Below are 115,343 nucleotides of genomic sequence, written 5' to 3'. Positions count from 1 at the left end.
GCCCTGATCTTCCATGAGCGGGATCAGTTCCCTCGCCACGAAAGGAAAGGTGACAAAAAGCGTCGCCAGCACGATGCCGGGGACGGCATAAATGATTTTGACGTCATGGTCCGCCAGCCACGGGCCGAACCAGCCGTTCGCCCCGAACACCAGCACGAAGATCAGCCCGCCGATGACCGGGGAAACCGCAAACGGCAAATCGATCAACGTGATCAAAACGCCTTTGCCTTTAAATTTGAATTTGGCGATCGCCCAAGCGGCGGCCACCCCGAAAATCGTATTCAAGGGAACGGTCGCCAGCGCCACAAGCAGCGTCAGCTTCAGCGCCGACAGCGCATCCGGGTCCGACAAAGCAGTGATATACACGTCCCATCCCTTTTTCAGCGCCTGCGTCAGGACGACGACAAGCGGCAGCACGATCAGCCACAGCAAAACCAGGCCTGCGCCGGCTATCAGCAGCCATTTGACGAACGGTCTTTCCGTTGCGGCCCGCGACGTCTGCACTTGCTTCACGGCAGCGGCTCCAGGTACGCCTCCCGCCATCTATACCGCCTCCTTTTTCCGGCTGGACCATCGCTGCAGCGAATTGATGACCAGCAGCATCAGGAACGAAATGAGCAGCAGCAGCACCGCTACGGCCGACGCCCCCGCGTAATCGTACTGTTCCAGCTTGGACATGATGAGCAGCGGCGCGATTTCCGTTTTCATCGGCATATTGCCGGATATAAACACGACCGAGCCGTACTCCCCGATGCCTCTGGCAAAAGCGAGAGCAAAGCCGGTCAGCAGCGGCGGAACTAGCGCCGGCAGCACGATGCTGCGGAACGTCCGGAACCTGCCGGCCCCAAGCGTGGCGGAAGCCTCCTCGGCATCGCGGTCCATATCCTGCAGGACCGGCTGGAGCGTCCGGACGACAAACGGCAGGCCGATGAACATCAGCGCCAGCGTGATGCCAAGCTGCGAAAAGGCGACTTTGACGCCAAGCGGCGCCAGCAGCGAGCCGATCCATCCGTTCGGGGCATATAAGGCGGTCAGCGACACGCCAGCCACCGCCGTCGGCAGCGCAAACGGCAAATCGATCAGCGCGTCGCACAGCTTCCTTCCCGGAAATTCGTAACGGACGAGTACCCAGGCGAGCAGCAGGCCAAGCACGGCATCCACGAGCGCGGCCGCGGCCGACGTCGTGAAGCTGATCCGGTACGAGGCAAGCACGCGCGGGTCGGTCGCCACCTGCCAAAACTTGGCCCAGTCGAGACCGGTCGAGTTGATGAGCAGCGCCGAGAGCGGCACCAGCACGACCAGGCTCAAATACGCGACGCTGAATCCCAGCGTCAGGCCGAAGCCGGGAAGCACCCGGCTTTGACCCGTTTTTCTTCGGCTCATGCGTTCACCCCTTCCCTTGTTCGGTCCCCGTTATTTGCCCGGCGTATAAATTTCGTCGAATACCCCTCCGTCGTTAAAATGTTTCGCTTGCGTTTCGTCCCATGTCCCGAAAATATCCTTCAGCGTAAACAGATCGAGCGTTTTAAACGTGTCCTTATACTGGTCCAGCACCGATGAAAGCGTCGGGCGGTAGAAGTTTTCCGCTGCGATTTTTTGCCCTTCCTCCGAATACAGATACTTCAGGTAAGCTTCCGCGACCTCGCGCGTCCCTTTTTTGTCCACGACTTTATCCACGACCGCCACCGGCGGTTCCGCCAAAATGCTGACCGAAGGATAAACGATGTCGAATTTGTCCGGGCCCAGCTCCTTGACCGACAGCAGCGCTTCGTTTTCCCACGCAAGCAGCACGTCGCCGATGCCCCGCTCCACGAACGTCGTCGTCGCCCCGCGGGCTCCGGTGTCCAGCACGGGCACATGCTTGAACAGCTCGCGCACGAATTCTTTTGCTTTTTGCTCGTCGTTGTTGTTCTGCTTCAGGGCGTATCCCCAAGCGGCCAGGTAATTCCACCTTGCTCCGCCCGACGTTTTCGGATTCGGCGTAATGACCTGCACGTCGCCCTTGATCAGGTCGTTCCAGTCCTTGATGCCCTTCGGGTTGCCTTTCCGCACCAAAAAGACGATGGTCGAATTGTACGGCGTGCTGTTCAGCTCGAATTTGTCCTGCCATCCCTCTCGAATGAGCCCTTTTTTCTGGATGGCGTCGATGTCGTAACCCAAAGCGAGCGTCACCACGTCCGCCTCCAATCCGTCGATCACGGAGCGGCTTTGCGCTCCGGAACCGCCATGGGACTGCTTGATCGTGACTTTTTGCCCCTTTTCTTTTTCCCAATACGCCGCAAACGCCTTGTTGTAATTTTCATACAGCTCCCGGGTCGGGTCATACGAAACGTTCAGCAATTGAATCTCTTTGGCTTCGCTTTTGGTTTCGCTTTTGGCCTCGCTGCCTTGGCTCTGTCCCCCCGCCGCTGCGGACTCACCGGCTTCTTTTTTTGCGCCGCAAGCGGCCAGCGCCGCCGTCAGCAGCACTGCGAGCGTGATTGCCGCTCCTTTTTTTGCGATTTGGATCCCCTTGCGATTCATCATGGTCCCACTCCCATTTCTTAAATGATGTTCCCCGCCTAAGCTTCAAGCCACAAAAAAACGGAGAAACCCCTGTCCAATGATCTGCGCGTGCTAAAAAAGCGCATCTTGCCATTCGGATCGGCGGTTCCTCCGTTTGTACGGCGGGAACGATGTGATTCGGATAATGCTGTTATTTTTGATTAATCCTACCTGTTTAGTATGTTATATTCGTATTGTAATCATGACCCTTTGCGCCGTCAATCCTTTTTTTAGAAAAAAAGCGGCTTTTTTCAAACGGCGGCGAACCCGCATAAAAAGGCAGCCTTCGCATTCAAGCGAAAGCTGCCTGAAGCCGCACGCAAAATATTATTTATACACCGGGACGACGCAAACCGGTTTCGGCAGCGAAAGCGTATGCCCCGTCGGCGTCAACCGTCCGCTTTCCTTGTCGATGCGGAAGGAAACGACCGAGTCGCTGTTCTGGTTCGCGGCAAGCACATAACCGCCTTTGACGACCGCGAAGTTGCGCGGGGTTCGGCCCCCCGTCGATACCCACTCGACCGCCTTGAGAAGCCCTGTAAACGGGTCGACGTGATACAGTCCGATGCTGTCGTCGCTGCGGTTCGAGGCGTACAAAAAAAGTCCGCATGGCGAAATATGGATGTCCGCGCTGCTGCTTCCGGTTGCGGCTCCTTCCGGCAATGCGGACAAGGTCTGCAAAAGCTCCAGATTCCCGGCTTCCGCATCGAACGCATACACATTGACCGTATCGTCCAGCTCATTGATGCCGTACGCCCATTTGCCCGAAGGATGGAATTCGAAATGGCGCGGACCCGCCCCCGGAGCGATTTTAACCCTGTTATGCTCCTGAAGCTTGCCGCCGTCCAAACGGTAAAACACGATTTCATCCAAGCCGAGATCGCATACCAGCGCGTATGTCCCGGTCGGGTCCTGGAACACGGAATGCGGATGCGCCCCTTCCTGGCGTTCCTTATTGACGCTGCTGCCGCTATGGCGGACGAGGCTCGTCTCGGCAAGCTTCCCGTCGCCTTCGATCCGGTAGGCGTTCACGTGGCCGCTGGAATAATTGGCCGCCAGCACGTGGCTTCCATCCCGGGTTAACGCGATGTAGCAAGGGGCCGAGCCGTGGGTCGGCTTGCGGTCCAGCAGCTGCAGTTCGCCGGTTTCCCCATCTACCGCGTAGGCGTACACTTCGCCTTCCTCCGTCTCGCTCACGGCATACAAACGGTCTTTGGCCGCATCCAGCGCAAGGAACGACGCATTCGCGATGCCGTCCGTTCCGCGCACGATTTCCATGCTGCCGTTATCCATGTCGAGGGCGCACAGAAAAATGCCTTCTTCGTCCGCCCCGGCGTATGTACCGGCGTAAAACCATCTTTTGTTGTCGCTCATCCTTTTCATCCCGCTCCTTCATTCTATTTTCCCTTGCTGTGTCCATGTCGCTTGTCCGTTACTCTAACAATAATCTTTTCCGTGCCGCGGGGCAACGCTAACTTCGCTTTTTTCGGGCGGCGAAAAAACGCCCTTCCCCGTTCTCTTTGCTGCCATTCCCATCCTTTATGCCGAAACTTTTTGCAGGTATAATGGTATCGGAACGCAAGTTCTTCCATTTTTAGGACGTGAACGCATGAGCCCTCTTGCATGCGGACATGCTGTGAGGGAGACTCTGCGTTTCCGGGCTTGGATCGCGTTGATGTAAGTCCGGCAGGAAAGCGTAAGCTTCCGAAGCAATCGGCAATGTCTAGATGAGAGAAAACGTTTTGGAGGAGGAGATTGGATTGAAATCGGTAGCCGTATTTTGCGGTTCAAGCAAAGGCGCGTCGGACGTGTACGTGGAAGGCGCAAAGCAGCTCGGGAAGGAACTGGCACGGCGCGGCATTACGCTGGTGTACGGCGGTTCCAGCATCGGCGTGATGGGGGCGGTCGCGGATGCCGTCCTGGCGGAAGGCGGACAGGCGATCGGCGTCATGCCGGGGTTTTTGGACAAAAGGGAAATATCCCACAAGCATCTCACGGAGCTGATCATCGTCGATTCGATGCATGAGCGGAAGGCCAAAATGGCCGAATTGTCCGAAGGATTCATGACCCTGCCGGGAGGGCCGGGAACGATGGAGGAATTTTTCGAAATCTTTACGTGGGCCCAGCTCGGGCTGCACCGCAAGCCGCTCGGATTCCTGAACATCAACCATTATTACGATCCTCTGCTCGAGTTTTTCAAGCATATGGCCCGCGAGCAGTTCCTGCACGAAAAATATTTGTCCATGGCTTTGGTCGACACCGACCCGGGCCGTTTGCTCGACCAGTTCGGCGCCTACGAGCCGCCGGCCGTCAAAACCTTTCTCAAGCCCGACCAAACGTAACATAGATGAAGCCAAAAACAGACCGGGGGTTTGCCGCGCCCGGTCTGTTTTTTCGTTATTTTTGAATCGTAAGGCTGAATGTTTTTGGGATGAACGTACCGGGATATTCCTCCACCTCGAAGGTTAGGGGCTGCGGATAGGACTTGCCGGGAATGTCGAAATAATACGCATCGAGTCCGGTATCGGCATCCTTCCTCCACCCCTCGTGAATCGCCTCGGCATTGTTGGTAATCAACTTATGCTTGTTTCCTTTTCCGTCCGTGAATTCGGGATTTACTTTCATAAACCGGGTAATCCGCGGATCAAAACTCGGGAACCCCGAGGTGATGCGGATCCGTTCGTGTGACGTTTCGATGGAAGCCAGCTTCAGCCTGCTGTCCGGCGCTTGAATCAGCTTAAACTGTTTCGTGTCGATCACGAGCTTCCTTTTCCCCCGAAAAGCCGTTTCAATCCCTGATCCCCGCAGCTCAAGCGGGTCTCCCTTCACATAGTCCGGAGCATGGAAACTAAAGATGAGCTCGCCGTTTTCCTTTATCGGGCCCATGGCTGGCTGAAGCATGTTTCCGCGGTCATTTTTCGTGTAGAGTCCCCAATCCAAAAAACGGGCGATATTAGGCGTGCCGGCATCCGAAGTCAGTTTTAAGTTCAAACGCTCGGGAACCTGCACCATCGTTTCCAGCTTGATCTTCTGGCCTTCCAAATCAAACGATTGGCCAGCCGGTATCGTTCGTTCAAGCACCGCAAGCTTGGATAGGTCTACGGGAATCTTTACCTCCAGAAATTTTTGCGTCGCTACCGGCTCGCCGTTGCTCCACTTACCCGAAAAATAAAACTCGTCCGGAAGCTGCGTGCCGCCAGCCAGGTCGAAGATCAGCATATCCCGGTAGCTTCCCTCGTCGTAATATCCCGTTTTTTGACGATGGTCGCGCACGAATTGCCGAAACGGCAGCTTATCGTAGGTTTTCGTGTACAGGCCGGGATTTACGGGCGTGATCCGATCCCCTTGATCGCTTTTCGATGTATAAAACAGCACGACATGCTTCCGGTCCGTCATGATTCCGTCCACCGTGACATGGTACCCCTCATAGGATGCCGTTGCGCCGACCGCCTGATATTTTCCCTGATCCAAAGCTTCCCTCAGCATCCCCCGTTTGCCGACGGACCATTCGACGTAAGCCGGAATTTGCCGTTCGGCTGCACTCTGCAAGGATGCCGAACGGCCTCCAAAAGTCAGCTCGGGCACATAGACGGCAGCCGCAACAAGCAAAAGTAATGCTGCGGCGCAGGATGCAGCCACCCTGCCGACCCGCCGCCGGTATTGGGCTTTTCCCCCTCGCGCCATTCCGTTTTTGATCGCGGCATCAAGCCGCTGTTCGGGAATTCTCCGCCTGGCGATATGCGCCGGCTCGAAATATTGCTCGAGCAGCCGTTCCTGTTCATTCCCCATGATATACCTCGCCCCCTGCGTTCAGTTTGCCTCGCAGCTGCTTCAAGCCTTGATGAAGCCATGTTTTTACCGTGCCCTCCGGTTTGCCCAACACGTTGGCAATTTCGGCAAGCGTCATATCCTGATAGTATTTCAGCACAAGCACATGCCTGTATTTCGGCCTCAGCCGCCTCATCGCATGATGCAAATCCAGCCTGCTGTCGCTGACCATCTCGGCCATGCGCTCACCTTTGTCGAACGTAAGCGGCAGGGTCCGTTTCCTCCGCTTCTGTTCGTCGATGCAGCAGCGGATCAGAATGCGGACCAGCCATGCCTCGAAAGCCGAAGGTTCTTTCAGCTTGGCGCAGTTCGCCCAGGCTTTGCACACCGCTTCCTGCATGGCTTCAAGCGCGTCCGCCTCATTGCCCAAATAGCTGTACGCAATGCCGTACAGCTTTCTCTTTAATCCGGATACCAGCGCGTAAAACGCTTCTTCATCCCCTGGCAGGCAGCGGCCGTAAGTTCCGGGTCGCTCATCACGCTTAACCCCTTTCCTGCATTTTCACCGGCCGGTGAAGATTCATCGAACCATTCCAGGATCGATAACGGATGTTGTCATTTCCGTATATTTAAGACAGCTCAGAAGCGTAAACGGTTTTATTTTTTGTCCATCGATTTTGCACGTCCCTACATAAAAAACGCAGCAAAAAAGCAGCCCCTTCTTCGGAAGCTGCCTGTCTATTACTGCGATATTAAACCGGGTCCGCGGTTCCGGCTTCAACGATCTGGCGTTTGACGTCCTTCATCGTGATCCCGTCCAGATATCGTTCCAGCGCGGATTCTCCGCCGCTGTATATTTGATCCATGATCCCCTGGATATTGGCCGCAACCTCGCAATTCAGCTCTTCGCCGCCGGAGCACCAGCCCGGCTTCAAGGAGCCTCGGGCGAGCAAACGATACAAGTCTCCCAGCGTCGCGTTTTCGGTGTCCGGATTCAGCAGATACCCTCCGCCGACGCCTTCTTTTGTCGCCACGTACCCATGTTTGCGCAGCAGGCCGAGCACCTTGCGTATGCGTGCAGGATGCGTGCATACGCTTTTGGCGATTTCCTCGCTGTTAGCCATATGATCCTCTTTTACGCTAAGAAGGGTTAAACAATGGACGGCAATGTTAAACTCACTATTCATTTTTGCTCCTCCTTATACTGTAATTATATGGTTAACAGTTGCCGGTGTCAACCTGGGCGGACCATTTCCTTTACGTTCCTTTGGGGTCCGGACACGAAATCTACAACCTTTATTTCTAGTGTATCAAGCCGCCGGAAAGATAAACCCCATCCTTGTGATTTTATCTTGTTTCGGGTTCGTGTTACAATAGAACGGCGGAAGAAAATGCTTCCGCCTATTTTGGGGCAAGGAGCTGAACGCAAGGCCATGATCCATTACATTCGTTTGCGTTAATGAGAGGTGCAGGTTTAAATCGACCCGGCCGCTTTTTTTTGAAGCCTGAAGCCGAGGTTTATTTAGCTGCGCCTTTTTCATTTGACCCGGGATTTGCAAGATCCCGAACCAAACGAAATGAATGGGGTGTATTTGCGTTGTCCAAAAAAGAACATCTGCATCATTTGGCGAGCCTTTTGGCCCGCCACGCAACCATCTTCCGCTGTCCCGTCTGCGGCGGGGCCATGAACATGGCGGGCGAACGAAGCCTGTCATGCACGGCCGGCCACCTTTTTGATCTGTCCCGCGACGGGTACGTCCATCTGCTGCCGAACGCCAAGCCGGGCAAATACGAAAAGGAATTGTTCGCGGCGCGCAGGCTGATCAACGACGCCGGATATTTCGATTTGCTGCTCGAACATTTATTTTCCGTCATCAACGGCAACATACGGCCGGATCCGGCCGACTCCTTGGCGCTGCTGGATGCCGGATGCGGCGAAGGATCGCATGTATCCGCTTTGCAAGCCAAACTGGAGTCTGCCATGAACCAAGACATCGTCGCGGTAGGGGCCGATCTGTCCAAGCCGGGCATCGTGACGGCCGCCAAAAGAAACGCCCGCGCCATCTGGGTCGTGGCCGATTTGGCCCGCAGCCCGTTTCGGGATCAAGCGTTTGACGTCGTCACGAATATATTGTCCCCCTCCAATTACGGGGAATTCCGGCGGCTGCTCAAACCGAACGGCATGCTTGCGAAAGTGGTTCCGGGACCGGAGTATTTGCGGGAGTTCAGGCAATTTCTGTACGGGGAGCGTGCCCGCCGCACGAAGGCTGCGGAACATACGGCCGCGTTGTTCGCCAAACATTTTCCGGGCATGAAGCAGCGCCGCGTGCGATACGAAGCCGAGCTGGAGCCGCATCATTTGGAAGCCATGCTCCGGATGACGCCGCTGTCCTGGCAAGCCGCCGAGGAACAGGTCCGGGGGCTGCTCGCCCATAGCTCCTTTAGGCTGACGTTTGATTTTTATATTTTATGGGGAAAACCGTTTATCGGATGAATATTTTTACTAATGAATGTTTTAGCCCAAAAAGCGTACCTCCTTCCAGGCTCCCTGGAAGGGGTACGCTTTTGTCGTTCAGGCCAAGGCTCGCGCCAATTCCGTTAATACGTCGGCGGGTCCGCATGCTCCAGGCCGGGGATCGATTTGCCCTTCGGCAGCTCAAAGGACCATTCCACGTTGTTGTACCATTTGTCCGTAACGATGCGGATAAGCGTCGCTTTTTCGGGCAGCCGTTTCATTCCGTTCACGATAAAGCCCGGGTCCCCCGTTGCCTCGTTCCATTCACCCCACCCGACCGATCCTCTGTACGTCACCGGGTATTCCTTTCCGTCCGAATCCTTTACGATCCATTCGTCATGGTTGAACATGTTGCGGAATTTGCCCTTCATCCGGATCAGGCTGACGTTCGGGCCTGTCCCCTCTTTCTGGTTGGGATCGTTGTCGACCCAGAAATCGCTTAACGTCAGTTCGTCTCCTTGATCCTTGAACACGGCCGGACGGTGTTTCAGCTCGCTTGGAACAAGCTCCACCGAACCGCCGCTTCGGACCGGGATGGAATATCCGTCCAGCACGAAGCGCAGCTTCTGGCGGTCATAGGGAAGATAACGGAACGTGAACGTCCAGTGGCGTTTCCCTCCCCGGAGTTCGCTGTTTTGCGAGATGATGGTTTCCATATGCGGGAACTTGATATTGTTGACGCTCGAAATGTCTTCCCCCTGCTCGTTTTCAAAATGAAACATCAGCTGCTGCTTGGACTCCAGTTCGCCCGGAGAACGCCGGGCCGCCCGGGGGCTTAACGACGTGCTTAACTCGAGCCGCACCCCGCTTGGCGTGCGAACCAGCTTCTCCATTTCGATCCGCAGGCCGTCGGGGGTCGTATATTTCTCATGCAAAGGCGTCGTGATGTTCATCGCGTTCGCCTTTTTCATGTCCAGTTCGAACCGGAAATCCCATTTCCCGTCGACGACCTTTCCGGTGTACGGAATCTGCAGATGGTCGACGCGGGCCTGCACGATCAGCGCATCCGCCGGGATTTCCTTCACAAAAACAAACGTCAATTTTTCGACCGTGTCCGATCCCTCGATGCCTCTCAGCTCCGCGACCTCATTTCCGTTCAAATCCGTAATATGGAGATCATGCCAATCGATCGCGTAAACCAAAGGCTTCCCTTGGGGATCCGTCACCTTCACGCCCATGACGAGCCTGGTGGCATCCGCAACGACCTCGTCGATTTCCAGCGCATAACCTTTATCCTTCACCTTCACATGGGGATTCTGTACAATGCCCAGCTTGCGCGCATCGAGCATCCCGCTGTCCGTCGTCTCTTTGGAAAAAATGGACCTTACCCAATCGGCGATGGACGGCTGGGCATATAAGGTGAGGGCCGCCGTGACGATGGCCAGCGATGCGATCCACAGCGCGCTTTTTCGGATGATTCGTCCGTATCTGCGCTTGCGCCGAAAAGATGCCGGATGCCCATGCTCCATGGATCCGTCCCCGTCTTCGATTTCAATGTCGGCCAAAGACGCCATCACCCGCTCCGTGAACCCGTCGGGCAATGCCTTGCGAAAGAGCAGCTCTTCCCACGCCTTTTCCCCCTCTTCCGCCAGCTGCAGCAGCAAACGGCACTCCGGACAAGTTTGCATATGGAGGCGCGCCTCTTCATCCATTGCGTTATTTCCAGACCGAATGAATTCTCTTGTCTGAGACAGATTCCAGCATTTCATGCTTTATCCCCTCCTTATCCTTGACCATTTTGCATAAGGACTTCTTGGCTCGGTGAAGCCGGTTCCGCACCTGGTTTACTTTAATGCCGGCAATCCCGGCGATTTCTTCGTAACTGAGCTCGTTCGTATATCGCAGCAGCAGCACGATGCGGTATTTTTCGGGCAGTTGGTTGATGAGCTGCTGCACTTCTCCGCCGGTCTCCTTGCGCAGAAAGGCTAATTCCGGCGTTTCGGCATGGTGCCTTCCCTCGCCAAGGACGCCGTCATCCGCCAGCAGGTCTTTTTTTTTCCGCATCGCGTCCCGCATGACGTTCACGGCAATCGTGTACAGCCATGAGGCGAAGCTGGAGTCTTCCCTGAAGCTTGCCAGCTTGCGGTAAGCCTTCAGAAAAGCTTCCTGCGTATAATCCTGGGCGTCCTGCGGGCTTGCCCCCATGCCCAGAAGCAAACCGTATATTTTGTTTTTATGCGTATCGACCAGCTGCGCAAAGCTGTCCTTATGTCCGGCAAGCACCTGTTTGACCAGCGCAGCGTCCCGTGACGGGTCTATCATAACGATCCTCCCCTGACTCTCTCTTCCTCTGACCATTTTACATATCTAGTAGACGAAGGAGGCGGGTTTTTCCTCTCGCTTTTTATGCAAAAAGTCCCCGTCAAGCGGACCCGGGCTGCAAGCCAGTTCGGGCGCTTCTGCGGGGAACCCCGAAAAAAAGGAGCCCTCCGAATGAAGGGCCCAAATCAGATTAGACATATGAAAGGGTTTACAATTCCCATTATAGTATGATTTTGTCCTTTTGAAAACGCTTTTTTGAAAGAGAATTCTGCAAACATCCGAGCAGCGGCTTTCCGCCAAGCAGCCTTGGCGTGAAACGCATTCGCCCAACTATAACGTTGTGCCCGGAGAGCGTCCGGAATCGAACGTTGAAGATGCCTTAACAAAAAATGGGTAGATTTTGGAAAATAAATGATTGCCAAAACTAATGTCATTAGTTATAATGCTAATAAGATTAGTTCTAGCGTATGGGAGGATGATTTTCATGAAAAAAACGACCGTTCATCAAGTCACCCAGCTTTCCTTTTTGCCCCGCCTGTTCCCCGTCAACGTGTATCTCGTCGAAGAAGCGGACGGCCTGACCCTGATCGATGCGGGCATGCCGTTCAGCCTGAAGGGGATTCTCAACGCCGCGGATTCGCTCGGCAAACCGATTACCCGCATTTTGCTCACCCATGCGCATGGAGACCATGTCGGGGCTTTGGACGGATTAAAGGAAGCCCTCCCGAACGCCGAAGTGCTTATATCACGCCGGGATCAAGCCCTTTTGGCCGGCAGCCGCGCCCTGGAAGCGGGAGAACCGCAAACGCCGATCAAGGGGGACGTCCCGCAAAAAATCCGTACGAAACCGGATCGCCTCCTGGCGGACGGGGATCGGACCGGTTCCCTCCTGGCCATCGCCTCTCCGGGGCATACGCCCGGCCATATGGCCTTCTACGATACCCGGAGCGGCGTCCTGATCGCCGGCGACGCGTTCCAAATCCGGGGCGGCATGGCCGTATCCGGCGACACGCGGCCGCTTTTCCCTTTCCCCGCGATGGCGACCTGGAATAAAGAAGCCGCATTGGCAAGCGCCCGCCGCCTGGCCGGCCTGAAGCCGTCCTGGCTGGCCGTCGGCCACGGCCGGATGCTGGAGCAGCCCGCCGCTGCCATGAACCAGGCCATTCTGCGGGCCGAAGCCGCTTTTCGGGAGGTGAAATAAGATGGCGAAAATGGGCCTCGACCGTCACACCCTCCTCGTTGCCGCTGCCGAAATCGCCGACGAATCCGGACTGGATTCGCTGACCTTGGCTGCGCTTGCGCAAAAGCTGAAGGTGCGTTCGCCTTCCCTGTATAACCACGTGAACGGCCTTCCCGATTTGCGGGCCGCGCTGACCGTTCACTGCATCCGCTTGCTCGTCGAAACGACGCGGGACGCGGTTATCGGCAAAACGGGCGACGATGCGATCCTCAGCTTATGCGGCGCTTACCTCCGGTTCGCACGTTCCCGCCCCGGGTTGTACGAAGCCTTTTATAAGGTAAACACGCAGCGGCACGAAGAGCTGGAATCGGCGAAACAGGAGCTGTTGAACCTCTTTTTGCGGATTATGGAGCCTTACGGGCTCGGCGAAACGGAAACGCTGCACGCGATCCGCGGCCTGCGCAGCCTTTTGCACGGGTTTGCGTCGCTTGAGCAGCACGGAGGGTTTCAAATGGACCTGAAGGTGGATGAAAGCGTGGAATACGTTTTGCGGGCTTTTTTGGAAGGGCTGCACACGAGCAAAAAGCCGATCCATAAGTAAGGAATGTCATATGGCGTTCAAGTTTACTTCTTGCCGGGTGTGATATAATATAGTTATACGTGATTAATTATATCATTAAGAAGAGAGGAGTCTTGAACGTGGCTCATATCAGTCCCTCATATCTTCAAATCGGATCCACCGTAGGGGCTTTATTGATGGCTCTTCTGGTCATTTTTGTCCGCTTGAAGGCCAGCAACAGACCGGTAACGATCAAAAAAATCATTATTCCGCCGCTAGGCATGGCCACCGGCTTCCTGATGTTCGTGGCGCCGCAAGTCCGGGTTCCGTGGCTCTGGGCGTTGGCCGCCTTCCTTGTCGGCTGGTTCATATTTTCATATCCGCTCATTCGCAGCACCAAATTCGAGGTATCGGAGGGCCAGGTGTTCGCCAGACGTTCCAAAAGCTTCGTGGTCATCTTGTTCGTTCTGCTGATCGTCCGTACCGTGCTTCATCAGGTGATCGACGAGTATGTTTCGATTCCGCAGTCCGGCGCCCTGTTTTTCTTGCTGGCGTTCGGCATGATCGTCCGCTGGAGAGTGTTCATGCTGAAACAATACCGCTCCATTGAAGCGTCGGGCGAACTGCAAAGCCCCCCGCTGTCCCCGGAACCCCCGACCTCGACGAATGCAAAATAACAACGATATTTACGCATCCTTTCACCGTCTTCCGCGGCCCGCCGCAGAAGGCGTTTTTTTTATTCGGGACGGAGCCCCTTCCCCTTGCATCTTGCTGCATTCAAAGGTATATTGCATTATGGAAATGCAGAACCTAGGGGAGAAGGACAAAAAGTGGCAACATGTTTCATCCGTTCAGCGACACTTTGTTGAATTTATCACAATTTGCGCACAAAAATGGAGGAAAACAGAGAGATTCGGACCAAGAAGACGTATACTTGTGTAAAACTTCACAATTTGTGCGTAAGGCTTGAAATGCCTCATTATCCTTTTGGTGAACATTATGTTAACATAGGTAATGATGAGTTAGATTGCGGCCTTTTTCACTTGAGGAAGGTCTGTTGCTTCTAGACCCCTCTGCCCAAAAAGGGTCTATTAGCCCTTTTTAAAATAAAATTAAGCACTGCTGCTTACGCAAAGGAGAAATGGACATGTCGGAAACTATTACTGATGCAAAGACTGAACAAGCGAATGCGCCTGTCAGCCAAGATCAACACGATTTGCTGGACCAGCTGCTCAAGCCCGAGGTTCAGGAGTCTTTGACCACACTGGTCAACCATCTTCCAAAGCTGACCGAGCTTGTGAATGTATTGACAAAGTCTTACGATTTCGCACAAGCCGTCGCTACGGATAAAACGCTGAAAAGCGACACCGTCGGAGCCATTCAAGAGATGGCCACCCCGGTCATCAAATCGGTGAAATCCGTCGCCGCAAACGTGATCGAAGCAAAAGACCGCGCAGAAAGCAGTCAAGAAGTGATCGGTCTTTTTGGCCTGCTCAAAATGCTGAAAGACCCTCAAGCGCAAAAAATGTTCCGTTTCGTGAACGCGTATCTCCAAGTCTCTGCTGAAAACGCCAAAGAACAAAAATAATCCACTTTAATATTTAGGTAAGGACGGAGGAAAAACTATGTCAAAACATATTGTCATTTTGGGTGCAGGATATGGCGGACTCCTCTCCGCGCTGACCGTTCGCAAATACATGAACAAAGACCAAGCGCGCGTGACCGTGGTGAACCAATATCCGACTCACCAAATCATTACCGAGCTTCACCGCCTGGCTGCGGGCAGCATCGAAGAAAAGGCGATCGCCATGCCGCTTGAAAAGCTGTTCAAAGGCAAAGACATCGATCTGAAAATCGCCAAGGTCGAGTCTTTCTCCGTAGACAACAAGGAAGTGAAGCTTTCGGACGGTTCCAAGCTGACTTACGACGCGCTTGTCGTCGGCCTCGGCAGCATCACCGCTTACTTCGGCATTCCTGGACTCGACAAATACAGCATGGTGCTCAAATCCGCTGACGATGCCAAACGCATCCACCGCCATATCGAAGAACGCATCCAAGCTTACTCCCAATCCAAAGATCCGGCTGACGCAACGATCCTGATCGGCGGCGGCGGTTTGACCGGCGTCGAACTCGTGGGCGAAATCGCCGACATCCTGCCAAACCTGACCAAAAAATACGGCATTGACCGCAGCGAAATCAAATTGATGCTCGTTGAAGCCGGCCCTAAAATTTTGCCTGTGCTTCCTGACCATCTGATCGAGCGCGCGACCCAAAGCCTTGAAAACCGCGGCGTAACGTTCTTGACCGGACTGCCTGTAACGAACGTGGAAGGCAACGTGGTCGACCTGAAAGACGGCCAAAAAATCGTCACCAACACCTTCGTATGGACCGGCGGCGTGCAAGGCAACCCGCTTGTCGGCGAATCCGGCCTGGAGGTCAACCGCGGACGCGCAACCGTCAACGAGTTCCTGCAATCCACGTCCCATAAAGACGTATTCGTTGCAGGCGACAGTGCCGTATACTTCGACGAAACCGGACGTCCTTACCCTCCAACCGCGCAAATCGCGTGGCAAATGGGCGAGCTGATCGGCTACAACCTGTATGCGTTCCTGAACGACAAGGCGTTCGAAACGTTTGCTCCGGTAAACTCCGGTACGCTGGCCAGCCTGGGCCGCAAAGACGCCGTTGCAACCATCGGCGAAAACAACATTTCGCTGAAAGGTTTGCCGGCAACGCTGATGAAGGAAGCAAGTAACATCCGTTACCTCTCCCACATCAAAGCATTGTACACGCTGGCTTACTAATCTCATACCGACGGCCGCTTGAAGCGGCAAACAGGGTATCCTCACGGTCTTGGCGACCGGGGATACCCTGTTTTTTTACGATGCCAGGCTTTTTTCAAGCGCGGTCTGCATCCATGACAGCTCGTGGCGGACTTTCGGGATGCCCTCAAGCCCGGGCAGCTCCGGAATCGGCAGGAGCCGCTGCCGATCGGCGCTTTGGGCCATCTTCTCAAACCAAAGCAGCAGGCAGGCCAGTTCCGGATCGGACAACCCGGGCCGCTCTTCCCCTTCGGAGCGGGAATAGGAGTTCAGCAAATACGCAATTTGTTCCAATGCCCAAACGACCGGCAAAAGCCGCTGCAGCTCCTCCTCGTTCCGCGGGAGTTCGCCCAGCGCCGTGGCGTAAACGGTCGTCAGGTTGGCCAGACGGGTTTTCATGGACCGCTGTTCGCGGCTTTCCACCGGCAGGCCCGTTTCGATCTGTCCCGTAAAGAGGACGGCCAAAAGCTGCGATTGGCTGCGGATCGCCCTGCCCATCAAGTACGGAATCCGGCTTGATGCGGATGTTCTGCCAAGGATGAGCACCCCTGCCAAGCCGATCAAGCTCCCGGTCACGACGTCCGCCATGCGCGTCCCCGCAAAATAACCCACATGTACGATATGGGAACCTGCCGCCGCCATCAGAAGCGCATTCGGCGTCACGAACATCATCGTCAGCGTGTAATTCCGGACGATCAGCAGCTCGGCAAAAAACGAAAACAGCATGATCGCAAGCGAAATGACGATGCCTTGCGGGTGCGCCCACAAAATCGCGCTTGCCGCCAATATGCCGATCATCGTCCCCAGCGAGCGCTGAATGGCCCGGTGGAACGTGGCAATGACGGTGGAACCCAGCATGACCGCAGCGCAGGAGAGCGGAACCCAATACGACCGGTTCAAGTTAAAGGCATGGGCGGCCAAAGCGGCAAACGTCAAAATGATGCCGAATCGGAGCGAGAGCAGAAATACGAGCGAATTTTTGTCGAAGGCCTCAAGAAAAATGCTTTGGAGCGGCGTCCCGGTCATTCTTTCTCCCTCCCGTCCGCCATCCGGGACCCCTTCCAGAGTCGCGGACAACCCGAGCACCGATTGCAGCAGGGCATGGGACTGCGCATCGTCCGGAACCATCAATCCCTCCGTCCGAAGCTTCCCCGTTTCGGTCCCCAGCCCCGAAACGCTGCGGACGACGCTGCTTACAGTGTCAGGAGGGGGTTCCTTTCTTTGCAGCTGCCATGTATCCGTCTCCTGGTAGATGACATGGGCCTGGTTAAACAGTCTCTCCAGCCGGCGAATCAGCTCCGTTTCCTTCCAAACATGCCTTCTCACCGCAAACATCGGCTCCCCCTCCAACATGGCGATCAACGTCTCATGCCTCGCCTTTTCGTAATCGCGGGTACCGACGGCTTCCATCATATCGGCTAATTGGGCATATATCCGGCGTATGGCCTGCATTTCGGGGCCGTGCGGACGGGTCAGCCAGCCGGCCATCGCGATCAGCCAAGCCAGCGCTCCGCCCAACAGGACCAGCGTCCCCCGGATGGCCGCTTCGGACGGGGTATGCGGCGTACCGGAAGCAATCGCAAAGCTCAATACGAAAAAAAGCGCTGCCGGCCCCTTAAATTTCAGCGCGCCGAACACGAAGGTCACGACCGCTCCGATCAGCCCCATCACAAACCCGGAAAGCACCGGATACGTCGACAGCAGCGAACCGCAAAACACCGAAAAGGCGATGCCCAGCATCACAAAGGCAAGCTTTCTCGACCGGATGAAATACGGCTCGTTCGATGCATACAGATAGGTAAAACCGCCCGTTCCCGCCAGCAGGCCGTAATCGAAACGCCCCGCGAGCAGGCCGATCAGCGAGGGCAGGCCCAGGCTGATGCCGGCGCCGACCGCCCTGCCCTACGGCAGCGGAGCTTTTTTGATTTCCAGCGCCTGGCGGACGATGGAATGGATCAAGGACGTGTGGTGCTTTTGCGGACTCATGCCGATTTCTTCCCTTCTCTGCCGAATGCAGGACCTACCATGCTTTACATAAAAAGCAGCTTGCTATTATTTTCAATATGGCCATGGGACGAAGAAAGTATGACCGCCGAACAAAATTCGATCTTGTCCGCGTGTTCTCAAACGTTTTGCTTTGATATATCCTAAAAAAGCGAGGGATTTATGGCGAAAGGGAAGGAGGGCGGCATGCGAAAGCTTGCGGGGATTCACCAAAAGGAGTTTCAGGTCTGGGTATTTACGCGCGCGGATCTGGCAAAGTTCGTCATCGTTGACGTGATGTTCAGCACCGCCCTGTATGCCGGGCTCCGACGGATCAACGGACACGAAACGATCGCGATTTTGGGGAGCTCCATCGGGACGCATTTATGCAGATATTTACGCTGTCGGGGTCTTTTTTTAAGGCTGCGGCCAGGCATTTGGATCCGGCGGCCCTGGAGTCCTCCTGCCCCCTGAACGAAGCTCCAAAAGGACTCTCACCGGAAGCCGCCGCGCTGCCGGTTTTTATCGGTTTAGGGCCGTAATGGGCCGAATTCCGCCGAAGCGGCCGATTATGGGATTTTTATCACAATCTCGTGTACAATAGGGTTGAAGGAGCGAATGAAACATGAAACGCAAAAGAAGAAGAGTTGCCGTCGTAGGCTCCGGCATGGTCGGATCCAGCTGCGCTTACGCGATGATCAACCAATCCATCTGCGACGAGATCATGATGATCGACCGCACATACGACCGGGCGCTTGCCCAGGCGCTGGACTTGTCGCATTGCATCGATTTTACGCATACGCGGACGACCGTGTACGCAGGAACCTATGCGGACTGCGCCGACGTCGACGTCGTCATCCTGACGGCCGGCGCCAATCCGAAGCCGGGGCAAAACCGGATGGACGTCCTGGCCGAAGCCGCCGAAATTACGCGTCAAATCGTGACGCCGATCGTGGAGAGCGGTTTTCAGGGGCTCTTCATCACGGCCGCCAATCCGGTGGATCTCGTTACGTACATGATTTGGAAGCTTACCGGTTTTCCGCGCCATCGCGTCATCGGTACGGGCACTTCCATCGATACTTCGCGGCTCAAAACGCTGCTCTCGGACGTGTTTTCCATCGATCCGCGCAGCGTCAGCGGGTATGCGTTGGGCGAACACGGCGAATCGCAATTCGTCGCATGGTCGCACGTCACGATCGGCGGCAAGCCGATCCTCGATATTTTGGAGCAGCACCCGGAACGTTTCAAGCATGTCGATTTGAACGATATCGCGCGCAAAACGAAGGATGCCGGGTGGGAAATTTTCACGCGGAAGGGATCGACCCATTTCGGGATCGGCAGCGCCATCGCCCATATTACCCGTGCCGTCCTGAACGACGAACATAAAATCATCGCCGTATCCGCCATACTCGACGGGGAGTACGGCGAACACGGCGTGTGCGCCGGGGTTCCGGCCATCATTAGCAGCGACGGCATTCAGGAACTGCTGGAGCTTAAGTTAAGCGAAGACGAACGGAAGCGGTTCGAGGATTCCTGCGCCCTGATCCGCCGCAATTTGGAAGGTCTCCATCTCGAGCCGATACGTTAAGTTAACCATCCGTTGCCGTCAAGGCCATCATCCTCGTTCGCAGTTTGCGTGAACACAAATAATAAAAGGAGCCTCCCCCGCTTTCCGGCATCCGGATGGGCGGGGGAACGGCTCCTTTTTTCATCGGCCGGAAGATCAAGCGATTCGAATCCGGTACGGCCTTCGCGGAATCTCGCGACCCTTCTGTTCCAAGTGGGCGGAGCTGCAACCAGCGTGTTCCGAAGAAATCCCCTTTCCGCTTGCAGGGCCGGCGATGATCCGAACGATGAGGCTGTTACTGCTCCTCCAGCCTGCTCATATCCGGCGGTACGCGGTGCCGGGTCGCCTGCTCGTATCCATAAGCAATCTTGATCAGCGTCGGTTCGCTGAACGCGGTTCCGACAAACGTTATTCCGACGGGGCCTTTGGTGATGTAGCCTCCCGGAGCGATGACGCCGTCCTCCGCGTAACCTCCCGGCACCGTCATCGCCGGGTAGCCAGCTCTGGCCGCGATATCGTCCCCTTCGTCGCAGCCGAGGAACAGCAACGCGTCAAGACGGTAAGTTTCAAGCGCGTAATCGATCCCCTTAGCCCGCGACATCTCCTGATTGTAACGGAGCGTCTCCAAATATTCCGGTTCGGTTAGGGTCCCGCTGGTCGCTTCGCATTTCTCCAGCAGGTCCTGCCCGTATTTCAGGCACCGGTCGGCGTGCCCGTTGTTGAACGCGATCACTTCGGCCAGCGTATGAACGGGAATGCTTTCAGGAAGCTGCGCGAGATAATCGTTGACGCCCTTTTTGAATTCGTAGACCAGCACGTTTCCGTTCCAGGACGCATCCTGACAAGGGAGCTCTACCGGATCGACGATCGTTGCCCCTTCCCTGCGCAGCGCTTCGATCGCCGCTTCGAGGACGGCCTTTCGGGCCGGATCCAGGTCACGGAAATAATGCCTCGGAATGCCGATGCGCGCCTGCTTTAAGGAGGAAGCGTCAAGAAATGGCGTATAATCCTGCAAAAACCGGCCTGCGCTTGCCTGCGTGGCCGGGTCCCGCTCATCTATTCCGGTCATGGCCCCCAGCAGGATCGCGGCATCGGCGACGGTTCGGGCCATCGGTCCGGCCGTATCCTGCGTGTGCGTGATCGGAATGATGCCCGAACGGCTGACCAGCCCGACCGTCGGCTTGATGCCGACCAGCATTTGCTGGCTGGCCGGGCTGATGATCGACCCGGACGTTTCCGTGCCGATCGCCGCGGCCGCCAGGTTTGCCGCCACGGCTGCGCCCGAGCCGGAGCTGGACCCGCCGACGAACAATTCCCCCGGTCCGTACGGATTAAGGCATAATCCCCGGCGGCTGCTGTAACCGGCCCACATGCCGCTCGCCATAAAATTCGCCCACTCGGTCATGTTCGCCTTCGCGAGGAATACCGCCCCGGCCTTTCTTAGCTGAGCCGCTACGAACGAGTCCTCCGCCGCGACGTGCTCCGCCAAAGCCAGCGTGCCGGCGCTGGTATGCATCGCGTCGCGGGTATCGATGTTATCCTTTAAGAGCAGGGGGATGCCATGGAGCGGCCCCCGGGTTCCTTTTTCGTAACGTTCGTCATCGAGCTCCCTTGCGATCCTCACGGCAGCCGGATTCACTTCTATGATGGATTTCAGCTTGCCGTCGTAGCGCTCAATCCGTTTCAGATAGGCTTTGACGATTTCTTCGGAGGTGGTTTCGCCCGATTCCATGGCAGCTTGCATGCTGCGGATATCCAGCTCCACGATCCATTCCTCGATATTCAGCGGATTTTCCATTTGTCCTCACCCCCGGGTTTTAAGTAGAGCATGGCTTCATCCAACACGAGAAACCCACTCCCTATGTATAATTGGCGCTGATCTTTCAGATTGGCCTGTCGTATTTTGCATAACGCCCCGTCTTAAAGCGTTCCCAAATATTCGGGAATCATCTCCGTTTCCGCGACTTTGCCGTCAAAGGCTTCGACCCCGTAGATCCGGGCATCCCGCCGCGAACCGACGACCCGGTGAATTCTGCAGCCGATATAATGAATGCCCGCTCCATCGCTTACGCCGACGCCTGCGCGGATTCGGCCGCTGCGCAGCAGCTCATGATACCCCCGCCTGTACTCCGGCTCCGAGTCGTAATGCGGACTGTGGCTCCCGGGGATAAGACCCAATCCTTGGACAACGTTCGCCTGCCCGTCATCATCGCAGTTGACTCCCTCTTCATACCAGCACATGGAACCTGCGCTGAGGCCCGCCAGCACGACGCCCTGCTCCCACGCCTGCCGAAGGATGCGGTCCAAACCGTGTTCCCGCCAGGTCTCCAGCATCCGCACGGTATCGCCTCCGCCCACGTAAAGGATATCCTTTTCCAAAACGTAATCCTCCAAGTCGGCTGCAGGCGGCCGGGACAGCGCCAGATGGGAAGGAATGCAGTCGAACGCCGAAAAAGCTTTGCGAAACCCCTCAATGTAACCTTCCGCGTCCCCGCTGGCCGTCGGGATAAAACATACCTTGGGCTTACGGGCCGCGGACTGGCTCAAAATATATCGGTCCAGCAGCGGATTGTCCGGCTCCATGGAAAAACCGCCTCCGCCAAGCGCAATCACCTGTCTCATGGAATCTCCTTCTTTCAGCCCGCATCGAACGCGAAGCGGGAAACATTCCAAATTTCTCCTCCCATCATAACAGCCCCAAGATTCATGGCGCTACCTAAAAAATCGTTAAAACGGTTGTTTACGGCGCGAAATCAAGGTAAGGTGTAGAGAACCGGTTCAGGAGGAGGAACATGACATGATTCAATATCAGGATCATTTACGCGATATTACCGAAGCTTCGCTGGCGGAGGGATTTTTCGACGGGTGGCCGAACCCGCCTTCTTATGCCGTTTTTATGCAGATTCTCCGCAATGCGTCTTCTTGCATATTAGCCAAGGATGAGCAAACGGGGAAAGTCGTCGGGTTTATTACCGCGTTGTCGGACGGCGTGCTGACGGCCTATATCCCGCTGCTGGAGGTCGTTCCCGCCTATCAGAAACAGGGAATCGGACAAGAGCTGACCCGGCGGATGATCGAGAAGCTGAAAGGAATTTACATGGTGGATCTGCTCTGCGATCCCGATCTCCAGCCATTCTACGAAAAACTCGGCATGCGGAAAGCCCAGGGGATGCTGATTCGCAACTACGAGCATCAATCCGGGCGAACCCATCCGCAATAAAACGCAAAAAAGAACCCGCCGGCCGCCATGCCGGCAAGTTCTTTCCCCGCTTTTTGGAAACTTATCCCGCAAGATCGACGAGATTCTTTTCAACCGATAGTATAAAATAGCTGTGGTTCCACTGCCTGACGGTCACAATGCAGCGCTGCCGGTCTTTTTCGAAAAAATAGCCCGCCCCCTCCTGTTCGGTATAACTCCAGCCTTCCTTGTTCATCTTTTGTTTTACTAATTCGGCCGGATTCTTAGCTCTTGTCAGGTAATTAACGGTTCCGTTCAAACCTTGATCCATCAAAACGATCGTCTTGTCGGTCGCATGCAGCGCATACATAAGCTTGATGTTTTTGACTCCGATATTTTGGACGTAGGAACCCGCGGTGATCGCCGCAAGAAAGACGATACCGATGCCGCTCCATAAAACGATCCGTTTTTTCACGCTTCCGCCCCCCAGCCCTGCACATGCACGGCAAGAACAAGCCCCTGATGCAGGCAAATGCCGTGCACGCTCGTCACCAGCGCGGGATCGGGCGGCTCGTCTCCGGGCAACCAGGTCAACTTGATGTTGTGGCCGTTCCAATCTTCATATATGGTTTGGTTCATGCTGCATGCATCCTTTCAAAAAAATAACGAATCTCTGCCCTTTCCACGGCCTACTCCGTTTCCGTCCGCGCAGAATCCTTCAAAATCGATATGCTTACCGGCATTTTTGTATAATGAGTCAGCCTGATTTCCACTTCCTGATCGGCCTTCAGCCTTTCGCGCGCCCAGGCAGCGTTGATTCGAAGCCGTTTCAGCCGGTTTTCCGTCGTTAAGACATGGATGATCCGGCCTTCTATATTGATGACTTTCCCTTGGAAACGCTCCTGCTTTTTGGTCGCCAGGTCCGCTCCCGTGAACAGGATCCCCGTTAAACTGCCCAGGCAGACAAGGAAGGAGAGCCATGCAAATGCAGGCATAACCTGGAGCTGGATATCCAGAACAAGCCGGAAACAAAACAATCCGAACATCAATAGATTGGACGCCATGAAAATCCACAAATTTGGATAAGGACGTAAATCCACCGAACTCCCCCTCGCTTATAGGTGTTCATTTCCCGGCATCTGTCTCATATGTATGCGTCTCGCTTCGGCTCTACCTGAAGTTCGACAAATGACGCCAAAGCCGGATATAAAAACGCCCGCCAAACTTGCTTCCACAAGCTGCCGGGCGAATCCTGCCTATTTTGGTAATGTATCAATGCCGTTTCTTCCATTATGGTTTGCCCGCAATGCGCCGGTACGTCGCTTCATCCGATACCACATACAGCCGGGCCTCGGAAGGAATCGGGTCGTTCAGCCTGCGGTTGATGGACAGGTCGCTACGGTCGGCGAGCAAGGTTGCCCCCTGCCGGAGCAAATCCTGAAAAGCGTCTCCGTAAGTCCGCCACTCCGATTTCCGCGGAACCTCGTAGATGTCGTCCCCCTGTTCGCGGCTGATCAGCTGGCTGATCACCGCTGAATTCCCTTCCTGAAGGGCGGCGCGCACCGCCAGGCTGGAGATGGCGTCATGGGAGAGCACAAATTCGTTCACCTGGACGAACCGGAAATTTTGGATGTGCTTTTCATGCATGATCTCGACCGTCGTATGCACCTGCGGAGCGATCCGTTCGATGCTGGAGGCGATCATCAGCGATTTGCCGTCGATCAAGGAAGTATCTTCGATCCGGGTATCCGCGAAAACAATGGCGGCCTTCGCCGTTTCCAACCCCGCTTTCCGCAACACATCCTCCGCCGATGGATCGCCGCTGATAAAATGCACCTGGTGCAGATCCTTGATCGGATGCCGCTCCAGCTCGTCGATCATGACGATTTGGGCTTTTTCGTCGTACGTCAAAATTTCTTGGACGGCGGATTTCGCCTTTTTGCTCCAGTTCATAATGATGACGTGATCCCGTCCGTGGTAACTCAAGGTTCCTGCCTCCCTCTGCCGCTGAATGCTTCCGATGGAATCGATCACTTTGCCGATGACCAAGCTGAGAAGACCGATGCCGAAAATGTACAAAAACAGCGTAAACAGCTTGCCCCCAACCGTCGTGGCGAAAAAGTCGCCGTACCCGACGGTGGCCATGGTCGTCATCACCCAATACAGGGCGTTAAACCAGGTGCCAAATGTGGATTGCTCCAGGAGATAAGCGATGGTTGCGCTGCCCGTCACGAAAAAAATACGATCAGGGCCAGGGTCGTTTTGCGCATACGCATCATGCGTGCGGATAATTGGAGAAAAAAATGCACTTGCCTCTTCCCTTCTGAAGACGAGCTTTTATATCAGGATGATTGCAACACCGTTAAACGATCAAACTGCTGATGGCAAAGGCCGTTCCGATGAACACCATGCACAGCAGCGTCGCCACGGCCACGTTTCCTTGCTTCAGGGACTCCGAGATTTTGAAGCTCGGCGTGACCAGTTCGAATATCCAATACGCCGCGATCAAACATACGTAACCGACGGCAAACCACATCGCCAAAAACCAGATCGACGTGTTGGTATAAGCCGCAACGCCCAAGATGATCGCCGTGGCCATGAATTTGCCGCCAAGCGCGAGCCCTACGGCCACATTTCCCTTTTTCAGTTCCTCCATATCCTTAAACGGCGTCATCCAGCTGAAAATCAGCATGCCCAGCAGCTGCAGCACAATGATGACAAGTACACTTACGACCAGATTAACGACGACGGTCAACTCGCCCACCCCCTGAATTTTGCGTATGCCGAATCGTAGTCGGCAAAATCATGAATCTCTTCAAGCTTCACGGATACTTTCTTTTTCTTCTCCAATGCTTTGTAGCGCGCGTCGTCGATCGGCTGCTTGATCCGGTTGCCGGAAGGCAGCTCCAGCACGGCGAAGTTCCGCGTTTTGTCCTTGTACTGCGTTTTGTACACGCCAACCAGATCGATTTCCGTCGTGACGGGGATCTTCAGATTGGCCATGTCCTTTTTGGCTTCCGCCTGGGATTTGAAGGTTTTGATCGTGCTCCAGGAGGACAAATGGACGCTGCTGCGCTGGCTGGAATCCGTCGTCATTTCCGCATCCATGTATTGCAGGACCCAGATTTTGTCCCCCGTCGCATAGTTCCCGTCGTTCGGCATCAGCTCGTTGTCCGGCAATACGGTCATGTCGCTGCCGATCAAATCGCCGACGCTGCCTTCAATGATCCGGTAATCCCACGGCACGCGGGACACCATGTCCTGCCCGTCCGCCGAGGAACCCGAGTGAAACACGGATTGCTCATTGTCCGAACAGGCGCTCAGAAGCAGCAAGGCCAGCATGGAAAGCGCCAAAACGGCCGCAAGCCTGAAGGTATGCCCGGAACGCGGGTGTTTCTTTCCGTTTCTTGTCATCTATCTCACTCCGATCGCTATAAAATGGCTCGTATTTCCCGTAATCAGCCCTCCGGCTCTGCCCAGCAGGCCGCATGGCTGCCCGTTGATCATGAACATCCCCGTCAGCAGGCGCCGCGTTCCGGCCACCGTCTCGATTTCCGGAAGATTGGCCCTCATCTGATAGACGGAAGGGAACAGCTCGCTGGTGTCAAAGCCGTCCTCATCCTTGATTTCCAGCTCCCCGCTGCCGTCGAACATCTGCACGGAGCCGCCCTCGCGCCCGAACATCGATTTGGAGACGTAATTCCCCGAAAATACGGGCTTGTTGTACGTCGGCAAAAGATATTTTTCGATCGTCTCCCGCTCTTCGGCGGTATACAATAACCCCAGCTCAAACAGCCCCCAAGCCGCGGCAATCAGCCCTTTGGACTGCAGCAGGATGCTGTGGGGCGGGTTGAACAGCGTCAGCTTGCCCGTCTCGATCGCATAAGCAAGCGCGTCGCCCCCGTCGTCAACGGCCATCCATTCCTTCGGATACAAGGCGAACATCCGCTTGATTTCCCGTCCGCTGCCGTCCTTGACGACGCCATGATCGATGGTAAGCTCCAGGCAATCGACGCACCGAATGTCCAGCCCGCTGTGGCGCACCAGCGCTTCGATGGTACCGGAGTCCTCCAGATGCTCCCCGTAAGCGACGCATGCGGCGGTATCCGGACGCTCCGCGCCCCAAGCCGCGGCTACAAGGTCCTTCATGCGGACATTGGGCGAATCGATGCCTGCTTCCCGGCACATCCACGGCGTTGCGATCGATGCTTCCACATAACCGGTCGGCGTATCGGCATTGAGTTCGTACAGCTTGATGCTCCCGTCATGCGAAACGGCGTAATCAAAACGCGCATAGCGGCTGATCAGGTTCTCCTCGGGGAGCGGGCAAATGTCGAGCATATCCCACAAAATCGGCGGGATGCCGATGAGTTCGTACAACGCCCTGTTCCCGTGGACATAACGCACCGTCCGGTCCAAGATGCGCCATAAACGGGCCGACGCTTGTTCAAGTTCTGCGTACGTATCCCGGTTCATCACGACGAGCTGATCGAGCCAATACTCCTCATCCTCCAGGTTGGCCCAGGTGAAGCCTAGCTTCGCGAGCTCTTCGACCCGTTCCTGGCGGCGGTGCCCGCCCGGCTTAAGCACTTCGAATACGCTGCCCGTCATCCGCCGAATCCGCTCCTCGAGCTGGATCTTGATCCCGAAAAGATGCTGGATTTCGAGCTGGAGCCGGACGAGCTGTAGCCGCTCGATTTGCCGCCGATGCCGCCGGAGCTTGAAGAGGTGCCGCGCCGGGTGATCGAACCCGTCGAACGGGAGGTTTTTGGCGTAACCGTCGACCCGACGACCTGCTTGTTTTGGAACGTGCCGCTGGAATAGGAGCGCGGCTTATAGCTTTGCGACGTGCCGGTATAATACGTTTTGCGGTTATCGTAATACGTGCTGGGCTGGTAGCTGGATCCGCTGTTGAACAAAAAATGGTACAGCAGCAAGTCGTCCCAGCCGAACCCCGAATGGCTTGCGCCGTAATTGTTGATGACCGTCGTTCCTCCGCTTCCGCTGCCGCCCGAGCTTCCGGCCTGCGGTTCCCCCTCTTTTTCGATTTCTTCGGGAAGCGGGATGTTCCAGTCGACATTTTTGTCGAAATAGGCTTTGACTTCCTCGGTCGACCATGCGACGAGCTTCGGCTCATCCGCCGATTCCCCGGCCGCGCTTGCAGAGTCCGCTGTTACTCCGCCCGCCAGCAAAAAAGCGTTTGCTAAAAGCGCCACGCCCAGCGACGTGGATAACACCCGAACCGGCTTGCCGTCCGGCGTAAACAGCTTGGCCGGGTATTTGTCCTTGTCCTGCGGCTGTTGTTCGTTCGTCATGTCCGTTCCTCCTTTCTGCCCGCTTGGATGGCTATTCATTGCGAATCCGGACGAGAAGCAGCTCCAGCTTGCCTTCGTCCACGTTTAATCTGCCCTCGATCGTTTCGTACTCCTGGCCTTTGACGACGAGATAATTCACATGCTCCAGCGCCGCCACCATATTCATGCTCCAATTGCGCTCTTCGATGTGGCGCAGTTCGCCGTTTGGCGTTTTTTCGATTAAAATGACGCTCATGTCGTTGCCCATTGTGCCTCCACCCCTTGTTCTGAATTGATCGATATGTCTTTTGATACGTAAGAAAACCGTGGTCCGTTCCATCTCCCGTTTCCATTTTTTCGAAAAAATTGTCGTTTTGCTATCTCATCTCTGAAAAGCAAGCCCTCTCATAATATGGAAACATGCATTTATCAGCATAAAACCTCTTTATTCGAAACGCAATAAAAAAATGGATCGTCCCGGCCGCCGCTTTCCGGAATGAAAGAAAGCCTTTCGTCCATCTTAACCTTTTTTTTGCCTGGCCGATCAGCAACCTTATATTGGAAATTGCGTTTAATTTAAGGATCGGTTAAATTTTGGCATCCGTGACCCTATCAAAATTCCAAAAATAATGGCGGAAACGAGGCGCAATGATCATGAAGAAACAAACCAAGCTTATCCATGCAACTGCCCTGACGGCAACTTTGCTTTGCGGCACGGTCTCCCTGCCGGCGGCAATCCATGCCGATGCTCCGGCCGTATCGGCCGGTTTTTCGGGCGGTCAGGCCATCAAGGCTCCCGTGCAAAAGCCGCTGTGGACCGCAGCGGTCGATCCCGGCTCGAAGGCCGCCGTCACCGATGACGGAACGGTTCTTGCTTTTTCCGGGAAAAAGCTGATCGCGCTGAATCTGGCCACGGGCAAAAAGGCCTTTGCCTACGGCAGCAACCTGAAGCCCTCGGTGCAGTACTTGAAAGGAACGGCCTACGGCGTCGGAGAAGACGGACATGTGTATGCTTTCCATGCCAAAACGGGCAAAGAGTTATGGAAAACGGCTGCAGGTCTGTCGGATGCGGACGAGCCGATCGTGATCGGCGATACGGTATACGTCACGAAAAAGCAAACCCTCATCGCTTTGGATGCGGCGACAGGCAAACCGCGCTGGAAGGCGGTCGAGGATCAGGCGGAAACGGCAGGCAATCTGTCCCTGGAAGCGGAAGGCATCATTTTTATGTCCAATAGCATTTCCGGAGCATATTCCTATTCGCAGCTTAAAGCCATCGACAAAAAAACGGGCAAAACCTTATGGAAGGCCCCGTTCCAGGCAGAACCCCTTGCCGTCCGGGACGGGCTGGTGTATTCCCGAAGGGAAGCGTCTTTATTTGATGAAGAGGATCCGGACGAACCTCCTCACATCACCCTATCCGTACTCAATGCCAAAACCGGTGAAAAGGTCGGCGAACGGGTCTACTCCTGGAACCGTACGAACAACTCCCGTTCCGCGGGATTCGCAGGCAGCATGCTGCTCAGCGGCAATGACCTGTATCTTGTGACGGAAGATGCCATCCACCAATACGATTTCGCGCACTACGAGAAGAACGGCAAACCGGTGAAAAAGTGGAATAAACCATCCTACCCCATCGATTTAACGGGATCGGTGCATGCCGGCAGGATTTATTTTTCGATCTACGATGGGTATTCCATTGGAGGCATGAAGCTCGTAGACGGCCAGGAAGTCCAGTGGGGGGCCGACAACCCGGTCGTACGGACCGAAATCTACGGCAACGGCGTGTATATCGGGCAAAGCGACGGCGTATTTCATGGATACAACCTGCAGACAACCGCGCCCGCCTTTACCGTGAACACCGGGTCACGCAATTACGGGCCGACCCTGCGCAGCGGCAGCACATTGATCATCCAGGCCCAGGATAACGGGAGGCTGATTGCGGTACAGGTGCCGAAGGCGCTGCAGTGAGTTTGATCGTTTGATACGAATCTATTTCATAGAAAAGAGGTACAAGATGCAGATGAAAACAAAATTGAAACCAGCCCGTGCAGGAGCTGTCGCTTTGCTCGCGGCTGTTTTGGTCGGCTTTTTAAACCTGTCAGCTGCGTAGGCCGCGGCTCCCGTCGTCTCTTATAACGTTCCTGCGTCGCCGGCCATTAAAGCACCGATCCAAAAGCCGCTGTGGACGGCATCCTTTGACAAGAACACCGACAGCGTCATAACGGACGACGGCATCGTATTCACTTTTAACGGTGGCAAGCTTGTGGCGTTGAACGTGAACACGGGCAGAACGCTTTATACTTACGGCAGCCGGCTTCGCCCGGATGTCGCTTACCAAAAAGGCACGGTGTACGGCGTCACGGAAGCCGGCCAGGTATTCGCGCTGCAGGCGAAAACCGGCAAACGGCTGTGGCAGACCGCGGCCGGGGTAACGGACTCAGGCTCGCCCCGCGTGATCGGCGATACGGTGTACGTCACCAAAGGCAACGCAATCATCGCGCTGGACGCCGCCACGGGCAAACAGCGTTGGAAGGCAATCGAAGAACAAAGCGAATTCGCCGGGGGCGTCAGCATGGAAGCGGATGGAATCGTTTATGCTTCGTACATGGTGCAAGGCGCGCTCACTTCGGTTCAACTGGATGCCTTTGATAAGAAATCCGGCAAAAAGCTGTGGAAGCAATTCCGGCAATACCCGCCTTTGGCGGTCCGAAACGGACTCGTTTATTCCCTCCGCGACGAATATCCTTTTGACGATGCCGACCCGAAACGGGAACTGAACATTAACGTCTTCGACGCCAAGACGGGCGTAGAAAAAGAAACGCAAACCTACAGCTGGAGTTTGGGCACTTTGCCTCCTTATACAAGGGACAATAACGGCTCCGTGATCCTAAACGGCAACGACCTTTATATAGCGACGGACAGCGCCGTGATGAAATATGACATTGCCGCCTACAAAAAAGACGCCAAGCCGCTGCAAAAATGGTCCGTCCCGAACGTGGGGAAATCGCTGATCGGCTCGGTGCATGACAACAAAATCTTTTTCAGTAAAGAAGCTTCCGGCGCTATTACGGGCATGAAGCTGACGAACGGCCAAACGTTCGGCTTCCAAACCGACAACCAGCCCATTCAAACCGACATCTACGGCAACGGTGTGTATATCGGGCAAAGCGACGGCGTATTACATGGGTATAACCTCCAGACAGCAGCTCCGGCTTTTACGGTAAACACCGGTTCTCGCCAATACGGCCCGACCCTGCTTTCCGGGAATACGCTGATCATTCAGGCCAAAGATACCGGCAAGCTGATCGCGGTTCCGGTGCCGAAGGCGCTGCGTTAACGGGCTGCAAACGGCTGGATAGGGTATAATCATGGACATAAAGACTACATGGCTGCAAGAGGAGACATATTTAGTGGAACAATTACTGCAAAAAATCAAGGCATTAAGTGAAAAGGAAAAGAAAACGCTGGAGCAAATGGTCCTGAAATTGACCGAAGAGGTCGGGGAAACTTCGCAAGCGATGCTTTCTTACAGGCAGGCGAGCGGCAGCGAGTATAAAAATCTGGATCTCTCTGACGTGAAGGAAGAATGCGTGAATGTCATCCTGGTCGCTTTGGCGCTATTTTACAAGCTGAGCGAGGATGAAAATGAGCTTCAAGACGTTCTTAGCAAAAAAGTCGATAAATGGAGCTCGGTGATGACTTAAGGAACGATTTACTGTGAACATGCCCGACATAAAGAAGGCGCCCGGTGAGGCGCCTTTTTACATAACGGAAGCCCCACTACTATCTCAGGGGTTCGCGAATATTGGGACGGGCGCGGATACGCCGCCTTCGTTTATGAACTTATGCATGTAACAAGCCGGGGAACGATATGCTGCTCACCCTACCGGTAAAGGTCGGCAAAAGGAGCTTCGTATGCGGTTTTGCCGATCCAATACGTAATTCCTCCCTGCCCTCTCGTGTATTTCTTCACCTTTTCGCTTTTTCCCGTGGCTGTATGATATACTTCCGCTCCATACGTATAATCGGCATCGTTTGGCTTAGCCTGAACGGTAACGACATCACCGGTCCGGTCATTGATGCCTGCCTCGAACAGATTGCCGCCCGCGTCATGATAGATTCGGATCGTTTTTGCTTTTCCCGTGGCCAAATCCAAATCCAGCAGCTCCGAGTACTTCGGCTGAGCCATGCCCGGTTTTCTCCGGTAGGCGTTGATGATGACATGATCCTTCACGTTTCCGTACAGTCCGGACGGAAAATACCAATTGGCATCGTCATCCTGAAGCGGAAGCTTGTACGCGAGCTTGGAGTTTTGAAAGGATACGGACGTTTCCGACGAAGCGTGAAGATATATCGCAAACGGCTCAAGCGGAATTTTCCCCAGCTCCGACTCCGAATCTTTCATCTCCGGGGCGGTGGTCCAAACGATCCCTTTTGACGTTGCGGCGGCATGAACAAACTCTTTATTGTTCGGATCCCGGTTTGGAAAAAAATACGTTTTTCCATCGATCGTTACAGGCACCGCATCGGAGTCCGGCAAAATATCCTTGTTGGAAGCCGCATCCGGAGCTTGTATACTGTCCGCTTGGACGGCAGGAGGTTTGGCGGCCGCTGCGGGAGCGGTTCCGGTGCCCGCTCCCTTCGTGGCGCAACCGCCGAGCAGGAAGGCGGCGAGCATCGTTAATACAGCTGCTTTGGTGATACCTGACATAGGTAGGTTCCCCCTTTTCGAATTACGAGTTTCATACCTTAAGCGAATCCGCGCTCCGAAAGTTATGTTTTTTCTGGATCAGATTCATATTTAAGCCCGCAACTCTTTTACAACGGCATTACGTCAAATATCTTATAGGGAACAAAGAAAATTCGTTGTCGATTTCATTGGTTGATTTTCCTTCGGGAATGCGTGCAAAATCCGTTGGATTAAAGGCCTTTGTCTTGATTGTATAAGCTGCTTCCCTGCCCTGCCAATAGCAGAAATCCTGATCTGTACCGGTACAGACGGATGCTGTTACGATTCGGCTTCGGCGTACGCCGCCGCGGCCGCGTTCAAATAATAAGCGAGCCCGGTCTGCTGACCTTCCAGCATATGCAAGTGGAACTCGTCCTGAAGGAAAAACGCGGTCTGTGCGGCAAAATCCCCCGCCGCGATCCGGTGCCCATGGGCATTCATGAATGCCAGATGATCCCGAATGAATTGATGCACTCGGGGATCGTTATGCTTCACTTTTCCCCGCAGGCAGGTCGTCATGTCCTTCATGAATGCTGCCGCCTCCGCCGCCTGCTCGTTCATCTCCGGCACATCGACGGGCTCGGCTTCAAGCTCCGCGCCGTAGCGCTCCTTGAGGTATTCGCTTTGTTCCCGCAGCGCCTCCCGCCATTCATCTTCGGTTTCGAAGCCGACGAACAGTTCCTCCTTCGGCAGCGGATCTCCCAGTTTCAGGCCCGCTTTCGTTTTCCGCAGCGTGTCCATGATCCTCTCCAGCCTGAGCCTGCGCTGTTCCAGAAGCGCCTCCTGCTCCTCCAGCATGGCCGCCCGATCCGGCTCCCGCTCCAACAGGCGCCCGATTTGATCCAAGGAAAAATCCAGCTCGCGGTAAAACAGAATGGCCTGCAGCCGTTCCAGCTCTTTTGCGCCATATAACCGATATCCCGCTTCCGTGATTTCAGCCGGCTCAAGCAGACCGATTTTATGGTAATGGTGCAGCGTCTTGACCGTCACCTTGGACAGCTCCGACACTTCTTTGACTGTAAGAAGCATGATGCTTCACTCCCTTCTGTAGTGAAGTCTAAGGTCTGACCTTAGAGGAGGGTCAAGAGGGGATTTTTATTACCCATCGTAACATAAAAACACCCCGCTCAAACGAGCGGAGTGCATAAACCAAACCGGCTATAAATGGCGGCGGTTGGTTTGGGACTGGATGTTTTTAAACAATGAAGATTATTCCGCCCCTGCCCGCCAAGCGCGAATCAGAAACTCCGCATCCGCGTTGAGCGCTGCTTTGACGCTGTCTTTGACATGGCCTCCCAGCGCATCGTTGTTTAAATGCTTGACGAAATCCCGCAGATGTTTCACCGCCTGATCCGCTTTGCCGCCATCCCGTTGATGCTGCGCCTGCTTGAGCGCATTAGTCAGCTGCGGGACAAGGGGACCGCCGAGGTCGCCGGCCGCCGTGTAACGCGCCATCAGATTTTGGATGGAACCCGGATCGGTCGTCACTTGGAACCGGAACGTTTTCGAAACGGGATTCGCGGAGCCATCATTCACCGTTACCTCCGCCTTCCGATCGCCCAGTTTACCGGCCAATCCGATGGAGATGTTTGGGGTATGGGAATCGACCGTATACGTTTTGCCGTCCAAACCAAGCGTAACGGAACCGCCTGCCGGCAGACCGTCTCCCGCCTGAAGGGTCAGGACCGCATCATCGGTAAAGGAGTCGCCGTCCTTCAGCGCATGGCCGCCCACGGTGAGCGAGTAGACGGGCTGCTCTTTGCTTTCCACCGTAATCCCCTTGGACACGTTGCCTGACAGGTCTACGGATTGAAACTGAATGCTGTATTCCTTCCCCGGTTCGATCCCCGGAATCGCCGCCGTTTGCACGCCCCGTTTGACTTCAATCCGATCGCCGATCTGCCGCCCGTCCGCAAACAAGGTGATTCGCACCTTTTGGCCGTCAATATCGTAAGGACCGTCCCACGTCAAAGTAAGCTGGCCGTTTGCCCGCGTCATCCGGACGTTCTCCACGTCTCCGGGAGGAACGTTGTCTTTGGGAGGTTCAACCGGCGGCGTCGGCGCCGTGAATACGGCCGGGTCTCCGAACGTGAACTTATCCACGTTGAACAAATAGTCGGTTCCTTTAAACAACAGGAACACGATATGTTTTCCGGTAACCGGAGCCGTGACGTCGGTCGAGAACACCTTGAAATTTTGCCAGCCGCCGGTTCCCGCAATCTTGTTTTCGGCGATGACCGGGCCGTTCATGCTGTCCAATCGGACCTCGATCGTGCCGCCGCCGGTCGCGCTGGCCGCGTTGACATGGAATTTCGAAGGGCTCGCGCTCCCGAAATCCACGTAATTGTACATGACATACGGATTGTTGGCTGCGCTAATGCCCGCTAAATACGTTTGCCCGCCGCCCGATTCGGTGCCGAAACCGACGCCGCCGTTGTTGTCCTCGGCCTCGAGCTTGGCATAAGCATCCCTTGCCTTCCCTTTCAGGGTCGTAAACGTGAACCAATCCAGATTGCAAGGATAGTCGGCACCGCCTGCCCCATGGAATACGAGGTAGACGTCATGCACGCCTGCAGCCGCTTTGTCGTCGATATTGGCCATGATATCGACCCACTTGTCCCAGCCTCCCAGCGCCGGGATGTCCACCGTGCCGATCGTCGGTCCGCTTAGCGAGTCCAGCTTGACTTCGATCGTGCCGCCCTGGCTGCCGCTGGATACATGCACGCTGATGCCGGACGCGCCCGAACCGAAATCGATGCCCTTATAGGAGGCAAAGGCGTTATTGCGGATGCCGTCGAGATAACCGCCCTCCGCATTTTTGCCCAGCCCCTCGCTGCTTTCGAAATCTCCTGCCTTCAGCTTCGCATAGGCATCGGTTTTCGTCGGATCGCCCGCGGTGAACTTAAACCAGTTCAGGTTAAACAGATACGGATCGTTTGTCTTGGTAAAGACGAGATAGACGTCATGTTTTCCGGTAATCGTGCTTGGATTTCCTTGATCGTCCTTCAGCAGCGTGACGGCATCGATGTAGTTGTTCCATCCGCCGGTTCCTTCCACGTGCAGCGTCCCGACTTTCGGGCCGTCCAACGCGTCGAGCCGGATTTCGATGTTGCCCCCGCCCGTGGCGCTGGCCGCTCTCGCGATAAAACCTTTGGCGCCCGCCGATCCGAAATCGACGTTTTTGTAGGCCGCGTAGTGTCCGGGCTGGATGCCTCCAAGCTGCAGGCCGCCTTCGAGCGCCCCCTCCAATACGAAGCCTTTGCCGATGTTATAGCGCTCGGCTTCGATTTTATTGTAAGGATCCTTAACGGCGTAGCGGAGCTCCGCATCCATCGGTTTGATCACGTTCAGCGCTTCGACGGCCGCGGCCGAAGACCAGGATTCGTACGTGCCGGACAACAGCTGGCCGGCCCAGTTGCCGTCGACGATATGGTCCGGATTCCGGTGGCTCCACGCCATCTCCGTGTTGAAAGCCGCCCAGGCGTCAAACCCGGCGCTGAACTCCTTGTATTTGCTTTCGCTTCTTTCGTCCAGCGCCTTTTGGAGATGAGCCAAATTCCGCATCAAAATCGTTTTGCCGCCCTTCAAATCGCCGTTCGGGCCTTCGTAGTTCAGCAAACCGTTTGCATCCACCAGATGGTTTTGGGTAAACCCGGCCGCTTTGACCGCATCGTCGAGGTATGTCGTATCCCCCGTTATCCGGTACAGGCCGACGGCAGCCCCGATGTAAGTGCCCTGATTGTAATGCGTGGCGTCCGGGATCGCGCCTTTTTCCGTTTCGATCCGGTCGAACACTTTGCCATCCCCGTCCGTCAGCATCGTTTTGCCCCAGCGGAAGATGCGGGTCGCCGCATCCAGGTAATACCGGTCTTTCGTAATGTCGTACAAATATTCCGCCGCCTCGGCGGCCGGGAAGTTGATGCAGGCGTTTTTGGTGTTATGCTCGCTGTTCAGCCACCAGATGCCGCCGCCGGCAAAATCGTCGTCCCACTGCGTGTCGTAGACAAAAGCGAAATGGCGTTTTGCGGCCTCCAAATACCGGGCTTCTCCGGTGATTTGATACGCGCGGGCGCTTCCCATGACCCACCACATGATATCGTCGTTAAACGGATTGTTCGTCCAATCCGAGCCGTATTTGGCCACGGTGCCGTCGAAAATATCGTCGATCTGGGCCCGGAGCTGGGCTTTCAGGCCGGGATCGGAGGTATGCTGGTACGCGTCCATCACCATTTCCCACAGCTCGGCTTCCACCCAAAAGCCTTGATGGTCTTTGCGGTTCGTGTTGCCCCAAAACATGTTGGCGGACGGATCCCAGAACGCGGCGTTAAACGCCTTGATGGCCGCGTCGCCGTCGCTTGCCTGAAAAGCGTAGGCCGCCGACCCTCCCGTTTCGGACAACGCCCCGAACGCGAGCACCGCCGCGAGCGGAGCGGCAAAAAGCTTGCATGCGCGGTATTTGTTCCATGACATCCCAATTCCCTCCCTGGTTATGTTGCGGCATATTTGCGAAAGCTTGAAGCCGACCTCCGCCCAAGGTTGGATCCGGATCGGCTCCATGCTTTAACGCCAGGCGCTTACTTTGCTTCGGAAATCACTTTGTTGATTTTGTCCGCCATCGTGTTCAGCTCGGTGGTCGGCGCTTTGCCCATCAGGACGTTTTTCCAGGAGGCTTCGATGAACGGATTCGCTTTCCCCGTCCAGGTCGCCAGGAAACGGACCGGCTGCGTGCTCGGGGATTTCAAAATATGGTCGATGCCTTCCCCGACTTCCGGATGCCCCGCCGCTTTCAAAGCGTCGAAGTAGGCGGCGGAAGATGCCTGATAGGCGGCCGGCGCGACCGGTGTTTTCGGCAGCACTTCCTCATACATTTTGGAGTCCAGATATTTAAGCACTTTCCAAACGGCCTCGGGATGTTCGATCGTTGTAGGGCTGCACCAGCCTACGGCATCGTAAATTTCGGTCTGGCCGTTCACGACGGGCATCGGCACGAAGCCCCATTCCAAATCTTTCGGCGCGGTCCGGATCAGGTCGTCGGCCACCCATTGCCCCTGCAGCGTCATCGGTACTTTCCCCTGTTTGAAAGAGCTCATGACGTTCGACAAATCAAAAGTCGGCGGGTTCATATGACCGCTTGCGATCGCGTTTTTGTATTTTTCGACGCCTTCGACGAATTTGTCGCTGATTTCCACCTTCGACGGGCTGATGATGGCATCGGCAAACGGTGCCCCGCCTGCGGATACCGAATACAAAGAGATGTAAAACGGATCGAGCGGAGCGTAATAGCCGAACTGATCCACGCCGCCTTCCTTGCTCGAGAGCTTCTCCATGTCCGCGAAAAATTCGTCGTACGTCCAGCCGATTTTCGGCTCCGTCAGGCCCGCGTCCTTGAACGCTTTTTTGTTGTAAAAAATGCCGTACGTGTTCAAGAGGCCCGGAAGACCGACCAACTTGCCGTCAAATTGCCAGCTGTCGACCACGCCCTTATAAAACCCGTCCATAAACTCTTTGTCCTGCTCCGCCATCGGCGTCCAGTCGTACAGCAGTCCCTTCGAGGCATTGTCCAGCAGCATGTCGTTGCCCGTCATAAAAATGTCGGGCGCTTTTTTCGCGGTCAGCATTCCGTTGATTTTGACGCCGTAGTTATCGAGCGGGGTAGGGATCAGCTTGACTTTGATGTCGGGATTTTCCTGTTCGAAGCTTTTCATGGCGGCCATGATTTTATCGTTCATCTCGGCCGATTCCCAGGTGATCATCGTGACTTCGACCTGTTTTCCCTTGCTGTCCGTCCCTTCCCCCGTTCCCGGCGAATCCGCCGTGTCCGACTTGCCCCCGCAAGCGGCGAGCAGGCTCGAACACAGCATAAGCGCGATCATTCCAGCGGTCCATTTTCTGGCACCCTTTTTCATAAAAAGACCTCCCTAAACGAATTGGATAAAATGACGCCTAAAGTCCGATATGTCTTGAGCATCGCATCAAGCCGGCACGCACCACCTCCGATCCGGTTCGCCCGGGTTATTTCAGCGATGCGGAATTAAGGGAGCCGAGCCCCTGCATGAAATATTTCTGCCCGAAGAAGAAAATGAGCAGCATCGGAAGGATGTAAATCAGGTCCGCGGCCATGAACAGGTTCCAGGCGGTCGCATAGGTGCCTTTATAGGAAGCCATCGCCAGAGCCAACGTCCATTTGCTCGGATCGATGATGTAAATCAGAGGTTCAAGGTATTGGTTCCAGGCCCCCTGGAAGGAGAAAATCACCATCGTCATGATGACCGGCATCGTCATCGGCACCAGCACCTTGGTCAAAATGTACAGGTCGGAGGCGCCGTCGATTTTGGCCGCTTCGTCAAACGATACGGAAATCGTCCGCAAATACTGGACGTACAGAAAGGAAAACGTGGCATTGCCGAAAAAGGCGGGCACGATAATGGGGAGCCAGGTGTCGTACCATCCCAGCTCGGTATACAGGTTGAAAAGAGGGATCATGCCGACGAATCCGGGAAGCATCAGGCTGCCGACAAACAGCGAAAACCACAGCTTGCGGCCCGGAAAATTCAGCCTGGCGAGCCCGTAACCGACCAGCACCGAGCTGACGATCTGTCCGATGGTGCACATCACCGCGATAAACATCGAGTTGCCGAAGGTTTGCCAAAAGTTGATTTCTTTCGTTCCTGTCACGAAGTTGGACCAGTGAAGCTCCCGCGGAAACCATTCCGGAGGGATTTTGAACACGTCATTGTTGCCTTTGAGCGCAATGGTCACCATCCACAGCAGGGGAAACAGCATTGCGACGGCGCCGACCGCCAGGATGATAAACCGCAACGTATCCAGCAAGCTGAACTTCCGTCTTCGCCGGAACCGCGCTTCCGTATGCATCGCCATGGCGAACTTACCTCCTTATCTCGCGTTGTCGCTTTCGTAATAAACGAACCGGTTGGAATACCGGTAGGTCAAAGCCGTAAAAATCATGATGATCACGAAGAGGACCCATACCTCCGCGATCGCGTAACCGAACATTCGGCCGCCGAAGGCGTCATTGTAAATTTTGAAATTGAGGAGCGAGGTCGAAAAATTCGGTCCGCCGCCCGTCAGCACCTGGACCTGATTAAAGGCCTGAAACGCGCCGATAATGCCGAGGATCAGCTGCAGGAACAAAATCGGGGTGATCATGGGGACGGTAATATGCAGCGCCGTGCGCCACCGGACGGCACCATCGACCTCCGCCGCCTCGTACAGCTCCTGCGGAACCGATTGCAGGCCGCTCAAAAAAATGATGACGCCCGAGCCGACCTGCCATAACCCGATCAGCACAAGCGAGGGCAACGCCGTCTTTTCGCTCGTCAGCCACGTCCCTTCGGGCAGCCCCAGCAGTCTCAGCAGGGAGTTGGCCAAGCCGTATTGCGGTTGGTAGATGAACAGCCACAACGTAAGCGAAGCGATGGACGGCACCACCGTCGGCAAATAATAGATCGTGCGGAACCATTTGATCCCGGGCAGGCTTTTGTTGAGCAGCATCGCCAGCAGCAGTCCCAAAATCAGCGACGAGGGCACGCTCAAAAGCACGAAATAAAGCGTCGCGCGGACCGAAGGCCAAAAAGCCGGATCCTCCGTGAACATGTACTTGAAGTTGTCGAAGCCGACAAATTGCGGCGTGTCGTAACCGCTCCACTCCGTTAAGGCATAATACATGGACGAGAGCAGCGGATAAGCGACAAACACGCTAAAACCGATGATCGAAGGCAAAATAAAAAGGTAGCCCTTGGTCCAGCCGCGAAGTTTCCTATTGTTGACCCTCATGTTTCACATACCTCCTTTATGCGATCGTTTAGACAAAATGGTTCTCGGCCCGGCCGCCTGCGGCCCGATCTCCTGCCGGTCCGATGGTTCAACCCCGTGCGTTTTCGCATCATCGGCCTTCACCGCCGTACCCGAATCCCGCAATAATCCATCAGCAGCTCGCAAAACATCATGTTCGCCCAGGAGAACCAAGGCCTGGTATACGCCTTTGGATCGTCGGCATTAAAGCTCTCATGCATCAGTCCGGTTCCGGCATCCGTTTCGCTCATGAGCTGCAACAGCCGCCCCTTTTCCTCCGGGTTTTCCTCGGTCAATCCCTGCATCGCCAAGGCGATATGCCAGACATATCCTTGCGGCGTATGCGGGCTGCCGATCCCCTCGGCCGCGCTCCCCCGGTAGTAGTAAGGGTTATGTTCGCTTAAAATGAACCGGCGCGTATTCCGGTAGATCTCGTCGTCCGCTCCCCGGTATCCGAGGTAAGGAATGGACAGCAGGCTTGGCACGTTGGCGTCGTCCATCAGGTTGTGGTTCCCGAGGCCGTCCGTCTCGTAAGCGTAGATGGGGCCGAATTCGGGATGCTGCACAATGCCGTATGTTTGAATCCCGTGATCGATCTCCGCCGCGAGCTTGCCCGCCCGGCCGCACAACTTATCATCATGAAGCACGTCGCGGGCAATGTCCTGCAGATAGCCGAGCACCACGACCGCAAACATGTTGGATGGAATCAGATACCCGTATTCGCAGGCATCGTCGCTCGGACGGAATCCGGACCAGGTCATGCCGGTATAAGCGGTCTCCGCCCCCTTCCCTTCCCGGACCAGCGTGTCGGTTGGAGGGCAGTCCCTCCTCTGGAACCGGTAGGACGATTCCGTCTCATGCCGCTGCTCCGTGGTCCACAGATCCAAAATCGCGCCCGCGGCCATGACGAATTCCTTGCCGAAATGCGAAGTTCTTCCGGTATTTTTCCACAGCAGGTAACTCAGCTGCAGCGGATAACAAAGCGAGTCTATCTCGTATTTCCGTTCCCAAATCCAAGGCGTCATGTCCGTGTCGTCGTTTTGATGACCATGCCCGTTCGCCTCCGCGTTGAAAGCGTTTGCATATGGATCGTGCAAAATCCCCCTCAGCTGCCGAATCACCAATCCTTCGATCAGATCCGCCGTTTCCGCGTCCTCTTCCGCCAGCGCCAAAAACGGCCTGATCTGGGCCGCCGAATCGCGCAGCCACATCGCGGGAATATCCCCGGTGATGACAAACGTGGTCCCGTCCGCCATTTTCTTGAACGTCGTCCCCCACGTATTGCGGATGGCGTTCCGGAAAATATCCAAAAGCCGCGGCTTGCCGGCCAAACGAGCGGACATTCTTTCGGTAAGCGGCCCGAGCGAAACAGGTTCTTTTCCCAAAGTCTTCATGCGCATTCCCCTTTATGTACGGATTGGTTTATGATGTCACACCATTGCTTCCGAACTTCAAATAACAACTTTATATCAATCTTGTGAGCGCTTGCATAGACACATTATAAATTCAGCCAATTAACATGTCAATATGTTTTTTATAACATTTTTATATACCAATATAATATTAGGTCATTAAACATACATCCGCAAAAAAAAGAACGCCATTCACTAAGAATGGCATTCCGCTTCCGATGCGCCTATATCGAAGGCTGCTCCTTGCGGACCGGCCCGGTCGATGAACCGACGATCAGCTCGGCGTCCAGCAGCATTTTATTCGGCACGCTTTCCCCGTTTCTGAGCTTCAGCACGTTTTCGAAGGCCAGCCTGCCCATCTCTTCCTGCTTTTGGCGCATATGGGTAAACAGCGGTTCTCCCGCGTAATCCGGGCTGTCAAAACAGACGATCGATACGTCTTCCGGAACCCGAAGGCCCGACTCGCGGGCGGCTTCGTAAGCCAGCTGGGCAATGTTGTACTCCATGGCAAAAAGCGCCGTGATTTCGGGATGTTCCCGCAGATGTTTTTTGATGTTTTCTTTTTCCTTCTCTTTATTCTCGGGGACGAATGCGGCCGGAAGCGTGGCCGTAATCTGCTCCATCCACAGGCTGCGGTCGGCGACGATGCCGTTTTCCGCATGGGCCTGGATAAACCCTTCGATCCGCTCTTCGATGGCCGTCGTATCCTGCGGCGGGGTCGTCAAAAGCGAAATGCGGGTATGCCCCAGCTCGAAAAGATACTCGATCATGCGCTTGGCGGCTGCCGCGTTGTCCGTGCTGATCGAACTTGCCGAAACGCCCTTCAGATGGCGATCCAGCAGCACGAAAGGATATTGGCCGATGACCAGCTTTAAAATTTCGGCATTAAAATACTCCCCCTGCGCAGGGAAAATGATGAGCCCGTCGACGCCCAGCTCCAGCAGGCCGCGGATTGCCTCTTCCTCGCTGGCGATCACGCCAAGCGATCTTCTCAGAACCAAATAGCCGTCGTGCTGCCGGGAGGCTTCCTCCATGCCGTAAATGAGCCCTGTACCGTAGCTGTCCCCGAAGTCCGTCATGACGAGCCCGATCAGCGGCTGGCCTAGGCTGCGGCGCGGTTTTGCAGCTCCTTGCGCGGCGGCGGTCGGCGTCCCTTCCGAACCGAAATGCTCGGAAACGAACGAACCCCGGCCGGGCTGCCTGACGATGTATCCATGCTGGGTCAGCATCTCCAGCGCCTTTTTGCTCGTAATCCGGCTGACGTTGTAAGCTTCGCCCAATTCCTTCTCCGAAGGAATCCGTTCGCCGGGCGCGTATTTGCGGGATATGATCTGCTCGCGCAGCGCTTCGAATATTTGCTCGTACATCGGTTTTGAGGATGTTTCATGCGACATGTTAAGTTCCCTCCACAAGAAAATATCTATCCGGTTTGGATAGATAGCGCCAATTTCTACAATATGTAAACATTATATAATAATATATCATGTTATATTTACTTTGTGAATAGCTAACCTTCGGAATGCCGAAATCTCTCCGCAACGTCGGTACGGTGTTCATGCGGAAATGACGCTTTTTTGATGCCCCGCACACCAAAAAGCGCCTTCGCCGCTGCGAAGACGCTTGGTATGGGAGGGCTGCTTTCTGACGGTTCACGGCCACTTGGAGAGGGCGTTATTGCTATACTTCCTTCATTTTGAAATAGGTCCACCCGAAAATCAGGAATACCACGAAGCTTCCGAGCACCGTAACCATCAGGTTTTCAAGCGGCAGGTTCATCGCCCCGAAGCCCCCTCCTTCCATCGCTTGACCAGGAACCGTAGCAATAAACGGCTGTGCCCAGGGATAATAGGGACCAAATTGGGCCGAGTTCACGACGAGCATGTTCGGGATGGTAAATACGACGTTCAGCGCCAGCGGGGCCGCAAAGCTGCTCCACATCAGCGAAACGGCGAGCTGCAGCGCTGCCAGCGGCAAGCAAGCGACCCAGCCGCCTGCCAGACAGCGCCCGATGATTTCCCAATCCACAGGGGCATCGATGCCTTTGATCGCACCGACAAGAAGCATGGCTCCCAAAAACAGCAGCTGGATGATCGCCAGCATCACCATGACGACGGTATATTTGGCGAAATATACGCCCGTCCGCGTGACCGGCAGCACCAGCAGCTGCTTCCAGCCGCCGCCATGGTGCTCGTACCGGCAAATGAAAGCGGCGAAGATCCCGGACAAAATCGGCAGAAACAGCAGGGCATGGATCATGCCCATCACCCCGAGCAGAACCAGCCAAGGTTGGTCCGCCCCTTCGATGTTGGACATCAGCCCGACCAGAACGGAGATCGCCGGACTCAGCAGCAACAACAGCACGATAAACGACCGCGACATTTTCAGCCGCTCCGACGCCAAAATTTTAAAATAACCTCCCATGTCAGTTCACGTCCTTTCCGCGAAAGTGGCCCATGCCGACCATGTAGACGACAAAGGCAAGGATAATGCCCGCACCTACGGGAAGCGCCGGTTTGGCTTCGCTGATAAAAGACAGAAACGGCCAGGAAAGCGGTATGAATTCCGGATAGTTTGCGGCAAACATCGAAGCGATGGCCGCCGTGATGCCAAGCGTGATGGGCAGCGCCTGGTTTTTGAGCGTTAAGGATAACCACAGCTGCAACGCCAGCATCGGCAGCGCCCCCAGGTAAGGCAGGAAGCTGAGCTTCAGGATCGTCAAATACGGGATATCGTCGGTCCCGAATTTCAGCAGAATGCCTAACACGACGGTGCCGGCGGATAAAATAAGGCAGGCGACTCCCATCGCGATAAAGCCGAGCAAAACCTTGGCGGTAAACACGGAGGCTCTGGAAATCGGCAAAGCGAGCAGCTGCTTCCACGAATTGTTCTGATGCTCCACGTTAGCGATCTGCGAGGAGATCAGCGTGGCCCCCAAGTAAAGGGCGATCGGAACGAAGGAGAAAATCTCCCCGATCAGCCCCTTCCACAAATCCGCTTTATATCGGTCGGTCAAGTAATCGTAGCGTAGGCCAAAATTCAAAGCCTGCATGGCTAACAGCCCGACGGAGCCGAGGAAAACGAGAAACCAGATGCCTTTTCTGCGAATTTTCAGAAAATCGGACGACAACGCTTTGCCGATCATCAGGAAAGCCCCCCTTGCTCGATCACCTGCATGAAAATATCCTCGAGCGTGCGCCGCTTCTCTTCCACGCGGTATATGGCATGGTTATGGTCCACCAGCCGCTTGACGAGCAGCGCCACTTCCGGATCGCTTAACTGATCCAGCCGGAGGCCTCCGTCCTCCAGACGCCCGGCATAACCTTGTCCCCGGATCAGCTGAAGCGCTTCGGCCGGTTCGGAAACGACCAGCCGGAATCCTCCCGATGCCTGCTGCTGCAAATTGCTGATCGTATCTTGGAACACCAGCTCTCCTTCGCGAATGATGCCTACGGTGCCGGCCATCTGCTCCACTTCGGACAACAGGTGGCTGGAGACCAGAACCGTGATGCCGTGCTGCTGCGGCATGCTGCGGATCAGCTCGCGGATTTCATGGATGCCTTCGGGATCCAGCCCGTTGGTCGGTTCGTCCAGAATCAGCAGCTCGGGATTGCCGAGAAGGGCCGTCGCGATGCCCAGCCGCTGTTTCATCCCGAGCGAATACCCCTTCACCGGGCGTTTGGCGTCCTTGGTCAACGATACGATGCTCAGCACCTCGTCGATCCGCGATTTCGGCACATCCAATATGCGGCGCACCGCCTCCAGGTTTTGCACCGCCGTCAGATGCCCGTAGTTGGACGGATATTCCACCAGCGAGCCGACCTTGCGGAGGATGTTCAGCTTTTCCTTTCTTAAATCCTTGCCGAAAATGTGGATGGAGCCCATCGTCGGGCGGATGAGTCCGAGCAGCATCCGGATCGTCGTCGTTTTGCCCGCGCCGTTCGGGCCCAGGAATCCGTAAATTTCCCCTCTTCCGATTTCCAGGTTCAAATTTCTGACGGCATAACGCCCGCGATATTTCTTATTCAAATCTTTCGTCTCGATCACGAGTTCTCTCACTATGAATCACCTCGGGAACTATATTAGCTCCCGCAGGTTAAAAGACGGGCGGCCTCAAGTTTAAAATTTCTTTAAACTTGAGGCCGCCCGGACATTCTTCAAAACAACATCTTTAAAGCAAGGAGCCGACAATGGCGTTGTCTCCATATTCCCTGTCTTCTAACAATTGATGTTGCAGATTATTATTTGGAAAAATTCACGTTCGTTCTAGTAATCAAATAAATTCCTAAATTGTTATAAGAGAAATTGATATAAAGTTCCCCCGGTTTACTAAACGTTCCTGTTCCCGGTGCTTTCTTATTAAACGTTAAGCTATACTCATTCAAATCGATTTTAAAGAGTTTGGAGACTATGGGGGCTGCCGTCTGGATTAACTGTTCCGGCTTCATGGATGAAGGCATATGATCGCTCAAACTGGGAACCCCGATTTGGGAAATTTCATTTGTTTCTGAATCGAAATACACATGACTACCGTCCATATATTCTAGGGTAAGATACTTCTTTCTACCCGAAATCAAATGATAAGCCTTAATTAATTGATCACCTGCACCTTTACGTATGACCGAGAGAGCTTGCTTGGCAAATTGGTTCTGATTTTCAGTTACCTCGTCAGGACTTAATGGAATGAACAGACGGGTCAAGTGACCATTGGAAAACAACACTTCAGATTCGCCATCTTGGAATTTGGTTTGAACCTCATAAGGGAAATTCAGGGTCGGATCCAATTCGATATTACGATGAATTTTGAATTTTGAATTGCCGTCGAATCCTGCTTCCTTCAGACTCTGACCGGCCTGATCGACCAAACTTGGATCAACCCGGTCTGGAGACAAATCCAAGCCAAACTTCACTACTTCCATTTCACCCGTTTGATCGTCAACCCATAGGTTTGCAAAACCCGTTCCATCACCAGTAAATTTGAGCAACCACTGGTGTTCTTTAGGCACAGCCTCTATACTTTCCAGGGGAAGCGCTTGTCCCAAATCCCTCATCACTTGACGGATTGTCTTCTCCACTTGAATTCTCAGTTGTGAATCTAGTTTGGCTAATAGAGGGGCATTGTTTTTTTCCATAGCATCCAGTTCCGCAGCCAATGTGGAAGAGAAGTCATCTGCCCGGGCATTCTTTGCATTAGTTAAGGACACTGCGACTAATAGAACCAGTAAAGCTAGACCAGCCGCGGACCATTTGGACGACTTTTTTTTGAAATAAGTGATCATCGTAATCCTCCTCATAAGTTGGGATTTACCCATCGAAAAGTTAGTCGATGTCAACAACCGCGCGGCCTTCGAGGAGCTTTTTTTCAGGAGCTTGATGATGGTGTTACCATATTCCTTAATTTCATTTTCACTCAGCCGGGAAATCGTTGCCGCGTCGCATGAAAGCTCTTGATCTTCTCTCATTTTTCGGTATGCATACCACAGAATAGGATTGAACCACTGTATCACAAGCAGACAAGTCATGAGCCAGTTCGCTAATATATCTTTCCTTTTGTAATGCACCAGCTCATGAAGAAAGATGAACCTTAATTCATTGGGATGAAGGTCTTCGATCCCTGCGGGAATTAATATTTTCGGGTGAATCACGCCATAAAGCGCGGGACCATCCACTCCATTTGTCATAATGAGAGGCACCTTCCGCCTTACAGTCAGTTCAGATTTGCACTGCTCCAGAACACCGACCAAGACCGGGTCCGATACGATATAGGCGTACTTCTTCATTTCGCGGCTACACTTAAGATTGACTCGGACTAGATAACAAATGAGTGTTATTGCCCCAATAAGCCATCCTAAGATTAAAGCAATCTTCTTCCAAGGAAGAACCGTTGCCGGAGATTTATCCACATCATCTTGTGCGATAGAAGACAACTTAGACGAATCGGAAGACGGGACTTCGTCACCGACATCCGTTGCCGGCACTACGCTTTTTTGCTTCATATCGATGAACAACGCCTCAGGATGCTGCTCTGCGTGGAAAGTAAACGCATTATACAGACTAAAATGGCTTTCCGGCGCCCAAGGAATCACCATACGAATCATCAGCAAAAACCACATTAAATATTGCCATTTGACAGGAAGATGATTTTTCAGAAGCTGCCGTATAAAAAGAATGAGAATAGCCATAACGGTAGCCATGAAAGATGTAACGGCGATCCATCGGAGGAAAGAAGAAACCACATCATTCAGGAGGAAATTCACATAGTTCATGATTCTTTTTTCCTCTGGTCGAGAATTTCCTTCAGTTCATCAATCTCTGCTTCTGTCAACTTCTCATCTTTGAGAAAATTGACAATCATCACTTTCAAGGCTCCGCCGTACAATCTGTTCAAAAACGAACTGCTTTCGGCCTTCAAGCATTCTTCTTCGCTGATCAGCGGGAAATAGGAATAGGTTTTCCCCTTCTGATGGAATCCGAGTGCCCCTTTCTTCACCAAACGATTTATAAGCGTTTTAATTGTCGTTGGCTTCCAATCTGTTTTGGAGTCCAGCAATTCAACGACTTCATTCGCCGAAGCAGGTGAATGATTCCAAAATACCTTCATGACCTCCCATTCAGATTCCGAAATGCGCGGAATTTTTTCTTTCACGAACAATCATCCCCTCATGATTACAATTGTAATCGATACAGATAATTTAAAATTACACTTGTAATTGATTTTTGTCAACCGTTAACTATTTCGCTCAAAACAACAAAGTCACGATGCTCGATGCAGCACCGTGACTTTCGCATCAGGTTGGTTGTAACTGAACCGTCTTCCTACCTCAACTTCAAACCGGGCTCATCGCCTGCGGCCGGAGAGATCATGACACTCGTGCCGCCTTCGGCGCTGCGAATCTCCATGCCAAGCCCCATTTCCCTCGTCAGGAAGCCGACGATCGCGAGGCCAATGCCCGCCCCCTTGTCTCCCGAGGAGGCCTGCATCCCCTTGCCTTTATCCGCAATGACGATCGCCAGGCCGCCGGCGGCATCCGTCGCCGTCCGGATGCCGATATACTGCCCGCTCCGGGCATGCCTGACGACGTTCTGGAACAAGTTATCCAGAATTCTCCGGAACCACTGCGCGTCGAGCATCCAATAAACGGGACCCTCCGGCAGGTCGATATCCGCCTCGAAGCCTTCTTTTTCCCACAGCGGATACCAGGCCGCTGCGCTCTCCCGGACGATGCGGAGCACGTCGATGCGTTCCGGGTGAAGCGTGTATTTTCCGCTCGTCAGCAAATTGTAGGACAGCAGGTTGTCGATGAGGCCGGCAAGATCGCCCAGCTTGGTTTCCGTCAATTTCAACAGCTCCTGGCCGCGCTCGGAGAGCTGCTCCTTTTGCAGGGAATACACGTGGCTGCGGACGACCGTCAGCGGCGTCCTTAAATCATGCGACAGGTTCGCGATCAGCCGTTTGCGCAGCTCTTCCTCCTCGCGCTCCCGTTTCAGGCTCCTGTCGAGCCGGTCCACCATGCCGTTAAACGCCGCCTCCAGCTGCCCGATCTCATCGCTTTTCCGAACCGCGATCGGGTCAGGCAAACCGCTTCCGTCCTGGACCGTCATGGCGGATTGAAGGCGGAGCAGCCTGCGGCGCATGTTCATGAAAAACATCCAGGAAACGATGATAAAAAGCACGAACATCAGCAGGATGATGCCGAAAAATACCATCGATTCGCGGGCGGACAGGCCGCCATCCCTCGGCCCTATTGCCGCTTTGGATACCTGCATGACCATAAATCCCCGGTTCAGCTTTTCGTCGTCCCCGATAAATGCGATCACGGAAAACTGCTGCGTCGCTCCCCGGTAACGTTTCATGTAGGAAATCGCGTCCGCCGCATCCCAAGTTTCGGGCAAATGCAATCGGCCGCCGGCGGGCTGCCGCACATGCGAATCCGCGTCCACCCAGAACATGTCCACCTTCGCATATTCCTCGCTAAGCTCCCGCAGTCTGCGGTCGATTTCCTCCGGGGTGCTTCCCTTCAGCCGTTTGGCTTCGTTATGCCACATCTTTTCGAGGTGGATCGTCTGGTATCGCTCCTCCGGCTGTATCCCCGCATCCGGCAACGCATTCCCGATCGCCATGTTCTGCACGACCTGGTAACCGATCACCGACGCAGGGAACAAGACCGGAATGAACAGCAGAGCAATCAGGATGAGGAGCAGGTACCTGGAAAGCAAAGACCCGCGAAACCGGGGCTTCGGAAGCTTTGTTTTCCTCATGCCTTCACCCTGTAGCCGACGCCGCGGATCGTTTCAATGATCTCCGGGTTCGCCGGATCGCGCTCCAGCTTTTCCCGCAAATACCGGATGTGCACCATCAGCGTTTTGTCCCCGTCCAGGTACGGATCTCCCCAAACCCCCTCGTAAATTTGCTCTTTGGTCAAAATTTGCCCGAGATGGCGGAGCAGATACATGAAAATTTGGAACTGCTTGCCCGTCAACACGATCTCCTCGCCCGTATCCTTGTTCATGATCCGGTTTTCACGTTCGTACACGAGGAGATGCCCCAGCGCAAGCGCCTCCGACGAATACGAGCCGGAGCGGCGCAGCAGCACCTCGATCCGGGCGGCGAGCTCATCCGGGTGGAACGGCTTGGTCACATAATCGTCGGCGAACTGCAGCCCTTCGAGCTTGTCGTCGATGGAGGTTCTGGCCGACAGCATGAGGATCGGCAGATCCGGGTAGGCTTTCTTCAGCCGCTGTCCGACCGTAAAGCCGTCAAGCCCCGGCAGCATCACGTCAAGAATGACGAGACGGCAGCCTGCGGCATGATCGACGGCCCGCTCCCCGTTTTGCAGCCAGGTCACCTCATACCCCCTCCCCTTCAAATCATCGTTTACCCATGTTCCGATTTCCGCGTCGTCTTCGATATATAACAAATGAATGCCCATGATGATTGCCCATCCTTCCTTCACCCGGCCCCTGCAGAAACCCGGTTGTGTCGTCCATGAAACCATGGTATATTTTACGTATCATTCATTATCAATTTAAAGGCTATGCTACCCTGAAATCAAGGTACAACCTCGGACAACGCCATCCGTCCAGGTTGTACCTTTTTTGATGTGGCGGGATCGATTCCGTCCCCTTCGCCTCTATCGCCTTTATCTCCAAAAATCATATTTGAGCCTTAAGGAGGAATTTCCATGCTGCTTGAAGCTGTCTATCACCGTCCCAAACTGAACTGGTGTTACGCCTACGACGGGCGCACGATCCATCTGCGCATTCGTACCAAACGAAGCGACGTTACCGCCGTATCCGCGATGGCCGGGGACAAATACATCTGGGACCGGTCCAAGACCTACGTTCCGATGAACAAACTGGCGTCCGACGAGCTGTTCGATTATTGGGAATGCGAAATCGTTCCCGAATATCGCCGTTTGAAATACGGATTTTTGCTCGAAAAAGGCGCGGAGAAATATTGGATGACCGAATACGACTTCGTCAAGCAGGAGCCCGAAAATCCGGACCGCCTGTTCGAATATCCGTTCATCAATCCGGCCGACGTGTTCGAAACGCCGGACTGGGTGAAGGACGCGGTATTTTATCAAATTTTCCCCGAGCGGTTCGCGAACGGCGATCCGTCCAACGATCCGGAAGGCACGCTTCCTTGGGGCGGAACGCCTAAGCCGGACAACTTTTTCGGCGGGGATCTTCAAGGCGTCATCGACCATATCGACCATTTGTCCGAACTCGGCATCAACGCCATCTATTTTACGCCGATTTTCAAAGCGACGACCAACCATAAATACGACACCGAGGACTACATGCAGATCGATCCGCAGTTCGGGGATCTCGAAACGCTGAAAAAGCTCGTCGCCATCTGTCACGAGCGCGGCATCCGGGTCGTCCTCGACGCGGTGTTCAACCATTCCGGACGGACGTTTGCGCCTTTCGTGGACCTGCAAAAAAACGGGGAAAAATCGCGCTACAAAGACTGGTTCTACATCCGCAAATACCCGATCGCCGTCGAGGACGGCATTCCGACATACGATACGTTTGCCTTCGAGCCGCTGATGCCCAAGCTGAACACCGCCAATCCCGAGGTGAAGGAATATTTGCTGAAGGCCGCCGCCTATTGGATCCAAGAGGCCGACATCGACGGCTGGCGCCTGGATGTCGCAAACGAGGTCGATCACGAGTTTTGGCGCGAATTCCGCAAGGTCGTCAAAAGCATCAAACCCGACGCCTACATTCTCGGCGAAATTTGGCATGAGTCCTCCCCTTGGCTGATGGGCGACCAGTTCGACGCCGTCATGAATTATCCGTTCACGAATGCGGTGCTGGACTTCTTCGTCGACCGGACCCGGGACGCCCGGAGTTTCGCGAACGCCCTTGCCAGCCAGTATGTGCGCTACCCGCGCCAGGTGAACGAGGTCGCCTTCAATTTGCTGGACAGCCACGATACGGCCCGCTTGCTGACCAAATGCGGAGGCAACAAGGCGCAAATGAAGCTGGCCGTCCAGTTTCAATTCACTTATACCGGAGCCCCGTGCATTTATTACGGGGATGAGGTCGGCTTGACCGGAGGCCATGATCCGGGATGCCGCAAATGCATGGAGTGGGATACATCGAAGCAGGACCGCGAGCTGTTGTCCTTTTATCAAGAACTGATCGGTTTGCGCAAAAAGTACAGCGCGCTGCGCACCGGCTCGCTCCGGTTCCTGTCGGCGAAAGCGGGAAGCACGAACCTGGTTTATACCCGGGAGGACGAAAACGACAGCATCGTGATTTTCATGAATAATTCGGCCAAAGCGAAAACCATCAACGTGCCGGTGCCGGAGGAACGCTGGGAGGATATCCGCACGGGCGAAACGGTCTCCGCCCACGGCGGCGTGCTCAGCATGAAGCTCCCGGCTTACGGATGCGCGATGCTTCGGGCATTGTAACGCACACGAAAATAAGCATACTGCAAGCACCAAAGGGGATGCCCGCCAACGCGGGACATCCCCTTCACCATTTGGAATAACATATTCAACTGCTTTCGGAATGAACCGGCCTCTAAACGAAATTTCTCGTATCGTTGTTCCGTCCGAACTTATAGGTCGCAATCAGGAAAAACACCACCGCAAAGGCAAGCAAAATCGACAGATGAAACCCGATGGAGCCGAACGTTGCCCCTTCCTGAAGTTTTTCGATGGACTGCAGCACCCAGCTTTGCGGCAAAAAGTCGGACACCCGGCGAAGCGTTTCCGGCATGATGCTGAGCGGAAAGAAGCAGCCGGACAGCAGGCATGTCGGCACGATAATGAGGTTTTGCAGCGCGCCGGCCATGCCCGAGCTTTTCGAGAAGGCGATGATCACAAGCGACAGGCTGATCGATACCACCGCGAAAATGGCCAGAAGGGCGAACATTTCGAAGACGGAAATGCCGGGATCCATATGAAACACGACCTTCATGAAAAAGAGGGCGATCACGATCTGTGCAAGCATGACGACCGCATTCACCGCAATGTTGGCGAGCACGTACGTCTTCGCGTTGATCGGGGAGGACAAAATCCGGTAATAGGTCCGGTTCTCCCGGTGTTTTAGCATCAGCTCCGCCAGGCTGGCGGCCGAATTCAACATGAACAACAGCAGGAACCCGATCGATTGGTACGACATCTGTTTGGCCAGGGACGTATCGTTTACGGATTCGGACGTGAGCTTGAATGCCGAAGAACGGTACTGATCATAGATCTGCTGAAATGTTGTTCCGTCCCCGCCAGCGATTTTGCCCATCGCCGCGACGTTGTCGATATACCCGCGCAGCATCGATTTCATATATCCCGTAACCTGGGCGCCTTTGACCGATTCGATCGCGATATGATCGGGACTGCCGCTCAGCACGCTTTCCGAAAAGCCGGAATCGATGATCAAGCCGCTGTCGAGTTTGTTTGCGGCCAGCTGCTCTTTTAATTCGTTCCGGCTGACATGAACGATGCTGACATGATCCAGATTTTTAACGAATCCGACCGTGTCCTCCGCGATCCGTTGACCGCTGTCCTCGTTGACGACGCCTACCCTTAGCTCCGTTGTTCCGACCGAACCGTACAGCAAAAAGGTAGCCACGATGCCGGCGATCGGCAAACCGAAGTACAGGATGAGCGTGCTGCGTTTGCGAAACGTCATGAGCAGCGTTCGGGTCGCCAGAAACCATATATCTCTCCACATGTTACAGTCCCTCCCTGCGTCTCATTGCCAATATCGATACGCCCAAAAACAACGCGGCAAAACCGATGTTCAACATCAGAACCGGCCAGGCCGCCGAGACGTTATCGGCGTAAATCACCTGCGTTAACCCGTGGTTGGCCCAGCGGATCGGCGACAAGTTGACGAGAAAGCCCATGAGGCCGCCGCCTTCGTCGTCGAGAATCGGGAAATACGCGCCCCCGAAAAAGGACATCAGCTGAACGACCAGACTGATGACGCCCCGCGAAGCCGTTCCTTTCAACAAATAGCTGCCGGCCAGGCCCAGGCTCATCGCCATAACGACCTCCGACACTAAAACGGCGATAACGACTCCCATATGATGGCCCCAGTAGGCTTTAAACACGTATTTGCTGAACAGGATGATCACCATAACGCATAATAAGTTCGAGATGATCCCGCCCAACATCTTGCCCACGAATATCTCGCTTTTTCGGATCGGGGCAATGACAAGCCTTACGGCCGTTCCCCGCAAAACCTCGCCCTGAATGAGCGCTCCCGCGCCCATCGCCGCCCACATGCCGACCATGACGGTCATCGCCAGCGCGTAATAATCGACGGAACCGGGCGTCCGGTTGGCGTCGACCGACAATTCCCGGATATAGTCGCTTCCGCCGGTTGCAAGCACCATCTCCGTCTTGGCCGGTTCGATGCGGGCCACCGCCGCCGCCGCGTTGTATTTATCCGTAAAAGAAGCCAGCATGCCCTGCACGATGTTGCTTTCGATCGCGTCCCGGCTGCTGCCGTACAAGGAAATGCCTTGGTTCGTCAGCTCCACGTAACCCGAAACATGGTTGTTTTCGACCTCTTCTCTTCCGTTTGCGCCCGGTTTTAAAGGTTCGAATGTAACGCCCGTTTTGCCGACCTCTTTCGCGAACCCCGCAAAGGCTTCGGAAAGGGGGCCGCCCCCGGTCGCGTCTTTTACGGCCACCTTCACGTCCCCGACCGAAATTTCCGAGCTGAACGCGTTGGTCAGCGCCAAGCCGAGAATCAGCATCAGCACGATCGGAAAGCCGAGCATGAACAGGAGCGTGCGCCGATCCCGGAAATCGTGTTTCATCTCTTTGATTGCAATCGATAAAATGTTCACCCCGTCAATAACCTCCTTCGTGAATATTAATCCCGTAAATTACGACCCGTCAGCGTCAGGAATACCGTCTCCAGATTCGGCTCCTGTTCCTCGACCGAGCGGATTTCCTTGCCGGCGTCCATCAGCTGCTTCAATATCCGGTTCAAATTATCGACCGCCGCATCGCTGTGCACGCGGATCACGTTTTCCTCCTGCAGCACGGTCCGTACGCCCGGAACCGGCTTCAAAAGTTCCCCTTCCGTTCCTTGCACGGATTTCAGCTCGATCCGGATATCCTTCACGTCGGTTATGGTCGACTTGAGCTGTTCTTTCGTGCCTTCGGCAATGATTTTGCCGTGATCCACGATCGCGATGCGCGAGCAGATTTCCTCGACCTCTTCCATATAGTGGCTTGTGTAAATGATCGTGCAGCCCGATTCGTTCAGCTTGCGCACCGAGGTCAAAATATAGTTGCGCGACTGGGGATCGATCCCTACCGTCGGTTCGTCCATAATGATGAGCTTCGGTTTATGCGCGATCGCGCAGGCGATATTGAGGCGGCGCTTCATCCCGCCCGAAAAGTTTTTCGGAAAGCTTTTCGCCTTGTCGCTGAGACCGACGAACTCCAGCGCTTCTTCCGCGCGTTCCTTAAGCTTGTCGCCCCGCAGCCCGTATAGTCCTGCAAAAAAGCTGACATTTTCGTAGGCAGTCATGTCTTCGTAAATCGCCAGATCCTGCGGCACGATGCCCAGGTTCGTCTTGGCGAAGCGGCTTTGCTTCGCGATGTCCTTCTCCAAGATCCGAATTTCCCCGCTCGTTGGCCGCAGCAGCGACGAAATCATGTTGATCGTCGTGCTTTTGCCGGCGCCGTTGGCCCCGAGAAACCCGAAAATTTCGCCTTCCCGGATCGTCAGCGACATGTTGTCGACCGCGACGAAATCGCCGAATTTTTTCGTCAGGCCCCGAATATCCAAAATGTTCATTAGGCTTCACTCCGTTTCGTTGTTCTCTTCATGTCCTTATAGTAATAAAAAAGGACGCCCTTACGTCAGTGCATAAGTTCATCCTTTGTACATGAGAAATCTCATATATGATGTATGATGGCGGGCCCCCGCCGCGGCGGGCAGATGAGAATTCTCACCTGCCGGCATACGGGATCAGGGTGGTTATGTTGAAACCGTTCGTGCCGTCGGCTACGACCGTCCCGCCGACGGACGCGGTGCGCTCCTCCATCCCGATCAGGCCCAGGCCTTTGACGATTTTGGCCGCGCCTTTGCCGTTGTCGGCGACGACCGCTTTGATCAGCCGGTTCAGCACCCGGATTTCCACGTGAACGGCCGTGGCGCCGGAATATTTTGCGCAGTTGGTCAACGCTTCCGTCACGTTTTCGTAAATGATTTTCCACTGCAGCGGCGTGATGACCTCCATGTTGCCTTCATGAACGACCGAGGTCATGAGGCCGGTCCTTCCGCTGAAGGCTTCGACGGCCGTCTTCAGGCGGCTGAGTCCCAGCTGCTCCACCGGGGGTTTGTTGTTTTTGAGCGTAACCCGGATTTCTTCGATCGCTTCCTTCGAAATGCCGATGGCGTTTTGCAGCAGCGTTTCCGCGGTGGCCGGATCGCTGTTCAGCAGCCGTTTGGCCGCCTCCATCTGAATCAATGCGCCTGTCATCGCGTGGCCGATGCCGTCATGGATTTCCTGGGTGAGCCGGTTCCTCTCCTCGAGTTTGACCATATATTCGGAAGCCCGGGCGAAATCCTGGTTTTCGTTCAGGCTTTTGGCCATTTTTTGCAGATTCCCGCGCATGTTTTCCAGCTCGTCCTCCTGCTTGCCGACTCTCCCCATGTAATGGCGCACCATGCCATAGTTGAAAAAGCTAAGCGCGGCCGCGAACACATACAAAATCATCATCGTATCGCGGAGAACCATGAGCGGAGCCAAAATCGCAAGCAGCAAAAATCCGTTGGACCGGGGATAAAAGGAAGCGAACTCATTGAAGCTAAGCGGAAGCAGCAGCGCAAAATACGGGTGGTAGACCGCGCAGCCGATCAAAAACAGGATGATCGCCAAAAGAATCGCCTTTTTGGTGCGGGCTTGCTTGACGATATGCAAAATCAGGTTCAGCGCCAAGTAAGCCAGAAACAGGAACACCAGCCATACGTCCCTTGCGGCCGCCGTAAAGTAGGTTGCGGTCACGACAAACAGCAGCATGATCGTTTTATTGCCGACCGTCCATAGTTCCATGCTTATGTTGTCCTTTCGCTTTAACGGGTTTTGCCCGTCAGGTAATAGATCGCGATTTGCGTGCGGTGCGACAGCGCCGTTTTGTTCAAAATGGACGTAATGTAATTGGCCGTCGTCCCTTCCGATATAAAGAGCTCCTTGGAAATTTCCTTGTTGGACAACCCTTGGGCGATCAGCGACATCACTTCAAGCTCCCGTTCGGTAAACAAGCTGCGGTCGAAAGGACAGGCATCCCGTCCGTCTCCCGCCTCTTTCGGAGTTCCCTCCGCCTGCTTCCTGTCAGCTTCTGGCAGGCTTCCGGCTTTCGCCTCCTGCCCTCCCCCGACCTGGGACTTCAGCTTATCCAGCACCACGTCCTGCAGGACGCTGTGCCCGTTGTACACGCTTTTGATCGCGTCGCGGATCCGTTCCGGATCATTGTTTTTCAGCAAATATCCTTTCGCCCCGAAACGGATCGCATCCACTATGTATTCATCGTCGTCGAAGGTCGTCAGGATCAGCGGTTTGGCCGACGTTTCCCCGGTCAGCATTTTGGTGGCTTCCACCCCGTTCATGTTCGGCATCCGCACATCCAGCAAAGCCACGTCCACCTCATGGTTCCGGCAATATTCCACGGCCTCCCGCCCGTCCGCGACGGTAGCGACGACGTCAAAATCCCCAAACGTATTTAAAATGATTTTCATGCCTTCCCGAATAAAGGAATTATCGTCTGCAATCAGTACTTTGATTTTCATCCGCAGGCCTCCTCTGCCGACCTTATTGTACACGAAGCCCCGCCCGCTTTGGAAGGACTTAGAAAAAAAGCCCCCTCGTCAAAGGACTCGGGAGCTTGGCTTCATAACGTAACGGTTTATAACATAAGAAAGATGATTCCGGCAAGCACGATCCGGTATACCGCAAACGGCACGAGTTTGATCCGGTTGATGAGCTTCAGGAAAAACCGGATGGCGATAAGCGCGACGATAAAGGAGCTGATGAACCCGGCGGCAAAAAACGGCAGCATGTCGGCCGTGAAATATTCCCAGTTTTTGAGCAGCGATATTCCGCTTGCGCCGGCCATGATCGGCACGGCCATAATGAACGTGAAGTCGGCCGCCGCCCGGTGGCTCATCCCCAGCAGCACCCCGCCGGAAATCGTCGATCCGGATCGGGAAAATCCCGGCCATAAGGACAGGCACTGGATCAAACCGACCGAAAAGGCCTGGCCGTAAGTAATCTGGTCCACCGTTTCGGCCTTCGGGCGCTTCGGGCGCCACAGGTCGGCTGCGATCATCAGAAGCGCCCCGACGACCAGTCCGATCAGCACGGTCCGCGTCGAAAACAAATGCTCGTCGATGTAATCTTCAAACAGCACGCCCAAAATGCCCGCCGGGATCAGCCCGACAATGACCTGGGTCAGTTTGAGGCGGCCTTGCGCCTGCTCCCCGCTTCCCTCTGCCGGTTTTCTTCTCCGGAGACCCAGCAGATCCATGAACCGGCTCCAGAACAGCACCACGACGGCCAAAATCGATCCGAGCTGAATGACGACCTTAAAGGTGTTCGCCGCCGGCTGGGATAAAAACTGCTGCGTCTTCAGCCACATGTCGTCCACGATAATCATGTGCCCGGTGGAAGATACCGGCGCAAATTCCGTCAATCCTTCGACAATCCCGAGGATCACCGCTTTAATGTACTCCATCCACTCCAAAACTCTCCACAACTCCTTCAAGTTATTGCTGGGCCTTCATTTTTCTCGCCCGGCGCAGATAAAGATATAGGACCGCTAGAGCAACCAGCCCGATTACAGCATAGGTGAAATGGGAGTACATGTCCATATAGTGCACGATACTTTCCCATGATTCGCCCAGAGCCGCGCCCAGGTACACGAGGACCGTGTTCCATATCAACGTCCCGATCGTCGTAAACAGCAGGAACAAACCGAATTTCATCCGGGCCATGCCGGCCGGAATCGAAATGAGGCTCCGCACGAGCGGAATCATCCGGCAGAAAAAAACGGTCCAATATCCGTATTTGGCAAACCACCGGTCCGCCCGGTGGATGTCTTCTTTCTTGACGCGCAGAACATGCCCCCACCGCTCGACGATCCGCTCCAGCCGCCGGACCTCAAGCAGCAAGCCGATCAAATAAAGCACGACCGCCCCAGCCACCGATCCGATCGTCGAAGCGAGGATCACCCCGGGCACCGTTAATTGGGTTTTGGTGGTCATGAATCCCCCGAAGGTTAGAATCACCTCCGACGGAATCGGCGGAAACAAATTTTCGAGCGCAATGACCAGCGCAATGCCGGCGTATCCGAATTGTTCCATGATATCCGTGATCCAGTTTTGCATGCAGAACCTCCGTTCTTATGATCAGAAGGCCGATATGATTTTCGTTAAAACGCGGTCGCCCCGTTCGATTTCTCCAAGCCCCGTTACAGCAGCTTTTTCCTGACGTTCCGCAAGTAGTGGAAGCGAATGAAGAAAAAATACATCACCTGGGCCGCAAAAAAGCAAAGCAGGACGAACCCCATCTCCAAAGCGATCGATAAATAAAAGAGGCTTTGAAGCGCGATAAAGGCAAAGCTGCTGTGAATGACCGCCAGGACGATCGGGACGAAAAACAAAAGCGCCAGCTGCCGCGTCACGATGCGGCTGAGCTCCTTGTCCGTCAGCCCCAGCTTGGCCATGGCGGCGTATTGCCGCCGGTCGTAATCCAGATCCGCGTAAAGGCGGAAATACAGAAAGGAACCCGCGGCGATGAAAAATACCGTGCCGATCAGCAGGGCGGCAAAAAGCATCGCGCGGTACGCCCCCATCTGCAGCACGTACAGCGTGCCGCTGACGGCGATCGTAAAGCCGCGATTTTCGCTAAACCTCACTTCGCCCGAATCGGCCAGGGTGTTCGCCACTCCGAGCGTTTTCCGGAAGTCGTCCACGTAAAACGCGGTATAACGGTCGGTTCCCGCCCGGGACTCCAAGCGGCCGAACAATTCGTCGCTGACCACGAGGCCGCTGGTATAACCGTCCATCTGCCGCAGATCCGTCCGGAGCAAATGCTCGGGCACGGCGACATGCCGGGTATAGCCGATTTCCTTGAGATGCAGCCGCCCGCCCGTTACGGCATGGACCGCCAGCGGTCTCGCATTCATGAACGCCCGATCCCGTTCGGAGCTGACGAGTGCGAGCGCATCGGAACCGGTTAAGGGCTGTTCGCCGTGCGAAAGACCTGCCATCCGGATCGCCCGTTCGTAACTGGATAACGAAATGACGGACAGCACCTCGGGATCGGAGCCGGAGCCTTCCGGAGCGACCAGAATATTTTTGACCGGGAATTGGAGGATGCGCGGGTGCAGTCCTTTTGCCAGCAGCTCCCTTTGTATGGATTGCAGATGTTCCCCTTCCGCCGGATTGCCGTCCTTCGCCAAATAACTGACCGCAGCCGGATAATCGTTATGGAACTGTTCCGACAGCGTATTAATGGATGCGGATACCCCGACGGCGCAGAACGAGACGGTCGAAACGATCGTCACCATAAACAGCATCCGGGCATGGTCCTTTAACCGGTAGGACAGATTGGACAACGTGACGATGTTCGTTTTTTTCCAAAACAGGCCCCGCTTTTTCTGAAGCCGCTCGACAAGCCATACCCCTGCGTGGTTATACAGCAGATACGTGCCCGCGACGGTCATGGCGGTGACGGGCAGCATGCGGACGTACAGATCGGAAACGCTCGTCGTGGCCGCAAACCCGTAGGCTGCGACGATGAGCACGACGGCTGTCGCCGATAGCCAGGCGGACCCTTTGGGAGCAAGTTTGGTGCGGCGCCCGGCTTGAAAAAGCTCGATTAAGGAAAGATTCCGCAACAAACCCGACGTGCACATCGAAATGATCAGAAAAAGCACCGCAAACGCGCCGGTCGTAAGCGCAAGCGCCTCCCACGTCAAACGGAACGGAATCGAGGGAACGCCGAACACCAGGGAGCCGATCATCAGAAACAGCTTCCCGGTGACGAGCCCCGAGGCGATGCCCGCGACGACGGCCCCGGTGCCGATCAGCATGTTTTCCAGAAAAATCATCCGGTGCAGCTGCCTTTTCGTCATGCCGTGCATCAGCCAAATCCCGATTTCATGCTTGCGCGAGGCCAAAAACGAACCTACGGAATACAGAACAAAAAAGAACAAAAAAAGATACATGACGCATACCGCCGTAATCATCGTCTGCATGACGATCGGATACATGATGGACTCGCGGATCCCGGGATTGAAAATAAACAGCGTGCAGACGAAAAAGATCATGACGGAAAAAGCGCTGCTCAGAAAATAGGCCGCGTACGTGCGCTTGTTGCGGGAGACGTTCCTATAAGCGAATTGTAGAAAGGACACGGCGATCCCCTCCTAAGAGCGACAGCATGTCGATGATTCGCTGAAAAAATCCCTGGCGGTTGTCCCCCCGGTAAATCTCGTTGTAAAACCGGCCGTCTTTGATGAAAATGACGCGCTTGCAGAAGCTTGCCGCCACCGGGTCATGCGTCACCATCAAGATGGTCGCCCCTTCCTCGTTCAAAGTCCGCAGCGTCCTCATCACGTCGTCCGATGCTTTGGAGTCGAGGTTGCCCGTCGGCTCGTCGGCAAGGATCAGCGACGGCTTATGGATGATGGCCCGCGCAATGGCGGTCCGCTGCATCTGTCCGCCCGATAATTCGTAAATCCGCCGGTCCAAGATGTCCGAAATGCCTAATTTTAAGGCGATATCGTTTAATTTTTGCTCCATCTCCCCCACCGGCACGCCGTCAAGCGACAACGGCAGCACGATGTTTTCGGCCACGGTCATGGCGTCAAGAAGGTTGAATTGCTGAAACACGAATCCGAGCTCGCGGCGGCGGAATAGCGCCGTCTCCGTCCGGCCGAGCTGGTGCGGATTGACGCCGTTGATCCGTATTTCGCCGGAGGTCGGTTCGTCGATGGTCGCAATGACGTTTAAGAGCGTCGTTTTCCCGCTTCCCGACGGCCCCATGATCCCGACGAATTCTTCCGCGCGAAGGGAGAACCGAACGTTGTCCAGCGCCTGCCGCGGCACCTGTCCTTCGTAAATTTTCGATAAGTATTTTACGTCCAAAATCGTCAACGCTGCCGGCTCCTTGCTTCATAAGATCGATCTCATGGTTTTATTATAGGGAAGATGCCTCTCCCGCTGCCATGCCGTAAGCTTACACAAGCTTACACTTTTGTAAGCTTCGCTGCGCGGCTCAAGGTTTCAAAAAATCAACCGGACCGTCGTCCCCTTCCCCGCCTCGGATTCCACTTGAATGTCATGCCCCAGCTTCCCGCAAATCTGCTTCGCCAAATAAAGCCCCATGCCCGTCGATTCCTGGAACTCTCTGCCGTTCTCCCCGGTGAAATACGGCTCGAATACGCGGGGCAAATCCCCTTGGGGAATGCCGACCCCTTCGTCCTGCACCTCGAGCACCGTTTGTTCGCCGCGGCGATAGCCGTAAAACACGATCTTGCGATTTTCGCCCCGCGTATAACGGACCGCGTTGGTGATCAGCTGCGTCAGCACGAAGGCAAGCCATTTCTCATCCGAAGCAATGAGCAGGGGCTCGTCCATCCGGATCAGCGGAAACACATGGCTGCGGATAAACAGCCTTTTCTGGGACGAGGTCACCTCGCGCACGACCCGGCGCAAATCAAGCGTCTCGACATGGAAATCCCGTTCGAACGTGTCCAGGCGCGCGGTGTACAGCACGATGTCGAGTCCCTTGCGGATCCGGTCCAGCTCGTCGCCGATGGCGGCGAATTCGGCCTCGTCCCTGTTCCGGATCATCAAATGGATGACGGACAACGGCGTTTTCATCTGATGGACCCACTGATGAATGAATTCCAAATGGGATTCGATTTTATGTTTGTAATGCTGCAAATCGGTCTGATAGCGCCGGTACTGGCGTTTGAACAAACGCTGCAGGCTTTGGGCGAGCGGCGTCTGATGTTTGTCTTTCAGCAGCTCCTCGGTGGAAGAAACCTCCGCGGCCAGCCGGACGTAAAAAGTACGGTTTCTTATATAGCGGATCACGAGGTAAACGGACAACAAACATACGCTGAGCAGACCGGCGTATAGACTGATGCCTACATCGCGGCTGCCGTCGAGCCAGTACACGAGGGTGACGAGGAATAATTGCAGCAGATAGACGGCGACTAGAGGGGCCTGGTCCCGGATGAACAGCCTCATGTTTCATCCCCCCAATTCGGCAGGAGACGGTATCCCTGCCCGCGGATCGTTTGGAGGGCGTCATGAATGCCGACCGCCGCCAGCTTTTTGCGGACGCGGGCCACATAAACGTTCAGCGTGTTGTCGTCGACGAACCATTGGTCGTCCCAAATTTTGTCGAGCAGCCGGTCCCGGCTGACGACTTGCCCGGACCTTGCGATCAGTTCGTCCAAAATTTTGGCTTCGGTCGGGCTCAGATCGGTTTTGTCCCCGTTAAAGGAGAGCGCCAGCCTTTCCATATCGAGGGTTAGCCCCGAGACGCCCACCGTCCGCTGCTGCTGCGATGCCGCGTAAGACCCGTAGGCCCGGCGGAGCTGGCTGTTGATTTTGGCCAGGGCGATTTCGAAATCGAACGGTTTGGTCAAATAATCGTCGGCCCCGTTCTCCAACGCCATCACCTGATCCATTTTGCTGTCGCGGGCGGAGATGAAAATAATCGGGCAGGTCGAGCCGTTCCGGATTTGCCGGCACCAATAAAATCCGTCGAACATCGGCAAATTGACGTCAAGCAGCACGAGATGAGGCTGGAACCGTTCGAATTCGGCGATCACCGCCCCAAAATCGGACGCGCATTTCGTATCGTAGCCGAATTTGTGCAAATGCTCCTTCAGCAAGCCGACAAGTCCCTTGTCATCTTCGACGATAAATATTTTGAACATTCGGGCGCTCTCCTTCGCAAGAGGTATATTTGCCTAGTATTGTACCATGCCGGGCCGCCCCTGAAATCATCCATGAAAAAGGAGCAGCTGCCGAGAGACAACTGCTCCTTTTTCACTTGCTTATCCTTTTGGGGTCGATGCTTACGGGACAGTTCAACCGCGGGAAACCGGACCGAATACCGGCGCCAACCTGGAGGGATGCAATTGGCCGCTTAATCCGAAATATTCGCAAAAGTTCATGATGAGCGGATTCCATTTTAGCGGATCGACGTAGTTTTTCTCCCCTGCCATTAGAAGGTTTTCATCGACATGCACTCTAGTGACGGTAACCTCGATCGCTGTCAGGCTGCTCGGTTGGCCAAAATCATGCGCTTTAACGAGAGATGCCTCTAACTGAACCGGGCATTCCGCAACGCGGGGCGCTTTAACCAAATCCGAAGGTTCCGGGGTGAGTCCGGCCGTTCCGAACTTATCGGGTTCGTAGCGGTATCCCAACTGCATTTTGGTATCGGGCACAGGGTTCACGCCGGTAAGTAAAGCCAGTTTGTCGACGGCGCCGACAAGGTCCGGCGAAGGGAGATTCAATACGCACTCTTTTTCGCGGATAAGGTTCTGGACGGTCTTGGATTTACGGCTCATCCCGAGCATGCAAGACTGGTTTAACCACCACGCCGAAGACATGGGGGCTACATTGGCCGAACCGTCCTCGTTTAAGGTGCTGATCAGGACGACAGGGGTCCCGAAATAAAGAATTTTGGGCTCTATCACTTTGTGCATTTCAAGCATGCTCCTCCCTTGAAGTTATGGCTTCCGTTCATCATGCGTTGCCAGTCATCCGTTGTGTCACTAGGAGTATATCACGCGCATTCATGCACAATCGGGTTTTAAGAATATAACAGCAAGATAGAGATATGCCCATGGAAAAACAGCCCCTCTCAACGCGCGAGACGGGCTTGGCTTTCGGTCCTTCCACGTATATGCATACATGATTTTCTCGGTAAGTTCGCCTGAATGTTAAAACGTGCTAAGTCATGTTTCATGATTCCAATAGTTCTTAATCGGATCGAGAGCGGATGCGTTTTTGACCTTGTATAGATGATGAGTTTCGTTTTCCGAATCCAATATCTGCACGTTGTTGTTATCATCCCAAAAAACGCTGAATGTCGGCTTTCCCTGGACTAATATGAGCATCGAATACGTATCTTTGGCAGCATCTTGATGGCGGTTCGCTTTTTCAAGCTCTACTGAAGACATGGCATCCAACATGCGGTGTATGTCCTCTTTGTTTCTAAGAGCGAACGTTTTTTCATCCGACGACTTTATCAGCTTCACGGCGGAGACTTCCCGATCCCCGATCTTCTCGATGATTTCTTTTTTAAATGTTGTGTTCGGGTCTGATTGAAAAAGCGGCGGAATAGCGAAGACAACGACTAGGACAATCACAAGCCCGCAAACGACAAGCAATGGACGTTTTTTCAAAAAAACACGCTCCCATTATTTATTGAAAGAACTCCGCTCCCCCTAATATCACCCTTATCTTCTTCTTTTTCAACCCCTCTAAAGTTCAAGATGAAAGATGCGCCAGTTTTCAAAAGGATACCTTAAGTGCCGTCCGGGACTGTCGCCTAATTCCCCTCCACTGAATAATATCTGAGGTAAAGGATGATTCAAGAGAGGATGTTGGCCGTGCAAGCTGTTCCCCATAGTGCAGATAAAGGATGGATTGCCTACACGTCGAACCGGAGCGGAACGTTCGAGATCTGGTTGTTCCGACCGCAGGACGGTCTTCATGTTCAAATGACCCGGGGACTTGGCGCGGAATTTTCCGTTCCCTATTGGTCTCCCGACGGCAGAAAAATCGCCTTCATCGGCGCGGGCAATGTGGTTTACGTACTGGATACCGTTACGCTCGCCGTCGCCAGGATCGACCAAATCGAACTCTATACGCTGTTGGACTGGTCTCCGGACCGCCGATTTCTTGCGTATGTCAATAACGCGCGAATCGTCGTCTACGATACGTTCTCACATCGCAGCTATGCCATCATGGAGCCGGGTGCCAGCGATGTCCAGTGGTTCCCTTCAGGTACCGAGCTTCTGTTTGCGGCCCCGGATTCCTCCGGCAATACCCAGCTTTTCCGGATTCGGGCGAATGGCACCGGCCGAAGACAAATCACGCAAAATACGGATGGCCCCCTTCATGACGTCCGGATTTCCCCGGACGGAAGCTTCGCGCTTTATACGTTTCCCGGCGCAAGCATCTCCATCATTTCGACGGTGGATTTGACCACCGGTACCGTCTATAAGCTCGAAGGCGGACCGCTTGCCAAAAACTACTATCCGGCATGGTCCCCTGACTCCCGGAGCATCGCCTACAGCGCTACGGCCTATCAGGAACCGAATTATTATTCTCTCATCCAAATCGACAGCCGTATCGGTCGAAATCAAAGGACGTTGGCGGTTTCCGACTGTTTCGCCACTCCCGTCGGCTGGTCGCCGGACGGTGAAAAAATCGCGTACTTATCGGGATGCGCAGGCGCGGAAAGCGCGAGCCGGCTCTGGATCATCGATATTGGAGAGCAGAAACCGGTGAATGTTCTCAACGGCGGCCGGATTACTGCCCTGCAGTGGTCTCCTCGCGTCAGAAGGCTTCCGGCAAACATCTTCACATGCTTGGTGTACCAGGTATCTTTTCCGTATCCCGCAAACTGGCGCCGGGTCAGCGATGAGAAGTACGAAGGGTTTGACGGTTTTTTTCAGGTATCCGCCATTTCAGCGGGCGACCGGATCGCAGATGTATGCCGCTCCGAAGCTTTTCATCCATTGATGCCCTACGGTTCATCTCCCCGGATTGTCAATGCGACGATACAACATCAAGAGGCGTGCTTCATTTCCCCCTCGGCCGACCAGCCTGCGGAGATGAACAAACAGGCGGCACTTATCGTGCGATATCCCCGTCCCGTTCACATAGGGGAAACGTCGTACAATTATTTTATTCTGTGGGCGGACGTTAATCACATCCGTCAAATTGGCCGGCGGTTGACGTTCCTTTTAACGTAAGGGGCATATAGTCGACTCGGCTTGCAGGTCTATACCATAAAAAAGGGCACTCCATTAGGGAGTGCCCTCAGAGTGTCGAGAAAGTCCAATGGACTTTTCGACACTCTATTTTTTATATGGGGAATCATATCTTTTAAAATAAAAATCGATTTAAAGCGCTCTGAGAACCCTACTTCAGTGACCGACGAGGCAATTTTAAACCCCCTGCAAAAAAACAGGGGGTTTCTCGACAGCCTGGGGCACTCCATTAGGGAGTGCCCTTCAAATCCGAACATACTTGCATACCGTTATACTTTTAAAATATGCGCCTGTAGCTGACCTGAACCGCCTCGAGCACTGAACAGCGTTACCCCTTGCTTGCGCCCGACGTCAATCCGTCGACAAGCAATCGCTGCAAGAAAATAAACAAAATAGTGATCGGCACGGCGATCAGGACCGCTCCGGCGGCAAACGCCGTAAAGTTCGTGTTTTGGTTCGAAGCGACCATGTCGTACAGGCCGACCGCCAGCGTCCAGTTTTCCTTCGTCCGCAGAACGAGCCGCGCAAAAATGTAATCCACCCAAGGGCCGACGAACTGCGTTAGCGCCATATAGGTAATCATCGGCCGCGATAAAGGCAGGATGATGCGCGTAAAAATAACCCAGTTGCTCGCCCCGTCGATTTTTGCGGCTTCATCCAGCGTGCGCGGGATGGTGTCGAGAAAACCTTTGGCAATAAACGTCCCGCCGAGAGGCGCTCCGGCGGCGTACACGATAATTAGGGCCAGGTGCGTATCCAGCAGATGCCACTCTTTTAACAGCAGATAAATGGCGATCATGCTCATGAAACCCGGGAACATCCCCAAAATGAGCAACGTCGACAAAGCCGTCTTCCGGCCGCGGAACCGGAACCGGGATACGGCGTAACTGGTCAGCAGCGTTAAAAATACGCCGATGATCATCGAAAACGTGGCGATTTTCAGCGTGTTCAAATACCACTGGCCGAACATGAAGCTTTTGGAAGTAAACAGCTCGCGGTAATGCTCCAGCGTAAAGGTTTCCGGGATCAGCGTCTTGCTGTACAGCGATTTGCCCGGCCGGAACGAGCCCAAAACGACCCAGAGGGCAGGATAGATCGCGCACACGGACAAAATGACCAGCACGAGATAACTTAGCCCCAGCCGGAAACCTCTTCTCACTTTGCGTCCACTCATTGGATCATATCCTCCTCTTTGAATGACTTGGTTCGCCGGTAATTGTAAATGGAGAACGAGGCGACAATCAGGAAGATGATGATGCCGACGGCAGACGCCATGTTGTATTTATTCTGATCCAGCGTCAGTTTGTACAGCCAGGTCACGAGCAAATCCGTGGCGCCGGCATATTGATAATCCCCGACCACCGGGTTGCCGTTCGTCAGCAGATAAATGGCGTTAAAGTTGTTGATGTTGCCCGCAAACTGCATGATCAGCGTCGGCGCCGTCGAGAACAGGATCATCGGCAGCGTGATGATTTTGAATTTTTGGTATCCGCTGGCTCCGTCGATTTCCGCCGCTTCGTACATATCCTTCGGAATGGTGGTCAAAATCCCCATAATGAGAATCATCGATACCGGGATGCCGACCCACATATTGACGACGATGACCGTAACCTTCGCCCAAAACGGATCCGTCAGCCACGGCAGCCCGCCGAGGCCGAAATAACCGAGATATTGATTGATCGGGCCAAACTGGCCGTTAAACATGTTCCGCATCACGAGCAGCGAGATGAGCTGCGGAATCGCATAAGGAATAACCAGGATCGTCCGCCATAGTCCCTTGAATTTGATGCCCTGCTGATTAATGAGAAGAGCTACCAGCAGGCCGCCCAAATACGTCGTGACCGTCGACAGAACCGCCCAGATAATCGTCCAAGTCAGAACGCCGAAAAAGGTATGGCTCCACGTTTTGAGCGTCAAAAGATCCCTAAACGTTTGAAACCCGACCCAATCGACGAGTTTGGCCGGCGGGATGTGATTCGGCGCCGAATAGTTCGTGAACGCAAGCATGATCATGAACAGGATCGGCATAATCGTGAAAAACAGTACCCCAATGACCGGCAAGGTCAGAAAAGATTGCGCAAACTTGTAATCCAGCACGTAACGAACCGATTGTCTAAACGTGTTGGGGGTTTTCCCCTCTTCCCGGCGACACGCCGTTTTATAGGCATCCCGGATATTCATGACGTAAACGATAACAAACAAAGCAAAAAACAATAACGTAATCAAGCTTTGAACCATAATAAAAATCGAATGGTCCCCATCGATCCACTTGCCTTTTACCAACATCCGGGGCGCATCGCCTAGCGTAACGATTCCCCATAAAGCCCTGCCCAAATTCCCGCCGAAATAAAAAATCCCCCATGCCTCGATCAGCAGGAACATGACGCCTTTGATGAATTGGCGGTTATATATTTGTCCAAGCCCCATGCTTATGATCGACAGTATCGTTGCCTTGCTGCGGTGCCTTTCCATCAGCCCTCTCCTCTCACGGGTATGATGAGGAATCACCTGCCGCTTCGGGGAGCAGCAGGTGATTCCTCATGACATGCATCAACCTCTAACCGCGATTATTTGGTTGCGCCGTTGTTCAAGTCCTTAATTTGCTGAGCCGCTTTATCCAACGCTTGCTTCGGATCGACATTGTTGTCCCAGATTTCAGGCAGCGCCGCATTTACAGGGCTCCATACGTTGCCCATTTCGGGAATCGATGGCATCGGCTGGGAGTTTTTCGTTTGTTCCGCAAAGGCCGAAATGTAAGGATCGTTTTTGATTTGGTCGGATTCCAGCGCTTCCTTGTTCGTAGGAATGGAGCCGACTTTTTCGTTCAGCAGCAGCTGCGCATCTTTCGTCGAAGCGAACTCGGCGAAGAGTTGGGCCGCATTCGGGTATTTCGTGAAGGAGTTGACGTACCAAGCTTTGATGCCGGAGAAGGAAATCGCCGGTTTGCCGCCGATGCTTGGGATCGGCGCGATGCCTAGGTTGTCGCCAAGCGCTTTTTTGTAGCCGCCGAGCTCCCATGGTCCGTTGATATCCATGGCGACGTCGCCTGCGTTAAACAAACTGCGTTTGATGTCCGGATTAATGTCCCCGCTTTTGACCGGAAGGATTTCTTTGAGCTGGACATAGGTTTTCATGCTTTCCAGCGCGCTTTCGGAATTGATGCCGATATCGTCTTTATCCGTTCCGTTTTTGCCGTAAATGTAGCCGCCGGTCGTCGCGATGAACGGATAGTTGAAGTACATGTTGCCCGTTTCCCACATAATGGCATACTTTTTCTTGGCGTTATCGGTGAACGTTTTGCCGAATGCGATCACGTCGTCGAACGATTTCGGCGCTTCCTTCACGAGGGATTTGTTGTAGTACAATGCATAGGTTTCGGCCGCTCTCGGATAGCCGTACAGCGTTCCGTCATACGTCACGCCTTGGATGGAGGCTTCTGTGTTGTTTTTCACCGTCTCATCCTTGAAAGCGTCGTTGGCCAGCAAAAGCCCGGCTTCGACCGCTCTGCCCAGATTGTCATGCGGGAAAATAACGACGTCCGCAGCCAGCCCGGAAGGTCCGTCCTGGGACAGCTTCGTGACTTGGTCCGTTGGCGCCACTTCTTCGATTTTGACCGGAATATTATATTTGGCCGTAAATTGCTTGGCAATTTCGTCCGTAAACGCTCTTTCGTCTTTGCTCTCCCAAACGACCAGGGAAGCGCCCTCTTCCGGCTGCAGCGCTTCCGCGCCAGCCTCGCTGTTGTTATTTTCGGCCGGAGCCGTCGATTCCGCATTGTTGTTGGACGGTGCCGGCTCCTCGGCCGTTTTGTTCGAGCTGCCGCAAGCCGTAATGGAAAACGCCATGGTCAGCGTTGCAGCCAAAGCCAAAAATTGTTTCATTTTCATTTCGCAATAACCCCTCTCCTGAAATTGATCTTTGTACGTCCCGATTTTAGCGCAAACGATTTCACAATCAGCAATAACGGTCCGCTTTTTATGTGTGACAGACCCTTTTTCATCGTTTCATTCCGAAGTAAGCGCTTTAATCATGGGTTTATCATACACGCCGTCTTTTGATTTGTAAAAACGTTTGCGCAGCATATTTTAGGCTAAATTAGCTCATTTCCTGGTCAAAATCCTCCTGTATCTCCGATTATCGCAGGTTTCCTGCGATTTACGAATGGGTTTACTGCAAAATAACGGTGGAATAGGCTGGGAGCGAAACGATATTTTTGTTCATGGCGGCCGCATTGCTGCTGCTCTGAATGAGATCCTTGAAAGCCGACAGGCCGGCGGTTTCCAGCGATACTTCCTGCGGCCGGCCGGAAAGGTTATGCAGCACGAGCACCGTTTGCTCCGAGCTTTGGCGCTTGAACGAAACGATCGCCGGATTCCCGGTTTCGACGCTTGCCAGTTCCCCGTCGCGGAGGGCCGGCAGCTCGTTTCTCCAGCGGATCAGCGTCCGGTAAGCAGACAGCAGGGAATCCGCCTGCTTCGTTTGGGTTTGAACATTGGCCTTCTCCCGGGTTTCGCCGCTGACGGCCGGTTTTTCCCAAAAGGTCTGGGCCTTGCTTTGCCCGTCCGCCGTCCATGCAAACGGTTCGCGGATATGCTCATCCGGCTTGGCGCCGAGCATGCCGATTTCTTCGCCGTAATAAATAAACGGGTTGCCCGGCAGCGTCAGCAAAAGCGCAGCGGCCATTCTGGCATGGTTTTCGTCGTTTCCGAGCTGGCTCATGACCCGGTCCTGGTCGTGGTTCGACAAAAACACGGCGTCGACGAACCGGTTTCCGGACTTTTCCATGTAGAACCGGTGGGTGCGCTCGAGCGTAAAAGCCAAATTGTTGTCTTTTTCCTGCCGGACGGCGCTGAGGATGTTGTCCGCAAGGTTAAAATTGAACGCCGAATCGAAGGCCCGGTCCAAGTAAGGAGCGATGACGGCCGCGGATTGTTCCCATACCTCGCCCACCATGTACGCGTCAGGGTTGACGGCATTCATGGCGCTGCGGAACTCCTGCCACCACGCCGCATTTTTGTCCGTGGTTGCCGTGCCGCGGTCGCTTTGCAGGTTTTCGTAAATATGCTTGGCGCCGTCCACCCGAAAGCCGTCCACGCCAAGCTTCAACCAAAACTGCCCGATGTCCCGGACCTCCTTGCGCACCTCCGGATTGTCGAAATTGAGGTCGGGCATGCCTTCCCAAAAGGTGCCGAGATAATGCGAATCCCCGCGTACAAACCACGGATTGCCGCTGCCCGCCGCGCTGGCGCCGGATGGAGCGATGCCCTGATCCTCCGCCCATACGTACCAGTCGCGGCGTTGGCCGTTTTGGTTTTGGCCTGCCTCGATGAACCATGGATGTTTCACGCTGGTATGATTCACGACCAGGTCCATGATGACCCGGATCCCCCGCTTGTGGGCCTCTTCGATCAGCTTTTTCATATCCTCCAGCGTTCCGTAATCGGGGTTGATGCTCCGGTAATCGGTAATGTCGTAGCCGTGGTAGCTCGGAGACGGCTGCACCGGCATCAGCCAGATGCCCCCTACTCCCAGATCGTCATGGGTATCCGGGTTGCCGTCGTTCAAATAATCCAGCTTTTCCGTCAATCCCTTGAGGTCCCCGATGCCGTCCCCGTTGGAATCCGCGAAAGACCGGACGAATACCTCGTAATAAACGGTCGACGGCTGCTCGCGAACCTGCGTTTTCGTTTCTCCTGCTCCCCCGGGCGCTTGCCCTTTTCCGTCGGTCCTGGCGGATTCGCGCGGCCCTTCGACTGCAGCGTTCGGTTCCGACGGTTGGGCCTTTTGCGCCCCGGGACCTTCGCTGCCGCAGCCTGCCAGCAATATGCCGGCCAATGCAGCCGCCGCCGCACCGCGCCCCCATCTTCCAATGGACGCCTGACTTGCCGTTTGCGCTCTTCGCTTCATGTTCTCCTCCTTCGCAAAGTCATCAGACAATGTTAAGAAAACGGACGTTCAGGCAGCATGTCACGCTCTGCCGCACCATCATGGTTTGCCGCCCGTGCTTTCTTACTACGCAGGATACGCTGTCCGAAAACGCACGCGCAAGACATTTTTTTCTTCGCCGTTTTTCTTCCGGGCGCCCCGAAACGACGCCAAAGCTTGGCCGGTCCTTGACAGCCCGGCGCGATTGCAATATCGAAAACGGGGTTGTATCTGCCGGATTTCCCGCCGTTTCCGCGCCTTGTTCGGACGGACCCGGATGAACCGTATTTACAAGCGCGCATGCTTTGGATTAAGATATCAAGTGAAAAAATAAGGTGAACATTTGAACAAAGGTTCCCGTCTATCCAGGAACGCAAACGGTTCCACAGGGAGGTCACCATGTCTGTAACGATAAAAGATGTCGCCAAAAAGGCGGGCGTTTCCCCCTCCACCGTGTCCCGTGTGCTGTCGAACAATACCAGAATCAGCCGGGAAACGTCCCAAAAGGTGCGGGACGTGATGGAGGAGCTCGGATACCACCCGAACATTATGGCCAAAAGCCTCGTGTCGAGAACGACCGAGAGCATTTGCGTCATTCTTCCCAAGCCTGCCGAGGAGCTGTTTCTGAATTTGTTCTTCATGGAGCTGATTCGCGGCATCGTCACTCAGGCCAACCGCTCGGGATATGACGTGCTGATCAGCTCCGGCGGAAGCGAACAGGAGGAGGTCGAAGCCGTATCCCGGCTGCTCAAGGGCAAACGGGTCGACGGCGCGATTTTGCTGTATTCCCGAAGGGACGACCAGGTCGTCGAGTTTCTGAAAAAAAACCAGTTCCCGTTTGTCCTGATCGGGCGAAGCGAAAAATATCCGGACATCCTGTCCGTGGACAACGATAACGTGCAGGCAGCCTACGACGCTACCAAACATTTGATTTCGCTGGGGCATCGGCGGATCGGGTTTGTCAGCGGCCCGCCGAACCATATCGTTTCCCGCGACCGCCTGAAGGGCTACACGAACGCGCTGGAGGAATCCGGGCTCGAAATGCGCCGCGACTGGATCGTCGAAGGCGAATTTTTGCAGGAAAGCGGCTACCGCGCCATGTCCTTTTTCATGAATCTGCCCGAACGCCCGACGGCGCTGGTGGTGATGGACGATTTTGTTTCCCTGGGCGTCCTGCGCGGCCTTCACGAATTGGGCTACAAGGTTCCCGAAGATTTATGCATCGTCAGCTTCAACAATCTTTCGATCTCGGAACTCGCGTCGCCTCCGGTCAGCAGCATGGATATCGGCATATATAATCTCGGATACACCGCATCGCAAGCATTGATTCAGTCCATTCAACATGACGGGGAAAAAAATCTTCAAGAACGTTATATCATTCCCCACCGGCTGGTGATTCGGGAATCATCCGTCTACACGCCGCCGAAACAGAACTAACCGGACGAATGGCTGCCAATCGCGCCGGGCTGATGGCCGGCCGCCGGACAGATAAGAGTCGTGACGCCCGATCGGGGCGTCCCCGCGGGATTCTCCCGCATAGATTGGGAACTTGGGGATGCAGCAGGCATGCCCTGCGCCAAAGCGGCATGTTCCCCCATGAAACGAGTACGAAATAAGCGGAGCATCAACGGTGCTTCTTTTATTTTCCGTCCGCGTTCAAACGTTTGCACAATATTCGAGGAGGGACTTTCCATGACGCTTCATACTCCGATTCGCGCCTGCCTGTTCGATTTGGACGGCGTGCTCGTCGACACCGCAAAATATCACTATTTGGCCTGGAAGCGGCTTGCCGGAGAACTTGGCTTCGAGTTTACCGAGCAGGACAATGAAAGGCTGAAAGGCGTAAGCCGGATGGCCTCGCTGGATATTTTGCTTTCCATCGGCGGCATCTCGCCCGATGACGACACCCGTCTGGCGCTCGCCGAAAAAAAGAACGGCTGGTATGTGGATTACATTACCCGCATGGATGAATCCGAAATCCTTCCGGGCGCGCTGGACTTCCTGAAAGAGCTGAAAGCCGGCGGCATGCTTGTCGCGCTTGGCTCGGCCAGCAAAAACGCGATGACGATTCTGAACAATACGAAGCTGGCTCCTTATTTTGACGCCATCGTCGACGGGACCAAAACGGTCAGCGCCAAGCCCGATCCGGAAGTGTTCTTGCTTGGTGCCCAGGAACTAGGCGTCGATCCCGCCGCCTGCGTCGTGTTCGAGGATGCCGAGGCCGGCATCGAAGCCGCGATCCGCGCAGGCATGCGCAGCATCGGCGTCGGCTCCCCTGCGACGCTGGGCCGGGCCGGTGCGGTCGTGTCGTCTTTGCGGGAAATGTCGCTGCGCCGCCTGGAAAAAATCTTCTCTTCCCGCTAATTTTCTACATATTTCCCTGGAAATTTTTCTGAGTTTCCCAATCCAATATGACATTCAAAGGAGCCGATGATAATGAAACCGTATTTAAAGCTCGATCCATGGAATATCGTTGAAGAGGATTTTCAGCCGCATCTGCATGAAATATCCGAAAGCATTTTCAGCATTGGAAACGGATACATGGGGCAGCGCGCCAATTTCGAGGAGTCGTACAGCGGGCCTTCCCTTCAGGGCAGCTACATGGCCGGCGTTTATTATCCCGACAAAACCCGCGTGGGTTGGTGGAAAAACGGCTACCCGGAGTATTTTGCTAAAGTGCTGAACAGCACCAACTGGATCGGGATCGATATCGCCGTCGACGGACAGCCGCTCGATCTCGCATCCTGCAAGGTCACGGATTTCACCCGCGTGCTGAACATGAAGGAAGGCACGTTGTCGCGCGCGTTTACGGCCGAATTCGAAGGCGGCAAAAAAATCCGCGTCGATGCGATCCGTTTCGTCAGCATGGCCCGCCAAGAGATCGGTGCCATTCGTTACGCGGTTACGCCGCTGAATTTTGACGGCATCTTGACGGTCACCCCTTATCTGGACGGGGACGTGCAAAACCGGGACGCCAACTACGACGAAAAATTTTGGGTTGAAGTTGCGAAGGAATTCGGGGAACGCGATGCAGCGCTGACCGTCAAAACGAAAAAGCTCGATTTCCACCTGACCTCGGTCATGGCCTTTGAAGTCGCCAAAAACGGCGAAGCCGTGAAACTCGAAACCGAGCAGGTCGAGAAAGAGAAATACGTCGGCTTCCGCGCGCAAATCGAAGCGGCTGCAAATGAGCAGGTCGTCGTTTACAAATATGCCGCCAACGTGACTTCCCGCGACCATGGCCTGGGCCAATTGATCGAAGCCGGGCGTGCAGCTCTCCGCAGCGCGTTGGAAGCAGGTTTTGAAACGCTGTACCGGGAGCAGGTTCAGGCATGGGCCGATAAATGGCGGGACAGCGACATCGTGATCGAAGGAGACGTCGCGGCGCAGCAGGCGATCCGGTTTAACATTTTCCAGCTGAACCAGACCTACACCGGCGAAGACGACCGCCTGAATATCGGCCCCAAAGGGTTTACCGGCGAAAAATACGGCGGCAGCACATATTGGGACACCGAAGCTTATTGCCTGCCGTTTTACTTGAGCACCGCCGATAGCTCCATCGCCCGCAACCTGCTCATTTACCGCTACAAGCATTTGGAAAAGGCGAAGGAAAACGCGCGCAAGCTCGGCTTCGCGAAAGGCGCCCTGTATCCGATGGTGACGATGAACGGCGAAGAATGCCATAACGAATGGGAAATCACCTTCGAGGAAATTCACCGGAACGGCGCGATCGCTTACGCCATTTACAATTACGTGAACTACACCGGGGATATCGACTACCTCGGCCAATACGGCCTGGAGGTGCTCGCCGAAATTTCGCGTTTCTGGGAGGAGCGCGTCAACTACGTCGCCGCGAAGGATCAATACATGATGCTTGGCGTGACGGGGCCGAACGAATACGAAAACAACGTCAACAACAACTGGTACACCAACCGGATTGCGGCCTGGACGCTGGAATATACGCTGGAAGTGCTCGATTATTTGCGGGAGAACGAGCCATCGCGTTATCGCGAGCTGATCGATAAGCTGGAATTGACCGAAGCGGAGACCTCGAAATGGAAGGACATCATCGCCAAAATGTATTATCCGTTCGATGACGAACGTCAAATCTTCCTGCAGCAGGACGGCTTCCTCGACAAAGACCTGACGCCCGTCAAAGAGCTGGATCCGGTCCACCTGCCGCTGAACCAAAACTGGTCCTGGGACCGCATTTTGCGTTCGGCGTACATCAAGCAGGCCGATGTCTTGCAAGGGCTGTTCTTCCTTGGAGACCGCTACGACCTGGAAACGAAAAAACGGAACTTCGATTTCTACGAGCCGCTCACGGTGCACGAGTCCTCCCTCTCGCCTTGCGTTCACTCCATCATCGCATGCGAGCTGGGCTACAGGGAAAAAGCGTACGAAATGTACCTGCGCACATCGCGCCTCGACCTTGACAATTACAACAACGACACCGAAGACGGCTGCCATATTACGAGCATGGCCGGCACCTGGATGTCCGTCGTTTACGGTTTCGGCGGCTTGAAGGTTCAAGACGGCGTTCTGCGCCTGAATCCGTTTAATCCAGGGCACTGGACGTCCTTCTCCTTTAAGGTCATGTTCCGCGGATCGCGCCTGAAGGTCACCGTCGGAGAGCACGACGTGATCGTGGCCAACGAGTCGGAAACGGCTGCCGAAGTTAGCGTTTATGGAAAAAAACATACGGTTCATGGCCTGAGCCATGTCAAAATCGAGCACGCTTTGCAAGGCTAGCTCATGGCTGCCTCCCGTCCATGCCTGACATACCACGCCATTTTAAGGACTCGCCAAGCGTTTGCCCCTACGGCAACGATCGGCGCCTTGGCGTATTATTGACCGGGCTTTACATGACGGGAGGCCGTTTTCACAAGGACGAGTCAAACGGCTGCCCCAAGGGGTTCATACGTATTGCAGACCTAGGGGATTTGATTCATGTTCAATGATTGTTCTATCAACAAGGTGAACACTCCCTTGGATTTCACTGCGATGGCTTTCGCAGGATCTATTCCCTCAACCGAGTAAATCTCTGAACCAATTTCGTATTCGTTTGAAAAAGTTCCGTGATACTCTACATTTTCGTCAGTCGCAAAAGCTTCAATTTCGCCGATAATTAGGGGCTGTGATTTAAAGAGACATTGGGATCTCGGGATCGAAAAAAAATCATAAAGGATCCAAAACAGTACCAGCTTCCTTTCGTTCGAAAGAAAGCGATGATAGAAATCAAGTCTTTCATAAATATGATGGAGTGTTTACCTTCTCTCAGTAAATATTGTCCCTTTGATGGATGCAGTTTGACAAAACAAGCCGGCGGTCAAACATCAACCGCCGGCTTGTTTTTATTGATATTACAAGTCACTTTTAGTTACGGGATAATAATTTCCTGCCCGATTTTCAGGCCGCGGACGTTGGTGATGCCGTTTGCTTTGGCGATTTTCTCCCAATCCACGCCGAACCGGAGTCCGATGCGGTACAGGTTGTCGCCTTTTTTGATGATATACACTTTGCCGATGGTCGACGGTTTTGCCGGTTCGGGTTTAGGTGCAGGCTTCGTTTCAGGCTGCGACGGTTTCTCCGGAACCGTAGGAACCGGAGGCTGTTCCGGTTTCGTTGGAAGCGTTGGAGTCGTCGCCGGTGGCGTCGCGGTTTCCGTCGAAGGCGCAGGCGCGCTTACGGACAGATCAAGCTCATATTTCGCAAATCCGTTGCCTCCGTCGCCGACATACGTCATGTTTTTGCTTTTCGCTACCAAGTCTTTGGCGTCCGGAGACGACGTAAACGTGACGTTCAGCTTTTTGTCGGCCTTAGCAAACGACCAGTTGTTGTCCGCGGAAGGATTGATCGTGCCGTTGTCGCGGATGTAATCGATAATGACCTGACGGTTTTCGTCCGGAGCCGCCATGATGATCCGTTTGCCGTCCGGATTTGCCAGCTTGGAAGACGAAGCGCGGTAGTTGTTGGTCGCCACGACGAATTTTTGCTTCGGATCGATCGGTTTGCCGTTGAATTGCAGGTTTTTGATGCGGTTCGCGTTCGGGTTGACCACGTTGCCTTTCAGGTCGTATTTGTTCGGCTGCGTCACGTCGATTTGATAAGTCACGCCGTCGATGACGTCATAGTTGTACGTCGGGAAGTCGTTATTGATAAGCGGCTGCTCCGTCGTTTTCGAAGGATCGATTTGGTTGAACTGTCCCGCGGACCATTCAAGCCAGTTTTTCAATTCCTCGCCGTTGACGACGACGGCATGCACCGTATTCGGGTATACGTACAGGTCGGACACGTTTTTGATCGCGATCGTGCCGGCCGGAATGTTCGTGTAATAGGAAGCGCCCGAACGTCCGCCCGCCTTAAACGGAGCGCCTGCGGACAGCACCGGAAGATTTTCGTATTCCGTGCCCTTCAGGTTCTTTTCCACGTACCATTTTTGCGCGTTGGTGACGATTTGGATGGACGGATCGTCCTGCACGAGCGCAAAATAGCTGTTGATCGGCGCCGTGGTTTTGCCTACCGGACCGCGAACGTATTCGATCGTGGCGTCATGCTCGGTTTTTACCGCATCGACGATTTTCGGGTCGGCGTCGACCAGCGCCTTTTTGTTGGTTACGTCGTACACGGCGCGGGTTTCGGTTTTGGAATCGACGACCTTCCATTTGCCGTCCACCTTTTCAAGGTCCAAATCGATGATGCCGAGATGGTCCCCCCAATATCCCGGTTCGACGGAAGGAACGCCGTTGATGGTGCCTTTTTCGAGGTCTACCCCTTTTTTGCCCTTGAATTCGGCGCTCGGGAAGGTTTTATGCGCATGCCCGAACATGATCGCGTCGATGCCTTCGACCTGGCTCAAATAAAGCACGGAGTTTTCCATCAATTCCGTTTGCGGAATATCCTCGAAGCCGGAGTGCGGAATCGCGACGACGATGTCGGCGCCTTCTTTTTTCATTTGCGGTACGAACTTTTTGGCGGTCTGGATGATGTCCTTGGCAATGACTTTGCCGACCAGATTGGCGCTGTCCCACTGCATGATTTGCGGCGGGGCAAAAGCGATCACGCCGACTTTGACGGTCTGCTCCTGGCCGTTTTCGTCAATCACTTTTTTGTTCAGGATCGTATAAGGGGTAAAATAGTTCACGTCATTGCTTTCGTCCTGATCCCCGTCGTCCTTGTAAATGTTGGCGTTGACGATCGGGAAGTCGGCTCCTTGTTCGGCCAGCTTCAGAAAATCGAGCCCGTAGTTGAATTCATGGTTCCCTACGCCGCCCGCGTCATAGTCCATCAAGTCCATCGCTTTATATACGGGATGAATTTGGCCCGGCTTGAGCGGGTTTACTTTCGCTACGTAATCGCCCAGCGGATTGCCCTGCAGCAGGTCGCCGTTGTCGAACAGCAGGCTGTTCTTGGCTTCCTTGCGCGCAGCGTTGATCAGGCTGGCCGTTTTGGCGAATCCGTATTCGTCCGTCGGCTTGTCCGCATAGTAGTCATAGTTGACCATGTTGACATGCAAATCGGATGTTTCCATCAAACGGAGTTTGACCTTCGGGTTCGCCGTGCTTCCGTCGGCATAGGCCGCAAACGGGAGCGCCAGGACATTGAATGCCACGGCGGCGGCTGTAATGGTTTTTGCTACTTTTTTACGGGACTTCGACATGTTACCCCTCCTTGAAAATATGTACCTGATAAGTACATGGCATGGACCTTTTGTAACCGTTTTTTAAAGTGACCAGCGGTTAAATATGTTTTAGATCCACTAGTAGTTTAAATCCATTTCCAGCCAAAATAAAGACAAATGCATCCAAATGGCCAAAAAATAATACCCGGGACCCTGTCCCGAGTATTATGGAAGATGTGACATACGTTTATATAGTCCTAAAACCCCACAAAAGGCCCGTGTTTTTACTCGATCCATTCATGTCTTTCGCCGTTTTCCGACACATGGATCATGCGGATCGGCTTGATTTTCAAAACGACGTAATCCGGGTCCTCGGGTCCGGTAAAGCTGGCTTTGAATTCAGGTTTCCAGAAGTGCTCGCGAAGCTCCCCGTCATTCGTGATGCTGCAGGTTCCTTCGATTTCCGCCCAGCCTTCGGCGCTCCCGTTTTCATACCCGAACAGCAGGGAAACATGCGGGTTTTCCTCCAGCTCCTCCACTTTATGCGTCTTCCGGTCCGTAATGAGATAAATGCTGAGGCCCCTGTTGTACAGCATCATATACCGCTGCTTGGGCTTGTTTCCCTCCACGGTGGCAAACGCGCAATATTCATGGTGGTCCAAAATTTTGACGATGTTTTGCTCCATGACGATCCGGGTTTCCATGTACAATGCTTCTCCTTCCGAATAAAACGGTGAACTGCTGTAAAGGTAGTGTGCCCGCTTCGGAACGGGATGAATCATTCAGAAAGATTTTTCAATATTTAGCTGCCTTTTGGAAGCCGTTTTCGAGTATGATGAACATACATGCTAGTCGGGAATGACGGTCAAAATCCGGATGAAGCAAATATCACCTTTAAAAGGAGTCACCATGAAACGATTGATATGGATCGGATGCCTATCCTACTTTTTGATCGGGCTGGCCCATGTGGTGCTTGGCTCGGTGCTCCCCGTGCTGCTTGAACATTACGGCCGCGAATACAGCCAAGGGGGCACGCTCATTTTTACCCAGTTTGCCGGTTTTCTGGCAGGCGTTCTCGTCTCTCCGCTTCTCAACCGGCGTTTCGGCAAAAGGGGCGGGCTGCTGATCGCCATTTCCCTGCTTTGCGCAGCCGAGCTTGCGTACCTGCTGCTGCCGCCGTGGGGATGGCTGTACCCGATCGCGGTATGCGCCGGATTTGGGTTCGGCATGATCGAAGCGGTCATCGGGACGATCATCATCGCGGCGATCAAGGAAAAAACGGCGGTTGCCATGAGCCGGCTCGAAGTCTTATTCGGAGTCGGCGCGATGGTGATGCCGCTGATTGCCAGCGGATTCATCTCCCAAGGCTGGTGGCGTTTTTCCTTCCTCGTCATTTCCTTGTTCGCTCTTGCGACGCTGCTGCTGTGGGCCAAAAGCTCGTTTGGGGAAATCGACGCGGAGCTCCGTGCCAAGAAGCCGGCAGCAAACGTCGGCGGTTCGGACATCAGCAAGGCTGCAGGCCAAAAACGTTTTCCGTATCAGGGAAAATCCTGGGGAATCCTGGCGCTGTTTATGGTCTTTTTCTTTCTTTATGTCGGCACGGAAATGAGTTTGGCCAACTTCATGCCTGCCATTCTCATCGAAAAAATCGGCATGAAGGAAGCCGGCGCGGCGCTTAGCGTCACCTGCTTCTGGATCGCGATGTCCGTCGGGCGGATTTTCGCGGGGACCGTCGCCGAGCGGATCCATTACCGCGTGTACGTGCTTTACAGCTGCGCCGCCACGCTGGTGCTGCTTGCCGTATTTCCTTTTACCGCCGCGGTCTGGTCCGCGTTTGCCGTCATCCTGCTGCTTGGGTTGTTTATGTCCGGCATCTTTTCGATCGCCCTTGTCTTTGCGAGCAAGCTGCTGGCAGGAACCGAAGAATCGACGCCAAGCATCCTGATCGCCTCGGGCGGCGTCGGGGGAGCGGTGCTGCCCCTGATCATCGGCTGGTGCATGGACCATCTGGAGGTGAACCAAACCTCGTGGATGCTCGCTTTGTTTACGCTTTTTATGGTTGCGCTCAGCTTCGCGGCATATGTTTTGCAGCGCAGGCAGCTACAAGCCGCCGAACGACGGCAGGAAATCGCGCAGGAGGCTTGCAGCAACTAAAAGCAATCGGCGGGCAACCGGCGTTTATTTCAATTTCGAAATGCCGCCGCTGATCAGGTTCACCTTGACATCGATCTTCCCGATGCTGCCCGAATCCAGATCGATGCCCCCCTTGGCGCTTAATCGATGCCAGGCATCGGGCATATTCCGGCGGAGTACGCCCGATAGCCCATATGCGTCGACGCCCATTTCCAGGGCTTTTAAATAGGTTCCCCTCACCTGTTCCTTCACTTCCCTTGCGGCTTCCATTTCCAGTTCCCGCTTGTTCAGGCTTGCGTTGAGCTGCGGAATCGTGGCCTGCATGGACACGGTGATGTCGAAAACGGGCTTGCCCTGCCTCAGCTTCGGACGGATCGAGGACTTGATTTTGTTCATGACCATCATGGCCTGTACTTTTCTCTCCTGCTTGACCGCAAGCGGGGTTCTTCTTGTTTTCTTTTCCAGCCATCTCAGACCCAGTATATCCTCCGACACAAGGCATCCACGGAATTTATGGTTATTCAAAAAACAGACCCCGGTCATGCTGACGTTGGGCGAAGGTTTCCCGTCTTCCGTCCAGCCCGGCATGATTTCGACGTACGGCAGCAGAACCGTATCGCCCTTCTCCTTCCATTTCCATATAAACTTGTAAAGGTACAGCGGAGCAATGACCGAGCTCTGTTCATAGATCCGCATCGGGCTGTTCAGCTGGGAGTAGATAACCGACAGCTCGTTGATGGATTTCGTATTGAGTACCTCTTCCAACGGATCCCGGGTGGCCATCGTCCAGACGGTATACCGGAATTCGTAATAACGATCCCATACATCCAGCACCTGATCCACGATGCCATGCTTCAAGGCAGCCTCGCTGAAAACGATCGACTTCACGTTGCTCCACGAGATCCTTTGCGGGCTGGAAGCATACAAATTAAAAATCGCCTCATCGAACGAGGTCCCTTCCGCTTTCCCGACGGAGGTCTTCTGCTGTTGCGCCTGCCCCGACTCCTTTTTGGCGATGCCGCTGAAATTAACCATCTGGATGTAGACGACAACCCGGTTTTCAACGTAATCGACCCCGATCGTATTGACGTAAATCATGTGTTCGATTTCCCTTGCTCCCCAGCAGCCCGTAAGCGGAACGGTCAAGAGCGCCGCGGCAAGGAGGCAGCGGACCCAACGCATGACGTTTTTCATCCCTTTTTCCCAGCCTTGCTGGTGAACTCGCCTTTTCCCCACGGCATCCGAAACAGGATTTTATGCATCTCCCTGAATCTCGGAGGGCTTACCGGAGACAAATAGTAAGTGCCGAATGAGCGCAGGTTGACCATGAACAGGACCAGAGCCAGCAGGCAGAACAGCGTGCCGAACAACCCCAACAGCCCGCTGATCAGAAGCACGAGAATGCGAAACAGGCTGACGATGTTGACCAGGGACTGGTTCACCAAAGTAAACGTCGCAAGCACCGATATGGCGATGACGACGATCGTTCCCGGGCCCGCAATCCCTGCGCTGATGGCAGCTTGGCCGATAATCAGCCCGCCCACGACCGATAAGGTCTGCCCAAACGCGGAAGGAAGCCGCATGCCCGCTTCGCGGAAAATCTCGAACAACAGCAGCATCACCATCGCCTCCAGGGGAGCCGGAAGCGGCACGCCCTGCCTGGAATTCACCAGGGTCGCCAGCAGCGTAAAAGGGATTTGGTCCTGATGGTACGTCGTCAGCGCAATCCAAAACCCCGGCAGGAACAGGGAAAGCAGCACGCCGCACATCCGCAAAAAACGCGTAAAAGCAACCACGACATTGACGAGATGGGCGTCCTCCGAGGAGTTGAGCAGGAAGTTGAAGCTCGCCGGGGCGATGAGCACCGTCGGAGCCCCGCCCATCACGATCGCAAATTTCCCGTGGAGCAGCGCGTTCACGGCATAGTCCGGCCTCCCCGTATAAGTCATCAGCGGAAAAAGCGAGAAGCCCGTCAATATCTCTTCGAGTTGGCTGTTGCTCACAAGGCCTTTGACGTTCATGCGGGAAAGTTTCGTTCGGATCTCCTGCAGGACATGCTCCTGGATCGTCTCCTTATGGTACAGAAGATGAACCTTCGTCGACGTTTCGGAACCGATCGTAAACTCCTCGACGGCAAGGAGATGGGTCTTCAGCCGTCTTCGGATCAAAGCGATATTGGTGTACGAGTCCTCGATAAAACCGTCCCTCGGCCCCCTCGTCGAAACCTCCGTGTTCGGCTCCTCCGGCTGCCGTTTGGGCGCATTGGCCATGATCATCGAGTAGCAGCTGTCCGACGGCTCGAAGATCAGCGGGAGGTCCCCCTCCAGCACGGTCTCTTTCATTGCCGCTTCCCTTTGGTCCTCGGGGATCGGGTCCATGGGGAACGGAATTTTGCGCGGCCAATCCATCTCGTCCGACAGCAGGATCTGCTCCGGTATATCCATCAGTTCGGACACGACCCATTGCTCCACTCTTGCCGTATCGGACAATCCCTGGCAGTAAATCAGCTGAACCGAATAACCCGGTACCGATAACGGAATCGTTTTTCTCCGGATATCCGAGCTTGATCCAAACAGCTCCGCAACGATGGCTTCGATGGCCTGGGCTTCCTTTCGTTCACGGCTTTTCACGATATTCTCCCCCTTCGCCGGGCCAAGCCGATCAGCCCCGTGATGATCACCGAAAAGGCCGCTATTCCCCACACCGATACGGGAAGCACATAGACGGACAGGGCCTTCATAAAATACCGGTCGCTGAAAGGAACGGCCATCATGATTAATATCGCGATAAAAATGCCCCCCAGCACCCACGCTTTCGCCTTTTTGCCCTTCACCCGAAAAACATCGAGAATGAGGAACAAAGCGAGCGAAATTCTTAAAAACGCGCCGCAGAACCATTGGTAGACGCTAAAAAAGTCAAGATGCTCGACGTAGCGTCCAATGTTCAGAAGCCTCCATTGCTCGTATGCAGGAAACCGGAGCTTGCCCGCTTCGTCCGCCCCGAATTCGACGATGGCGCCCATGACGGGCCCCAGGGTGAGTCCTAAAAAAAGCAAAACCGTGACGGCCAAGGAAACATAGGTTATCCGCGTTCGGATATGATGCTGCAAAAAGAAGATCATGATGACTTCGGCAAAGCCGGCCCCCGCGTAAAGCGTCCCCTTCCACACGGGCCCCATGCCAAGTTCAAGCATCGGCTTCAGCAAGGAGTAGTCCTTGTGGGGCATATTAAACGACATGACAAAAAAACCAAGCACAATCACCATCGGCAGCAAAAGGCTCGCGGTATTGGCAATGGATTGAATGCCCAAGAAGGCGTTTAAAGCCGAGATCAGAAGGAACAGAAAAGATCATAATGGGCGTTTCGGGAGAGAAGGTCAGATGAATCCAATATACGGTATCCCGGGTCGTCACCGCGCAAATGGCAAACAGATACAAACCAATGAAAACGGCCAACATGCGGCCCACGATCGGATGATAGGCTTTGGCCAACCAATCGAACAGATGGCGTTTATTGAGTTTCGCCATGCCTGCATAAAGAAATGCCGCCCATACGAGCGTGAGTCCGCATGCCAGCAGCACCGAAATCCAGGCGTCCCGTTTTGCCGCGTCAAGCAAAATGGGAATGACGATGACATGATTCAGCAGGCCGGTGCTCAGCATCAAAATCATGACCGTCTGAATGAACGAAATGCTTGTTTTGATTTTCCTCAACCCCCTGTAAAAACCAGACTCCTTTCATCCTTATAGTGGCATTTTTACGAGCATTTATACGCCGGCTTGGCCAGCCGCACGGCCGAAAGCGTTGAATTATTTCAAGCTTAGGACTATAATACCAATGTAATAACCCGTTAACTTCATAAGAATCCGGGGTGCTGGAATCGGCCGGCTGAGATTGTATCCCTTCAAGATACTGACCCTTAAACCTGATCTGGGTAATGCCAGCGTAGGAAAAGCCATCGTCATGGCGTTCGCCATGTCATCCTTGCGCCTTAAGCGTCCCGCATCCGGGGCGCTTTTTTTGTTGAATGATCGGACCTTCCGGCGAAAATAAAGACGGCCGCGGTCCCGTGATTCGCCTCCAGATATGGAAACGCGATTCTTTTGCAGCATGAAGGGGATTAACTGGATAAGGGAGAGAGTAACGCAATGAAAACGAAAAAAATCGGACTGTTTTTGCTGGCATTCCTGCTTGTGCTGGCTACGGCCGCTTGCGGAAGCAAAAACGCCCAAACGACGGGCCAGGGGACGCCTTCAGGGGAAACCTCCTCGGCCGGCGGCGGCGAGCCCAAACAACTGAAGGATGTCAAAGTCGTGCTGGACTGGACGCCGAACACGAACCATACGGGACTCTATGTCGCCAAAGAAAAGGGGTACTACGAAGAAGAAGGGCTGAACGTCGACATCGTGCAGCCGGGAGCCGGCGGCGCGGAGGCGATGGTGGCATCGGGCAAGGTGCCGTTTGGCGTCAGCGTGCAGGAAAACGTCACCCAAGCGCGCACGCAAGGCGTTCCGCTCGTGTCGATCGCGGCGGTGATCCAGCATAACACTTCCGGTTTTGCCGCGCCCGTGGACCGGAACATCAAACGGCCGAAGGATTTTGAAGGCAAAACGTACGGCGGCTGGGGCTCTCCGGTGGAAAAAGCCGTGATCGATTCGATCATGGACATCGACAAGGCCGACGTCAGCAAGCTGAAAATCGTCAACATGGGCGAAGCGGATTATTTTACGGCGGTGAAACGCGACATCGATTTCGCCTGGATTTTCTACGGCTGGACCGGCATCGAAGCCGAGCTCCGCAAGGAGCCGCTCGATATGCTGTACGTCAAAGACTTCTCCGACAAGCTGGACTATTACACGCCGGTCCTCGTCACCAATGAAAAGCAGATCAAGGAAGATCCGGAGCTGGTCAAAGCGTTTATGCGCGCTACCTCCAAAGGTTATCAATTCGCGATTGAGCATCCCGAGGATGCAGCCAATGTCTTGATCAAAGCCGTGCCCGAGCTCGACAAGGATCTCGTCATGGCCAGCCAAAAGTGGCTCAGCCCGAAATACCAGGACGACGCCAAGCGCTGGGGCGAGCAGAAGGAACAGGTTTGGAAAGGATATTCGGATTGGATGTACGAGCATAAGCTGCTCGACAAACCGCTGGATGTCGAAAACGCGTTTACGAACGACTTTTTGCCGCAACAATAGGTAAGGATCGCTGTACCAAGCGACCCCGCTGCGCGATTAAAGCAATCATCAAATTTTATAAGGACGTGATTGATATGGCTCATACCCTGCTCAGCATACAGGTCATTCCAAAAACGCCGAACAACGAGGATTCCTACGCTTACGTCGACCGCGCCATCGAAGTGATCCAAAAGTCGGGCGTCAAATACGAGGTGCACCCGCTGGAAACGACGATGGAAGGCGAACTCGAGGAATTGCTCGACGTCGTGTGCCGCATGCACGAAGCTCTTGTGGAGGCGGGCAGCCCAAGCATCATTTCCCAGATCAAAATCGCCCATCGTCCCGGCGGCATCAGCATGGAGCGGCTTACGGAGAAATACCGTCCATGAGACGTTGGTGGAATAGCGTATGGCCGCCCTTTGTGGCGGTCCTCTTCTTTTTGGTCGCATGGGAGCTGAGCACCTCGCTGTTTCATATCGAAAAATGGATCCTTCCTTCCCCGGTGGATATCGCCAAGGAAACCGCGGACGGGGCCGGGGATCTGTGGGGCCATGTCGGGGCAACGGTGAGGCTGACGCTTGAAGGATTTATCATCGGAACGGCGGTCGGGCTGATCATCGCGCTGATCCTGCACCTGATCCCGTTTCTCAAGTCGGCCTTGTACCCGCTGCTCATTTTGAGCCAAAACATTCCGACCATTGCGCTTGCCCCGCTCCTGATGATCTGGTTCGGCTTCGGGCTGCTGCCCAAGCTGATCGTCATTACCCTGGTCTGCTTTTTCCCCGTGGCCGTCGCCACGATGGGCGGACTGAAGCAGACCGACCGGGTCATGCTGAATTACATGCGGATGATCGGCGCGAACAAGCGGCAAATTTTCGCCAAGCTGGAGCTGCCGCACGCGCTGCCCGCGATCTTTTCGGGCGTCAAAATCGCGGCGACGTACAGCGTGATGGGAGCGGTCATTGCGGAGTGGATCGGTGCCGACAAGGGGATCGGATACTATATGATGCTGCAAAAATCGGGCTACCGCACCGATCGCATGTTTGTCGCCATCATGATCATCGTGGCGCTAAGCCTGCTCCTGTTCGGCATCATCGCCCTGCTTGAAAAATGGCTTGTACGTTGGAAACCGAAACAGGATAACTGATACCGGAAAAGAAAGGAGCTGCTAAAACCTATGTCAACGCTGGAACAAAAGCCGGCTGCCCTGAAAACCGGCGATAATCAAACCGTTCCCGCCCTCGAAGCGGCCGGCATCAGCAAAACCTTCCGGTCCAAGCGAAGCCGGCTGCAGGTGCTGGACGACGTGACGCTGACCGTGGGCAAAGGCGAATTCGTCTCCATCCTCGGACCCTCCGGCAGCGGCAAAAGCACGCTGTTCCATATCATCGGCGGCCTCGTCAAACCGGATGCGGGCAGCATAAGCATGAACGGCGCGGACGTAACGGGCCAGCAGGGACATATCAGCTACATGCCGCAGCAGCCGGCCTTGTTCCCATGGCGGACGATCGAAGACAACGTTCTGCTGTCCCAGGAGGTTCAAGGGAAGGTTGACCGGGAAGCCCGCGAAAATGCCCGCCGATGGCTCGGTAAGGTCGGGCTCGGCGGATTCGAGAAAAACCATCCGCATACGCTGTCCGGCGGCATGCAGCAGCGGGCCGCTTTCCTGCGCGCCCTGCTCAGCCCGCAGGAGCTGATGTGCCTCGACGAGCCGTTCAGCGCGCTCGATGCCTTGACCCGCAGCGACATGCAGCGCTGGCTGCTCGATATTTGGGAGGAGAGCCGCCGCTCGGTGCTCTTCATTACGCATAATATTGAAGAGGCGCTGCTGCTATCCAGCCGTATTTACGTGTTTTCGAGCCGGCCGGCCGCGGTGCTTCACGAGATCGACGTGCCGTTCCAACGGCCGCGCCGCGAGGACATCATCGAGCATCCCGATTTCATCCGGCTCAGACGCGAGCTGTCCGGCTGGCTGCGCGAAGAGCAGCTGAAAATGCAAGGAGCCACTTAAGATTCGGCCGCATAAATAACGGCCCGTGCTTGCCGTTCCCCGAAGGAACCCATGCACGGGCCGTTTTGTATAGATCACCGATGATGTTCTTGATCTCTGATCATGTTCGAATCGTTTTGCAGGCCGCATATTTTCATCCAATTCAGGGGAACGTTGTATACGAGGTGAAACGATGAAATCCCAACTACGATCGGCCGTGCTGCTCTTGTCCGTTTTCCTGTCTTCTTGCCCCGCCGCTGCCGCCGCGGAGGAGCTTCAGCCGAAAGAGCCGAAGCTGCAGCTGTACCAAGACATGATGCTGGAGCTGCTTCTTCCCGAAATCCAAAACGCCGTAAACGATTATTACCAAAACCTGCTCACGGCGAATCCGCTCGTTTATCCCTACGAAATCGAAATCCTTCAGGCCACACGGGTCAACGGCGGTCCGGGAGACCGGGGCTTTCACTTCTCCGTCACGCTTGAGGTCTCCCCTGTTCTAGGACCGCATATCGGCGTCGGAAAAGACCGGATGACGATTGAAATTTCTCCGCTGTTCCCCGACAGAGTCAAGCTGGCCGCTTTCCGCCATCTGCAAACCTACGAGCTGCCTCCGAATTATCAGCATATGCTGAAGGTCGGCGCGGAAAATCGCTGACACCGGAAAAACGCTCCTTTTCGGGTTCCCTCGAAGCCTATTTGTTATAATCATGTTCATACGATGAATAATTCGCATGATGAACGACTAATAAGGAGGGATTTTACCCGTGAATTTTGCTCCTGAACCGAATTCGCATCCTCTGTTTGCAGCCGGCCCGGCCGACAGCGTTCAAGCCCAATCTTCCCGGGACGAACAGGCGGCTCCGCTGATCGACGCCCACATCCATCTGGATGCTTACGACCATGCGCAGCAGCGGGACATGCTATCCGGTTTGCCGGCTGCCGGCATCGCAGGCGTCATTACCGTTTCCATGCACCTGGAATCGGCACGCAGCAATCTGCGGCTCGCCCGGCAATACCCCTCCCTGGTCTATCCGGCCTTCGGATACCACCCGGAACAGCCCGTCCCGGCGCCAAGCGACGTGGACGAGCTGCTGGCCTGGATGCGGAGGCATGCCGATGACATGGTCGCCGTCGGCGAAGTCGGTCTACCGTATTATACGCGCAAGGAAGCCGAAGAAGCCGGCCGGCCGTTCGACGGCAAACCTTACGAGGAGCTGCTGGAACGGTTTATCGCCTTCGCCAAGGAACATGACAAGCCGGTGGTGCTTCATGCGGTATACGAGGATGCCGACGCCGCCTGCCGTCTGCTTGAACGGTACGGCGTGAAGCGGGCCCATTTCCATTGGTTCAAAGGCTCGCCCGCTACGGTGCGGCGTATGGCAGAAAACGGATACTACGTTTCTTTCACGCCGGATATCGTATATGAGCCGGAAATCCGCGAACTCGCCCGCGTCTATCCTCCCGGTCAGGTCATGTCCGAAACCGACGGCCCGTGGCCGTTTGAAGGTCCGTTCGAAGGGCAGATGACCCATCCGCGGATGACCGCCGCGGTAGCGGAAGAATGGAGCCGGCTCCAAGGCTTTTCCCTGCAAGAAGCCCGGCAGCGCTTATATTCGAACGCAAGGCGTTTTTACGGGATTTAACCGGGCCGCGCGCCAAGCGGCTTATTTCTTCATGAACCCTTTGCCGTCCAGAAACGGCTTCATGTGCAGGCGAATCGGCTCGCCCAATCGGTCGGCCATCACTTGCGACCAAGTCGCATCCCTTTTGCCGCCGGTCCGCTCCTTCAGGTATGCGGCCATCGTCACGTCATATTCCCGGACCGGGGCCACGCTTTGTTCGTTGGAATAGCCGTTATAGTGCAGCACGGACGGCATCGGCAGGCGCGGGCGCTGTCCCGGCTCGTGGTCGGGAACGCCGACGCACATGCCGAACACCGGGTATACCAGCTCAGGCAGACCGAGCAGCTCGGACAGTTCGGCAATCCGGTTGCGGACGCCCCCGATGTAAACGATGCCCAGACCGAGCGATTCCGCCGCAATGGCCGCGTTTTGGGCCGCCAGCGCGGCGTCCACCGTCGCGACGATAAAGTTTTCGGTGGTATCCTCATGCGACTCCCGGCCCTGCAGCGGCTCCGCCGTCACCTGCTTCAGTCGGTACAAATCGGCGCACCAGACGAGAAATACCGGGCATTGCTCCACGTAAGCCTGGTTTCCCGCCAGCTCCGCCAATCTTTTTTTGAGTTCCGGGTCCGTCGCCGCAATGACGGTGTACGCCTGCACATTGCTTGAGGTGGAAGCCATTTGGGCGGCGGAAACGATGGTTCGGAGCTGCTCCTCGGTGACCGGCTGGTCCTTGAATTTTCGGATCGATCGATGATTCATCAATAAAGATATCGTATCGTTCATGTTGGATAATCTCCTCCTGATCGTATCTGTACGGTTACATCTTCTATGATAATCCCCTCGTACCCTCGTCTCAATGCTGCGGAAGCCTTGCCTTTTGCGCCCATTTGATCCTTCGTTTTATTTTACGGGCATCACTTGCCCTTTCGTCATCGCGACGAGCTCGCCCGGCGTCAGCTGAAACACGGCTTTCGGATGCCCGGCCGCAGCCCATATCGTCCGGAATTGCAGCAAATCCTCGTCGATGATGGTGATCATCTTTTCCCGGTGCCCGACCGGGGCGACCCCGCCGATGACAAACCCCGTCCGCTCGCGCACGAAATCGGCGTCGGCTTTGCCTAATGTATCGTGTACATAATCCGCGATTCGCTTTTCGTCGACGCGGTTCGCTCCGCTTGCGACAACCAGCAGCGGCTGACCGGAGCTTTGCAGGCGGAAAATGATCGATTTCGCGATTTGCGCCACCTCGCACCCGATCGCCTCGGCCGCCTCCTGGGCGGTCCGTGCGCTGTCCGGCAATTCGATGACGGTATGCCGTTCGTATCCCAGGTTAGCCAGAACGTCCTGAAACCTCTGGGCGCTTTCCTTGAATCTGCTCATTTCGGGAGCCTCCTTTCCTTTTTCATGCGAAAAGTCACTGAACAGCCGGCGCCGCCCCGGAAGCGTCCGCCGAAGCGTCCAGCAGCACGGCATTGATGCCGTTCAGGAACGCCAGCGCGCTTGCTTTGATGATGTCCGTGTCCATGGCGCGTCCGGAGTAGATTTTGCCCTGGTATTCGACCCGGATGTTGACGCGGCCTACGGCTTCTTTGCCTCGGGACAGGCTGTTGATTTTATAATCCTTCAGCTGCACGTCCAGCCCGACGAGCGATTTGAGCACGCTGTACAACGCGTCGATCGGGCCGTCGCCCACCGCGCTGTCTTTGTATATTTCGGAGCCTTTTTTCAATTTGACGGTGGCCGTCGGATACAGATCGTTGGTGACGACCTGGAACGAATCCAGCTCATACAAATGGCCGCTTGCGCTTTCGTCCAGCGTCCGGTGATTGGTCACCAGGTAAAAGACGTCGTGGTCGTACACTTCTTTTTTGGCGTCCGCCAGCGCGAGGAACTTGCCGAACAGCACTTCGAAATCCTCCGCGTTGCTGACGTCGAAGCCCATTTTCTCCACCGCGTTTTTGAAGGCATGGCGGCCCGAGCGGGCGGTCAAAATCAATTCCATGCTTTCCCCGCCGACCTCTTCCGGGGTCATGATTTCGTACACTTGGCGGTCTTTCAGCAGTCCGTCCTGATGGATGCCGGAGGAATGGGCAAAAGCATTTTCGCCCGTAATGGCCTTGTTGACCTGCACGTCCAGCCCCGTCAAATGGGTCAGCAATCTGGACGTTTTGAGCAGCTCCGTCGTTTGGATGTTGGTCTTGCAGCCGTAATAGTTTTCTCTGACCTTCAGGCCCATGACCACTTCCTCCAGCGAGGTGTTGCCTGCCCGTTCGCCCAGGCCGTTGATCGTCACCTCGATTTTGCCGGCGCCGTTATGGATCGCGCTCAGCGTATTGGCCGTGGCCAGCCCCAGATCGTTATGGCAGTGGACGCTCAGGATGACCTTGTCGTTCAAGTTTTTCAGCCGCTCGTTGATTTTGCGGATCAGCTCGCCGAACTCCTCCGGCACGGCGTACCCGACCGTATCGGGCACGTTGATGATGGTCGCGCCGGCTTTGACGACGGCTTCGATCGTTTGCCACAAATATTCGAAGTCCGACCTGGAAGCGTCCTCGGTGGAGTATTGTACTTCAGGCAGCAGCGTTTTGGCGTATTTGACCGCGTCGACGCCCATCTGCATGACGGCTTCCTTCGAACGGTTGAATTTTTTGTCCACATGGATGTTCGAGGTGCCGAGCACGATATGGATGAACGGATGCTGCGCAAGCTTGATGCTTTCATATACGGCATCGATGTCGTTTTTCACCGCGCGCGCCAGCGCCGTAATCGATACCTTGTCGCCGACCGTGCGCACAATTTCCTGGACCGCTTGAAAGTCGCCGGCGGAAGACGCAGGGAACCCCGCCTCGATGATGTCCACGTTCAGCCGCTTCAGCTGCTGGGCAAACTCGAGCTTTTGCTGCACGTTCAGTTTTGCGCCGGGCACCTGCTCCCCGTCGCGCAGCGTCGTGTCCAAAACGATAATGTTACGGTTCATTGTTCATTCCTCCCAAAGGTTTTTTGATATATAGTGAAGGATTGTTGGTTAAACCCGGACTTTAACCAACAAAAAAACCCCGTCTCTGTATAGAGACGAGGTTGAACCCGCGGTACCACTCTAATTCATTCCATAACGAAATGATCTCTTTCGATGGCCATCACCATCTATCCCTGTAACGGGGGAAGCCGTCTAACCCTACAATGTCGGGCAGCTGTTCATAGACGAGTTCAAAGTGATCGACGCTGCCGTTTCGCACCAACCAACGGCTCTCTGAAAGGTCCTTTCACCTCTACTATTTCTAATCCTTACATTTGGTTTTATAAATTATTGGCTATTATAGGGCATGATGCTTTTCTTTGTCAACCTTTACCATCGGATTTTTACGGATTCGCCCGCTGCAGGCGAAGCGCATTCAGCACAACCGATACGGAGCTGAAAGCCATCGCCGCTCCCGCCAGCCACGGCTCCAGAAAACCCGCGGCGGCGATCGGGATGCCGATCGTGTTGTAGGCGAGGGCCCAGAACATGTTCTGCTTGATGTTCCCCATCGTCCGGCGGCTCATCAGGATGGCGTCGGCGATGCCGTTCAGGTCTCCGCGCATGAGCGTGACGTCCGCCGCCTCCATCGCCACGTCCGTTCCGGTGCCGATCGCCATGCCGATATCGGCCGTGGCAAGCGCGGGCGCGTCATTGATGCCGTCGCCGACCATGGCGACGCGTTTGCCCGCCTGCTGCAGCTTTTTGACCTCATCGGCTTTGGCTTCCGGCAGCACCTCGGCCAGCACGCGGCGGATCCCCGCCTGGTCGGCGATCGCTTTGGCCGTACGCTCGTTATCGCCGGTAACCATGATGACTTCGATGCCCAATTGATGCAGACGGGACACCGCCTCGCGGGAGGTGCCCTTGATCGTATCCGCCACGGCGACCATCCCTGCGTATTTGCCATCCACGGCGACAAGCATCGCCGTTTTGCCTGCATCCTCAAGCAGCCTCATCGGATGTATGGCCGGATCGATTCGGATGCCCCGCTCTTCCATCAGCTTGCGGGTGCCCACAAGCACGGGCCGCCCGTCCACTCTGGCGGAAACGCCGTATCCCGGCAAATTTTCGAAGTCCTTCGCTTCCGGCAGCGGCAGCGCCTTGCTCCGCTCGAGCGCTCCGGCCACGATGGCTTCGGCAAGCGGATGCTCGGACTTGCGCTCGACGGCCGCCGCCGTCCGGAGCAGCGATTGCTGCGTCATAAGCGGCGCCGGGATGACGTCGGTCAGCACCGGCTTGCCGCTGGTGACCGTCCCCGTTTTATCCAGCACGACGACTTCGATCCCCTGGGCCGCTTCCAGATGCTCCCCGCCCTTGAACAGGATGCCGAGCTCGGCGGCCCGGCCTGAGCCGGCCATGATCGATGTCGGCGTCGCCAGTCCAAGCGCGCACGGGCAGGCAATGACCAGCACGGCGATCGCTTTTTCGAGCGCGGCCGGGAACTGCCCGGGAAGAATGTAGAAATACCACACCAGAAACGTGGCGATGGCGATCGTGACGACAATCGGAACGAAAATGCCCGAGATGACGTCGGCGATCCGCTGGATCGGCGCCTTCGAGCCCTGGGCTTCTTCCACGACCTTGATAATCCGGGCCAAGGCCGTATCGCCGCCGACCTTGGCGGCCTGGATCCGCAGCATGCCGTTTTTGTTCATCGTCGCGCCGACGACGGCATCGCCCTCGCGTTTGGCGACAGGGAGGCTTTCCCCCGTCAGCATCGATTCGTCGACCGAGGACACGCCCTGAAGCACCCATCCGTCTACCGGTATTTTTTCGCCCGGCCTCACGATGACCGTATCGCCGGTATTCACTTCGTCGATCGGAATGCTCGTCTCGCGCCCGTCGCGGAGCACAAGCGCGCTTTTTGCCTGCAGCCCCATGAGGCTCTTGATGGCTTCGGAAGAGCGGCCTTTGGCCAAGGCTTCGAACCATTTGCCCACCAGAATCAGCGTAATCAGAACGCTGCTCGTTTCGTAATACAGCTCCGCCGGGTGGTGCATGTCCGACCCGAGGGAGCGGATGGTCAGGAACAAGCTGTAAAAGTAGGCCGAAGACGTTCCGAGCGCCACCAGCACGTCCATATTGGCGCTTCCGCTCCGCAGCGATTTATAGGCGCCCGCATAAAACTGCCCGCCGATCAGGAATTGGACCGGCGTCGCCAGCGCCAGCTGAAACCATGGATTTAGAAACAGCGAAGGCACCGGAATCCAGGACGTCATGGGGAAGTGCTGGGTCATCGCCCACAAGAGCGGCAGGGAAAGAATGGCCGCCATCATCCATTTGAAGCGTTTATGGCCGATCTCCTGCCGGCGGAGCTCGGCGCTGTCCTTCGTTTCCCGTTTCGGCACGGCTTTGTAGCCGAGCCGCTCCACTTTTTTCTCCATGTCTTTTACGGTGACCATGCCTGCCGCATATTCCACGCGGGCCGTCTCCAGCGCCAGGTTTACGTTTACCCGCGTAACCCCGGGCATTCGGCCGAGCCCCTTTTCGATCCGGGCCGCGCAAGCGGCGCACGTCATCCCGGTAATATCGAAATCCATCGTCTCCTTCATCATCCCGTAGCCGAGCGATGCGATCTTTTCCTCCATTTTTCCCAGATCCGTATATTTCGGGTCGTAGGAGACGGTCGCCTGCTCCAAAGCCAAGTTGACATGGGCCCGCGCGACGCCTTCCATCCGGCCGAGGCCCTTTTCGATCCGGGCCGCGCAGGCGGCGCACGTCATCCCGGTAATTAGCAGCGTCGCTTGCCTTTCGTGCTCCCGGTTCCCCGTATTCCGTTCCATAGTCCCGGCTCCTTTCCGCAAGTCATACCCTGTTGGCGTATTATATGCAGGACGGCTCATTCTCAGAAGGACAAACCTTGGCGCCGGCGCAAAATAAAAAACAAAAAGGCGGCGGCCGACCTGTCATAAGGTCAGCCGCCGCCGGAAATTCCCCGCCGAAAATCTTAAACTACATCGTAGCCTTGCTCTTCGATGGCTTCCTTGATTTTCTCGAGGCTTAATTTATTTTCGTCAAAATCCACCGTTACTTTGTTGTCGGCCAAATCGACTTTGCCTGTTGCGCCGATTTCCTTCATGGCGCCTTCGATCGCATTGACGCAATGGCTGCAGGACATTCCTTGAACATTCAAAGTTACGCTTTTCATGGTATATTTCCTCCTCGGATTTTGGTTCATCCCGGCAGCGGGATGTTATTTCATTAACTTCTTGACGGTGACGAGCAGTTCGTCGATGACTTCGTATTCCCCGGATTCAATCCGTTCGACCACGCAGCTTCTCATGTGGCCTTCCAGCAGCAGCTTGCCGACCCCGTTGAGAGCGGCCTGGATCGCAGCGATCTGATTCAGGACGTCGTCGCAATAGGTGTCCTTTTCGATCAGGCCCTTGACGCCGCGAATCTGTCCTTCGATGCGGTTCAGGCGGGTGATGAGATTATTTTTCGTTTGACTCGAATGGTGGCTGTGCCGCTCGCTGCAGCCTTCCGCACAGGCATCGCTCCGAAGCCCGGCATCGTTTCCGGCCGGAACTTTCTCCTTAAGTTCAGTCTGGGCAATCATCTCACTCCACCTCCTTTATATCGAAGCCTTCGAGATCATTATACTATACCCCCTCTAGGTATGCAAGCGGCATTCATCGGCATCGCCGCATCCGATTTTCCCTGGCCCGATTTTCGTTTTTTTTGCCAACCCGCTGCATGGAATGCGAAACAATATTTGCGAACTAAAAACGATTCCCTTATATTGATTTAACAAGCAATGTTGTTTTGATAGGAATTGCTTCATGCTTCAACTTTCAGAACAATCTGATTGAACAGGGGAAATATCCATGGTAAAAAAATACCCGATCATGCGATCCTGGTTTACGGCAAACATGAATGCCCTTTTGTTCTGCGTCCTCGGCACCTTCCTGTTTGGGCTGCAAATCAGCCGTCTTTCCTGGGATTTTGCGTCCGGACAGTGGGCGGTGCCGGCGTCGATGTTCGCGGCGTCTCTTGTCCTATATTTTTATACTTTTCAGATTCCCCCGGAAGGCAACAAACAGTCGATGGATTCGGCGGTGTACCTTGCCTGCCTCTTTATTTACGGAACGCCGGCGGCGCTTGCCCTCCTTTTCCTGAGCTCGCTTCTGTTCGCCCTTGTCGAGCGGAAGGTGTCGGGATGGAAGCATTTTACCAATTTCTCCATTTACGCGATCATGATCAGCGCGGCCGGCGCCGTTTTCGACGGGCTTGGAGGCCGGCTGGGACAATTGGAAAACCGCCATTTACTATCTTATGTAGGCGCCCTGATTATATACTTCGCCGTCAATGTCCTCTGCATCGGAATCTATTATTATCTCACCGACCGGAGCCGGATCGGCGCCACCGTCAGGGGGCTGCTGCAGGAGTCGGCGCTTGTGTACACGTGCATCCTGATTTTGTCGCTCGTTCTTACCATTCTGATCGAAAACAACGGGGTTACCGGGCTCGTATTGTTCCTCGGCATCAGCATTTTTTTGTCCCACCTCTTCAAAAAGCTGTTCGATATGTATTTGCAGCTTCAGGAACGGGCGATCCGGGATCAGCGCACGGGGCTGTTCAATCACAGCTATTTCGAAAGCCTTCTCGAAGACGAAATCCGGCAGGCCCGGTCCGAGGGCCCCCCCCTTTCCCTGGTCATGATCGATATCGACGATTTCAAACGGTATAACGACCATTTCGGCCATTTGGAAGGAGATAAGCTGCTGGGGCTGCTCGGGTCCATCTTGAAAGAGGAAGCCGAGCAGGCGAACATCACCGCTTCACGGTACGGCGGAGAGGAATTTACGCTGCTGATGCCCGGGTTTACCGAACAGGAGGCGCTCGTGTTCGTGGACCGGCTGCGCAAAAAGGTCAACGATACGCCTTTTGCCGGAGTGGAAATTTTGCCGCATGCATGCCTTTCCTTCTCGGCGGGCATTTCCGGTTACCATATCGACATCCACGACAAATCCATGCTTGTCCTGCAGGCGGATCAGGCGCTGTACGACGCCAAAAAGCAGGGCAAAAATATCGCGTACATCTACGGCAGCTCCGTCCCGCTCGAACAAGAAATCGAAATCGCGCAGGATGTGCGGGACATCGAGCAGCTGCTGAATCTCTTTTTGTATAAAGACATCAATACGTTTAAACATTCCAAGCGGGTATTCCGCTATGCCATGGACATGAGCCTGCTATTGAAGCTCGATCCGAGTGCCCGCAGGCAGTTCGTGCTCGGCGCCCTGATCCACGACATCGGCAAATTGGAAATTCCGTGGGAAATTTTGAACAAAAAAGACAAGCTGACTCCCGAAGAATGGGCCGCGGTCCGGAAACACGTCAACTGGGGCAAGGAAATGGCGATCACAAGCGACAAGTTCAAGGATCTCGCGCCGTACATCGAGCTGCATCATGAACGGTTTGACGGTACCGGGTATCCCCACGGCTATAAAGGGGCCGAAATTCCGCTATTATGCCGGATGCTGACCATCATCGATTCCTTCGACGCGATGACCTCGGAACGGCCTTACCAGCCGACCAAATCCGTCCGGGAAGCCGTCGAGGAACTTCGCCGCTGTTCGGGGACCCAGTTCGATCCCGAGCTTGCCGGACTGTTCATCGGATACATTGAAGAAAAAGGCGCTAGCGTCATGGACACAGGCGGAGAAGAGCACCCGACCTTGGGTTAATACAATGCACAAAAAGGCTGTTCCCTGAACCCGGCCCCCCATCGTAGTTTGTTTTCGTCTACCTGGGGTGCGGTTCTGAGGAACAGCCTTATTCTGATCTTATGAACATCCAAAATGATTCCGGTTCCTGCACACGTTGCCTGAGTCTTATTTGCTGCCGTTCATTTCATGCGAAGTCTGATGAAGCTCCTTGATCATTTGCTGCAGGAACAAGCTCTGCTGCCGGCTGATTCCGTGTTGGTTATCCCGGATAAGCAGTTGTTGAATATGTTTCTTCAGCATCTCGCTGCGACGCTCCAATACGGCCTGGCTCATGTCATCACTCCTGATAAATGATTTCCCCTGCTCGGGAAGTTTTTCTTATTTATTCATTATAAAGCGATGTGAAACAGATTGAAAACGTTCAGAAAAAACCAGAAACTTCCCTGAGACAGCTGAGCCCGCGGGAGCCCGCCATAAACGGTGCCAGCCGGAAAGATGCTCCGATTTCCTCCGTTATCCCCCGTTAGAGAGCCGATGCGCGTTCATGTACCAGCAGCGATGCCCCTCTTCCTTCCAGATGAAGGGCATCGCGGGCCTAGACGTTCACAAAAAATCCCTGAGCTTGACCCGGTTGGAAACCGCAGCGCTTCCCTTCCACCAAATGCTTCGTTTTCCTGCACTTTTCGGAATTTTGCCACATGCCCGGCTTTTCCCGAAGCGCCGCGGGTTTGAGGCATTTTCGGTTTCGGGCGGAAGTTTGTCCGTGGTCCTTATAGCCCACACGGGTCATTTCCTTCCGGAAGGTCCGGCTATACAATGATTTCTGGGCTAAAGGAAACGTGACGGAAGGGGCGAACCTTTGTCCTTCGTGCCGTTCAGGCGTATATTTCATCGCATTTTGCAAAATCCTCTTCCCAAAGAACAACAATCCGGTGGTTTGCAAACAGGCTTTTGACACCAACGCCTTTTTGCAAATCCCCAGATCGAAGGTGATCCATTGAACACAAAAACGCGGCTGCTTTCCGGTTTGATGACGGTGATCCTTGCCGTCCTGCTGCTGTATCCCGGAACGGTTTCGGCCCATGCGTATATCGTCAAATCGTCTCCGGCCGAAAACGAGGCGCTGCAAAAGCCTCCGGCCAAAATTGACATTTATTTCAACGAGCCGCTGCAAAAGGCTTTCCACGCAATCAAAGTGACGGACTCCGCCGGCAAAACGGTCAATGCGAGCGAAAGCCGTTTTCCCGAAGGGGAAAACTCGGCGCTCGAGGCCGACCTGCAGCCGAATCTTCCCAACGGCATTTATGCCGTGCGGTGGAAAGCGGTATCGGCCGACGGGCACCCCATCGAAGGAACCTATTCGTTCCGGATCGGTGAAGGCGGCAGCGGTGCGGCCGGGTCCGAAACGGTCGTGTCCGCCGGTTGGCCCGGCGCCGACCTGATCGCCGTTCGCTGGCTTATTTACATCAGCCTGGCCTTCCTTGCAGGCGTTTATTTCTACCAGCTGTACCTGCTTCCGGCCGGTGCGGGAATCCGTCCGCCGTGGTCGCGCCGAAGCTTGTGGATGATGTGGATCAGCATCGCCGTGTTCGCCGCAAGCTTCCTGATCAGTCTGCCGCTGCAAACGGGGATCGATGCCGGCGTCGGCTGGAGCGGCGTTGCGTCCGACCCGTCCCTGCTGCTCAAAATGCTGCGGATTACGAGCTTCGGCGAAGTCTGGCTGGTGCAGCTGCTGCTGCTGGCGATTCTTATCGGCCTCGCCTACGCCCTGCCGAAAATCAAGGACAAGGACAATGCCTACATCGCGGGTACGGTCGCCTTTCTGCTCGTGATGGTCCTGCTGCTAGCCAAAGCTTTTATCGGCCATCCGGCCGCCTCTTCTCAAAAAGCGCTCGGCATCGCGATGGACTTCCTTCATTTGGGCGCCGCTTCCCTGTGGCTCGGCAGCCTGCTGGCCTTCGGGGCGCTGCTGCCGAAAGAAGCGGCCCTGCCGTCCGGGGCCGAGGAACGAAAACAGGGATATTTTGCCGTGATCCGGAGATTCAGCTTGTGGGGCACGGTCTTCGTGATCCTGATTCTGATCAGCGGAGTATATGCCAGCCTGCAAAACGTGCCGACGTGGTATTCGCTTTTCCACACGGCGTACGGAAAGATCCTGTACGGCAAAAGCGCCCTGCTTCTCGTCATGGTCGGCTGCGCCGCCATGAACTGGCTGCGCGGCAAAGAAGGCAAACAATCCTTGGGGGCGGGCGTGTGGTTTGAACTTACGGCAGGCGCATTGGCCTTGGTACTGGCGGCGGCCCTGACCAACATGCCTACGGCGGCTTCTTCGCCCGGGCCGGTCGACGTGCAGCAGACGCTGGAAAACAAAGCGGTCGTCGCGCTGAAAATCACTCCGAACGTAACAGGCACGAACGAATTCGAGGTGCAAATCAAAGACGGTCAAGGGCAGCCCGTGACGGCGATTCAGCAGGTGAAGCTCACGCTGACGCATCTTGACATGGACATGGGCAAATACGAAATCGTGATGCCGGGCGGCAAGCCGGAAGGCTTCAAAGCAAGCAATCTGATCACGATGGCCGGCAAATGGAACGTCCATGTGCACGTCCTGACCGACAAGCTCGAGTCCTGGGACACCGATATCGTCATTCATGTCGGTAATCATTAAGGCCATGAAATGAAAAGTTGAAAAAAATCCAAAATGCAAATAAGGAGAGAAACAATGATGAAACTGTTTAAACGTCTTCCGTTTATTGCGACCGCCGCGGCGGGATTCCTGCTCTTTTCGGGCATCGCCAGCGCGCATGTCACCGTCAAGCCGGCCGTCTCCCAGCCCGATGCCTGGGAAACCTATACGATCAAAATCCCGTCCGAAAAAGAGATCCCGACGACCAAAGTCACCTTGAAAGTGCCGGAAGGCGTCGAGCTGATGAACTATCAGCCGGTTCCGGACTGGAAAGTCGCCACCGAAAAGGACGGCTCCGGCAAAATCAGCAGCATCACCTGGGAAGCGACCGGCGCAGGCATTCAAGCCGGCGAATTCCAGCAGTTCAATTTCGTGGCCCATAATCCCGGCAAAGAAACGGAAGTCGCCTGGGATGCGTTCCAGTATTACAAAGACGGAAGCATCGTGGAATGGAGCGGCGACGAAGGCTCCGAATCCCCGCATTCGATCACGAAAATCACGACCGCTGCCGGCCAGGCGTCTGAACCGGCCGATCACGGCCACAATGCCGCGGCCGGAGGACAGCAGGAGCAGACGCAAGGGAACGCGGGCAGCGCGGAAAACGCCGCTACGGCTCCCGCCGCCTCCGACAACTCGTCCTCCAGTGGCGTACAAACCGCTACGCTGGTCGTCTCGATTGCCGCGCTCGTGTTGTCCATCATTGCTCTTGTTGCCGCATTAGCCAAGAAAAAACGGTAGTTATAAGATCCGCAAAGCCCGTGCCTAGGATAGGCTCGGGCTTTTTCATGTTCACCGGAAGCGGACAAGCAGGTCGCAATATCTAGCATGATGCCTTCAGCCCGGCCATATATTGTAAAAATGTATGCGTCCACCCATTCAATGCGGGCGCAAATATGGACGAAGGGAGGTCATCGATATGATCGAGTTTCGCAAGGTCGACAAAGCTTACGGCAGCTTTCAGGTTCTGCAAAATATCAATCTGCGGATCGAAGAAGGCGAGGTTGTCGTCATCATCGGTCCCTCCGGCTCCGGCAAAAGCACGCTGCTCCGCTGCATCAATCGCTTGGAAACGATATCCTCCGGCGAGCTCGTTGTGGCCGGCACGCCGCTGCACGATAAAAAAATCGACATCAACCGGTTCCGCCGCGACATCGGCATCGTATTCCAGCATTTTAACCTGTATCCCCATAAAAAAGTGATCGACAATATCACGCTCGCTCCCATGAAGGTGCTCGGCTTAAGCAAGGCGGAGGCGGAGGAAAGAGCCCTTGCGTATTTGAAGCGGGTCGGCATCGCCGACAAGGCCGAAAGTTATCCTTCCCAGCTCTCCGGGGGCCAGCAGCAGCGGGTAGCGATTGCCAGAGGGCTCGCCATGAAGCCGAAAATCATGCTGTTCGACGAACCCACCTCCGCCCTCGATCCGGAAATGATCGGCGAAGTGCTGGACGTCATGCGGGACCTGGCCCATGAGGGCATGACGATGGTCATCGTCACGCATGAGATGGGATTTGCCCGGGAAGCCGCCGACCGGATCGTGTTCATGGACAACGGCCAAATCCTCGAGGAAGCGACGGCCGCCGATTTTTTCCGGGAACCGCGCGAGGAGCGGGCCCGGCTGTTCCTCAGCCGCCTGATCCGGCATTGATTGATCACTGTGGCTTACATATGTTTCGGGAACACGCGAAAAGAAAGGGGTAAAAACGAATGAAAAAAAGATCCTATGTCAGCCTGCTGCTGATCCTGCTTGTAACCTGCTTGGCGCTTGCCGGCTGCGGCGGCGGGAAAAAGAACGCCGAGGGAGGCACCCTGGCGGCCATCAAGGAGCGCGGCAAGGTCATCGCCGGCGTGAAATACGACACGAAGCTGTTCGGGCTGAAGGACCCGGCTACGGGCAAGGTGGAAGGTTTCGATATCGACATCGCCAAAGCGCTCGCCAAAAAGATCCTCGGCGACGAAAACAAGGTGGAGCTGAAGGAGGTTACCTCCAAAACTCGGATTCCGCTGCTGCAAAACGGCGATATCGACCTGATCATCGCGACGATGACCATCACGGAAGACCGCAAGAAGCAGGTCGACTTCAGCGATGTCTATTTTAAGGCAGGCCAATCCCTTCTCGTCAAAAAGGGCAGCCCCATCAAAGGCCTGGAGGATTTGAAAAAAGGAACCAAAGTGTTGGCCGTAAAAGGTTCGACTTCGGCGAAAAACATCCGCGAAAAAGCGCCGGACGCCACCGTGCTGGAATTCGAAAACTATCAGGATGCGTTCACCGCGCTGAAAGCCGGCCAAGGGGATGCCCTGACGACCGACAACGCCATTTTGCTCGGCATGCAAAAGCAGGATCCGAACTATGAGCTGGTCGGAGGCAACTTCACCGACGAGCCTTACGGCATCGCCATCAAAAAAGGGGACTCGGAATTCGTCGGCGTCGTCAACGACCTGTTGAAGGAAATGAAAGAAAGCGGCGAATACGACAAGTTATACGAGCAATGGATGGGCGTGAAACCGGAGTAAGGGACTTTGCGGCATCCATCGGAGGCTTCGGCCTCCCCCCGTCCTCCTTCGGGCTTATCTTTAGGGAAAGGAGAGTTTAAGCATGGAGGGAAAGTTCGACATTCACATCCTTTTTGACCATTGGGACCGGTTTTCCGCAGGTTTTCTGCATACGATCGGTTCCAGCGCCCTGGCCCTTGTCGGCAGCTTCATTCTCGGGACGATCATCGCCGTCATGCGCATCGCGCCGCTGAAGCCGCTGAACTGGATCGGTACCGCTTACGTCGAATTCATCCGCAACATCCCCTTGTTGCTCGTCGTGTTCGTCTTTTTCCTCGGGCTGCCGACGCTTGGCGTGCCGCTGGACGGTTTTACGTCCGGCACCCTCGGCCTGATGGTATACACCGCATCCTTCATCGCCGAGGCCATCCGCGCAGGGATCCAGTCCGTGCCATCCGGCCAGAGCGAAGCGGCCCGGGCAACGGGGCTTTCCTATATGCAGACGATGGTGCATATCATCCTGCCGCAAGCGATCAAAATCGTGCTGCCTTCAATCAGCAATCAGTTTATTAACCTGGTGAAAAACTCGTCCATTCTCGCCGTCGTCTCCGGCTTCGATTTGATGTATTATGCCGACCTGATCAATGCAGACACCTTCCTGCCGTTAACCGTCTACACGATCGTGGCTTTATTTTACCTTATCCTGACCCTGCCGCTGAGCATGGCGGTGCATTACATGGAACGGAGGTTCCGCGCCGCGGACCGTTAGACCGGGGAAACGCATCATTTTTGCGAAAGGAGGCTTAAAGCATGGATTTTGCGGGAGCGTACTCCTGGCCGAACCTTTCCTTCATTCTGCAGGGATTCGGCGTCACCCTTCTCGTGGCTACCCTTTCGATCGCGTTCAGCTTCGTGCTCGGTACGCTGCTCGGCGCCATTCGTTATGCCCGAATTCCGATCCTGTATCGTGTTTTGGCCGTCATCATCGATCTGATCCGCAATTTGCCTTTGCTGCTGATCATCTATTTCATCTATATCGTTCTTCCGTTAGTCGGGGTCAAGCTACCTCTGTTGTGGGCGGCCGTCTCGGCCCTGACCATTTTCGAAGGCGCGATGATCTCCGAAATCGTCCGCGGCGGCCTCAACTCCGTGGACCGCGGCCAGATCGAAGCCGCCCGTTCCTCCGGGCTCGGCTACATGCAGACGATGCGCTGCATCATTCTCCCGCTCGCGCTGCGCCGCATGGTGCCGCCGATCGTCAGCCAGTTCATCTCCCTGCTCAAGGATACCTCGCTTTGCGTCATTATTTTGCTTCCGGAAATGATGCACAATATACAGATCTTGCAGGGGCACAGCCCGAACTATGTCATCCCGTCCCTGCTTTTGGCCGCCGTATTGTATTTTGCGGTCAACTATACCCTATCCATCATTGCCCGGCGGTTGGAGGCCAAAACCGCATAATCCGTCCGGACGTTTCCGGCCCCCTTTTACCGTGACTCGCCCCACGGATGAATGATCCTGACAAATCGGAAAGAGGCAGCCCGTTTGCTTGCAAAGGGGTTGCCTCTTTTTTTGCATGGCGTCTTCCAGGCCTCCAAAAAAGGAAATCGAACCGCAAAAGACGAATGGATATATCCTGATCCCGATTCCGAAGGAGGAAATCATGATAAATTTCCAAAGCTGTTTAGAAAAATACGCCGAGCTGGCCGTCAAAATCGCGGTGAACATTCAGCCCGGCCAATCGCTGTGGATCAGCGCGCCGATCCATCAGCCCGAATTCGTTCGTCTGGTGACGGAGCAGGCCTATAAAGCCGGTGCCAAACTCGTCCATATCGAATGGCAGGATGAAATCAGCACGCAGATCAAATACCGCCTCGCGCCGGACGAAGCCTTTGAAACCTATCCGGCATGGAGAGCGCAAGCGGTGCAGCAGTTCGGCGAGGAAGGCGGGGCCTTTTTGTTTCTCGAATCCAGCAACCCGGAACTGCTAAAAGGCATCGATCCGAAACGGATTGCAGCGAGTTCCAAAGCCGCCGGAGCGGCGCTGGCCAAATGGAGGGCGGACATGTCCGCCAGCAGATTCACGTGGTCGATCATCGGCGTGCCGTCCGAAGGCTGGGCGAAGCTCGTATTCCCGGACCTTGATAAGGAAGCGGCGATCCAAGCGCTGTGGGAGGCGATTTTCAAGGCGTCCCGGGCCGACCGGGAGCAGCCGGTGCAGGCTTGGCATGAGCATAATGAAACCCTTCATGACAAAAGGGCGTACCTCAACCGCAAACAATACAAAAAGCTGCATTATCGCGCCCCGGGTACCGACCTGACGGTCGAGCTTCCGGACCATCATATTTGGAACGGCGGCACCGCGGTCAACGCGGAGAACAACCCGTTTAACCCGAACGTGCCCACCGAAGAGGTGTTTACGTCGCCGCGCAAGGAAGGAACCCGCGGCGTCGTTCGCAGCACCAAACCGCTAAGTTATCAGGGCAACCTGATCGAAAATTTCAGCCTGACGTTCGAAAACGGCAAGGTCGTCGATTTTTCCGCGGAAACGGGTTATGAATCGTTAAAAACGATGCTCGGCATCGACGAAGCCGCCCGTTATTTGGGCGAAGTGGCGCTGGTGCCGCATCGCTCCCCGATTTCCGAGTCAAATTTGATTTTTTTCAACACGTTGTACGACGAAAATGCCTCCAACCACCTGGCTCTGGGCGATGCATTCCCGACTTGCGTGGAAGGCGGATTGGCAATGTCCCGCGAAGAGCTGGACCAAGCCGGGCTGAACCACAGCCTGATTCACGTCGACTTCATGATCGGCTCGGCGGACATGGACATTGACGGCATTACCGCCGACGGCGCCATCGAGCCGGTGTTCCGGAATGGCAATTGGGCGTTTTAGTTTGAATCGATATCATCATCAAAAAAGGCAGGAGCTCCGATCGCTTCGCCGGTCGGGCTCCTGACCCCCTTGACATCCAAGGAATGGAATTGTATGATCAGAGCAAAAATGTTAGTTGTCGCTAACTAACACAGAAGCGAGGTGATCCCGTCTGAGTACCAAAACCGAAAACACGGCCGACCGAATATTGGCAGCCACCGTCGAACTCATGTCCGAGAAAGGCTATAAAGCCGTTACGATCAAGGAAATTGCCGCCGCCGCATCCGTCAGCGAGATGACCGTTTTTCGGACGTTTGGCTCGAAAAAGGCGATTTTGGAAGCTATTTTGCAGAATTACATGTTCTCCACCCCGATCGAGCAGATCATTAGACAGAACATCACGTATGAGCTCGAGGCCGATTTATTGATGATCAGCAAACTGTACCATGACGTACTAAAAAGAGATAAAAAAATCTATTTGATTTCCGTCATGGAACGAAAAACGATGCCTGAAATCCATCGGGGCGTTCACAACAATGCCGTGAGATTCCTGAGCATCGTCACCGAATATCTCAAAACCATGCAGGTAAAGGGCAAAGTCGTTCAAGGCGACCCTGAAATCCAGGCTATGACGGTTATGAAGTTCAATTACGGGAAGTTCATCGCAAGCACGATGCTGGAAGGAATTGTCCCTGTAGTAGGGGAAGACCACATCGAAGAATCGATATCCATATTGGCCAGAGGGTTAAAGACGTAATTTTTTTTGGATCGAATGTTAGTTACTAGTAACTAACATGTATATCATCACCATGATCATAGAGGAGGCCTTATTTATGGACCGTTTGTGGACCAAAACGTTTATCGGATTGATGGTGACGTTGTTTTTCTTGAGTTTCGGTTTTTATATCCTGCTTCCGACGCTGCCGCTGCACATCAAGGACCTTGGGGCCGACGAAGCGCAGCTGGGACTTGTCATCGGCGGTTTTACGTTGTCCGCGGTAGTCGCCCGACCCATCGTCGGCGGACTGCTGGACCGTTATGGCCGACGTCCGTTTATCCTGGCGGGACTTATTTTGTTTGCCGTCTCGATGTTTTTGTACAACTGGGCTAGCGGACTCATCCTGTTGCTGCTGCTGCGGATTTTGCACGGCTTCGGCTGGGCCCTTTCCACCACGTCGATCGGAACGTCGATCACCGACGTCATTCCGGCGGAACGCCGGGGCGAAGGCATGGGGTGGTATGGACTGTCCATGACGGTTTCGATGGCCATCGGCCCCATCGTCGGCGTGTGGATGATCGGCCATTACGCCTTTGACCGCACCATTTTGCTTGCCTCCTGCCTGTCTGCCGCCGCCATCGCGATTGCATTGTGTACCAGGGTCCCTGCCTTCCGGTCGGACCGCAAAAACAAAATGGCGTTTTTCGACAAATCCGTGCTGCCTATTTCGGCATCGATATTTTTTCTGGCGCTGACGTACGGCGGGATCACTACGTTCCTCCCCCTGTTCGCCGAATCCATTCAAGTCAATGCAGGCACGTTCTTTTTGGTTTACGCCATCGTCCTGACGATCACCCGTCCCTTTGCCGGAAAACTGGCGGATCGGTACAACGAAGGAGCCGTCGTTATCCCGGCCGTGATCATAGCAGTGATTGCGCTGGCTGTATTAAGCGTATCCACCGGTTACGTGGGCGTGATGTGTTCCGCGGTGTTGTACGGAATCGGCTTCGGATCGGCGCAGCCCACGCTGCAGACGGCAACCGTCAACCTCGTCGCCCCAACGAAAAAAGGCGTGGCCAACGCTTCCTTTTTCACCGCCATGGATCTGGGGATCGGCTTAGGGTCGATGGTGCTCGGCCTGATTTCCCAGTACCTGGGTTACCCTTTTTTGTTTGCCGCATGCGCGGTGTCCGGACTTCTTTCTTTGCTCATTTTCGCCGTTTTTGTCAGAAGAACCATACTGCGAGGAAAGGAGGAGCTGACCGGGAATAGCAGTCTTTCATCTTAGGCCCATTTTTTTTGAATAAAATGTTAGTTACAACTAACTAACATTCATTTATATTAAGGAGGAAACAAACAATGGCCAACGATCTTTTGAACATTGGAATTATCCTTGGAAGCACGCGTCCGGGGAGAGTCAGCCCCCAGGTGGGGACATGGATTTTGGACATAGCCTCTCGGCGCGGCGACGCCGTTTACGAAATCGTCGATTTGGCGGATTACCGTCTGCCGTTTTTGGGCGATCCTGCCGGCGAACAACAAATAGCCGCTTGGGCGAACAAAATATCCGCTTTGGACGCGTTCATCTTCGTGACGGCGGAATACAACCACAGCATCACGGGCGCGCTAAAAAACGCGCTGGACTGCGCGCGCACCGAATGGTACAACAAGGCAGCCGGCATCGTCAGCTACGGTTCCTCCGGCGGAACGCGCGCCGCCGAACATTTGCGCGGAATCCTCGCGGAGCTGCAGGTGGCCGACGTTCGCACGCATCCGGCGCTGAATTTGTTCACGGATTTCGAAAACTATACGGTGTTTAAGCCCGCCGATTTGCATGCATCCCATGTCAACGACATGCTGGACCAGGTGGTTCGTTGGGCAGCGGCGTTAAAGACGGTCCGCAGCTGATTTGTCGTTAAAGCCCTTCCGGGTGCGGAAGGGCTTTGCTATTGTGTCGAAAAAACGGCGGTAACATCTCCCCTGCTGCGAAGGAGCTGCTTGTCGCAGCTCCTTCTTCGTTAATACAGATAGTCAGTACATCATTAATTTTGTTTTCCATTAGTGTAAATTGGCCACCAGATGTTCGAGAATTGTCTATTTTTTAGGGGCCTTAATTTTAACTTCATTTACATACCATGAATTAGAATCATTACTTTTAGTTTTCAAATCCATCACAACGTATGAGCCATTTGCTTTTTCCCAATATACCAAAGCATGTGACTTATCTGGATTTATAAGCAAGGCTGGCATATAATCGCCTACATCAAGATTATTCTTTCTCTCCTCACTATAAAAAGCGTCTAAAAAAGAAGACCGCTCTTGAGCAGAAAAAGAAGATAACTCATCTTGAAGCTGGGTGACATCTATGAACGTCCAATTTGATAAATCTAGGTCTTTACTGATTTCACTACTTGTGGCAGATGCCTTCCCTTCTTCACTTCGTTGAGTTTCTAGTATTATTTCCCTTCCTTTATTCCATGATTGAGTTAAACGGTCTTGAACTGATTTCGCAATATCTTGGTGTTCCGAGCCTATAGTTGGAAAAAGAGAAGAAAGAACACCACTTGCATAGACACTTGTACCAGTTATCAAAATGAAAATGACAAATGTAAGGAGTATAACTTTTCTATTCAGCTTTATCATTAGTTAACACCTCTTCAAAAATTGAGTTAGTTAGTTTAAATAATAACTTGTTTCTCCAGCATCAGTCCAATCACTACCATTCCAGTAGTAGCCTCCTATTCGCCCAGACCATGTCATTGTATATAAGCCTGATTGACTATGCGTTTTATCCGAAATAAGAGCAGCGGCACTTTTATCAAGGTAGTAATTGTTACTTTCATCCTGCTTCGATCCAAGAAAAGTACCATTTCTATATAGCTCAAAATATGTATAGCTCAAAATATGCTCAAATTGGACCTGGGACGAAATCATAACCAGCAAAAACAACAACTCCGCCTTGTAAGTACCCTCCTGTTTGATTCATACTAGCATCTGCGGTCGCTCCCGAACCTGCTGATACCGATGATACTGAAGTCAACATGGTGCCTAAAATTGTGAGTGATAGGATGCCCAAAAACTTAGTTTTAAATTTTTTTGAGGCCTTCATTAAATACTCCTCCTTTTTTTGGTTTATATAATATAAACAACTAATTAAATATAAAGTTACACATTATTCCCATAAATATATACAAAACCCAACATAGTATAGTCCCGCTATGGTCGATTTCACAACACTGACTGCCGCAACATATCCTTCCTTCGCTGCAATCATCCTCTTTATCCGTCCTTCAGTTGGAATGTAGTCCGTTTTGTTTAATTTTGGATGGACTTTTAAAAGTTTTTAAATATTTATTCAAAATTCAATACGGAAACATCTCCTCTGTTACGTACGTCTATAATCATGAACAATCTCCACATGGTTGCGTCATCGCCGATGATAAATTTTCATATTCCCGTTTTTTTCATTCCAAATCGTAAAAGGAGAACACGTGATGAACAAATCCAAAAGCATCGCCCTGTTGTTGTCTGCCTGGCTCGCATTCGGCAGCGTTTCCGCTTACGCGGCTGAAAGCACCGCCCCGGAGCCTTTAAGCAAGGCGTTCGACCACATCGTGATCATCCCGCAAAACTTTCAAGGAAAAGCCTATATTAACGGGCAAATGGCCGACTACTTCAGCGATTACCGTATCGTTCAGCGCGAAGGACGCGTGTACGTCCCGATCCGCTTAATGAGCACGCTCGCCAGTGAGCTGGACAAGGGCCAAGGAACTTGGCAGGCCATCTGGCAGCCGAAAAGTCCCGACGACGTCATGCTGGTGAACTACGAGTTAAAAAAGACCATCAAGCTGAAAGTGAACAGCACCACGATGAAGATCAACAACGAACCCCGCGAGATGGACGCCGCGCCGCAAAAAATAGACGGCCAGATCATGCTTCCTTTAAAAAGCATTGCCGAAGCGCTCGGGAAAAACATTCAATGGTCCGACGGACTTCTCCTGATGGGCAGCGCTACCGTCGATTTGCAGGATACGCAGTCTGCAGCCCTCAAAGACCGCATCAAAACGCAGCTATCCGATCCGCGGAAGCCCTTGGAAATGTCGGCGGACATCTCGCCGTTAACCCGGTATGGAAATACAACTTACTATATCAAACGAACATATACCAAGAACAATACGATCGAGCAAATTTTCAAAAAAACGGACGGGCAAAAAGAGGTTCAGATCCAGCTGCCCGGGAAACCGCAGATAACATCGCTTCAAGTCCTTAACGGCAAGCTTTATTATGCGACATACATCACAAATAACCAGGCCGAACTGCATGCACTGGACTTAAAAACCCAGAAATCGCAAAAAGTTAGTTCGCTGAAGCCGATGGGACCGGATCAAGGGCTTTTTCTGGGTAGCGTCGAATCGATCGATAACGATTTGTTTGTCACATTGAATAACGGGGAACTCACTTTGGGCCGGGTGGACTTGTACAAAGTCGAAAAAGGCGCGTTAAAACCGGTAGCCGGTGCCAAAAGTTTTGCCGGATACGTGAAGTCCGGGGATTATCTGTACAAAGCCAACTTTAATTTCATGACCGACATGTCAGGCAATTTGGCTCGCGTCAACCTGAAAACGGGGGAACAAAAGCCGGTCGGCCAGCCGGAGTTTGCTTACGGGGTTAACCGGATGCTTAGCCCGGATGGCGGAATAGGTTATGCATCGAACAACACCATGTACGTGAAAGACGGCTACCTGTATACGTTAGGTTATAAAGAAGCCGATCCGAACGACCAAAGCGCGGTGTACAAAATCAACCCGACAGACTCGACCCAAACGAAACTGACGCCTCCGGCCAGCCGCTTTTGGATGATCGGCAGCGAAGTTTATTATATCGACGCCGAATCGGGTTACCTGAGCAAAACCAACCTGAACGGAGCAACCCCCGAAACCGTTGTGACTAGAAAAATGCTGAACGTTCAATTTGCTAACGGAAGCTTTTATTACACCTCAAATGAGGCAGGCAAGGATACCATCCCGGGGAACTTGTATCAATACGACCCGTCGGCGGGAAAAGAATTCAAACGAAGCGATAAAACGGTCACATCATTTTACGCGGGCAAAACAGGCCTGTATTATGTATCGAACGGGTATGAACCCGGATTGTACAAGGTCGATGCCAAAGGCGGCAACGTCCGATTGGTGAACGACCGCATTCGCGACGGCTTCCTGACGGATGAGGGCATGATCTATAAGCTGGTCTACAAAGATGGAATTTACTTCGTAAAATAACGGATAACCCCGGAACAGCGACGACGTGAAATCCCGTCCGAAATAAGGTATGATGATTGGCAAACAAGCGAATGCCCCGCAAAGGAGTGCCGGTTCATGTATGAGCTGAAAACGAAGGAAACCGAAAACAGCGTCATCGAATTCATCGAGCAAATCGACCACCCCGGCAAACGCGAAGATGCGTATAAGCTGCTGGATATTTTTACGGAAACGACGGGTGATCCGGCCAAAATGTGGGGACCCAGCATCATCGGCTTTGGTTCGTACCATTACAAATACGCTTCGGGCCATGAGGGCGATGCGCCGCTCGTCTCGTTTTCCCCGCGCAAAGCGAAAATCAGCCTGTATTTCGCCCCGGGAGACGACCAGCGCGAGGCGCTGCTCAAGGATTTTGGAAAACATACGTCAGGCAAAGGCTGCGTCTACATCAACAAGGTGGCGGACATCGACGTAGAGATTCTGAAGGAGCTGATTCGCCAGTCGGTGAAGTTTTTGCGGGAGACGTATCCTGGTGGAGAGTGAATGAGAAGTTTGTATGGATGAAAAAAGGGCGCTGGCGGCGTCCTTTTTTTCTTTTGAAATTTTTTTATTAATAACGGTGATCCCCCCTTCTCTAATAGTCATTTGTCGTGTTGATTTCTGTAGCCATATCGGAAAATACTCACTAAAATAGTTCTGTACATATTGATCACGAAAGGAACAGTAACCCATGGAGGAAGTTATACGTAGCTTTGGCAGCATTATGTTTGTTTTTAAGTGCATGCGGTTCACCATTTGATAAGGCTATGAGCGAGGGTAAAGCTGCATTAAAAGAAGAACGTTACAAGGATGCCGAGAAGCTTTTTAATGACGTTCTTATGGACAACAAAAATTAATAGCTTTAATAAAAACTCTGAAAAACGATACAGCTAAACAAATAAGCAAAGAAGAAGCCGCAAAAGAATTGGATGATCTTAAAATATACACCAATAAACGAGTTAGGCTCACTCTTTTGTTG

At 54.4% G+C, this 115,343-nt stretch carries 104 protein-coding genes, 1 pseudogene, 1 riboswitch and 1 other annotated feature (1 of these 107 only partly in view); of the genes and pseudogenes, 38 read left to right on the top strand and 67 right to left on the bottom strand.

What is annotated here, in order from left to right; all coding sequences use genetic code 11:
* The 4 genes from cysW to KI367_RS07610 form a co-directional block, all read right to left on the bottom strand.
* Nucleotides 1-543, bottom strand: the 5' portion of a protein-coding gene (gene cysW, locus KI367_RS07625; protein WP_212948787.1) for a sulfate ABC transporter permease subunit CysW. 318 nt of this gene lie to the left of the window's left edge; 543 of the gene's 861 nt are visible here — the first part of the coding sequence; the start codon lies at nt 541-543; its stop codon lies beyond the left edge, outside the window.
* Nucleotides 544-1,383 carry a sulfate ABC transporter permease subunit CysT gene (cysT, locus tag KI367_RS07620; RefSeq protein ID WP_036708671.1) on the bottom strand — a complete coding sequence of 280 codons (840 nt, stop codon included), beginning with the start codon at nt 1,381-1,383 and terminating at the stop codon, nt 544-546.
* Between the two features lie 30 nt (nt 1,384-1,413).
* A complete protein-coding gene (locus KI367_RS07615; RefSeq protein ID WP_212948862.1) occupies nt 1,414-2,523 on the bottom strand; it encodes a sulfate ABC transporter substrate-binding protein in 1,110 nt (369 codons plus the stop codon).
* 348 nt (nt 2,524-2,871) lie between these two features.
* Nucleotides 2,872-3,918 (bottom strand): lactonase family protein, encoded by a 1,047-nt coding sequence (locus KI367_RS07610; protein ID WP_212948785.1) that lies wholly within the window; start codon nt 3,916-3,918, stop codon nt 2,872-2,874.
* Between the two features lie 386 nt (nt 3,919-4,304).
* On the opposite strand from KI367_RS07610, the gene KI367_RS07605 reads away from it, so the two are divergent.
* Nucleotides 4,305-4,886, top strand: a complete 582-nt coding sequence (locus tag KI367_RS07605; protein WP_212948783.1) for an LOG family protein — start codon at nt 4,305-4,307, stop codon at nt 4,884-4,886.
* 55 nt (nt 4,887-4,941) lie between these two features.
* Here the strand turns inward: KI367_RS07605 and KI367_RS07600 are convergent, their stop codons facing one another.
* The 3 genes from KI367_RS07600 to KI367_RS07590 form a co-directional block, all read right to left on the bottom strand.
* Nucleotides 4,942-6,333, bottom strand: a complete 1,392-nt coding sequence (locus KI367_RS07600) for a DUF4179 domain-containing protein (protein ID WP_212948781.1) — start codon at nt 6,331-6,333, stop codon at nt 4,942-4,944.
* The gene (locus KI367_RS07595; RefSeq protein WP_306433223.1) at nt 6,323-6,742 is read right to left on the bottom strand and encodes a sigma-70 family RNA polymerase sigma factor; all 420 of its coding nucleotides are present in this window, start codon (nt 6,740-6,742) and stop codon (nt 6,323-6,325) included. Before KI367_RS07595 ends, KI367_RS07600 begins: the two co-directional genes overlap by 11 nt.
* Before the next feature lie 322 nt (nt 6,743-7,064).
* Nucleotides 7,065-7,499: an RrF2 family transcriptional regulator gene (locus KI367_RS07590; RefSeq protein ID WP_212948779.1), complete on the bottom strand. Its 435-nt coding sequence runs from the start codon at nt 7,497-7,499 to the stop codon at nt 7,065-7,067.
* A 410-nt stretch (nt 7,500-7,909) separates the two neighbouring features.
* Between KI367_RS07590 and KI367_RS07585 the strand changes: the two genes are divergently transcribed.
* Nucleotides 7,910-8,806 (top strand): putative RNA methyltransferase, encoded by an 897-nt coding sequence (locus KI367_RS07585; RefSeq protein ID WP_212948777.1) that lies wholly within the window; start codon nt 7,910-7,912, stop codon nt 8,804-8,806.
* A 104-nt stretch (nt 8,807-8,910) separates the two neighbouring features.
* On the opposite strand, the gene KI367_RS07580 is transcribed toward KI367_RS07585, so the two are convergent.
* On the bottom strand, nt 8,911-10,455 hold the full coding sequence (locus KI367_RS07580) for a DUF4179 domain-containing protein (RefSeq protein WP_212948775.1): 1,545 nt from the start codon (nt 10,453-10,455) through the stop codon (nt 8,911-8,913).
* Nucleotides 10,456-10,483: 28 nt separating this feature from the next.
* A complete protein-coding gene (locus KI367_RS07575; protein ID WP_212948773.1) occupies nt 10,484-11,089 on the bottom strand; it encodes an RNA polymerase sigma factor in 606 nt (201 codons plus the stop codon).
* A 484-nt stretch (nt 11,090-11,573) separates the two neighbouring features.
* Here KI367_RS07575 and KI367_RS07570 point away from each other — a divergent pair, with 484 nt between their 5' ends.
* The 5 genes from KI367_RS07570 to KI367_RS07550 all read left to right on the top strand — a co-directional run bounded on the left by KI367_RS07570 (nt 11,574) and on the right by KI367_RS07550 (nt 15,632).
* Nucleotides 11,574-12,290 (top strand): MBL fold metallo-hydrolase, encoded by a 717-nt coding sequence (locus KI367_RS07570; protein ID WP_212948772.1) that lies wholly within the window; start codon nt 11,574-11,576, stop codon nt 12,288-12,290.
* A 1-nt stretch (nt 12,291) separates the two neighbouring features.
* Entirely contained in the window at nt 12,292-12,870 is a 579-nt protein-coding gene (locus KI367_RS07565) for a TetR/AcrR family transcriptional regulator (RefSeq protein WP_212948770.1), read from the top strand.
* Nucleotides 12,871-12,968: 98 nt separating this feature from the next.
* Nucleotides 12,969-13,505, top strand: a complete 537-nt coding sequence (locus tag KI367_RS07560; RefSeq protein ID WP_052146896.1) for a CcdC family protein — start codon at nt 12,969-12,971, stop codon at nt 13,503-13,505.
* Between the two features lie 470 nt (nt 13,506-13,975).
* Nucleotides 13,976-14,416 carry a helical membrane plugin domain-containing protein gene (locus KI367_RS07555; RefSeq protein ID WP_036708648.1) on the top strand — a complete coding sequence of 147 codons (441 nt, stop codon included), beginning with the start codon at nt 13,976-13,978 and terminating at the stop codon, nt 14,414-14,416.
* A 37-nt stretch (nt 14,417-14,453) separates the two neighbouring features.
* A complete protein-coding gene (locus KI367_RS07550) occupies nt 14,454-15,632 on the top strand; it encodes an NAD(P)/FAD-dependent oxidoreductase (RefSeq protein WP_212948768.1) in 1,179 nt (392 codons plus the stop codon).
* Nucleotides 15,633-15,707: 75 nt separating this feature from the next.
* On the opposite strand, the gene KI367_RS07545 is transcribed toward KI367_RS07550, so the two are convergent.
* Nucleotides 15,708-17,390: an FUSC family protein gene (locus KI367_RS07545; protein ID WP_246536755.1), complete on the bottom strand. Its 1,683-nt coding sequence runs from the start codon at nt 17,388-17,390 to the stop codon at nt 15,708-15,710.
* Between the two features lie 868 nt (nt 17,391-18,258).
* Here KI367_RS07545 and KI367_RS07540 point away from each other — a divergent pair.
* On the top strand, nt 18,259-19,221 hold the full coding sequence (locus KI367_RS07540; protein ID WP_212948764.1) for an L-lactate dehydrogenase: 963 nt from the start codon (nt 18,259-18,261) through the stop codon (nt 19,219-19,221).
* 274 nt (nt 19,222-19,495) lie between these two features.
* Here the strand turns inward: KI367_RS07540 and KI367_RS07535 are convergent, their stop codons facing one another.
* Both KI367_RS07535 and KI367_RS07530 read right to left on the bottom strand, forming a co-directional pair.
* On the bottom strand, nt 19,496-20,998 hold the full coding sequence (locus KI367_RS07535; RefSeq protein ID WP_212948762.1) for an amidase family protein: 1,503 nt from the start codon (nt 20,996-20,998) through the stop codon (nt 19,496-19,498).
* A 122-nt stretch (nt 20,999-21,120) separates the two neighbouring features.
* Nucleotides 21,121-21,822 carry a Type 1 glutamine amidotransferase-like domain-containing protein gene (locus tag KI367_RS07530; RefSeq protein WP_212948760.1) on the bottom strand — a complete coding sequence of 234 codons (702 nt, stop codon included), beginning with the start codon at nt 21,820-21,822 and terminating at the stop codon, nt 21,121-21,123.
* Nucleotides 21,823-21,997: 175 nt separating this feature from the next.
* On the opposite strand from KI367_RS07530, the gene KI367_RS07525 reads away from it, so the two are divergent.
* On the top strand, nt 21,998-22,420 hold the full coding sequence (locus KI367_RS07525) for a GNAT family N-acetyltransferase (RefSeq protein ID WP_212948758.1): 423 nt from the start codon (nt 21,998-22,000) through the stop codon (nt 22,418-22,420).
* 61 nt (nt 22,421-22,481) lie between these two features.
* On the opposite strand, the gene KI367_RS07520 is transcribed toward KI367_RS07525, so the two are convergent.
* The 9 genes from KI367_RS07520 to KI367_RS07480 all read right to left on the bottom strand — a co-directional run bounded on the left by KI367_RS07520 (nt 22,482) and on the right by KI367_RS07480 (nt 27,940).
* Nucleotides 22,482-22,853 (bottom strand): hypothetical protein, encoded by a 372-nt coding sequence (locus KI367_RS07520; RefSeq protein ID WP_212948756.1) that lies wholly within the window; start codon nt 22,851-22,853, stop codon nt 22,482-22,484.
* Nucleotides 22,850-23,017 carry a hypothetical protein gene (locus KI367_RS07515; protein ID WP_156124709.1) on the bottom strand — a complete coding sequence of 56 codons (168 nt, stop codon included), beginning with the start codon at nt 23,015-23,017 and terminating at the stop codon, nt 22,850-22,852. Before KI367_RS07515 ends, KI367_RS07520 begins: the two co-directional genes overlap by 4 nt.
* Nucleotides 23,018-23,067: 50 nt before the next feature.
* Complete coding sequence (locus tag KI367_RS07510; protein ID WP_036714243.1) at nt 23,068-23,478, bottom strand: hypothetical protein; 411 nt, start codon at nt 23,476-23,478, stop codon at nt 23,068-23,070.
* 190 nt (nt 23,479-23,668) lie between these two features.
* Complete coding sequence (locus KI367_RS07505) at nt 23,669-24,610, bottom strand: potassium channel family protein (protein WP_306433222.1); 942 nt, start codon at nt 24,608-24,610, stop codon at nt 23,669-23,671.
* A 130-nt stretch (nt 24,611-24,740) separates the two neighbouring features.
* On the bottom strand, nt 24,741-25,133 hold the full coding sequence (locus KI367_RS07500; RefSeq protein ID WP_036714242.1) for a DUF350 domain-containing protein: 393 nt from the start codon (nt 25,131-25,133) through the stop codon (nt 24,741-24,743).
* Nucleotides 25,130-25,792 (bottom strand): hypothetical protein, encoded by a 663-nt coding sequence (locus tag KI367_RS07495; protein ID WP_212948754.1) that lies wholly within the window; start codon nt 25,790-25,792, stop codon nt 25,130-25,132. The genes KI367_RS07500 and KI367_RS07495 overlap by 4 nt, the downstream gene beginning before the upstream one ends.
* The gene (locus tag KI367_RS07490; RefSeq protein ID WP_212948752.1) at nt 25,793-26,989 is read right to left on the bottom strand and encodes a glutathionylspermidine synthase family protein; all 1,197 of its coding nucleotides are present in this window, start codon (nt 26,987-26,989) and stop codon (nt 25,793-25,795) included.
* Nucleotides 26,986-27,693 carry a hypothetical protein gene (locus tag KI367_RS07485; protein ID WP_212948750.1) on the bottom strand — a complete coding sequence of 236 codons (708 nt, stop codon included), beginning with the start codon at nt 27,691-27,693 and terminating at the stop codon, nt 26,986-26,988. The genes KI367_RS07490 and KI367_RS07485 overlap by 4 nt, the downstream gene beginning before the upstream one ends.
* A gap of 31 nt (nt 27,694-27,724) precedes the next feature.
* On the bottom strand, nt 27,725-27,940 hold the full coding sequence (locus KI367_RS07480; protein ID WP_036714239.1) for a hypothetical protein: 216 nt from the start codon (nt 27,938-27,940) through the stop codon (nt 27,725-27,727).
* Nucleotides 27,941-28,326: 386 nt separating this feature from the next.
* Between KI367_RS07480 and KI367_RS07475 the strand changes: the two genes are divergently transcribed.
* From KI367_RS07475 to KI367_RS07465, 3 genes are all read left to right on the top strand, one after another.
* The gene (locus KI367_RS07475; RefSeq protein WP_212948748.1) at nt 28,327-29,643 is read left to right on the top strand and encodes an outer membrane protein assembly factor BamB family protein; all 1,317 of its coding nucleotides are present in this window, start codon (nt 28,327-28,329) and stop codon (nt 29,641-29,643) included.
* Between the two features lie 295 nt (nt 29,644-29,938).
* On the top strand, nt 29,939-31,012 hold the full coding sequence (locus tag KI367_RS07470) for an outer membrane protein assembly factor BamB family protein (protein WP_212948746.1): 1,074 nt from the start codon (nt 29,939-29,941) through the stop codon (nt 31,010-31,012).
* A 73-nt stretch (nt 31,013-31,085) separates the two neighbouring features.
* Nucleotides 31,086-31,379, top strand: a complete 294-nt coding sequence (locus KI367_RS07465; protein WP_212948744.1) for a MazG-like family protein — start codon at nt 31,086-31,088, stop codon at nt 31,377-31,379.
* A 179-nt stretch (nt 31,380-31,558) separates the two neighbouring features.
* Here the strand turns inward: KI367_RS07465 and KI367_RS07460 are convergent, their stop codons facing one another.
* The 15 genes from KI367_RS07460 to KI367_RS07390 all read right to left on the bottom strand — a co-directional run bounded on the left by KI367_RS07460 (nt 31,559) and on the right by KI367_RS07390 (nt 50,555).
* A complete protein-coding gene (locus tag KI367_RS07460; RefSeq protein ID WP_212948742.1) occupies nt 31,559-32,386 on the bottom strand; it encodes a hypothetical protein in 828 nt (275 codons plus the stop codon).
* A 297-nt stretch (nt 32,387-32,683) separates the two neighbouring features.
* Nucleotides 32,684-33,433: a MerR family transcriptional regulator gene (locus KI367_RS07455; RefSeq protein WP_212948741.1), complete on the bottom strand. Its 750-nt coding sequence runs from the start codon at nt 33,431-33,433 to the stop codon at nt 32,684-32,686.
* A gap of 180 nt (nt 33,434-33,613) precedes the next feature.
* Nucleotides 33,614-36,874: a carbohydrate-binding protein gene (locus tag KI367_RS07450; protein ID WP_212948739.1), complete on the bottom strand. Its 3,261-nt coding sequence runs from the start codon at nt 36,872-36,874 to the stop codon at nt 33,614-33,616.
* 104 nt (nt 36,875-36,978) lie between these two features.
* On the bottom strand, nt 36,979-38,310 hold the full coding sequence (locus KI367_RS07445) for an ABC transporter substrate-binding protein (RefSeq protein WP_212948737.1): 1,332 nt from the start codon (nt 38,308-38,310) through the stop codon (nt 36,979-36,981).
* Nucleotides 38,311-38,416: 106 nt separating this feature from the next.
* On the bottom strand, nt 38,417-39,283 hold the full coding sequence (locus KI367_RS07440) for a carbohydrate ABC transporter permease (protein WP_212948735.1): 867 nt from the start codon (nt 39,281-39,283) through the stop codon (nt 38,417-38,419).
* A gap of 15 nt (nt 39,284-39,298) precedes the next feature.
* Nucleotides 39,299-40,198: a carbohydrate ABC transporter permease gene (locus tag KI367_RS07435; protein ID WP_212948733.1), complete on the bottom strand. Its 900-nt coding sequence runs from the start codon at nt 40,196-40,198 to the stop codon at nt 39,299-39,301.
* Between the two features lie 119 nt (nt 40,199-40,317).
* Entirely contained in the window at nt 40,318-41,610 is a 1,293-nt protein-coding gene (locus tag KI367_RS07430) for a glycoside hydrolase family 125 protein (RefSeq protein WP_212948731.1), read from the bottom strand.
* A 242-nt stretch (nt 41,611-41,852) separates the two neighbouring features.
* Nucleotides 41,853-43,022 (bottom strand): GntR family transcriptional regulator, encoded by a 1,170-nt coding sequence (locus tag KI367_RS07425; RefSeq protein WP_212948729.1) that lies wholly within the window; start codon nt 43,020-43,022, stop codon nt 41,853-41,855.
* Nucleotides 43,023-43,305: 283 nt separating this feature from the next.
* The gene (locus tag KI367_RS07420) at nt 43,306-44,049 is read right to left on the bottom strand and encodes an ABC transporter permease (protein WP_212948727.1); all 744 of its coding nucleotides are present in this window, start codon (nt 44,047-44,049) and stop codon (nt 43,306-43,308) included.
* 1 nt (nt 44,050) lies between these two features.
* The gene (locus KI367_RS07415; protein ID WP_036714224.1) at nt 44,051-44,770 is read right to left on the bottom strand and encodes an ABC transporter permease; all 720 of its coding nucleotides are present in this window, start codon (nt 44,768-44,770) and stop codon (nt 44,051-44,053) included.
* The gene (locus KI367_RS07410; RefSeq protein WP_036714223.1) at nt 44,770-45,684 is read right to left on the bottom strand and encodes an ABC transporter ATP-binding protein; all 915 of its coding nucleotides are present in this window, start codon (nt 45,682-45,684) and stop codon (nt 44,770-44,772) included. Before KI367_RS07410 ends, KI367_RS07415 begins: the two co-directional genes overlap by 1 nt.
* Nucleotides 45,685-45,866: 182 nt before the next feature.
* Nucleotides 45,867-47,891, bottom strand: coding sequence for a M56 family metallopeptidase (locus tag KI367_RS07405; protein ID WP_212948725.1), 2,025 nt, complete (start codon nt 47,889-47,891; stop codon nt 45,867-45,869).
* The gene (locus tag KI367_RS07400) at nt 47,888-48,271 is read right to left on the bottom strand and encodes a BlaI/MecI/CopY family transcriptional regulator (RefSeq protein ID WP_212948723.1); all 384 of its coding nucleotides are present in this window, start codon (nt 48,269-48,271) and stop codon (nt 47,888-47,890) included. Before KI367_RS07400 ends, KI367_RS07405 begins: the two co-directional genes overlap by 4 nt.
* Before the next feature lie 170 nt (nt 48,272-48,441).
* The gene (locus KI367_RS07395) at nt 48,442-49,884 is read right to left on the bottom strand and encodes a HAMP domain-containing sensor histidine kinase (protein ID WP_212948721.1); all 1,443 of its coding nucleotides are present in this window, start codon (nt 49,882-49,884) and stop codon (nt 48,442-48,444) included.
* Nucleotides 49,881-50,555: a response regulator transcription factor gene (locus KI367_RS07390; RefSeq protein WP_212948719.1), complete on the bottom strand. Its 675-nt coding sequence runs from the start codon at nt 50,553-50,555 to the stop codon at nt 49,881-49,883. Before KI367_RS07390 ends, KI367_RS07395 begins: the two co-directional genes overlap by 4 nt.
* A 252-nt stretch (nt 50,556-50,807) precedes the next feature.
* On the opposite strand from KI367_RS07390, the gene KI367_RS07385 reads away from it, so the two are divergent.
* Complete coding sequence (locus KI367_RS07385) at nt 50,808-52,550, top strand: alpha-glycosidase (RefSeq protein WP_212948717.1); 1,743 nt, start codon at nt 50,808-50,810, stop codon at nt 52,548-52,550.
* Nucleotides 52,551-52,662: 112 nt separating this feature from the next.
* Here KI367_RS07385 and KI367_RS07380 read toward each other — a convergent pair whose 3' ends face one another.
* The 13 genes from KI367_RS07380 to KI367_RS07320 all read right to left on the bottom strand — a co-directional run bounded on the left by KI367_RS07380 (nt 52,663) and on the right by KI367_RS07320 (nt 65,546).
* A complete protein-coding gene (locus KI367_RS07380) occupies nt 52,663-53,814 on the bottom strand; it encodes an ABC transporter permease (RefSeq protein WP_036714219.1) in 1,152 nt (383 codons plus the stop codon).
* A gap of 1 nt (nt 53,815) precedes the next feature.
* Nucleotides 53,816-54,940, bottom strand: a complete 1,125-nt coding sequence (locus KI367_RS07375) for an ABC transporter permease (RefSeq protein WP_212948715.1) — start codon at nt 54,938-54,940, stop codon at nt 53,816-53,818.
* 26 nt (nt 54,941-54,966) lie between these two features.
* Entirely contained in the window at nt 54,967-55,902 is a 936-nt protein-coding gene (locus KI367_RS07370) for an ABC transporter ATP-binding protein (RefSeq protein WP_036714216.1), read from the bottom strand.
* Nucleotides 55,903-56,056: 154 nt separating this feature from the next.
* Nucleotides 56,057-57,163, bottom strand: coding sequence for a sensor histidine kinase (locus KI367_RS07365; protein ID WP_036714215.1), 1,107 nt, complete (start codon nt 57,161-57,163; stop codon nt 56,057-56,059).
* Nucleotides 57,164-57,183: 20 nt separating this feature from the next.
* Nucleotides 57,184-57,897 carry a response regulator transcription factor gene (locus tag KI367_RS07360; RefSeq protein ID WP_212948713.1) on the bottom strand — a complete coding sequence of 238 codons (714 nt, stop codon included), beginning with the start codon at nt 57,895-57,897 and terminating at the stop codon, nt 57,184-57,186.
* Nucleotides 57,898-58,013: 116 nt separating this feature from the next.
* Nucleotides 58,014-58,841, bottom strand: coding sequence for an undecaprenyl-diphosphate phosphatase (locus KI367_RS07355; RefSeq protein WP_197070047.1), 828 nt, complete (start codon nt 58,839-58,841; stop codon nt 58,014-58,016).
* A gap of 31 nt (nt 58,842-58,872) precedes the next feature.
* Nucleotides 58,873-59,493 carry a DedA family protein gene (locus KI367_RS07350; protein WP_212948711.1) on the bottom strand — a complete coding sequence of 207 codons (621 nt, stop codon included), beginning with the start codon at nt 59,491-59,493 and terminating at the stop codon, nt 58,873-58,875.
* 83 nt (nt 59,494-59,576) lie between these two features.
* Nucleotides 59,577-61,526, bottom strand: a complete 1,950-nt coding sequence (locus tag KI367_RS07345; protein WP_212948709.1) for an FtsX-like permease family protein — start codon at nt 61,524-61,526, stop codon at nt 59,577-59,579.
* Nucleotides 61,501-62,268: an ABC transporter ATP-binding protein gene (locus KI367_RS07340; RefSeq protein WP_036714212.1), complete on the bottom strand. Its 768-nt coding sequence runs from the start codon at nt 62,266-62,268 to the stop codon at nt 61,501-61,503. The genes KI367_RS07345 and KI367_RS07340 overlap by 26 nt, the downstream gene beginning before the upstream one ends.
* Before the next feature lie 129 nt (nt 62,269-62,397).
* Nucleotides 62,398-63,369: a sensor histidine kinase gene (locus KI367_RS07335; RefSeq protein WP_212948708.1), complete on the bottom strand. Its 972-nt coding sequence runs from the start codon at nt 63,367-63,369 to the stop codon at nt 62,398-62,400.
* Nucleotides 63,366-64,067, bottom strand: coding sequence for a response regulator transcription factor (locus KI367_RS07330; RefSeq protein ID WP_212948706.1), 702 nt, complete (start codon nt 64,065-64,067; stop codon nt 63,366-63,368). Before KI367_RS07330 ends, KI367_RS07335 begins: the two co-directional genes overlap by 4 nt.
* A gap of 153 nt (nt 64,068-64,220) precedes the next feature.
* Nucleotides 64,221-64,844 carry a flavin reductase family protein gene (locus tag KI367_RS07325; protein WP_212948704.1) on the bottom strand — a complete coding sequence of 208 codons (624 nt, stop codon included), beginning with the start codon at nt 64,842-64,844 and terminating at the stop codon, nt 64,221-64,223.
* Between the two features lie 252 nt (nt 64,845-65,096).
* Entirely contained in the window at nt 65,097-65,546 is a 450-nt protein-coding gene (locus KI367_RS07320) for a hypothetical protein (RefSeq protein WP_212948702.1), read from the bottom strand.
* A 198-nt stretch (nt 65,547-65,744) separates the two neighbouring features.
* Here KI367_RS07320 and KI367_RS07315 point away from each other — a divergent pair, with 198 nt between their 5' ends.
* Nucleotides 65,745-67,124: a PD40 domain-containing protein gene (locus KI367_RS07315; protein ID WP_212948701.1), complete on the top strand. Its 1,380-nt coding sequence runs from the start codon at nt 65,745-65,747 to the stop codon at nt 67,122-67,124.
* Nucleotides 67,125-67,470: 346 nt separating this feature from the next.
* Here KI367_RS07315 and KI367_RS07310 read toward each other — a convergent pair whose 3' ends face one another.
* The 4 genes from KI367_RS07310 to KI367_RS07295 form a co-directional block, all read right to left on the bottom strand.
* Nucleotides 67,471-68,316, bottom strand: a complete 846-nt coding sequence (locus KI367_RS07310; RefSeq protein ID WP_212948699.1) for a sugar ABC transporter permease — start codon at nt 68,314-68,316, stop codon at nt 67,471-67,473.
* A complete protein-coding gene (locus KI367_RS07305; protein WP_212948697.1) occupies nt 68,313-69,614 on the bottom strand; it encodes a carbohydrate ABC transporter permease in 1,302 nt (433 codons plus the stop codon). The genes KI367_RS07310 and KI367_RS07305 overlap by 4 nt, the downstream gene beginning before the upstream one ends.
* A gap of 95 nt (nt 69,615-69,709) precedes the next feature.
* Nucleotides 69,710-71,029, bottom strand: coding sequence for a sugar ABC transporter substrate-binding protein (locus tag KI367_RS07300; protein WP_212948695.1), 1,320 nt, complete (start codon nt 71,027-71,029; stop codon nt 69,710-69,712).
* 280 nt (nt 71,030-71,309) lie between these two features.
* Nucleotides 71,310-73,049 (bottom strand): alpha-amylase family glycosyl hydrolase, encoded by a 1,740-nt coding sequence (locus tag KI367_RS07295; protein ID WP_212948694.1) that lies wholly within the window; start codon nt 73,047-73,049, stop codon nt 71,310-71,312.
* A 417-nt stretch (nt 73,050-73,466) separates the two neighbouring features.
* Here KI367_RS07295 and KI367_RS07290 point away from each other — a divergent pair, with 417 nt between their 5' ends.
* From KI367_RS07290 to KI367_RS07280, 3 genes are all read left to right on the top strand, one after another.
* The gene (locus KI367_RS07290; RefSeq protein ID WP_036713468.1) at nt 73,467-74,504 is read left to right on the top strand and encodes a LacI family DNA-binding transcriptional regulator; all 1,038 of its coding nucleotides are present in this window, start codon (nt 73,467-73,469) and stop codon (nt 74,502-74,504) included.
* Between the two features lie 255 nt (nt 74,505-74,759).
* Nucleotides 74,760-75,431 carry a beta-phosphoglucomutase gene (gene pgmB, locus KI367_RS07285; protein ID WP_212948692.1) on the top strand — a complete coding sequence of 224 codons (672 nt, stop codon included), beginning with the start codon at nt 74,760-74,762 and terminating at the stop codon, nt 75,429-75,431.
* Nucleotides 75,432-75,503: 72 nt separating this feature from the next.
* The gene (locus tag KI367_RS07280) at nt 75,504-77,819 is read left to right on the top strand and encodes a glycoside hydrolase family 65 protein (RefSeq protein WP_212948690.1); all 2,316 of its coding nucleotides are present in this window, start codon (nt 75,504-75,506) and stop codon (nt 77,817-77,819) included.
* 628 nt (nt 77,820-78,447) lie between these two features.
* Here KI367_RS07280 and KI367_RS07275 read toward each other — a convergent pair.
* Nucleotides 78,448-80,727 (bottom strand): bifunctional 2',3'-cyclic-nucleotide 2'-phosphodiesterase/3'-nucleotidase, encoded by a 2,280-nt coding sequence (locus KI367_RS07275; RefSeq protein WP_212948688.1) that lies wholly within the window; start codon nt 80,725-80,727, stop codon nt 78,448-78,450.
* A gap of 245 nt (nt 80,728-80,972) precedes the next feature.
* Nucleotides 80,973-81,392 carry a pyridoxamine 5'-phosphate oxidase family protein gene (locus KI367_RS07270; RefSeq protein WP_036713466.1) on the bottom strand — a complete coding sequence of 140 codons (420 nt, stop codon included), beginning with the start codon at nt 81,390-81,392 and terminating at the stop codon, nt 80,973-80,975.
* Nucleotides 81,393-81,597: 205 nt separating this feature from the next.
* On the opposite strand from KI367_RS07270, the gene KI367_RS07265 reads away from it, so the two are divergent.
* The gene (locus KI367_RS07265) at nt 81,598-82,842 is read left to right on the top strand and encodes an MFS transporter (protein ID WP_052147231.1); all 1,245 of its coding nucleotides are present in this window, start codon (nt 81,598-81,600) and stop codon (nt 82,840-82,842) included.
* Nucleotides 82,843-82,866: 24 nt separating this feature from the next.
* Here KI367_RS07265 and KI367_RS07260 read toward each other — a convergent pair whose 3' ends face one another.
* From KI367_RS07260 to KI367_RS07250, 3 genes and pseudogenes are all read right to left on the bottom strand, one after another.
* Complete coding sequence (locus KI367_RS07260) at nt 82,867-84,015, bottom strand: Ger(x)C family spore germination protein (RefSeq protein WP_246536746.1); 1,149 nt, start codon at nt 84,013-84,015, stop codon at nt 82,867-82,869.
* Complete coding sequence (locus KI367_RS07255; protein WP_212948686.1) at nt 84,012-85,451, bottom strand: spore germination protein; 1,440 nt, start codon at nt 85,449-85,451, stop codon at nt 84,012-84,014. Before KI367_RS07255 ends, KI367_RS07260 begins: the two co-directional genes overlap by 4 nt.
* Nucleotides 85,448-86,483, bottom strand: a pseudogene (locus KI367_RS07250) (GerAB/ArcD/ProY family transporter). Before KI367_RS07250 ends, KI367_RS07255 begins: the two are co-directional and overlap by 4 nt.
* Nucleotides 86,484-86,678: 195 nt before the next feature.
* A riboswitch (TPP riboswitch) is annotated at nt 86,679-86,790 on the top strand.
* Between the two features lie 179 nt (nt 86,791-86,969).
* Here KI367_RS07250 and KI367_RS07245 point away from each other — a divergent pair.
* The 6 genes from KI367_RS07245 (at nt 86,970) to KI367_RS07220 (ending at nt 91,628) form a co-directional block, all read left to right on the top strand.
* Entirely contained in the window at nt 86,970-88,016 is a 1,047-nt protein-coding gene (locus tag KI367_RS07245) for an ABC transporter substrate-binding protein (RefSeq protein WP_212948684.1), read from the top strand.
* Nucleotides 88,017-88,090: 74 nt separating this feature from the next.
* On the top strand, nt 88,091-88,384 hold the full coding sequence (locus KI367_RS07240) for an MTH1187 family thiamine-binding protein (protein ID WP_212948682.1): 294 nt from the start codon (nt 88,091-88,093) through the stop codon (nt 88,382-88,384).
* Nucleotides 88,381-89,142, top strand: a complete 762-nt coding sequence (locus tag KI367_RS07235) for an ABC transporter permease (protein ID WP_036713462.1) — start codon at nt 88,381-88,383, stop codon at nt 89,140-89,142. Before KI367_RS07240 ends, KI367_RS07235 begins: the two co-directional genes overlap by 4 nt.
* Before the next feature lie 30 nt (nt 89,143-89,172).
* Nucleotides 89,173-90,006, top strand: coding sequence for an ABC transporter ATP-binding protein (locus tag KI367_RS07230; protein WP_212948680.1), 834 nt, complete (start codon nt 89,173-89,175; stop codon nt 90,004-90,006).
* Nucleotides 90,007-90,178: 172 nt separating this feature from the next.
* Nucleotides 90,179-90,640 carry a DUF3888 domain-containing protein gene (locus tag KI367_RS07225; protein WP_212948678.1) on the top strand — a complete coding sequence of 154 codons (462 nt, stop codon included), beginning with the start codon at nt 90,179-90,181 and terminating at the stop codon, nt 90,638-90,640.
* Between the two features lie 142 nt (nt 90,641-90,782).
* Nucleotides 90,783-91,628, top strand: coding sequence for a TatD family hydrolase (locus KI367_RS07220; RefSeq protein ID WP_212948856.1), 846 nt, complete (start codon nt 90,783-90,785; stop codon nt 91,626-91,628).
* Nucleotides 91,629-91,649: 21 nt separating this feature from the next.
* Here KI367_RS07220 and nfsA read toward each other — a convergent pair whose 3' ends face one another.
* From nfsA to KI367_RS07190, 6 genes are all read right to left on the bottom strand, one after another.
* A complete protein-coding gene (gene nfsA / locus KI367_RS07215; protein WP_212948676.1) occupies nt 91,650-92,393 on the bottom strand; it encodes an oxygen-insensitive NADPH nitroreductase in 744 nt (247 codons plus the stop codon).
* Between the two features lie 117 nt (nt 92,394-92,510).
* Nucleotides 92,511-92,990, bottom strand: a complete 480-nt coding sequence (locus KI367_RS07210; protein ID WP_036713458.1) for a YbaK/EbsC family protein — start codon at nt 92,988-92,990, stop codon at nt 92,511-92,513.
* 34 nt (nt 92,991-93,024) lie between these two features.
* The gene (locus KI367_RS07205; protein ID WP_212948675.1) at nt 93,025-94,587 is read right to left on the bottom strand and encodes a 2-isopropylmalate synthase; all 1,563 of its coding nucleotides are present in this window, start codon (nt 94,585-94,587) and stop codon (nt 93,025-93,027) included.
* 88 nt (nt 94,588-94,675) lie between these two features.
* Nucleotides 94,676-94,905, bottom strand: a binding site (T-box leader).
* 65 nt (nt 94,906-94,970) lie between these two features.
* On the bottom strand, nt 94,971-97,412 hold the full coding sequence (locus KI367_RS07200) for a heavy metal translocating P-type ATPase (protein WP_212948673.1): 2,442 nt from the start codon (nt 97,410-97,412) through the stop codon (nt 94,971-94,973).
* Between the two features lie 164 nt (nt 97,413-97,576).
* Nucleotides 97,577-97,777, bottom strand: coding sequence for a copper ion binding protein (locus KI367_RS07195; RefSeq protein WP_036713454.1), 201 nt, complete (start codon nt 97,775-97,777; stop codon nt 97,577-97,579).
* A 45-nt stretch (nt 97,778-97,822) separates the two neighbouring features.
* On the bottom strand, nt 97,823-98,188 hold the full coding sequence (locus KI367_RS07190; protein WP_212948671.1) for a metal-sensitive transcriptional regulator: 366 nt from the start codon (nt 98,186-98,188) through the stop codon (nt 97,823-97,825).
* A gap of 268 nt (nt 98,189-98,456) precedes the next feature.
* On the opposite strand from KI367_RS07190, the gene KI367_RS07185 reads away from it, so the two are divergent.
* Nucleotides 98,457-100,316, top strand: a complete 1,860-nt coding sequence (locus KI367_RS07185; RefSeq protein ID WP_246536744.1) for a bifunctional diguanylate cyclase/phosphohydrolase — start codon at nt 98,457-98,459, stop codon at nt 100,314-100,316.
* 147 nt (nt 100,317-100,463) lie between these two features.
* Here KI367_RS07185 and KI367_RS07180 read toward each other — a convergent pair whose 3' ends face one another.
* The gene (locus tag KI367_RS07180; protein WP_197070030.1) at nt 100,464-100,631 is read right to left on the bottom strand and encodes a hypothetical protein; all 168 of its coding nucleotides are present in this window, start codon (nt 100,629-100,631) and stop codon (nt 100,464-100,466) included.
* A gap of 664 nt (nt 100,632-101,295) precedes the next feature.
* On the opposite strand from KI367_RS07180, the gene KI367_RS07175 reads away from it, so the two are divergent.
* The 10 genes from KI367_RS07175 to KI367_RS07130 all read left to right on the top strand — a co-directional run bounded on the left by KI367_RS07175 (nt 101,296) and on the right by KI367_RS07130 (nt 110,975).
* A complete protein-coding gene (locus tag KI367_RS07175) occupies nt 101,296-102,966 on the top strand; it encodes a copper resistance CopC/CopD family protein (protein ID WP_212948669.1) in 1,671 nt (556 codons plus the stop codon).
* A gap of 57 nt (nt 102,967-103,023) precedes the next feature.
* Nucleotides 103,024-103,722 (top strand): YcnI family copper-binding membrane protein, encoded by a 699-nt coding sequence (locus tag KI367_RS07170; protein ID WP_212948668.1) that lies wholly within the window; start codon nt 103,024-103,026, stop codon nt 103,720-103,722.
* A 178-nt stretch (nt 103,723-103,900) separates the two neighbouring features.
* A complete protein-coding gene (locus tag KI367_RS07165; protein ID WP_036713440.1) occupies nt 103,901-104,629 on the top strand; it encodes an amino acid ABC transporter ATP-binding protein in 729 nt (242 codons plus the stop codon).
* A 59-nt stretch (nt 104,630-104,688) separates the two neighbouring features.
* Complete coding sequence (locus KI367_RS07160) at nt 104,689-105,495, top strand: ABC transporter substrate-binding protein (protein ID WP_212948666.1); 807 nt, start codon at nt 104,689-104,691, stop codon at nt 105,493-105,495.
* Nucleotides 105,496-105,577: 82 nt separating this feature from the next.
* Nucleotides 105,578-106,243 carry an amino acid ABC transporter permease gene (locus KI367_RS07155; protein ID WP_212948664.1) on the top strand — a complete coding sequence of 222 codons (666 nt, stop codon included), beginning with the start codon at nt 105,578-105,580 and terminating at the stop codon, nt 106,241-106,243.
* A gap of 41 nt (nt 106,244-106,284) precedes the next feature.
* On the top strand, nt 106,285-106,935 hold the full coding sequence (locus tag KI367_RS07150) for an amino acid ABC transporter permease (RefSeq protein WP_036713436.1): 651 nt from the start codon (nt 106,285-106,287) through the stop codon (nt 106,933-106,935).
* Between the two features lie 202 nt (nt 106,936-107,137).
* Nucleotides 107,138-108,370: an aminopeptidase gene (locus KI367_RS07145; RefSeq protein ID WP_212948662.1), complete on the top strand. Its 1,233-nt coding sequence runs from the start codon at nt 107,138-107,140 to the stop codon at nt 108,368-108,370.
* A 187-nt stretch (nt 108,371-108,557) separates the two neighbouring features.
* On the top strand, nt 108,558-109,106 hold the full coding sequence (locus KI367_RS07140) for a TetR/AcrR family transcriptional regulator (RefSeq protein WP_281422496.1): 549 nt from the start codon (nt 108,558-108,560) through the stop codon (nt 109,104-109,106).
* A 76-nt stretch (nt 109,107-109,182) separates the two neighbouring features.
* A complete protein-coding gene (locus tag KI367_RS07135) occupies nt 109,183-110,355 on the top strand; it encodes an MFS transporter (protein WP_212948659.1) in 1,173 nt (390 codons plus the stop codon).
* Nucleotides 110,356-110,426: 71 nt separating this feature from the next.
* On the top strand, nt 110,427-110,975 hold the full coding sequence (locus KI367_RS07130; protein ID WP_036713433.1) for an NADPH-dependent FMN reductase: 549 nt from the start codon (nt 110,427-110,429) through the stop codon (nt 110,973-110,975).
* Nucleotides 110,976-111,161: 186 nt separating this feature from the next.
* Here KI367_RS07130 and KI367_RS07125 read toward each other — a convergent pair whose 3' ends face one another.
* Both KI367_RS07125 and KI367_RS07120 read right to left on the bottom strand, forming a co-directional pair.
* A complete protein-coding gene (locus tag KI367_RS07125; protein WP_212948657.1) occupies nt 111,162-111,710 on the bottom strand; it encodes a hypothetical protein in 549 nt (182 codons plus the stop codon).
* 265 nt (nt 111,711-111,975) lie between these two features.
* Nucleotides 111,976-112,176 (bottom strand): hypothetical protein, encoded by a 201-nt coding sequence (locus tag KI367_RS07120; RefSeq protein ID WP_212948656.1) that lies wholly within the window; start codon nt 112,174-112,176, stop codon nt 111,976-111,978.
* Nucleotides 112,177-112,561: 385 nt separating this feature from the next.
* Here KI367_RS07120 and KI367_RS07115 point away from each other — a divergent pair, with 385 nt between their 5' ends.
* The 3 genes from KI367_RS07115 (at nt 112,562) to KI367_RS07105 (ending at nt 115,221) form a co-directional block, all read left to right on the top strand.
* Entirely contained in the window at nt 112,562-114,346 is a 1,785-nt protein-coding gene (locus KI367_RS07115) for a stalk domain-containing protein (RefSeq protein WP_212948654.1), read from the top strand.
* Between the two features lie 96 nt (nt 114,347-114,442).
* Complete coding sequence (locus tag KI367_RS07110; RefSeq protein WP_212948653.1) at nt 114,443-114,868, top strand: DUF1801 domain-containing protein; 426 nt, start codon at nt 114,443-114,445, stop codon at nt 114,866-114,868.
* A gap of 209 nt (nt 114,869-115,077) precedes the next feature.
* Entirely contained in the window at nt 115,078-115,221 is a 144-nt protein-coding gene (locus KI367_RS07105; protein WP_212948651.1) for a hypothetical protein, read from the top strand.
* Nucleotides 115,222-115,343: the final 122 nt, after the last annotated feature.

Origin of the sequence: Paenibacillus cookii (genome assembly GCF_018333375.1) — a bacterium.
GTDB classification, from domain to species: Bacteria; Bacillota; Bacilli; order Paenibacillales; family Paenibacillaceae; genus Paenibacillus_AQ; species Paenibacillus_AQ cookii.
Note: the sequence above shows the minus strand (reverse complement) of the source record. Positions and strands in the feature narration are given on the sequence as shown.

Excerpts from the sequence above, each read along its gene's own strand:
- cysT (WP_036708671.1), bottom strand. The coding sequence starts at position 1,383 with ATGAGCCGAAGAAAAACGGGTCAAAGCCGGGTGCTTCCCGGCTTCGGC.
- KI367_RS07615 (WP_212948862.1), bottom strand. The coding sequence starts at position 2,523 with ATGAATCGCAAGGGGATCCAAATCGCAAAAAAAGGAGCGGCAATCACG.
- KI367_RS07610 (WP_212948785.1), bottom strand. The coding sequence starts at position 3,918 with ATGAGCGACAACAAAAGATGGTTTTACGCCGGTACATACGCCGGGGCG.
- KI367_RS07600 (WP_212948781.1), bottom strand. The coding sequence starts at position 6,333 with ATGGGGAATGAACAGGAACGGCTGCTCGAGCAATATTTCGAGCCGGCG.
- KI367_RS07590 (WP_212948779.1), bottom strand. The coding sequence starts at position 7,499 with ATGAATAGTGAGTTTAACATTGCCGTCCATTGTTTAACCCTTCTTAGC.
- KI367_RS07580 (WP_212948775.1), bottom strand. The coding sequence starts at position 10,455 with ATGCAAACTTGTCCGGAGTGCCGTTTGCTGCTGCAGCTGGCGGAAGAG.
- KI367_RS07575 (WP_212948773.1), bottom strand. The coding sequence starts at position 11,089 with ATGATAGACCCGTCACGGGACGCTGCGCTGGTCAAACAGGTGCTTGCC.
- KI367_RS07570 (WP_212948772.1), top strand. The coding sequence starts at position 11,574 with ATGAAAAAAACGACCGTTCATCAAGTCACCCAGCTTTCCTTTTTGCCC.
- KI367_RS07565 (WP_212948770.1), top strand. The coding sequence starts at position 12,292 with ATGGCGAAAATGGGCCTCGACCGTCACACCCTCCTCGTTGCCGCTGCC.
- KI367_RS07555 (WP_036708648.1), top strand. The coding sequence starts at position 13,976 with ATGTCGGAAACTATTACTGATGCAAAGACTGAACAAGCGAATGCGCCT.
- KI367_RS07550 (WP_212948768.1), top strand. The coding sequence starts at position 14,454 with ATGTCAAAACATATTGTCATTTTGGGTGCAGGATATGGCGGACTCCTC.
- KI367_RS07545 (WP_246536755.1), bottom strand. The coding sequence starts at position 17,390 with ATGCTGGGCATCGCCTTTTCGGTGTTTTGCGGTTCGCTGCTGTCGACG.
- KI367_RS07540 (WP_212948764.1), top strand. The coding sequence starts at position 18,259 with ATGAAACGCAAAAGAAGAAGAGTTGCCGTCGTAGGCTCCGGCATGGTC.
- KI367_RS07535 (WP_212948762.1), bottom strand. The coding sequence starts at position 20,998 with ATGGAAAATCCGCTGAATATCGAGGAATGGATCGTGGAGCTGGATATC.
- KI367_RS07530 (WP_212948760.1), bottom strand. The coding sequence starts at position 21,822 with ATGAGACAGGTGATTGCGCTTGGCGGAGGCGGTTTTTCCATGGAGCCG.
- KI367_RS07525 (WP_212948758.1), top strand. The coding sequence starts at position 21,998 with ATGATTCAATATCAGGATCATTTACGCGATATTACCGAAGCTTCGCTG.
- KI367_RS07515 (WP_156124709.1), bottom strand. The coding sequence starts at position 23,017 with ATGAACCAAACCATATATGAAGATTGGAACGGCCACAACATCAAGTTG.
- KI367_RS07495 (WP_212948754.1), bottom strand. The coding sequence starts at position 25,792 with ATGACAAGAAACGGAAAGAAACACCCGCGTTCCGGGCATACCTTCAGG.
- KI367_RS07490 (WP_212948752.1), bottom strand. The coding sequence starts at position 26,989 with ATGACGGGCAGCGTATTCGAAGTGCTTAAGCCGGGCGGGCACCGCCGC.
- KI367_RS07485 (WP_212948750.1), bottom strand. The coding sequence starts at position 27,693 with ATGACGAACGAACAACAGCCGCAGGACAAGGACAAATACCCGGCCAAG.
- KI367_RS07480 (WP_036714239.1), bottom strand. The coding sequence starts at position 27,940 with ATGGGCAACGACATGAGCGTCATTTTAATCGAAAAAACGCCAAACGGC.
- KI367_RS07475 (WP_212948748.1), top strand. The coding sequence starts at position 28,327 with ATGAAGAAACAAACCAAGCTTATCCATGCAACTGCCCTGACGGCAACT.
- KI367_RS07460 (WP_212948742.1), bottom strand. The coding sequence starts at position 32,386 with ATGTCAGGTATCACCAAAGCAGCTGTATTAACGATGCTCGCCGCCTTC.
- KI367_RS07455 (WP_212948741.1), bottom strand. The coding sequence starts at position 33,433 with ATGCTTCTTACAGTCAAAGAAGTGTCGGAGCTGTCCAAGGTGACGGTC.
- KI367_RS07450 (WP_212948739.1), bottom strand. The coding sequence starts at position 36,874 with ATGTCATGGAACAAATACCGCGCATGCAAGCTTTTTGCCGCTCCGCTC.
- KI367_RS07445 (WP_212948737.1), bottom strand. The coding sequence starts at position 38,310 with ATGAAAAAGGGTGCCAGAAAATGGACCGCTGGAATGATCGCGCTTATG.
- KI367_RS07440 (WP_212948735.1), bottom strand. The coding sequence starts at position 39,283 with ATGGCGATGCATACGGAAGCGCGGTTCCGGCGAAGACGGAAGTTCAGC.
- KI367_RS07435 (WP_212948733.1), bottom strand. The coding sequence starts at position 40,198 with ATGAGGGTCAACAATAGGAAACTTCGCGGCTGGACCAAGGGCTACCTT.
- KI367_RS07430 (WP_212948731.1), bottom strand. The coding sequence starts at position 41,610 with ATGAAGACTTTGGGAAAAGAACCTGTTTCGCTCGGGCCGCTTACCGAA.
- KI367_RS07425 (WP_212948729.1), bottom strand. The coding sequence starts at position 43,022 with ATGTCGCATGAAACATCCTCAAAACCGATGTACGAGCAAATATTCGAA.
- KI367_RS07420 (WP_212948727.1), bottom strand. The coding sequence starts at position 44,049 with ATGGGAGGTTATTTTAAAATTTTGGCGTCGGAGCGGCTGAAAATGTCG.
- KI367_RS07415 (WP_036714224.1), bottom strand. The coding sequence starts at position 44,770 with ATGATCGGCAAAGCGTTGTCGTCCGATTTTCTGAAAATTCGCAGAAAA.
- KI367_RS07405 (WP_212948725.1), bottom strand. The coding sequence starts at position 47,891 with ATGAACTATGTGAATTTCCTCCTGAATGATGTGGTTTCTTCTTTCCTC.
- KI367_RS07395 (WP_212948721.1), bottom strand. The coding sequence starts at position 49,884 with ATGAGGAAAACAAAGCTTCCGAAGCCCCGGTTTCGCGGGTCTTTGCTT.
- KI367_RS07390 (WP_212948719.1), bottom strand. The coding sequence starts at position 50,555 with ATGGGCATTCATTTGTTATATATCGAAGACGACGCGGAAATCGGAACA.
- KI367_RS07385 (WP_212948717.1), top strand. The coding sequence starts at position 50,808 with ATGCTGCTTGAAGCTGTCTATCACCGTCCCAAACTGAACTGGTGTTAC.
- KI367_RS07380 (WP_036714219.1), bottom strand. The coding sequence starts at position 53,814 with ATGTGGAGAGATATATGGTTTCTGGCGACCCGAACGCTGCTCATGACG.
- KI367_RS07370 (WP_036714216.1), bottom strand. The coding sequence starts at position 55,902 with ATGAACATTTTGGATATTCGGGGCCTGACGAAAAAATTCGGCGATTTC.
- KI367_RS07365 (WP_036714215.1), bottom strand. The coding sequence starts at position 57,163 with ATGGAACTATGGACGGTCGGCAATAAAACGATCATGCTGCTGTTTGTC.
- KI367_RS07360 (WP_212948713.1), bottom strand. The coding sequence starts at position 57,897 with ATGAAAATCAAAGTACTGATTGCAGACGATAATTCCTTTATTCGGGAA.
- KI367_RS07355 (WP_197070047.1), bottom strand. The coding sequence starts at position 58,841 with ATGGAGTACATTAAAGCGGTGATCCTCGGGATTGTCGAAGGATTGACG.
- KI367_RS07350 (WP_212948711.1), bottom strand. The coding sequence starts at position 59,493 with ATGCAAAACTGGATCACGGATATCATGGAACAATTCGGATACGCCGGC.
- KI367_RS07335 (WP_212948708.1), bottom strand. The coding sequence starts at position 63,369 with ATGAGGCTGTTCATCCGGGACCAGGCCCCTCTAGTCGCCGTCTATCTG.
- KI367_RS07330 (WP_212948706.1), bottom strand. The coding sequence starts at position 64,067 with ATGTTCAAAATATTTATCGTCGAAGATGACAAGGGACTTGTCGGCTTG.
- KI367_RS07325 (WP_212948704.1), bottom strand. The coding sequence starts at position 64,844 with ATGCACAAAGTGATAGAGCCCAAAATTCTTTATTTCGGGACCCCTGTC.
- KI367_RS07315 (WP_212948701.1), top strand. The coding sequence starts at position 65,745 with ATGTTGGCCGTGCAAGCTGTTCCCCATAGTGCAGATAAAGGATGGATT.
- KI367_RS07310 (WP_212948699.1), bottom strand. The coding sequence starts at position 68,316 with ATGAGTGGACGCAAAGTGAGAAGAGGTTTCCGGCTGGGGCTAAGTTAT.
- KI367_RS07305 (WP_212948697.1), bottom strand. The coding sequence starts at position 69,614 with ATGGAAAGGCACCGCAGCAAGGCAACGATACTGTCGATCATAAGCATG.
- KI367_RS07300 (WP_212948695.1), bottom strand. The coding sequence starts at position 71,029 with ATGAAAATGAAACAATTTTTGGCTTTGGCTGCAACGCTGACCATGGCG.
- KI367_RS07295 (WP_212948694.1), bottom strand. The coding sequence starts at position 73,049 with ATGAAGCGAAGAGCGCAAACGGCAAGTCAGGCGTCCATTGGAAGATGG.
- KI367_RS07290 (WP_036713468.1), top strand. The coding sequence starts at position 73,467 with ATGTCTGTAACGATAAAAGATGTCGCCAAAAAGGCGGGCGTTTCCCCC.
- pgmB (WP_212948692.1), top strand. The coding sequence starts at position 74,760 with ATGACGCTTCATACTCCGATTCGCGCCTGCCTGTTCGATTTGGACGGC.
- KI367_RS07280 (WP_212948690.1), top strand. The coding sequence starts at position 75,504 with ATGAAACCGTATTTAAAGCTCGATCCATGGAATATCGTTGAAGAGGAT.
- KI367_RS07275 (WP_212948688.1), bottom strand. The coding sequence starts at position 80,727 with ATGTCGAAGTCCCGTAAAAAAGTAGCAAAAACCATTACAGCCGCCGCC.
- KI367_RS07270 (WP_036713466.1), bottom strand. The coding sequence starts at position 81,392 with ATGGAAACCCGGATCGTCATGGAGCAAAACATCGTCAAAATTTTGGAC.
- KI367_RS07265 (WP_052147231.1), top strand. The coding sequence starts at position 81,598 with ATGAAACGATTGATATGGATCGGATGCCTATCCTACTTTTTGATCGGG.
- KI367_RS07260 (WP_246536746.1), bottom strand. The coding sequence starts at position 84,015 with ATGAAAAACGTCATGCGTTGGGTCCGCTGCCTCCTTGCCGCGGCGCTC.
- KI367_RS07245 (WP_212948684.1), top strand. The coding sequence starts at position 86,970 with ATGAAAACGAAAAAAATCGGACTGTTTTTGCTGGCATTCCTGCTTGTG.
- KI367_RS07240 (WP_212948682.1), top strand. The coding sequence starts at position 88,091 with ATGGCTCATACCCTGCTCAGCATACAGGTCATTCCAAAAACGCCGAAC.
- KI367_RS07235 (WP_036713462.1), top strand. The coding sequence starts at position 88,381 with ATGAGACGTTGGTGGAATAGCGTATGGCCGCCCTTTGTGGCGGTCCTC.
- KI367_RS07230 (WP_212948680.1), top strand. The coding sequence starts at position 89,173 with ATGTCAACGCTGGAACAAAAGCCGGCTGCCCTGAAAACCGGCGATAAT.
- KI367_RS07225 (WP_212948678.1), top strand. The coding sequence starts at position 90,179 with ATGAAATCCCAACTACGATCGGCCGTGCTGCTCTTGTCCGTTTTCCTG.
- nfsA (WP_212948676.1), bottom strand. The coding sequence starts at position 92,393 with ATGAACGATACGATATCTTTATTGATGAATCATCGATCGATCCGAAAA.
- KI367_RS07210 (WP_036713458.1), bottom strand. The coding sequence starts at position 92,990 with ATGAGCAGATTCAAGGAAAGCGCCCAGAGGTTTCAGGACGTTCTGGCT.
- KI367_RS07205 (WP_212948675.1), bottom strand. The coding sequence starts at position 94,587 with ATGAACCGTAACATTATCGTTTTGGACACGACGCTGCGCGACGGGGAG.
- KI367_RS07200 (WP_212948673.1), bottom strand. The coding sequence starts at position 97,412 with ATGGAACGGAATACGGGGAACCGGGAGCACGAAAGGCAAGCGACGCTG.
- KI367_RS07195 (WP_036713454.1), bottom strand. The coding sequence starts at position 97,777 with ATGAAAAGCGTAACTTTGAATGTTCAAGGAATGTCCTGCAGCCATTGC.
- KI367_RS07190 (WP_212948671.1), bottom strand. The coding sequence starts at position 98,188 with ATGATTGCCCAGACTGAACTTAAGGAGAAAGTTCCGGCCGGAAACGAT.
- KI367_RS07185 (WP_246536744.1), top strand. The coding sequence starts at position 98,457 with ATGGTAAAAAAATACCCGATCATGCGATCCTGGTTTACGGCAAACATG.
- KI367_RS07180 (WP_197070030.1), bottom strand. The coding sequence starts at position 100,631 with ATGAGCCAGGCCGTATTGGAGCGTCGCAGCGAGATGCTGAAGAAACAT.
- KI367_RS07170 (WP_212948668.1), top strand. The coding sequence starts at position 103,024 with ATGAAACTGTTTAAACGTCTTCCGTTTATTGCGACCGCCGCGGCGGGA.
- KI367_RS07165 (WP_036713440.1), top strand. The coding sequence starts at position 103,901 with ATGATCGAGTTTCGCAAGGTCGACAAAGCTTACGGCAGCTTTCAGGTT.
- KI367_RS07160 (WP_212948666.1), top strand. The coding sequence starts at position 104,689 with ATGAAAAAAAGATCCTATGTCAGCCTGCTGCTGATCCTGCTTGTAACC.
- KI367_RS07155 (WP_212948664.1), top strand. The coding sequence starts at position 105,578 with ATGGAGGGAAAGTTCGACATTCACATCCTTTTTGACCATTGGGACCGG.
- KI367_RS07150 (WP_036713436.1), top strand. The coding sequence starts at position 106,285 with ATGGATTTTGCGGGAGCGTACTCCTGGCCGAACCTTTCCTTCATTCTG.
- KI367_RS07145 (WP_212948662.1), top strand. The coding sequence starts at position 107,138 with ATGATAAATTTCCAAAGCTGTTTAGAAAAATACGCCGAGCTGGCCGTC.
- KI367_RS07135 (WP_212948659.1), top strand. The coding sequence starts at position 109,183 with ATGGACCGTTTGTGGACCAAAACGTTTATCGGATTGATGGTGACGTTG.
- KI367_RS07130 (WP_036713433.1), top strand. The coding sequence starts at position 110,427 with ATGGCCAACGATCTTTTGAACATTGGAATTATCCTTGGAAGCACGCGT.
- KI367_RS07125 (WP_212948657.1), bottom strand. The coding sequence starts at position 111,710 with ATGATAAAGCTGAATAGAAAAGTTATACTCCTTACATTTGTCATTTTC.
- KI367_RS07120 (WP_212948656.1), bottom strand. The coding sequence starts at position 112,176 with ATGAAGGCCTCAAAAAAATTTAAAACTAAGTTTTTGGGCATCCTATCA.
- KI367_RS07115 (WP_212948654.1), top strand. The coding sequence starts at position 112,562 with ATGAACAAATCCAAAAGCATCGCCCTGTTGTTGTCTGCCTGGCTCGCA.
- KI367_RS07110 (WP_212948653.1), top strand. The coding sequence starts at position 114,443 with ATGTATGAGCTGAAAACGAAGGAAACCGAAAACAGCGTCATCGAATTC.